This is a genomic window from Exiguobacterium indicum HHS 31 (assembly GCF_001939065.1).
In the GTDB taxonomy this organism is placed as follows: Bacteria; Bacillota; Bacilli; order Exiguobacteriales; family Exiguobacteriaceae; genus Exiguobacterium_A; species Exiguobacterium_A indicum.
In genome coordinates this window covers 173015-283671 of the sequence record NZ_MPSZ01000002.1, presented here as the reverse complement: position 1 = coordinate 283671, position 110657 = coordinate 173015, and the positions used below count along the sequence as shown (strand labels likewise).

At 47.9% G+C, this 110657-nt stretch carries 112 protein-coding genes and 2 riboswitches (1 of these 114 cut by a window edge); of the genes, 65 read left to right on the top strand and 47 right to left on the bottom strand.

Annotated elements, in window-relative coordinates:
• Window positions 1-54: 54 nt before the first annotated feature.
• The gene (locus N179_RS09740; protein ID WP_029343141.1) at window positions 55-423 is read right to left on the bottom strand and encodes a nuclear transport factor 2 family protein; all 369 of its coding nucleotides are present in this window, start codon (window positions 421-423) and stop codon (window positions 55-57) included.
• Window positions 424-445: 22 nt separating this feature from the next.
• The gene (locus N179_RS09735) at window positions 446-928 is read right to left on the bottom strand and encodes an Rrf2 family transcriptional regulator (protein WP_075642796.1); all 483 of its coding nucleotides are present in this window, start codon (window positions 926-928) and stop codon (window positions 446-448) included.
• A gap of 208 nt (window positions 929-1136) precedes the next feature.
• Between N179_RS09735 and cydD the strand changes: the two genes are divergently transcribed.
• The 3 genes from cydD to N179_RS09720 all read left to right on the top strand — a co-directional run bounded on the left by cydD (window position 1137) and on the right by N179_RS09720 (window position 5340).
• The gene (gene cydD / locus N179_RS09730) at window positions 1137-2867 is read left to right on the top strand and encodes a thiol reductant ABC exporter subunit CydD (RefSeq protein WP_075642795.1); all 1731 of its coding nucleotides are present in this window, start codon (window positions 1137-1139) and stop codon (window positions 2865-2867) included.
• Window positions 2864-4573 (top strand): thiol reductant ABC exporter subunit CydC, encoded by a 1710-nt coding sequence (gene cydC, locus N179_RS09725; protein ID WP_075642794.1) that lies wholly within the window; start codon window positions 2864-2866, stop codon window positions 4571-4573. Before cydD ends, cydC begins: the two co-directional genes overlap by 4 nt.
• A gap of 125 nt (window positions 4574-4698) precedes the next feature.
• Window positions 4699-5340, top strand: a complete 642-nt coding sequence (locus N179_RS09720) for a hypothetical protein (RefSeq protein ID WP_075642793.1) — start codon at window positions 4699-4701, stop codon at window positions 5338-5340.
• Between the two features lie 40 nt (window positions 5341-5380).
• Here N179_RS09720 and kynB read toward each other — a convergent pair whose 3' ends face one another.
• The 4 genes from kynB to kynU are packed head-to-tail and all read right to left on the bottom strand — an operon-like array spanning window position 5381 to window position 9548.
• Complete coding sequence (gene kynB, locus N179_RS09715) at window positions 5381-6004, bottom strand: arylformamidase (RefSeq protein ID WP_075642792.1); 624 nt, start codon at window positions 6002-6004, stop codon at window positions 5381-5383.
• Window positions 6005-6017: 13 nt separating this feature from the next.
• Entirely contained in the window at window positions 6018-6857 is an 840-nt protein-coding gene (gene kynA, locus N179_RS09710) for a tryptophan 2,3-dioxygenase (protein ID WP_075642791.1), read from the bottom strand.
• 23 nt (window positions 6858-6880) lie between these two features.
• Complete coding sequence (locus tag N179_RS09705; protein ID WP_023466718.1) at window positions 6881-8260, bottom strand: amino acid permease; 1380 nt, start codon at window positions 8258-8260, stop codon at window positions 6881-6883.
• 10 nt (window positions 8261-8270) lie between these two features.
• A complete protein-coding gene (kynU, locus tag N179_RS09700; protein ID WP_075642790.1) occupies window positions 8271-9548 on the bottom strand; it encodes a kynureninase in 1278 nt (425 codons plus the stop codon).
• Between the two features lie 108 nt (window positions 9549-9656).
• On the opposite strand from kynU, the gene N179_RS09695 reads away from it, so the two are divergent.
• From N179_RS09695 to N179_RS09685, 3 genes are all read left to right on the top strand, one after another.
• Window positions 9657-10286, top strand: coding sequence for a TetR/AcrR family transcriptional regulator (locus tag N179_RS09695; RefSeq protein ID WP_075642789.1), 630 nt, complete (start codon window positions 9657-9659; stop codon window positions 10284-10286).
• Window positions 10287-10335: 49 nt separating this feature from the next.
• Complete coding sequence (locus N179_RS09690) at window positions 10336-10788, top strand: DUF4385 domain-containing protein (RefSeq protein ID WP_075642788.1); 453 nt, start codon at window positions 10336-10338, stop codon at window positions 10786-10788.
• A gap of 67 nt (window positions 10789-10855) precedes the next feature.
• Window positions 10856-11155, top strand: a complete 300-nt coding sequence (locus N179_RS09685) for a hypothetical protein (RefSeq protein ID WP_075642787.1) — start codon at window positions 10856-10858, stop codon at window positions 11153-11155.
• Between the two features lie 79 nt (window positions 11156-11234).
• Here N179_RS09685 and N179_RS09680 read toward each other — a convergent pair whose 3' ends face one another.
• From N179_RS09680 to N179_RS09660, 5 genes are all read right to left on the bottom strand, one after another.
• Window positions 11235-12431, bottom strand: a complete 1197-nt coding sequence (locus N179_RS09680; protein WP_058265446.1) for an MFS transporter — start codon at window positions 12429-12431, stop codon at window positions 11235-11237.
• Window positions 12432-12653: 222 nt separating this feature from the next.
• Window positions 12654-13211 (bottom strand): nitroreductase family protein, encoded by a 558-nt coding sequence (locus N179_RS09675; RefSeq protein ID WP_075642786.1) that lies wholly within the window; start codon window positions 13209-13211, stop codon window positions 12654-12656.
• 121 nt (window positions 13212-13332) lie between these two features.
• A complete protein-coding gene (locus N179_RS09670; RefSeq protein ID WP_058265448.1) occupies window positions 13333-13890 on the bottom strand; it encodes a hypothetical protein in 558 nt (185 codons plus the stop codon).
• Between the two features lie 130 nt (window positions 13891-14020).
• The gene (locus N179_RS09665; protein WP_058265449.1) at window positions 14021-15712 is read right to left on the bottom strand and encodes a DHA2 family efflux MFS transporter permease subunit; all 1692 of its coding nucleotides are present in this window, start codon (window positions 15710-15712) and stop codon (window positions 14021-14023) included.
• 12 nt (window positions 15713-15724) lie between these two features.
• The gene (locus N179_RS09660; protein WP_075642785.1) at window positions 15725-16381 is read right to left on the bottom strand and encodes an HlyD family secretion protein; all 657 of its coding nucleotides are present in this window, start codon (window positions 16379-16381) and stop codon (window positions 15725-15727) included.
• Window positions 16382-16573: 192 nt separating this feature from the next.
• Between N179_RS09660 and N179_RS09655 the strand changes: the two genes are divergently transcribed.
• Window positions 16574-17179, top strand: coding sequence for a TetR/AcrR family transcriptional regulator (locus N179_RS09655; protein ID WP_055969891.1), 606 nt, complete (start codon window positions 16574-16576; stop codon window positions 17177-17179).
• Window positions 17180-17221: 42 nt separating this feature from the next.
• On the opposite strand, the gene N179_RS09650 is transcribed toward N179_RS09655, so the two are convergent.
• Window positions 17222-18313, bottom strand: a complete 1092-nt coding sequence (locus N179_RS09650) for a diguanylate cyclase (protein WP_244150225.1) — start codon at window positions 18311-18313, stop codon at window positions 17222-17224.
• A gap of 137 nt (window positions 18314-18450) precedes the next feature.
• Window positions 18451-18906, bottom strand: a complete 456-nt coding sequence (locus tag N179_RS09645) for a MarR family winged helix-turn-helix transcriptional regulator (RefSeq protein WP_023466733.1) — start codon at window positions 18904-18906, stop codon at window positions 18451-18453.
• Window positions 18907-19071: 165 nt separating this feature from the next.
• A riboswitch (Lysine riboswitch) is annotated at window positions 19072-19260 on the top strand.
• Between the two features lie 132 nt (window positions 19261-19392).
• On the opposite strand from N179_RS09645, the gene N179_RS09640 reads away from it, so the two are divergent.
• The 5 genes from N179_RS09640 (at window position 19393) to bcaP (ending at window position 25180) form a co-directional block, all read left to right on the top strand.
• Window positions 19393-20874: an amino acid permease gene (locus tag N179_RS09640; protein ID WP_023466735.1), complete on the top strand. Its 1482-nt coding sequence runs from the start codon at window positions 19393-19395 to the stop codon at window positions 20872-20874.
• A gap of 80 nt (window positions 20875-20954) precedes the next feature.
• Complete coding sequence (locus N179_RS09635) at window positions 20955-21137, top strand: hypothetical protein (RefSeq protein WP_035399267.1); 183 nt, start codon at window positions 20955-20957, stop codon at window positions 21135-21137.
• Window positions 21138-21206: 69 nt separating this feature from the next.
• On the top strand, window positions 21207-22154 hold the full coding sequence (gene msrA, locus N179_RS09630; RefSeq protein ID WP_075642782.1) for a peptide-methionine (S)-S-oxide reductase MsrA: 948 nt from the start codon (window positions 21207-21209) through the stop codon (window positions 22152-22154).
• Window positions 22155-22222: 68 nt separating this feature from the next.
• A complete protein-coding gene (locus N179_RS09625; RefSeq protein WP_075642781.1) occupies window positions 22223-23518 on the top strand; it encodes a DUF2252 domain-containing protein in 1296 nt (431 codons plus the stop codon).
• A 225-nt stretch (window positions 23519-23743) separates the two neighbouring features.
• Window positions 23744-25180, top strand: a complete 1437-nt coding sequence (bcaP, locus tag N179_RS09620) for a branched-chain amino acid transporter BcaP (RefSeq protein WP_047391976.1) — start codon at window positions 23744-23746, stop codon at window positions 25178-25180.
• Between the two features lie 46 nt (window positions 25181-25226).
• Here bcaP and N179_RS09615 read toward each other — a convergent pair whose 3' ends face one another.
• Entirely contained in the window at window positions 25227-26888 is a 1662-nt protein-coding gene (locus N179_RS09615; RefSeq protein WP_058265456.1) for a glycerol-3-phosphate dehydrogenase/oxidase, read from the bottom strand.
• Between the two features lie 32 nt (window positions 26889-26920).
• Window positions 26921-27889 (bottom strand): Gfo/Idh/MocA family oxidoreductase, encoded by a 969-nt coding sequence (locus N179_RS09610; protein WP_058714048.1) that lies wholly within the window; start codon window positions 27887-27889, stop codon window positions 26921-26923.
• A gap of 57 nt (window positions 27890-27946) precedes the next feature.
• Here N179_RS09610 and N179_RS09605 point away from each other — a divergent pair, with 57 nt between their 5' ends.
• The 3 genes from N179_RS09605 to N179_RS09595 all read left to right on the top strand — a co-directional run bounded on the left by N179_RS09605 (window position 27947) and on the right by N179_RS09595 (window position 29698).
• Entirely contained in the window at window positions 27947-28201 is a 255-nt protein-coding gene (locus N179_RS09605; protein WP_075642780.1) for a DUF5327 family protein, read from the top strand.
• 60 nt (window positions 28202-28261) lie between these two features.
• Entirely contained in the window at window positions 28262-28912 is a 651-nt protein-coding gene (locus N179_RS09600) for an SDR family NAD(P)-dependent oxidoreductase (protein WP_023466746.1), read from the top strand.
• 75 nt (window positions 28913-28987) lie between these two features.
• The gene (locus tag N179_RS09595) at window positions 28988-29698 is read left to right on the top strand and encodes a thermonuclease family protein (protein WP_244150224.1); all 711 of its coding nucleotides are present in this window, start codon (window positions 28988-28990) and stop codon (window positions 29696-29698) included.
• A gap of 41 nt (window positions 29699-29739) precedes the next feature.
• Here the strand turns inward: N179_RS09595 and N179_RS09590 are convergent, their stop codons facing one another.
• From N179_RS09590 to N179_RS09575, 4 genes are all read right to left on the bottom strand, one after another.
• The gene (locus N179_RS09590; RefSeq protein ID WP_058714050.1) at window positions 29740-30717 is read right to left on the bottom strand and encodes a cation diffusion facilitator family transporter; all 978 of its coding nucleotides are present in this window, start codon (window positions 30715-30717) and stop codon (window positions 29740-29742) included.
• 32 nt (window positions 30718-30749) lie between these two features.
• Window positions 30750-31535 (bottom strand): glucose 1-dehydrogenase, encoded by a 786-nt coding sequence (locus tag N179_RS09585; RefSeq protein ID WP_075642779.1) that lies wholly within the window; start codon window positions 31533-31535, stop codon window positions 30750-30752.
• Between the two features lie 17 nt (window positions 31536-31552).
• Window positions 31553-32404 carry a GRP family sugar transporter gene (locus N179_RS09580; protein WP_174316738.1) on the bottom strand — a complete coding sequence of 284 codons (852 nt, stop codon included), beginning with the start codon at window positions 32402-32404 and terminating at the stop codon, window positions 31553-31555.
• A 142-nt stretch (window positions 32405-32546) separates the two neighbouring features.
• Window positions 32547-34175: an ABC1 kinase family protein gene (locus tag N179_RS09575; RefSeq protein ID WP_058265463.1), complete on the bottom strand. Its 1629-nt coding sequence runs from the start codon at window positions 34173-34175 to the stop codon at window positions 32547-32549.
• Window positions 34176-34340: 165 nt separating this feature from the next.
• Here N179_RS09575 and N179_RS09570 point away from each other — a divergent pair, with 165 nt between their 5' ends.
• Window positions 34341-34946 (top strand): trimeric intracellular cation channel family protein, encoded by a 606-nt coding sequence (locus N179_RS09570; protein WP_023466752.1) that lies wholly within the window; start codon window positions 34341-34343, stop codon window positions 34944-34946.
• A gap of 2 nt (window positions 34947-34948) precedes the next feature.
• Window positions 34949-35317 (top strand): DUF423 domain-containing protein, encoded by a 369-nt coding sequence (locus tag N179_RS09565; protein ID WP_023466753.1) that lies wholly within the window; start codon window positions 34949-34951, stop codon window positions 35315-35317.
• A gap of 97 nt (window positions 35318-35414) precedes the next feature.
• Here N179_RS09565 and N179_RS17045 read toward each other — a convergent pair whose 3' ends face one another.
• Together N179_RS17045 and hemQ are read right to left on the bottom strand one after the other, a co-directional pair.
• Window positions 35415-35564: a hypothetical protein gene (locus N179_RS17045; protein WP_023466754.1), complete on the bottom strand. Its 150-nt coding sequence runs from the start codon at window positions 35562-35564 to the stop codon at window positions 35415-35417.
• 103 nt (window positions 35565-35667) lie between these two features.
• Window positions 35668-36444 (bottom strand): hydrogen peroxide-dependent heme synthase, encoded by a 777-nt coding sequence (gene hemQ / locus N179_RS09560; protein ID WP_050677313.1) that lies wholly within the window; start codon window positions 36442-36444, stop codon window positions 35668-35670.
• Between the two features lie 345 nt (window positions 36445-36789).
• Between hemQ and pta the strand changes: the two genes are divergently transcribed.
• From pta to N179_RS09500, 12 genes are all read left to right on the top strand, one after another.
• Entirely contained in the window at window positions 36790-37776 is a 987-nt protein-coding gene (gene pta, locus N179_RS09555) for a phosphate acetyltransferase (RefSeq protein ID WP_035399200.1), read from the top strand.
• Window positions 37777-37846: 70 nt separating this feature from the next.
• Window positions 37847-37946, top strand: a riboswitch (purine riboswitch).
• Between the two features lie 75 nt (window positions 37947-38021).
• Complete coding sequence (locus N179_RS09550) at window positions 38022-38606, top strand: xanthine phosphoribosyltransferase (RefSeq protein ID WP_023466757.1); 585 nt, start codon at window positions 38022-38024, stop codon at window positions 38604-38606.
• The gene (locus N179_RS09545; protein WP_075642778.1) at window positions 38603-39904 is read left to right on the top strand and encodes a nucleobase:cation symporter-2 family protein; all 1302 of its coding nucleotides are present in this window, start codon (window positions 38603-38605) and stop codon (window positions 39902-39904) included. Before N179_RS09550 ends, N179_RS09545 begins: the two co-directional genes overlap by 4 nt.
• Window positions 39905-40125: 221 nt before the next feature.
• Entirely contained in the window at window positions 40126-41502 is a 1377-nt protein-coding gene (locus N179_RS09540; protein WP_075642777.1) for an amino acid permease, read from the top strand.
• Window positions 41503-41622: 120 nt separating this feature from the next.
• Window positions 41623-41922: a rhodanese-like domain-containing protein gene (locus tag N179_RS09535; protein ID WP_023466762.1), complete on the top strand. Its 300-nt coding sequence runs from the start codon at window positions 41623-41625 to the stop codon at window positions 41920-41922.
• A 155-nt stretch (window positions 41923-42077) separates the two neighbouring features.
• Window positions 42078-44057, top strand: coding sequence for a methyl-accepting chemotaxis protein (locus N179_RS09530; RefSeq protein ID WP_075642776.1), 1980 nt, complete (start codon window positions 42078-42080; stop codon window positions 44055-44057).
• Between the two features lie 168 nt (window positions 44058-44225).
• Window positions 44226-45413, top strand: a complete 1188-nt coding sequence (locus N179_RS09525; RefSeq protein ID WP_075642775.1) for a DUF2157 domain-containing protein — start codon at window positions 44226-44228, stop codon at window positions 45411-45413.
• Window positions 45410-45853: a GDYXXLXY domain-containing protein gene (locus N179_RS09520; RefSeq protein ID WP_023466766.1), complete on the top strand. Its 444-nt coding sequence runs from the start codon at window positions 45410-45412 to the stop codon at window positions 45851-45853. The genes N179_RS09525 and N179_RS09520 overlap by 4 nt, the downstream gene beginning before the upstream one ends.
• 372 nt (window positions 45854-46225) lie before the next feature.
• Window positions 46226-47083: an SAM hydrolase/SAM-dependent halogenase family protein gene (locus tag N179_RS09515; RefSeq protein WP_029343188.1), complete on the top strand. Its 858-nt coding sequence runs from the start codon at window positions 46226-46228 to the stop codon at window positions 47081-47083.
• Window positions 47080-47631: an ECF-type riboflavin transporter substrate-binding protein gene (locus N179_RS09510; protein ID WP_075642774.1), complete on the top strand. Its 552-nt coding sequence runs from the start codon at window positions 47080-47082 to the stop codon at window positions 47629-47631. The genes N179_RS09515 and N179_RS09510 overlap by 4 nt, the downstream gene beginning before the upstream one ends.
• Window positions 47632-47701: 70 nt before the next feature.
• Window positions 47702-49405, top strand: a complete 1704-nt coding sequence (locus tag N179_RS09505; protein WP_035399188.1) for an energy-coupling factor transporter ATPase — start codon at window positions 47702-47704, stop codon at window positions 49403-49405.
• The gene (locus N179_RS09500; RefSeq protein ID WP_023466770.1) at window positions 49396-50220 is read left to right on the top strand and encodes an energy-coupling factor transporter transmembrane component T family protein; all 825 of its coding nucleotides are present in this window, start codon (window positions 49396-49398) and stop codon (window positions 50218-50220) included. The genes N179_RS09505 and N179_RS09500 overlap by 10 nt, the downstream gene beginning before the upstream one ends.
• Window positions 50221-50281: 61 nt before the next feature.
• On the opposite strand, the gene N179_RS09495 is transcribed toward N179_RS09500, so the two are convergent.
• The 4 genes from N179_RS09495 to folE2 all read right to left on the bottom strand — a co-directional run bounded on the left by N179_RS09495 (window position 50282) and on the right by folE2 (window position 55673).
• On the bottom strand, window positions 50282-52075 hold the full coding sequence (locus N179_RS09495; RefSeq protein WP_023466771.1) for a carbon starvation CstA family protein: 1794 nt from the start codon (window positions 52073-52075) through the stop codon (window positions 50282-50284).
• Between the two features lie 139 nt (window positions 52076-52214).
• A complete protein-coding gene (locus N179_RS09490; RefSeq protein WP_023466772.1) occupies window positions 52215-52910 on the bottom strand; it encodes a LytR/AlgR family response regulator transcription factor in 696 nt (231 codons plus the stop codon).
• Window positions 52891-54657 carry a LytS/YhcK type 5TM receptor domain-containing protein gene (locus N179_RS09485; RefSeq protein ID WP_075642773.1) on the bottom strand — a complete coding sequence of 589 codons (1767 nt, stop codon included), beginning with the start codon at window positions 54655-54657 and terminating at the stop codon, window positions 52891-52893. Before N179_RS09485 ends, N179_RS09490 begins: the two co-directional genes overlap by 20 nt.
• Before the next feature lie 110 nt (window positions 54658-54767).
• Window positions 54768-55673, bottom strand: a complete 906-nt coding sequence (folE2, locus tag N179_RS09480; protein ID WP_035399184.1) for a GTP cyclohydrolase FolE2 — start codon at window positions 55671-55673, stop codon at window positions 54768-54770.
• A 329-nt stretch (window positions 55674-56002) separates the two neighbouring features.
• Here folE2 and N179_RS09475 point away from each other — a divergent pair, with 329 nt between their 5' ends.
• The 9 genes from N179_RS09475 to N179_RS09435 all read left to right on the top strand — a co-directional run bounded on the left by N179_RS09475 (window position 56003) and on the right by N179_RS09435 (window position 63200).
• The gene (locus tag N179_RS09475) at window positions 56003-56860 is read left to right on the top strand and encodes a TerC family protein (RefSeq protein ID WP_041255251.1); all 858 of its coding nucleotides are present in this window, start codon (window positions 56003-56005) and stop codon (window positions 56858-56860) included.
• A gap of 165 nt (window positions 56861-57025) precedes the next feature.
• On the top strand, window positions 57026-57790 hold the full coding sequence (locus N179_RS09470) for a TerC family protein (RefSeq protein ID WP_058714061.1): 765 nt from the start codon (window positions 57026-57028) through the stop codon (window positions 57788-57790).
• Window positions 57791-57841: 51 nt separating this feature from the next.
• A complete protein-coding gene (locus N179_RS09465; RefSeq protein ID WP_058714062.1) occupies window positions 57842-58975 on the top strand; it encodes a YfbR-like 5'-deoxynucleotidase in 1134 nt (377 codons plus the stop codon).
• Complete coding sequence (locus N179_RS09460) at window positions 58972-60174, top strand: multidrug effflux MFS transporter (RefSeq protein ID WP_075642772.1); 1203 nt, start codon at window positions 58972-58974, stop codon at window positions 60172-60174. The genes N179_RS09465 and N179_RS09460 overlap by 4 nt, the downstream gene beginning before the upstream one ends.
• Window positions 60175-60326: 152 nt before the next feature.
• Window positions 60327-60554, top strand: a complete 228-nt coding sequence (locus tag N179_RS09455; protein ID WP_058265474.1) for a hypothetical protein — start codon at window positions 60327-60329, stop codon at window positions 60552-60554.
• Window positions 60544-61065, top strand: a complete 522-nt coding sequence (locus tag N179_RS09450; protein ID WP_075642771.1) for an NfeD family membrane protein — start codon at window positions 60544-60546, stop codon at window positions 61063-61065. Before N179_RS09455 ends, N179_RS09450 begins: the two co-directional genes overlap by 11 nt.
• Window positions 61062-62582: a flotillin family protein gene (locus tag N179_RS09445; RefSeq protein WP_029343201.1), complete on the top strand. Its 1521-nt coding sequence runs from the start codon at window positions 61062-61064 to the stop codon at window positions 62580-62582. The genes N179_RS09450 and N179_RS09445 overlap by 4 nt, the downstream gene beginning before the upstream one ends.
• Window positions 62582-62992: a hypothetical protein gene (locus N179_RS09440; RefSeq protein WP_075642770.1), complete on the top strand. Its 411-nt coding sequence runs from the start codon at window positions 62582-62584 to the stop codon at window positions 62990-62992. The genes N179_RS09445 and N179_RS09440 overlap by 1 nt, the downstream gene beginning before the upstream one ends.
• Window positions 62985-63200 carry a hypothetical protein gene (locus tag N179_RS09435; RefSeq protein WP_075642769.1) on the top strand — a complete coding sequence of 72 codons (216 nt, stop codon included), beginning with the start codon at window positions 62985-62987 and terminating at the stop codon, window positions 63198-63200. The genes N179_RS09440 and N179_RS09435 overlap by 8 nt, the downstream gene beginning before the upstream one ends.
• Before the next feature lie 68 nt (window positions 63201-63268).
• Here the strand turns inward: N179_RS09435 and N179_RS09430 are convergent, their stop codons facing one another.
• Both N179_RS09430 and lipL read right to left on the bottom strand, forming a co-directional pair.
• The gene (locus N179_RS09430) at window positions 63269-64117 is read right to left on the bottom strand and encodes a DegV family protein (RefSeq protein WP_075642768.1); all 849 of its coding nucleotides are present in this window, start codon (window positions 64115-64117) and stop codon (window positions 63269-63271) included.
• Between the two features lie 16 nt (window positions 64118-64133).
• Window positions 64134-64955, bottom strand: coding sequence for an octanoyl-[GcvH]:protein N-octanoyltransferase (gene lipL / locus N179_RS09425; RefSeq protein WP_075642767.1), 822 nt, complete (start codon window positions 64953-64955; stop codon window positions 64134-64136).
• A 145-nt stretch (window positions 64956-65100) separates the two neighbouring features.
• Here lipL and N179_RS09420 point away from each other — a divergent pair, with 145 nt between their 5' ends.
• The 3 genes from N179_RS09420 (at window position 65101) to N179_RS09410 (ending at window position 68563) form a co-directional block, all read left to right on the top strand.
• Window positions 65101-66408, top strand: coding sequence for an HD domain-containing protein (locus N179_RS09420; RefSeq protein ID WP_075642766.1), 1308 nt, complete (start codon window positions 65101-65103; stop codon window positions 66406-66408).
• Window positions 66405-67262, top strand: a complete 858-nt coding sequence (locus N179_RS09415; protein WP_075642765.1) for a phosphotransferase family protein — start codon at window positions 66405-66407, stop codon at window positions 67260-67262. The genes N179_RS09420 and N179_RS09415 overlap by 4 nt, the downstream gene beginning before the upstream one ends.
• 122 nt (window positions 67263-67384) lie before the next feature.
• Window positions 67385-68563: a NupC/NupG family nucleoside CNT transporter gene (locus N179_RS09410; RefSeq protein ID WP_023466789.1), complete on the top strand. Its 1179-nt coding sequence runs from the start codon at window positions 67385-67387 to the stop codon at window positions 68561-68563.
• Between the two features lie 54 nt (window positions 68564-68617).
• Here the strand turns inward: N179_RS09410 and N179_RS09405 are convergent, their stop codons facing one another.
• Both N179_RS09405 and N179_RS09400 read right to left on the bottom strand, forming a co-directional pair.
• Window positions 68618-69262: an NAD(P)-dependent oxidoreductase gene (locus N179_RS09405; protein WP_075642764.1), complete on the bottom strand. Its 645-nt coding sequence runs from the start codon at window positions 69260-69262 to the stop codon at window positions 68618-68620.
• Window positions 69263-69334: 72 nt separating this feature from the next.
• Window positions 69335-69520: a 2-hydroxymuconate tautomerase gene (locus N179_RS09400; RefSeq protein WP_023466792.1), complete on the bottom strand. Its 186-nt coding sequence runs from the start codon at window positions 69518-69520 to the stop codon at window positions 69335-69337.
• A 168-nt stretch (window positions 69521-69688) separates the two neighbouring features.
• On the opposite strand from N179_RS09400, the gene N179_RS09395 reads away from it, so the two are divergent.
• Complete coding sequence (locus N179_RS09395) at window positions 69689-70213, top strand: hypothetical protein (RefSeq protein ID WP_075642763.1); 525 nt, start codon at window positions 69689-69691, stop codon at window positions 70211-70213.
• Window positions 70214-70278: 65 nt separating this feature from the next.
• Window positions 70279-70773 carry a YwhD family protein gene (locus N179_RS09390; RefSeq protein WP_023466794.1) on the top strand — a complete coding sequence of 165 codons (495 nt, stop codon included), beginning with the start codon at window positions 70279-70281 and terminating at the stop codon, window positions 70771-70773.
• A gap of 36 nt (window positions 70774-70809) precedes the next feature.
• On the opposite strand, the gene N179_RS09385 is transcribed toward N179_RS09390, so the two are convergent.
• Complete coding sequence (locus N179_RS09385) at window positions 70810-71655, bottom strand: metallophosphoesterase (RefSeq protein WP_075642762.1); 846 nt, start codon at window positions 71653-71655, stop codon at window positions 70810-70812.
• Window positions 71656-71745: 90 nt separating this feature from the next.
• Window positions 71746-73302: a BCCT family transporter gene (locus tag N179_RS09380; RefSeq protein ID WP_035399263.1), complete on the bottom strand. Its 1557-nt coding sequence runs from the start codon at window positions 73300-73302 to the stop codon at window positions 71746-71748.
• A 377-nt stretch (window positions 73303-73679) separates the two neighbouring features.
• Here N179_RS09380 and N179_RS09375 point away from each other — a divergent pair, with 377 nt between their 5' ends.
• The 3 genes from N179_RS09375 (at window position 73680) to speB (ending at window position 76325) form a co-directional block, all read left to right on the top strand.
• Window positions 73680-74351, top strand: coding sequence for an NAD(P)H-dependent oxidoreductase (locus tag N179_RS09375; RefSeq protein WP_075642761.1), 672 nt, complete (start codon window positions 73680-73682; stop codon window positions 74349-74351).
• Window positions 74352-74495: 144 nt separating this feature from the next.
• Complete coding sequence (speE, locus tag N179_RS09370; protein WP_023466799.1) at window positions 74496-75338, top strand: polyamine aminopropyltransferase; 843 nt, start codon at window positions 74496-74498, stop codon at window positions 75336-75338.
• 114 nt (window positions 75339-75452) lie between these two features.
• The gene (speB, locus tag N179_RS09365; protein WP_023466800.1) at window positions 75453-76325 is read left to right on the top strand and encodes an agmatinase; all 873 of its coding nucleotides are present in this window, start codon (window positions 75453-75455) and stop codon (window positions 76323-76325) included.
• A 45-nt stretch (window positions 76326-76370) separates the two neighbouring features.
• Here speB and N179_RS09360 read toward each other — a convergent pair whose 3' ends face one another.
• Window positions 76371-76964 carry a LysE family translocator gene (locus N179_RS09360; RefSeq protein ID WP_075642760.1) on the bottom strand — a complete coding sequence of 198 codons (594 nt, stop codon included), beginning with the start codon at window positions 76962-76964 and terminating at the stop codon, window positions 76371-76373.
• The gene (locus tag N179_RS09355) at window positions 76964-77422 is read right to left on the bottom strand and encodes an Lrp/AsnC family transcriptional regulator (protein ID WP_023466803.1); all 459 of its coding nucleotides are present in this window, start codon (window positions 77420-77422) and stop codon (window positions 76964-76966) included. Before N179_RS09355 ends, N179_RS09360 begins: the two co-directional genes overlap by 1 nt.
• Before the next feature lie 220 nt (window positions 77423-77642).
• Here N179_RS09355 and N179_RS09350 point away from each other — a divergent pair, with 220 nt between their 5' ends.
• Together N179_RS09350 and N179_RS09345 are read left to right on the top strand one after the other, a co-directional pair.
• The gene (locus N179_RS09350) at window positions 77643-78431 is read left to right on the top strand and encodes a DUF4397 domain-containing protein (RefSeq protein ID WP_023466804.1); all 789 of its coding nucleotides are present in this window, start codon (window positions 77643-77645) and stop codon (window positions 78429-78431) included.
• Complete coding sequence (locus tag N179_RS09345) at window positions 78403-79011, top strand: class F sortase (RefSeq protein WP_035399163.1); 609 nt, start codon at window positions 78403-78405, stop codon at window positions 79009-79011. Before N179_RS09350 ends, N179_RS09345 begins: the two co-directional genes overlap by 29 nt.
• Before the next feature lie 56 nt (window positions 79012-79067).
• Here N179_RS09345 and N179_RS09340 read toward each other — a convergent pair whose 3' ends face one another.
• The 9 genes from N179_RS09340 to N179_RS09300 form a co-directional block, all read right to left on the bottom strand.
• The gene (locus N179_RS09340; RefSeq protein ID WP_023466806.1) at window positions 79068-80369 is read right to left on the bottom strand and encodes a globin-coupled sensor protein; all 1302 of its coding nucleotides are present in this window, start codon (window positions 80367-80369) and stop codon (window positions 79068-79070) included.
• A 172-nt stretch (window positions 80370-80541) separates the two neighbouring features.
• Window positions 80542-80766 carry a hypothetical protein gene (locus tag N179_RS09335; RefSeq protein ID WP_023466807.1) on the bottom strand — a complete coding sequence of 75 codons (225 nt, stop codon included), beginning with the start codon at window positions 80764-80766 and terminating at the stop codon, window positions 80542-80544.
• An 86-nt stretch (window positions 80767-80852) separates the two neighbouring features.
• Window positions 80853-81059: a heavy-metal-associated domain-containing protein gene (locus N179_RS09330; RefSeq protein WP_023466808.1), complete on the bottom strand. Its 207-nt coding sequence runs from the start codon at window positions 81057-81059 to the stop codon at window positions 80853-80855.
• The gene (locus tag N179_RS09325; RefSeq protein WP_075642759.1) at window positions 81056-83185 is read right to left on the bottom strand and encodes a heavy metal translocating P-type ATPase; all 2130 of its coding nucleotides are present in this window, start codon (window positions 83183-83185) and stop codon (window positions 81056-81058) included. Before N179_RS09325 ends, N179_RS09330 begins: the two co-directional genes overlap by 4 nt.
• Before the next feature lie 13 nt (window positions 83186-83198).
• Window positions 83199-83495 (bottom strand): metal-sensitive transcriptional regulator, encoded by a 297-nt coding sequence (locus N179_RS09320; protein WP_075642758.1) that lies wholly within the window; start codon window positions 83493-83495, stop codon window positions 83199-83201.
• 117 nt (window positions 83496-83612) lie between these two features.
• Complete coding sequence (locus N179_RS09315; protein WP_058265487.1) at window positions 83613-85148, bottom strand: DHA2 family efflux MFS transporter permease subunit; 1536 nt, start codon at window positions 85146-85148, stop codon at window positions 83613-83615.
• Between the two features lie 304 nt (window positions 85149-85452).
• The gene (ytxJ, locus tag N179_RS09310; protein WP_023466812.1) at window positions 85453-85779 is read right to left on the bottom strand and encodes a bacillithiol system redox-active protein YtxJ; all 327 of its coding nucleotides are present in this window, start codon (window positions 85777-85779) and stop codon (window positions 85453-85455) included.
• 5 nt (window positions 85780-85784) lie between these two features.
• Window positions 85785-87413: an acetolactate synthase large subunit gene (locus N179_RS09305; RefSeq protein WP_075642757.1), complete on the bottom strand. Its 1629-nt coding sequence runs from the start codon at window positions 87411-87413 to the stop codon at window positions 85785-85787.
• Window positions 87410-88846: an NAD-dependent succinate-semialdehyde dehydrogenase gene (locus N179_RS09300; RefSeq protein ID WP_023466816.1), complete on the bottom strand. Its 1437-nt coding sequence runs from the start codon at window positions 88844-88846 to the stop codon at window positions 87410-87412. Before N179_RS09300 ends, N179_RS09305 begins: the two co-directional genes overlap by 4 nt.
• Window positions 88847-89235: 389 nt before the next feature.
• Between N179_RS09300 and N179_RS09295 the strand changes: the two genes are divergently transcribed.
• The 11 genes from N179_RS09295 to N179_RS09245 all read left to right on the top strand — a co-directional run bounded on the left by N179_RS09295 (window position 89236) and on the right by N179_RS09245 (window position 101858).
• Window positions 89236-90894 carry a glycoside hydrolase family 13 protein gene (locus N179_RS09295; protein WP_035399261.1) on the top strand — a complete coding sequence of 553 codons (1659 nt, stop codon included), beginning with the start codon at window positions 89236-89238 and terminating at the stop codon, window positions 90892-90894.
• 108 nt (window positions 90895-91002) lie between these two features.
• Window positions 91003-91425 (top strand): YwiB family protein, encoded by a 423-nt coding sequence (locus N179_RS09290; protein ID WP_235147615.1) that lies wholly within the window; start codon window positions 91003-91005, stop codon window positions 91423-91425.
• Window positions 91415-91834, top strand: coding sequence for a hypothetical protein (locus N179_RS09285; protein WP_023466820.1), 420 nt, complete (start codon window positions 91415-91417; stop codon window positions 91832-91834). The genes N179_RS09290 and N179_RS09285 overlap by 11 nt, the downstream gene beginning before the upstream one ends.
• 57 nt (window positions 91835-91891) lie before the next feature.
• The gene (locus tag N179_RS09280) at window positions 91892-92329 is read left to right on the top strand and encodes an NUDIX domain-containing protein (RefSeq protein ID WP_053452455.1); all 438 of its coding nucleotides are present in this window, start codon (window positions 91892-91894) and stop codon (window positions 92327-92329) included.
• A gap of 104 nt (window positions 92330-92433) precedes the next feature.
• A complete protein-coding gene (locus N179_RS09275) occupies window positions 92434-93768 on the top strand; it encodes an alkaline phosphatase (protein WP_075642756.1) in 1335 nt (444 codons plus the stop codon).
• 176 nt (window positions 93769-93944) lie between these two features.
• Window positions 93945-96080, top strand: coding sequence for a (Fe-S)-binding protein (locus N179_RS09270; RefSeq protein ID WP_075642755.1), 2136 nt, complete (start codon window positions 93945-93947; stop codon window positions 96078-96080).
• A 156-nt stretch (window positions 96081-96236) separates the two neighbouring features.
• Window positions 96237-96605: a MerR family transcriptional regulator gene (locus tag N179_RS17245; RefSeq protein WP_035399153.1), complete on the top strand. Its 369-nt coding sequence runs from the start codon at window positions 96237-96239 to the stop codon at window positions 96603-96605.
• Window positions 96606-96641: 36 nt separating this feature from the next.
• A complete protein-coding gene (locus tag N179_RS09260) occupies window positions 96642-97958 on the top strand; it encodes a hemolysin family protein (protein ID WP_023466825.1) in 1317 nt (438 codons plus the stop codon).
• 178 nt (window positions 97959-98136) lie between these two features.
• Window positions 98137-99813 (top strand): LytS/YhcK type 5TM receptor domain-containing protein, encoded by a 1677-nt coding sequence (locus tag N179_RS09255; RefSeq protein ID WP_075642754.1) that lies wholly within the window; start codon window positions 98137-98139, stop codon window positions 99811-99813.
• A gap of 92 nt (window positions 99814-99905) precedes the next feature.
• Window positions 99906-100934 (top strand): aldose epimerase family protein, encoded by a 1029-nt coding sequence (locus N179_RS09250; protein ID WP_081637451.1) that lies wholly within the window; start codon window positions 99906-99908, stop codon window positions 100932-100934.
• 69 nt (window positions 100935-101003) lie between these two features.
• Window positions 101004-101858 carry a DegV family protein gene (locus N179_RS09245; RefSeq protein ID WP_053452460.1) on the top strand — a complete coding sequence of 285 codons (855 nt, stop codon included), beginning with the start codon at window positions 101004-101006 and terminating at the stop codon, window positions 101856-101858.
• Window positions 101859-101912: 54 nt separating this feature from the next.
• On the opposite strand, the gene crcB (N179_RS09240) is transcribed toward N179_RS09245, so the two are convergent.
• Together crcB (N179_RS09240) and crcB (N179_RS09235) are read right to left on the bottom strand one after the other, a co-directional pair.
• Window positions 101913-102263 (bottom strand): fluoride efflux transporter CrcB, encoded by a 351-nt coding sequence (gene crcB, locus N179_RS09240; RefSeq protein ID WP_023466829.1) that lies wholly within the window; start codon window positions 102261-102263, stop codon window positions 101913-101915.
• Complete coding sequence (crcB, locus tag N179_RS09235) at window positions 102264-102662, bottom strand: fluoride efflux transporter CrcB (RefSeq protein WP_075642753.1); 399 nt, start codon at window positions 102660-102662, stop codon at window positions 102264-102266. It abuts the gene before it with no gap.
• 153 nt (window positions 102663-102815) lie between these two features.
• Between crcB (N179_RS09235) and N179_RS09230 the strand changes: the two genes are divergently transcribed.
• The 3 genes from N179_RS09230 to N179_RS09220 all read left to right on the top strand — a co-directional run bounded on the left by N179_RS09230 (window position 102816) and on the right by N179_RS09220 (window position 106082).
• On the top strand, window positions 102816-104285 hold the full coding sequence (locus tag N179_RS09230) for a methyl-accepting chemotaxis protein (protein WP_075642752.1): 1470 nt from the start codon (window positions 102816-102818) through the stop codon (window positions 104283-104285).
• A gap of 112 nt (window positions 104286-104397) precedes the next feature.
• Window positions 104398-105333: an NADP-dependent oxidoreductase gene (locus N179_RS09225; RefSeq protein WP_075642751.1), complete on the top strand. Its 936-nt coding sequence runs from the start codon at window positions 104398-104400 to the stop codon at window positions 105331-105333.
• A 164-nt stretch (window positions 105334-105497) separates the two neighbouring features.
• Window positions 105498-106082, top strand: a complete 585-nt coding sequence (locus N179_RS09220) for a DUF4352 domain-containing protein (protein ID WP_075642750.1) — start codon at window positions 105498-105500, stop codon at window positions 106080-106082.
• 260 nt (window positions 106083-106342) lie between these two features.
• Here N179_RS09220 and N179_RS09215 read toward each other — a convergent pair whose 3' ends face one another.
• Entirely contained in the window at window positions 106343-107125 is a 783-nt protein-coding gene (locus N179_RS09215) for a nucleotidyltransferase domain-containing protein (protein WP_075642749.1), read from the bottom strand.
• Between the two features lie 103 nt (window positions 107126-107228).
• Window positions 107229-107579: a winged helix-turn-helix transcriptional regulator gene (locus tag N179_RS09210; RefSeq protein WP_053452464.1), complete on the bottom strand. Its 351-nt coding sequence runs from the start codon at window positions 107577-107579 to the stop codon at window positions 107229-107231.
• A 121-nt stretch (window positions 107580-107700) separates the two neighbouring features.
• On the opposite strand from N179_RS09210, the gene N179_RS09205 reads away from it, so the two are divergent.
• On the top strand, window positions 107701-108549 hold the full coding sequence (locus tag N179_RS09205) for a VOC family protein (RefSeq protein WP_075642748.1): 849 nt from the start codon (window positions 107701-107703) through the stop codon (window positions 108547-108549).
• Window positions 108550-108597: 48 nt separating this feature from the next.
• On the opposite strand, the gene N179_RS09200 is transcribed toward N179_RS09205, so the two are convergent.
• Window positions 108598-109383 carry an NUDIX domain-containing protein gene (locus N179_RS09200; RefSeq protein ID WP_023466838.1) on the bottom strand — a complete coding sequence of 262 codons (786 nt, stop codon included), beginning with the start codon at window positions 109381-109383 and terminating at the stop codon, window positions 108598-108600.
• 272 nt (window positions 109384-109655) lie between these two features.
• Here N179_RS09200 and N179_RS09195 point away from each other — a divergent pair, with 272 nt between their 5' ends.
• Both N179_RS09195 and N179_RS09190 read left to right on the top strand, forming a co-directional pair.
• Entirely contained in the window at window positions 109656-110237 is a 582-nt protein-coding gene (locus N179_RS09195) for a DedA family protein (protein ID WP_053452466.1), read from the top strand.
• A gap of 276 nt (window positions 110238-110513) precedes the next feature.
• Window positions 110514-110657 carry the 5' end (the start) of a PepSY-associated TM helix domain-containing protein gene (locus N179_RS09190; RefSeq protein WP_075642747.1) on the top strand. It continues 1224 nt past the right edge of the window, so 144 of the gene's 1368 nt are visible here — the first part of the coding sequence; its start codon is at window positions 110514-110516; the stop codon falls past the right edge of the window.

Sequence of the window (110657 nt, the reverse complement as noted above, 5' to 3'; positions counted from 1 at the left end):
AACCTGTGTTCTGCTTTCGCGGAACACAGGTTTTTTTGGTATTTAAAAGTAATCTTATGAACGGAACATCGTCGGATCATCTGGAACGTTCTCCAGGTAAGCGATCCGTCCGTTTTCATCGAGACGTGCGATATCTTTTCCGTCTTGTGTGAAGACACTACCGTCTGCCCGTTTTCCGCAAACTGCCCAGCGTGTTTCATACGTTCCGGGTGTTGTTTCTTCCCAGCCCGCATACATGTGCTTAATATCCTGATTCGCCGTGAACACATGACGGACGAACTGTTTCCAGGCGTCGATGCCGTGCTTTGGTTGTCCGTTCAGAACGAACGTGATGTCTGTCGTGAATAAGGAAACGAGATCCTCAAAAGCTTGTGCGTCCGTGCGTGACGCGTCGAATAAGTCGAAATAACGATTCAATACCATAGTAAAAACCTCTTTCTGTTCATTAAAGTGTCATCATCCGGTCTGTGATTAACGCATGCAACCGTTCTAAATGTTCCGGTGGACAGGAGGCGTCGATTGCTTGACGGATCGAGCCAATCGATTCGCGCTTCAACGTCGATTGCCACGCCTCTTCCGCTTCTGTCATCAGATTCGAGAGTAGACCGATTTCCTGTTCCTGAATTCCCATCAAATCCTCAAAGACACCGCTTGACACATACAACGTCTGCTTGCCCTCGATCGCTTGATAAATGTCAAAGATTTGAATTTCGTCTGCCGGACGTCGTAAGCGAAAGCCACCTTTGACACCCGGTACGGAATACAACAGATCCGCCTGGACGAGTTTTCGTAAGAGCTTTTGGAAATAAGTCGGCGAGGCACCAAGTTGCTGGCTGATGAATTCACCGGGCAACACAGCGCGATCCGGAAGGAAGGTCAAAAGCAACATCGCGTAGACGGATTGCTCGACCCCGGTTTTCATTTGCATGAGAAGTCCCCTTTCGTTAAACGTGGATAATGTATATCCATAATAGTTTCATTCGAAAGAATTGTCGAGTTTTATGCTCTCACAAAACCGTCACACCTTTTCGACAGCATCTGCATGGCATCCCCGTTCCGGATTCGGTATACTAAATGTACGATATGTGAAAATATTCACTAAAAGTCGTTCACACTTTGTGAAAGGACGTTTGTATATGAATCCATTAAAAGGAATCGTCCAGATTCCACGCAGTATTCTCATTCAATTCATCATTGCAGCTTTCCTAATGGGGGTTGCGGTCATCGGTCAATCGTACGGCATCGTGTTGACGGTCGATCGGATTTTCTTAAAAGAACAACCGTTTGAAGCCGTCATTCCGTTACTACTCGTCGTCCTCGGAATGCTGTTGCTCCGGGTCGCCGTGACGTATTGGAACGGTCGTCTCGGTACGACGTTATCGGCACACATGAAGCAGGCGCTTCGGGAAGCACTCGTCGCGAAATACACAGGTCGTTCGGTCGAGATGATGCTACAAGGGCAAGCGGGACAGAAGGTCAGTGTCTTGCTCGACGCTGTAGACGAGATGGACAGCTACTACAGTCAGTACTTGCCGAAAGTCGTCCAGACGACGATCGTTCCCTTGATGGTCTTGATCGCGGCATTCAGCTATGACTGGATCACTGGTCTCGTCATGATGATCACAGCACCGTTCATTCCGTTGTTCTACATCATCATCGGCATCATGACGCAAAAGCGGGCGGATGCTCAACTCGAGAAGATGACGGCATTCTCGGGAACGTTCCTTGATACGTTGCAAGGACTGACGACCTTGAAGTTATTTGGTCGTGCGAAACGACAACGTGACGTCATCGAAAAAAGTAGTCTTGATTTCCGGGATGCGACGTTAACGGTCTTGAAGCTCGCCTTCTTGTCGTCGTTGATGCTTGAGTTCATCTCGATGCTCAGCATGGGAATGATTGCACTTGAAGTCAGTCTGCGCTTGATTTTGTTCCAAAGCATTACCTTCATCCCGGCGTTCCTGATGCTCGTGTTGGCACCAGAATACTATCTTGCCTTAAAAGAGATGGGAGCTGCCTTCCATACGGGACGAGGTAGTGTCGCGGCAGCGAAACAGATCGCAGCCGAACTAACAGCAGACGATCGTCCTGTTGCCTTCGGTCAATCAGAACTTGCGATGAACCGTCCACCACGAATCGTCTTGGATGAAGTTGATTTTACGTATCAAGAAGGACGCTTTGCCTTACAAGACGTGACACTTGCGATTGAACCGTATCAAAAGGTGGCGTTGATCGGTCGCAGTGGTGCCGGTAAGTCGACTGTCTTACAGTTGATTGCCGGACTCGCGGATCCAAAAGAAGGACGGATTCTGCTTGACGGGATTAATCGCAGTCAGGTGGAGGAAGCGAGCTGGTTCCGTCAGTTGAGCTACATCTCGCAGCATCCGTATCTGTATGCCGGAACGCTGGCAGAAAACATCGCAATCGGTGAACTCCGTCAAGCGACGCCGGAAGAGATTTTTGAGGCGGCGCAGGCAGCAGGACTCGAGGAGTTGATTGCGACGTTACCTGAAGGGATTGACACAGTAATTGGAGAAGGTGGACGTGGTCTATCAGGCGGCGAGAAACAGCGCGTTGCGTTGGCACGAGCGTTCTTGAAACGACCGAACGTCATCGTCTTTGATGAACCGACGACAGGACTCGACGTCAAAACGGAGCGACTGCTTCAGCAAGCGATCGAACAGCTTGGACAAGCAGCGACAGTCATCACTGTCGCACACCGTCTGCATACGATCGAGCGCTCAGATCAAATCGTCGTCCTCGATGGTGGACGAATCGTCGATCGTGGCACGCACGATGAACTGCTTGGGCGTGATTCGGAATATGCGCGGATGCGTAGCGTCCAGAGAGGGGAGGAAACACGATGAAAGAACTACTAAGAGTCTTTCGGTTGATGGTGCATCAAAAACGCGATATCGCCTGGTCGATCTTCTTCGGTGTCCTCGCCGGAGTGACAGCGGTCGGGTTATTCGCAGCAAGTGGTTATCTGATTTCAAAGGCAGCCTTATTGCCACCGATCCAGACGCTTGCCGTCTTGATTGCGTTGCAAAAAATTTCGAGTCTGACGCGCGCCGTCAGTCGATATGCGGAACGTTATTATTCGCACCGGGCGACGTTTACGATCCTCAGTGATATCCGGACGTCGTTTTACCGTCGACTTGAGCCGCTCGCGCCAGGAATTTTCGGCAAATACCGGAGTGGGGATTTACTTGCCCGGATCGTCGGTGACGTCGAAAGTCTGCAAAATACGTTCTTACGTGTTCTCTATCCACCGATCGTCTTGTTGCTTGTCTTCTTCTGTACGATCTTTTTCGTCAGTTTCTTCTCGTGGACGATTGCCGGGATTCTATTGCTTGGTTTGATTCTGACCGGTTTCTTGATTCCGGGTTGGTTCGCGTACCGCGAACAACGTTTCGCACGTTCGGTTCGTGTCCGCCGTGGTGATCTGTCGACAGAAGTGACAGAGTTGTTCCAAGGCTATCGTGACTTAAAGATTTACCAGCAACTGGATCAAAAAGAACAGGACTTGAATGCCGTCGCAAAACGGTATGTCGAGGAAGAAAAACGGAATGGATTACACGCTGTCTCGAACCTGGCCTTGAATACGATGGTGACGCTGATCATCTCTTGGCTCGTTCTTGGTGTCGGTGCCTATCTCGTCGCGAGTGGACAACTCGAAGGGGTCTTCCTCGCTTTACTCGTCATGACATCGCTGACGGTCTTTGAGAATGCGGCACCGATGGCGATTTTACCAGGCTTCTTTGAAGATAGCCGTCATGCTGCAAAACGACTTGATGAAGTCGTGTCCGAGCAAGAAGAGCCAACTTATGACACGTTTGTTCTCGATCAGGCACCATCCTTTGAAACGAACGCGTTGACGTTCACGTTCCCTGATGCACCGCGTCCGGTCTTACGTGACGTCACCGTTTCGATTCCTGCCGGCAAGAAGACGGCGATCGTCGGGGCGAGTGGTTCCGGGAAATCCACGTTACTTCAATTGATGTTACGGATGTATCCGACAGACGGATTAACGATTGCTGGTCAAGAGAGTCAGACGGTTGATCCGGAAGGACTGTGGCAACACGCAAATGTCGTGCTGCAACAGAATCATTACTTTTATGGAACGCTTCGCGATAATCTATTGCTCGCGAACGAAGCAGCAACGGACGAGGCGATGCTTCAAGCGCTCGATGATGTTGGGTTAACGACGTTCGAATTAAACGATCGTGTATTTGAAAAAGGCGAGAACTTGTCTGGAGGAGAAAAACAACGCTTAGCGATTGCTCGTGTGCTCTTGCGAGAAGCCTCGCTTTACTTGCTTGACGAACCGACGTCTTCCGTTGATGCTTTGACGGAACAGATGATTCTCAATCGACTGTTCACGCGAGCAGAGGACGCGACACTTGTTCTCGTCAGTCACCGGTTAGCGGGTCTTGAAGCGATGGATCAAATCATCGTCATGGATCAAGGTCACGTTATCGAAGTCGGAACATATACCGAATTGATGGCGCGACAAGGAGCGTTCTATGAATTAAAACAAGTCGAACAGTCTGTGTTTGCTCCGATTGGCTAAAGATATAGGATTGGCGATGAACCAATGTGGTGCATCGCCTTTTTTAGTTTATAAGGGAGAGCCGAAAAAGACATGACAGTCCATCTCTGAAATGGTAAAGTCTAGAAAAAGTGTGGAGGGATTTCATGCATATCGAACAATCATCCATCGTCGTCGATCAGACAACCGTTTCATATGATCATTTTCAAATGGGATCCAAACAGGTCTGCTTCTTGATCTCGGGAGCATCTTATTTGTACGACCATCCTTACTTCTACTACAGCCGGATGGCACTACTAGCTCGAGACATCGATGTCATCTGTATTCACTATGTGACGGAAGAGCTCTTTTCGATGACAGACGCAGAATCGAATGTCTGCATGACGCGCCGGGTCGACGCTGTCGTCTCAGAAGTGCTTGCGACACATACATACGAAAACGTTCAGTTCATCGCAAAGTCGTTAGGAACGATTCCGCTAGCGGCATTGCTTGCTAAGCCGAATCTACAGACAGCACGCTTCGTCTTCTTAACACCCGTTCTTGAAGCCGAAGTAGTCGAACAAATCGCCACATCGTCGCAAGCTGGACTCCTTGTCATCGGAACAGCCGATAAGTTTTATGATGAAGCGGCACTTGAAACGTGTCGCACCTCACAACTGACGATTGATGTTATTGAAGGAGCGAATCATTCTCTGGATCAAGGATTCGAGATCGATCCATCGCTTGCAGTCCTTGGGCATATCGTTCGTCAAATCGAAGCCAGTTTGTTCGAACCACTACCCAAGTAACAAAAAATCCGTCCAGCAGAAAGCCTGCTAGACGGATTTTTTAGTATGGACGAAGTAAGGCACGGACGGGACTACCGTCGCCATCGACGAGCGGGAGTGGGACGGCGTTGAGGTGGTAATCACCAGGCGTGATCGCATCGAGAACGAGTCCTTCAAGGATATGGACTCCATGATGCGCTAGTGCGTGATGGGCTGCCATTTCCTTGCTATCAATCGCATCGACGCTTGGTAAGTCGAGACCAATCAGCGAAATCCCGAGTTCGCCGAGACGTTCAGCAAGACTTGGCGTCAAGACGGGAATCGTTTCTGGGAAAGTTGATTTGTCGATCCAACCATCCGTTTTGATGATCAAGCGCTGGACGTCATTTAGCTCAAAGCCATCTAAATCAGAAGCTGTGATTTCTGTACGACCTGGTAAGTAAATGACGCGCGCATGTCCGATGTAGAGATCCGGATCAAGGTCGATGATTTTTTGTCCGGCATCGTCAAAATGAAACGGCGCGTCGACATGAGTGCCAGTATGCAGACTCATCGTTACCTTTCCGACGTTAACGGAACCGGTGTCTTCCTTATTCCATGTCAATATTGCTTCAAACGGTGTATCCCCCGGCCACGTCGTGACGTGGCGATCAAGTGGTTGTGAAACATCAATCCATCGTGTCATTGCTGAATCCTCCTCATAATGTCGTGCGGACTGACCACAGTTCCGGGAAGAACCGATGGTCGAGCACACGTCGTAGATAACTGACACCAGACGAACCGCCCGTTCCTGGCTTTTGTCCGATGATCCGTTCGACGGTACTCATATGGTTGAAGCGCCACATTTGTTGTTGGCTCCCGATATCGAGTAGTTTTTCACCGAGTTCATACAGATCCCAGTACCGATCGACATCACGATAGACAATTGCCCAGGCTGCTTCGACACTCGCATTCGGCGTCCAGTCTTGCGTAACATCACGCTCAAGGACGGATTCGTCGATCGGTAGCCCATGGCGCGCCATCGCCCGGATCGTTTCGTCGTAGATACTTGGTGTCTTCAAGTCTTCGAGCATCATCGGATAGAGTGTTTCGTCATGCGCATACACTTTTAGCATCTGCTCATTCTTGAAGCCGAGCGCGAATTCGATTTGACGGTTTTGATACGACTGAAAACCGGATGAGTGACCAAGCGCATCACGGAATTCTAGATATTCAGCAGGGGTCAAGGTCGACAAAACATTCCACGATTGAATCAACTGGTGCTGAATCTTTGAAATGCGTGCGAGCATCTTAAACGACGATTCGAGATCATCGTTTGCGACCGCTTGCGTCGCTGCTCGCATCTCATGCAGGATCAGCTTCATCCAGAGTTCGCTCGTTTGATGAATGATGATGAACAGCATCTCGTCATGATGCCCCGATAAGCGATGTTGACTCGTAAGCAATGGATCTAGTTGCAAATAATCCCCGTAGGACATATCTTTTTTAAAATCCGTTTGAATCGATGCTTCAATAGACGTAGGATCTGTCTTTGTCATTCCTATTCATCCCCTTTATCAAGTTAATTCAGTTTTCGTTTTTCAGCGGTCTGTGGTTGTTCCGGATGCGCCCGTTTCCAGAAGAAATAGGCGATCGATAAGAACACTAACCACGGTACACCAAACTTCAAGACGATTTGGAAATCCGTGAACCATGTCGTTAGGACGAGTGCGAATAACAACAATGCACCGAGGGAAGTCAGATACGGATAGCCCATCATCCGAACCGGTAACGTCCGTCCACCTTCACGTTCCCAGGCTTTACGGAAGTACAGATGGGAGATGAAAATCATGAACCATGTGAAAATCGCCCCGAACATCGAAATCCCCATCATGAATGGATAAGAGACGCTCGATTGACTGCTGATGATCGCTGCGAGAAAAATGCCGAGTGTCGATAAGGCGAGTGCGAAGAGCGGTACACCTTTTCGATTCAAGCGCCCAAATACTTTTGGAGCATACGTTGCCTTCGATAACGAATACATCATCCGTGTCGAAGCATAGAGTTGACTATTCATCGCGGATAGCGCCGCTGTCAGGATGATAAAGTTCATGATACCGCCTGCATATGGAATCGATAGCATCTCCATTACTTTAACGAACGGACTTTGATCGACACCGCCTGCTTGTTGCCACGGAACGATCATCAACATCAAAGCAATCGTGATGACATAAAACGTCGAGAGACGGAAGACCGTCGCTTTTAATGCTTTCGGTACGGCGACATCTGGATCCTTCGCTTCACCAGCAGTGACGGCGATCAATTCTGTTCCGAGGAAGCTGAACAGGGAGATGAAGATTGCGATCCAGAGACCTGAGAAGCCGAACGGCATGAAGCCACCGTCATTTGTGAAGTTTTGTGGACCAATCTCAGGACTTGGACTACCGATGACCAAGTAGGCACCAAGCAGGATGAATAGCAAGATGGCACTGATTTTAATGACTGAGAACCAGTATTCGAAGGTCGCGAACGTATTGACTGTCGTGGCATTGATATAGATCAGCGCGGCAGCGAATACGAGAATCCAGACGACCCCGGGAACGTCAGGGAACCAGTATTTCATATAGATAGCGATCGCACTGACCTCAACGCCAATCGCAAGAACGTTTGCGATCCAGTATGAATAGCGGACGAGAAAACCGGCATATGGACTAATGTATCGTTCGGCAATCGTACCGAACGAGCCAGATGTCGGATGGGCGACCGTCATTTCAGCGAGGCAGCCCATTAAAAGTAAGACGATGAAGGCGCCGACTGCGTAACTGATTAAAACGCTCGGTCCGGCAAGCCCGATCGCAAGTCCACTTCCGAGGAAAAGACCGGTACCGATCGCACAGCCCATCGCAATCATCGTGAGTTGGCGTGTCTTGAGTTCACGCCGTAGTTCAGTAGGTTGTTCCATGGTGTACTCCTTAAGCAACGACTTCGCGTTCATTCGCGAAACGTTCGTATTCTTTATCTTTCATGATTCGTTTGAGTGTCGCGACGACGTCATAGACATCGGTAAACGTATTGTAGAGCGCGACGGGTGCTAGACGGACGATGTTTGGCGCCCGGAAATCGGGGATAATCCGATTTTCCTTGAGTGCTTTACAGATCCGTGCTGCTTCCGGGTGCTCGAGGCTGAGATGCGCCCCGCGGCGTTTATCATCGATCGGATTTCCGATGACGAAACCGTACGGTGTGAGTTCCTGCTCGACGAGTTCCATCATGTACTGCGTCAACGCGAGTGATTTTGTCCGAACAGCTTCGATACCGACTTCGTCAAACATCTCTAATGCACCGATTTGTGGAGCGAGACTTAAGACGTGTGGTGTCCCGATTTGGAAGGCACCGGCATGCGCGGCCGGTGTCATCGTATGATCCATATCGAACTGCTTATCCTTCCGTGAACCGAACCAGCCTGTCAGACCAGGCAACGTTCCGAAATGACGTTCGTGGACGAATAATCCACCAACCGTTCCAGGACCGCCGTTCAAGTGCTTGTAATTACACCAGTAGGCAAAGTCGACATCCCAGTCATGGAACGCGTGGGGAACGGCTCCGACGGAATGACAACCATCAAAACCAATCAGGATGCCGCGGTCGTGTGCTGCCTTCGTCAAACGCTCCATATCGAGAATTTGTCCACTTCGATAAAGCACCGCCGGCAAGACGATCAATGCGATATCATCCGTCATCGCGGCGATGATATCATCTTCTTCTAAAAAGCGACCATCCCGACTCGGTACTTGGATGAGGTGTGTCTCAGGATCCAGACCACGTAAGCGAAGTTGGCTTTGAAGGGCATAGATGTCTGACGGGAACGTCAGCGCGTCCGCTAAAATCTTATCTCGACCTTCCGTTGGTTGGAAGAATGTCGCGACGAGTTGATGGAGATTGACGGTCGTCGAACCAGTGACCATGACTTCTTCTGCTTGTGCGCCGACGAGCGGAGCGTTGAGAGCAGCGAGACGTTCCGATAATTCGAACCAAGGATGACGTCCTTTCATCCAGCCATCGATCCCGAGTTCTTTCCAGTCTGATAGCGACTCGAGCAACGTCTTCTCGGCACGCTTCGACAATAAGCCGAGCGAGTTTCCGTCCATATAGATACTACCCGGTTGCAGATAAAACTCATCACGATAGGCGGCGAGTGCATCTTGCTCGTCCCGAGCAGCAGCATCGCTCCGTTTTGCTTGCAGTGTCATACGTCATCCTCCTCAAATGAATGCTCAATCAATTTTGACAAAAGCGTAGCAAACAAATTGACATTGTGTCAATATTATCGAATAGAGAAAACAAAAGGAGTGAAGGACATGTCATCTTCTCAACCAGAAAAAATCGATAAACGTCATCTGCGCACGGTGCGGACACGCGAGAAACTGTTGAGTGCGGCACGTGACGTCTTCTTAGAACAAGGGTTTCAAACGGCAACGATTTCACAAATCATTAAACAAGCTGGCGTCGGCTACGGAACAGCCTATGTCCATTTTGAAGGGAAAGATGAGTTGCTCGTCGTCCTGATGGAAGATGTCATGAGCCGCTTCCACGCGATCGCGGAACGAACATTCGAACCGACGACGCCGCTAGAGGCAAAGGAACGCATCGTGACGCAAGCGACGGATTTCTTACGTCTCGCGGAAGAAGAACGAGCGATGTTACGGGTTGTCGAGCAAGCAATCGGCGTGTCTTACATCGTCCGTGCGAAATGGAAAGCGATTCGGGAACGGTTCATTGATCGGATCAGTCAGGATATCCAGTATGCGCAGGAGACAGGACTTGCGCGGCAGGATGTCGACTCGAAACTCGTCGCCCGTGGTTGGTTCTTTGCGAATGAGATGTATTTATTCGAAGTCGTCCGCGAAGAGGCGACAGCGACGATCGAAGAGATTGCGCACGTCTTAGCGACGATTTATACGCAAGGGCTCTACCGGATCGAGGATTGATGAACGGACGGGAAGGGAACGTTTCGAAGTAGAAGGGAGCGTGACCGGGATGCCGTTTGATTACGATCTCGATTTCAAGACGACGGATTTTCGTAAGGAGCCGGAAAAGTACCGGGTTGGACGCGGGGAGCAAGGGGTCTTACTCGTCGAACCTTACAAAAGTGAGATTTTGCCGCATTGGCGTTTTAAGACGCCGGACATCGCGAAGGAATCGTCTGAGAAAATTTATGAGATGTATTTAGCTTATAAAGAAGACGGAGACTTCGTCGGCATGGATATGGCGCGGAAGTTCATTCAGATGGGACATACGCGCGCACGACGTTACGCGAACTACAAGGGTGGGCGTAAATATAAAGATAAAGAGACCAAAGAATTACACACGCGCGAGATTGACGAAGAAAAAGCAAAATCTGCGGCCATCTTCCAAGAAAAATGGGATTTGATCCGGGCTGATGAAGAATATCTTGAACTTAAACGTGCGCATCAAAAGCAGTACGGATAAGTGATTTCAAAATAAAGGGAATCAATTCAAATCATGCGATACTGAAAAGAAAATGGGAGGTATCGGTATGAACCGTTGGTGGGTTCCACTGTATCCGATTGGTCTGTTTTTACTGGTCGATCACTTTTTCTATAATATTTCAGTGACATGGCTTATCGTGCTTGGTGTCGTGAGCATCCTTTTGAGTGACCGTCCGAAGCGACCATCCTTTTCTTCGTATCGTCCGTTAATGATTGGGACACTTTTAATCGGCTGCGGTCTGATGCCGTGGTTGACGCTAGATTTTACAGGAATCGTCTTCGTTTTCTTGTTAACAGAAATCGTCGCGAAACTGCTTGTGTCAAGAACAGAGGAACAATCCGTATGACGGACGAATATCGTTAAACGAAATAGCCTCGACTGCTCTGTCCGATGGGATGGAGCAATCGAGGCTATTTTTGATTCGTTTAAGAACTTTGTTCGACCTTGGCAATCAATCGTGCTTGACGTTTTTGCCAGATGAATGATCCGATGAACGTCACGACGAGGAAAATCAGACCGAGTGCAAACGGATAGAGAATGTTGACGTCATATAGGACACCCGCAAGCGTCGGTCCGAGCACGTTCCCGATGCTCATGTAGGCGTTGTTCATCCCCATAGCAAAGCCTTGCTCATTACCAGCGAGCTTTGAAATCATCGTATTCAAGACGGGACGTAAAATCGATGTCGCGAGGAAGATGACGAGGGTAATCGCAAAGAATCCACCGTAACTTGATGTCAATAATGACAACAGGAAACCGAGTGCTGCGATGAACAGGAATAGGTTCAAGACCTTTCCTTCTCCGAGACTACGTGACAGCTTATCGACGATGAAGATTTGAGCAATGACGCTGATGATACCGGTCGATGTTACCATGATCGCGATGTCCTTCGGTGAAGCACCGAATTGGTCATCGACGAATAGACCAAGGACTGATTCGTATGCCATGAGACCAAAGCTCATGACGAGTGTAATGACGAGCGGTACGAAGTACGGTTTCTTAAACGACGTGCCGAGTTTTCGAAGCATCGATCCTTCGTCTGGTGCCATCGCTGTTGCATCGTGTTTTTCACTTTCTTGAAGTAACAGGACGCTGAACAAGACGGCTGCACCCGAGACGATCGCTGAGACGAGTAACGGTAATTTTAAGTCGTATTCGGCAAGGAAACCACCGATTCCAGGACCGATGACGATCCCGAGTGACATCGCAGCTGAGACGTAACTGTTTCCTTTTGCGCGTTGATCCATCGTCGTGATGTCCGCGACGTAAGCAAAGATTGCTGGAATTAGGAGTGCAGCACCGGCACCACCAATTGCGCGCGAGATGTAGAGGACCGTGACGGAATTGGAGAAGTAGAAGACAAACATCGAGAGCGTCAAGCCGATCAATCCATAGATGATCATTTTGCGACGACCGTATTGGTCCGCCCATTTTCCGGCAATCGGTGACATGACGAGTTGTGCTCCGGCAAAGATGGCAATCATTAATCCAGCCGCCGTTCCACCCTGTCCAATCGATGCTAAGTAAGCGGGTAGAATCGGAATGATGATCCCGAAGCTCCCGACCGCAATGAACATGTTGATCATGAGGACCGTTAATTTTTTTCGTTGATCCGCGTGCAAGGGGACCCCTTCTTTCGACCCGCTTTCTGTAAGCGGTTATTTGTTTCACCTTCATCATCTTAGATTCAAGCTAAATCACCTGTCAATCATGAAGGGTTTCTCTAACAGAAAAACGTTCCGATTGCGTCTCCGTTTGGGGAGAGAGACGTCATCGGAACGTTTTTCTTTTTGAATTGGGGCTTGATTGGCGCGAGCAGGGGTAGCTCGCAGAATGCGCACCTCTTAAAAGTGCGTCAACTTGTCCTTTGCGGACGTTCTCGGTTTGACAGGTGGAACGATGGCAGGCCAGCCGATTTGAATGACACCGAGAACGCGTTCGTTTTCAGAAGCGTCAACGAGTGAGGCATACTCTGGTGTGAACCAGTGTTTCCCGCTCTTCCAGCAACACCCAAGACCTCGTTCTGTTGCTACTAACTGCAGATTTTGAATCATCGCAGCTGTTGCAAGTGTATCCTCTAGCTGTTGATCTGGTGTCCCTTGGACCTGACAAAGTATCGTTAAATAAACCGGGACTTCCCGTAATTTTTGTTCAGCCTGTTGACGTTGTTCAGACGTTTTCGTCTCGAATTGACCACGCGCCGTCAGTAACTCCATTAAGGCATCGACGTACCGTGTTTGTCCGTCTTCAATTGCAAGAACAAAGCGCCAAGGCTCTCGTAATTTATGATTCGGGGCATAAATCGCCGTGTCGAGTAATGCTTCTACCAATTCGACCGGAACGGGTTGTTCCGTATAAGACCGGATCGACCGGCGCGTTTCAATCACTTGTTGGGCATGCATCCGTTTCATCTCCTCACTGAGTACTTTTTCACTATAAATGATAACGATTATCATTGTCAACGTTATTTATCAGAAAACAAAAAGACGATTCCCGAGAGGAAATCATCTTTCGTTTTCGTATTTAAGAGGCTTTTCGTTCCTCGTCTTGATCTTGAGCAACGGTCGTTAGCTTCTTTTTCATAAGACGAATCCGATATAGGGCAAATAGATAATGAGCGAAATAGATCGTAAAACCAAGAAAAATCGTTAACGCTACATGAATTTGAACGCCAGGAACAGCATGGAGCTGAATGAAGAGCAAGACAGCCATTGCCATCGTATAAAGCACCATTTCCACCGATTGTGGCATGACGCGTTGACGTTTTAAGAAAAAGGAACGTATGAGTGGCAGGATGACGAGACTGACGAGACGATCAACCAGTCCGATGACGAGAACGCTGATCACCATCGCTAAACCATTTTCAAAAGCGATTAACCGTGGGAAGACAAGATAAGTGACGAGTAATAGTGGTCCAACTAATAAAAAGATTGAAATCGAGGCACGTGCGAATACGAAGAGCCCGTTGACACTTGTTAAAAAGGCACGAACGATCTTTTGTGACCAAGGGGATGGTCGACCAACTTGCCAAGCAAAACAACAAGCAAAGATGAACGCATAAAATTGCAGAAAGGCAACCATAAAGCATCTCCTTTAGATATGAAACTCATTGTCCCTAGTGTATCGATTTTAAGGCTGAAGTGCAAAGAAGAACTTTTCGTAAAGTATAAGAAAAGACCAGCTGATAGGACATCAACTGGTCTGTCGTCAATCAATCCAGATTCGGTTCTTTTTTTCCGTGCAAGAAGAAGGACAGAATCAGTGCAAGCGCAGATAAGACGGTCGCAATCCAGAACGCATCGGTGATCCCTTGGATCGTTGCTTGTTTCGTCAGCATCGTAAACCAACTCGTCGAAGCAGCTTGTGAGCTACCAAGCTGTTGACCAAGATCGTTTAAATGTTGCGAAAGCGTCGGGTCGAGCGTCGTGAACTGATTCGCATCGTCTGCCAAGTGAGCCGTCGTTTGACGGGTCATGACAGTGACGAGAATTGCCGTTCCGATGGAGCCGGCGACTTGACGAAGTGTATTCTGGGTCGCGTTTCCGTGCGGGATCATCTTCATCGGTAAAGCGTTCATACCGGCAGTCATGATCGGCATCATGATGAATGCCATACCGAACGATCGAAGCATATAGATACCCATGATGGAATAATACGACGTATCCATGTTCAATTGCGTCAATTCCCATGTCCCGTACGTCATCAACGTCAAACCGAAGATAGCGAGCGGTCGAATACCGAAGCGGTCAAATAAACGACCGGCAATCGGTCCGGTGATCCCCATGATTAGTGATCCGGGCAAAAGGAGAAGACCAGAGTCGACTGGTGAAAAACCACGAATACTTTGAAGGTAAATCGGTAAAAGTAACATCCCGCCGAACAAGGCCATCGTGACGATAACGTTGATGAAGAGGGTGAACGAAAATTCCGGTACCTTCAACACGCGAATGTTCAGCATCGGATCTTCCATCGATAGCTCACGCATCGCAAAAGCTGCAATTCCGATTAAGCCGATGACGATCGTGCTGATGACGATCGGGCTATCCCAGCCGTCATTCCCGGCTTCACTGAATCCGTAAAGGAGACTCCCGAATCCGATCGTACTGAATAAGACGCCCAGTGCGTCAAAAGAAGGTTTCGAGAGTGGCTGCGTCAGGCGGAACCAGGCAGTACCGAGTAACAATGTTACTAATCCAAAGAACGACATCGCATAAAACATGACGTGCCAATCATAGTTTTGGATGACATATCCTGTGATCGTAGGTCCGACAGCAGGAGCGAGAATCATCGCGATTCCGAGCATTCCCATGGCAGCACCGCGTTTATGCGGTGGGAATAACGTCATGAAGACGTTTGATCCGAGTGGCATCAAGATACCAGCCCCCGCTGCCTGAACGACGCGACCGATCATCATGACCGGGAAGTTCATTGCCATCGAACAGATGACCGATCCGAAGAAAAATAGTGTCATCGAAGCGAGGAACAGCTGGCGGAACGTGTAGCTTCGCATCAAAAAGGCACTGATCGGAATCAAAATCCCGTTGACGAGCATGAAGCCCGTCGTCAACCATTGGGCAGTGGACGTCGATACGTTGAAATCATTGATCAGAACCGGTAACGCGACATTGATCAACGTTTGGTTCAAAATAGCAATGAACATACCGATGAGTAAGACCGTCAGTACTTTCGGAATACTGACGTTTTCAGTCGATACCTGTTTTGAAGGTGCTGCGACTGGTGGTGTTACGGTCATCGTCGGTTCCGCCTCAAGGGATTCCTCAAGAGTCGGTCCGTCCGTCGCCAGCGCCGTGTCGGATGAGCGACTTCGACGGGCGATCCAGTTGACGCCGATGATGATCAGAATCGTGAACGCACTGTATCCGAATAAGAAGGTAGTAGACATCAACGTCCCTCCTTAATCCTTATGAATGCGGACGGTCACATTCATACCAGGTCGAATGTCGAGTGATTTTTCTTGCGAGAGTGAGACTTTAACAGGAATGACTTGTGCGACTTTCGTGTAATTCGCGTTTCCGTTTGAAGAAGGCATCATTGAGAACGTGGAAGCCGTCGTCATACCGATTTGCTCGACTTCACCAGAAAGTGTCGTGTCCGGGTAGCTGTCGACGTAAACATCCACTGTTTGTCCGACTTTGATTTCATCGATTTCTGTTTCTTCGATGTTCGCTGTGACCCAAAGGTCGTTTAAGTCAAAACCATATGCGAGAGGTGTACCTGCTGCGACGAAGCCGTTCTTTGTCGCCATCGACTGAACGATCGTTGCTTTTGAGGGCATTGAAACCGAGAGATCCGTCGGTTTTTGTCCGGCTTGTGCCGTCATGACGTGTCCGACTGTTGCGCCACTGGCAAGTGATTCGCCTGTTTTCGCAGACCAGTCTGTTAATTTACCAGCGCTTGGGCTCGCAATCGTTATCATCTTACCGTCGATTTTCGCATTGTCTGTTTTGACATAGCTCGTTGCTTGATCGTAATAGTAGTATCCGACAACACCACCACCGATTAAAACGATGAGTGTCACGATATTGATGATCAATAATTTTTTCATACTCATGGGTGTGTTAGCATCCTTTCTTGTGTACAATCGATTCAAAAAAAGTACTCCTCTGGGGGGAGGAGTAATTAATATAGTTAATTATATGGAACGTTAGCTAACAAACAACCGACAATTTCCGACAAAATGTTGGAAAAATAGATGATAACGGATTCATTAATGAAAAGATGGTGAAAAAGGAGTGAAATATGGATGAATGAGAGCCGTGATCCCCGACCAAAACGGTCACGTGACCGTATTACGATGGAATTATTTCGTTTACTGAAGACGCACAGCTTCTCGAGCATTACTGTCAAAATGTTGACGGATGGAGCAGGTGTGAATCGTTCGACCTTCTACGCACACTATACAGATAAGTATGATTTGCTCGACCAAGTCGTTGAGGAGCAAATGAAAGCACTTGAACAAGCGATTCGGATCACGGGTACAGGAACTGTATTTCCGACAGTCGAGCAGGTGAGTCGCTATTTTGCTCGTTTGTTCATTCATATCGAAGAAAATGAACTATTCTATCAGACGATGCTCGTTCAAGGACCGATCAAAACGTTCATCTCTCGTTTTCTCGATACATTGAAAGAGAATTATCGAATTGTGTTTCGACCGCAAATCACAGAAGAAGCTACGTTCGTCGATCGGGACTTATTATTGAACTATGTCATTGGTGGACAGTTAGGATTGTTGATTTCTTGGTTACGAAACGGTCGACCGTATTCATCAGAATACATGGCAGAACAATTAAGTCGGATGATTGTTTTCGGAACGGTTGAAAGTATCGGTTTTCCTAAAGAGACGGAATGAAGACGTAAAAAAGACACTCCCCTACGGAAGTGTCCAATTAGTTTAAGCTTGTCGGAATGCAAGTTCTTTCGAATAAATCGTACTCCGGTTCCGTCCGCTTTCTTTTGAGTAATACAACGCTTTATCTGCCTGTTGTAATGCTTCAAGTGACGTGTGCGAACCACTAGAATGTGAAATCCCAAGTGAGATCGTGATTTGCAGATCAGGTACATCTGATGTCGGGAACAGGTTACGTGCGACCGTCAACCGAGCTAGTTCTGCTATTTTTTGCGCTTCTTTCGCCGAAGTACTTGGTAAGATGATTAAAAATTCTTCACCACCGTACCGCCCGACGAGGTCGTCTGGACGCGTCAAGGAAGCGAGAGTCATGCCGAGTTGGCGTAACACATCATCGCCCGCATCATGACCATATGTATCATTGACATGCTTGAAGAAATCGATATCGATGAGCACAAGTGAATAGCCTTGATCGGTCGAACCGACAAGTGATAGCGAGTCATCCAGACGACGGCGATTGGCGAGTCCTGTCAAAGCATCTGTCATAGCGAGTTTCTGCTGATACTGGATGTTTTCAAAGTGACGGCGTAATTCCGTCAGTAATCGAAAGGCAACAAAGCCAGCTAATAAATTAAAGAAGACGTACGCAATCGAGATTTTAAAGAATGTCGACCAGCTGTGCGTCAGGATGTAGATGGCGGGTAACGAATAGAGAATACCGACCAACACCATAAGTTGAAAATGACGCATCGAGACATGGACGAATCGACGAATGATCCCAATCGTCGTGATGAATAAGACGATGATCAGCGTAGATAAATAAAATCCTTCCATTTGATCAACTGGTGTTAAAAAGTAACGTGTTCCGATGATCATTGCTCCTGCAACGATGGCGCTTGGGAAACCACCGAACAGCATGGCGATCGCGACGGGAACGATACGTAAATCAACACGGGCGACATCGATTTGGATCCCATTGAACATTAATAAGACCGCAATCAGACCAAAGACTGCTCCGAGTATAAGTCGAATGCTCCATTTGGAGTTCAATGAAATACGCGGTTGATTCCGAAACGGTAAGAACAAGAGAGTAATCGTTGTGAACAGTAGACAAAAGTTAATGATGAATTGATTCATGATGGCCAACAAATCCTCCCAACTCCCCCAGCTAACAGATTTCCATATATATACTTCCAGTATACTCAAGTAGATAACGGTTAGACATAGAGAAATCTTTAGACAAAATAGAAAAAACGGTAGAAAATCTACCGTTTTTAAGAAGATGAAGTAAGAGTATCTTCATCCATCGTCTGTAAAATTTTATCAAAGACACGAATCATCGTTTCGAGCTCTTCTTCCGTCAATGTACCGAAGCGATCTTGTAAATAGTTTTTCCGAACGATTTCGAGATCTCGAAATGCACGTTCCCCGTCCTCCGTCAAAGCGAGGACGATCGAACGACGATCTTCCGTCGAACGTGTCCGTGTGACGTATCCTTGTTTATACAGCTTATCCGTTAAAGCAGTGACTTGACTCGTCGCGAGCTCAAATTGTTCCGCGAGAAGCGTCGGGCGCTGAGGTCCATTTTCAGAAAGGCTTCGTAAGATGAAAAATTCACTCCGGGTCGCCGTTCCTTCAAATAGCCGGTTAAGTTCACGTCGCAGGGTACGAAGAATGACACGCATTTGTTCTTCGAGTCGATAAGTTAGCAAATCACGTTCCTGTGGCATGCAAGCAGCATCCTTTCTCTCAGTGGACTTCTACCATTTAGTGTACTAAACATATCGGATTTTTACCATCTACTACCCCAGATTCGAAAAAGGCAATTGACAATTTCGTGGCGTTTTGTGTAATATGGCGTAGTAATAACTAACTTAATTCAGTTCTCACTCAACCAGTGGGATGGAGGTTGCAGTTCTTAAGAGTACGGTTACGGATGTCGTCAAGCGACAGATGAAGTGACCTGAAAGGAAGAATTGCCGAAATCAATCATCGCTTTGAAGATGATCGATTGGGATTAGATCGAATAGGTCTAATACTGTCACAAGTCGGGTATCACTTACTTGTGGAGAGCTATCTTTCACGACGGTAGAATGAGGCGCATCCATTTTATTATGTTGCGTTCTCATCTTCCATCTGGAAGATGAGGACGCTTTTTGTTTTTTTCATTCAAAAAGTGTCCTCTCAAAAAATCTAAACAGAGAGAAGCGAACGAAATGAACAATCTAGATGTAAAACAAACAACAGATTCGACAGCAGAAGGATTAAAACGTGGATTACAAGCCCGTCATATGTCGATGATCGCCATCGGTGGGGCAATCGGAACAGGACTCTTCATTGCGTCCGGTGCTTCCGTCGCAGCAGCAGGACCAGGTGGGGCGCTCCTATCGTATGCAATCGTTGGTCTGATGGTCTACTTCCTGATGACAAGTCTTGGTGAAATGGCGGCGTACATGCCGGTCGCTGGATCCTTCTCGACATATGGAACGAAATTCGTCGATCCATCATTCGGCTTTGCACTTGGCTGGAACTACTGGTACAACTGGGCAGTCACGATCGCAGTCGAACTCGTCGCAGCACAAATTGTTATGACGTATTGGTTCCCGGACGTTCCTGGATTTTATTTCAGTGCTTTGTTCCTCTTACTCATGATTGGCTTGAACTACTTCTCCGTTAAAGGATTCGGAGAAGCGGAGTATTGGTTCGCCATGATTAAAGTCGTTACCGTTATCGTCTTCTTAGTCGTCGGTGTTGCGATGATTTTCGGTGTCTTTACATCGGAGCCACCGGTTGGATTTAAAAACTTTGCTCTTGGCGATGCGCCGTTCGTCGGTGGGATTCCTGCCGTCATCGGTATCATTCTCGTTGCCGGATTCAGTTTCCAAGGTACAGAACTGGTCGGGATTGCAGCGGGTGAATCGGAAGATCCGAAAAAGAATGTTCCAAAAGCAGTCAAACAAGTCTTCTGGCGCATCTTGCTTTTCTACGTCTTCGCGATTTTCGTCATCGGAATGCTCATTCCGTATACAAGTCCGAACTTGGTTTCGAATGACATTACGGACGTAGCGGTTAGTCCGTTTACGCTCGTCTTTGAAAAAGCAGGTCTTGCGTTCTCAGCAGCACTCATGAACGCCGTCATCTTGACGTCTGTTTTATCTGCCGGAAACTCAGGTATGTATGCTTCGACACGGATGCTGTACACACTGGCGCGTCAAGGGGATGCACCGAAGTTGTTCGCGAAAGTATCGAAAAACGGTGTACCGCGTAACGCTTTGCTTGCAACAGGTGCGGTCGGTGCTCTCTGTTTCTTGACGTCGATGTTTGGTGGACAAGTCTACTTGTGGTTACTCAATGCTTCCGGTATGACAGGCTTCATCGCATGGCTCGGGATTGCGATCAGTCACTATCGTTTCCGTAAAGGATTCCTTGCACAAGGTCACTCGTTGAAAGACTTACCATATGTTGCACCAGCGTTCCCATTCGGTCCGCTGTTCGCCTTCGGTCTTTGTTTCCTCGTCATCGTCGGTCAAAACTATGCCGCATTCCTCGCTGATCAAATTGATTGGGTCGGAATTGCCGCAACGTATGTTGGTATTCCATTATTCCTTGCCTTCTGGTTAGGACATAAATTCAAAAACCGGACGTCAATCGTTCGTTATGACGAGATGGACTTCCCGGAACATCCACGTCAATCTTAATCATTGAGCCACCTTCAAATGAAGGTGGCTTTTTAGATGTCGCTTCAAGTAAGATGAAAGAAAAACAGGAGGCGATCTTCGTGAATTACTGGTACCACTTTAAGCGTGCCTTCTTACCGATCGCATTATTGCTTGTGACGCTAGCCTTATACCAAATGATTTATCGTTTGAATAACATCTGGTATTCGCTTGGAGGACTTCTCCTTGTCTTTGCGGCGATTTACTTCGTCATGCGTCGTCTAAAAGCGAACCCAGAGGATTGAATGAGCAGGAAAGTCGAGTCCATTCTCTGAACGCGGTAAAATAGACACATACAGAGGAGGGGAAGATAGATGGCAAAAGCAATATTTGCAGGTGGTTGTTTCTGGTGCATGGTCAAGCCATTCCATAAATATGATGGGGTAGAGCAGGTCATTTCAGGATATACCGGTGGTCATACAGAGAACCCGACTTATAAAGAGGTCTGTTCGGAAACGACAGGTCACTTGGAGGCGGTTGAAGTCACGTACGATCCGTCCGTCATTACGTACGAAGAATTACTCGATATCTTCTGGCGTCAAATCGATCCGACAGATGGTGGAGGTCAATTCAATGACCGTGGTGAATCATACCAACCGGCTATCTTTTATGTCGATGAAGCACAGTGTGAAGCAGCTGAACGTTCGAAAGCAGCGCTTGACGCATCAGGACGCTTCTCGCGTCCAGTCGCGGTAGAGATTCGTCCAGAAAAGCCGTTTTGGCCAGCCGAAGAATATCACCAAGATTATTATAAAAAGAATCCGTTCCGTTATCAGATGTATAGTGTCGGCTCAGGTCGCGCGAAATTCATCAAAGAAGCGTGGAAGGACCACGGTAAGGAAAAAGAATTGAAAGAGCGTCTGACACCAATTCAGTATAAAGTCACACAAGAGAACGGGACAGAACCCGCTTTCCGTAACGAATACTGGGATGAAGAACGTCCAGGACTGTACGTCGATATCGTCGATGGTACACCACTCTTCACATCAAAAGATAAGTTCCAGTCAAACTGCGGTTGGCCGAGCTTCGCTAAACCCATCTCAGAAGACAAGATGGAAGTCGAACTCGATACGAGTCACGGGATGACGCGGACGGAAGTGCGTTCTGCGAATGCGGATAGTCACCTCGGTCATATCTTCGATGATGGTCCGACAGAACTTGGTGGTCTTCGCTATTGTATCAACTCAGCAGCATTACGATTTATTCCACTTGAAGAGCTTGATTCGGCAGGATATGGGGAATATAAAAAACATTTCGAGTAACATGTAAGGAGCAGTCAAACGATTTCGTTTTGACTGCTCTTTTTTTCAAATGGAAGGGAGAGAATCGAATGTTTCGACCTGTATATGAAGAGATTCGACAAATGACGATTGCGAAGGTGCTTGATTTCTACGATCACGAAATCCGTCAGCTCGATGAGCAAGCACGTCAGGAAAAGTACGACAAGATGAGCTTGAGTCCGTTTCGCTTTTTCCGTGGGAGTTCGCATCTGTTTTATTATGACGTGACGCGAATCCCCCTTGGTTTTGATACGCCTCTTGATAAACCGACGTGGATTCAGGGAGATCTTCATTTTGAGAATTTCGGTGTCCATGGCAATGCGAAGGGAGATATCATCTACGACGTCAATGACTTTGATGAAGGGTACTTAGGATCTTATCTATACGATTTGATTCGCATGGCGGTCTCCGTCCGGTTGTTCGCTGAAGAGGCAGGATACAATCCGACTCCTGCGATTCGAAATTATGTCCTGGAATACTTACACGATTTAAAAAAGTACGCTCTCGGAAAAGATCCGAGTGATGTCTGTTTTACGCGGGATAATACGAAAGGACCAATCAAGAAGTTGATCAAAAAAGCAGAAAAGAAACGTGAGGAATTAATGGGGGAGCGGACGGAACTGGTGGATGGCGTGAGACGTTTTTGTACATTACCGGATATGGCAGCGGTAGATGACGCGACACGATCAGCAATCGAGTCTGCTTGGTCCTCCTATATCGAGACGATTGATGCCGAGGATCGTCGTGACGAATCGTTCTATACGATTAAGGATATCGTGCGGAAGCTAGACAGTGGAACGGCATCGATTGGTCTTGAGCGCTATTACATTCTGATTGAGGGCGAAGGCGGAGAAGAAGATTTGATTCTTGAGATGAAACAAGCGCAAACGTCCGTCCCTTCGTTATTCCTGCCCGTTTATCGCCCGGAAACAGAAGCTGTCCATCAAGGTCGACGGGTCATCACGTCCCAAAAAGCGATGCAGGCACATGAAGATCCATATCTTGGTTATCTGACGATTGAAAAAAAGGAATATTATGTACGTGAGCGCTCGCCATATAAGAAAAAACTAAAAGCAAAGCATATCAAAAGTCAGGAAGACCTTGAGAACGTGTTGTGTATTCAAGGTCAAATTACCGCGAAAATCCATGCGCGGGCGGATCAGGACGCCGGGATTAAAGAAAAAATTTTGACACATCATGCGGATGTTGAAATCATCCAAGCCATTGGTGTTTCGGACACCGCTTTTTTAGAGCAAATCGAGCGTTGGTCAGAAGCCTACGTGACACGAACAAAGCTGGATTACCAAGTGTTTTTAGAGTGGATGAAGACCCGAAAAACAATTTAAAAACCTAATAAACAGAGGCTTATTAGATGGGTGTGTAACATGTGTTACATATCCATCTTTTTTGTACAGATTTTTTTGTTTAACGAATGAAAGCGTTCAACAAAATAGAAATAGGTATAATGACCTATATCAATTTATCAGAAAACTTCGTAAATTTTTGATTAAGTTCTTACGGACGACTCGCTCCGTAGGACAAATCAAAAGAGGCATAGGGGGAAGTACATCATGAGCTTGACGCGGAAAAAAGATGTTTCCGCTATGATTGCTGCAAGTAAACGAAACAGTGGACTTGCTCGAAATCTTGGCGCGATGGATTTAACGTTTTTAGGAATTGGCGCCATCATCGGAACCGGAATCTTCGTTTTGACGGGAACAGGAGCATTGACTGCAGGACCAGGACTTATCGTATCATTCATTCTATCTGCCATCGCCTGTGGTCTAGCTGCTCTTGCTTACGCTGAATTCGCATCAACGATTCCGGTCAGTGGATCCGTCTATACGTACACGTATGCGACAATGGGTGAGATCTTCGCTTGGATCATCGGTTGGAACTTGATCCTCGAATATGGACTCGCCTCGAGTGCCGTTGCAGCTGGATGGTCTGGATACTTCCAGTCCTTACTTGCAGGATTCAACATCCATGTGCCAACAGCCTTATCAGCAGCTCCTGGAGCAGTCGAAGGAGCCAAGACATACTTCAACCTTCCAGCATTCTTAATCCTCTTTGCCATTACGGCATTGTTGTCGATGGGAATCAAGGAAACGAAGCGTGTCAACAACATCATGGTCGTCATCAAGGTCGCAGTCGTCATTCTCTTCATCGTTGTTGGTGTCGGCTACGTTGAGCCATCGAACTGGACACCGTTCACACCATTTGGTTGGGGAGGCGTCTTCTCGGGTGCCGCAATCGTCTTCTTCGCGTACATCGGCTTTGATGCCGTCACATCAGCAGCTGAAGAAGTCCGCGATCCGCAAAAAAACTTGCCACGCGGGATCATCGGTTCACTCGCTGTTTGTACAGTCCTTTACGTCATCGTCGCAGCCATCATGACGGGTATCGTACCGTACCAACAATTTGCTGGTGTCGATCATCCAGTCTCACTTGCGATTCAAATGGCCGGTCAAAGCTGGGTAGCTGGATTCATCGATCTCGGTGCGATCCTCGGGATCACAACAGTCATTCTCGTCATGACTTACGGAATGGTGCGTCTTGCATTCGCCATCTCGCGTGACGGAATGTTCCCGAAAGTGTTCTCTGAAGTGCATCCGAAGTACCAAACACCATTCAAGGCGACTTGGATGATCGGACTGGGTAGCTCACTCGTTGCTGGATTCGTTCCGCTCGATGTCATCGCAAACCTCGTCAACATGGGTACACTCGCAGCATTCGTCTTGATCTCTGTTGCTGTCTTGATTCTTCGTAAGACACAGCCTGATCTCCCACGTGCGTTCAAATGTCCAGGTATGCCATATGTGCCGATCGCAGCAATCGCTGCATGTCTTTTCTTGATGTTCAACTTGAAACTCGAGACATGGATTGCTTTTGGAATCTGGCTTGCTATTGGTTTAGTCCTTTACTTTACGTTTGCACGTAAGAGTTCGAATTTACACCCAGGCAACATGCCGGCAGCGGAACTCGCTGCTTCGAAAGAAGAACAGTAACATGCAAGAAGACCCGGTCGCCTGAAGGCGATCGGGTCTTCTGATGTTATGAAAGTGGAACAGGTCCTTTGACGCGGACCGCATCAAATTCACGACGAATGCTTTCATTGGCTCTCGCTTCATCTTCTGCCGACCAGCCGAGTTCGCTACGCATCAAGGCGAGAACACCATCTGCGTACTGTTCAGCGTGAGGGAAATCAAAGAAGACGGCCGAGGCACGACGGTTCAAGAAGTCGCCGGGTTGCATGACGAGCTCAGCTTCTAATCCATATAGAAGGGCGCCGAACCAGTGTAACGGTAATTGATAACGAGCCGCCTCGTCACCACGTGTCCGAATCAATTCGTAGACACGTTCGACATTCGTACCGTAACGTTGGATGAGCCATGTCGCCTCATTCGGTGACAATCCGAGTGCTTCTCCTTTTGGTTGTTGTTCTTTCAAGTAGCGGGCAAATCCTTTACTTCCTTGTGGATGACCACCACCAAGCAAGATATCGTGCGTACGGGAAGCGAGGTAAATCCGATTTTCTTCTGTCTTGAATTGGTCTGCGACCATATCGATAATTCGTTCTGCCATCTTCCGGTACCCGGTCAACTTCCCACCAGCGATTGACATCAGACCGGATTTCGAGACGAAGATTTCATCTTTTCGAGACAGTTCACTCGGGTCCTTTCCATCTTCATGAATGAGTGGGCGTAGTCCAGACCATGTCGATTCGACGTGTTCAGGTCGTAACTCGACGTTGAACATTTGATTCGTCGCCTCTAGGATATAATCCTGATCCTCGACAGTGACACCCGGCTCAAGAATATCTCCTTTATAGTTCGTGTCAGTTGTTCCGACATAGGTTTTCCCTTCGCGTGGAATCGCAAAAATCATCCGACCATCTGGAACGTCGAAATAAACAGCCTGTTGGAGTGGGAAATGCGCTTGATCGATGACGAGATGAATCCCTTTCGTCAGGTGGAGCGATTTCCCAGCTTTCGAACCATCTTTTTCACGTAGTTCGTCGACCCACGGACCGGTTGCATTGATGATTTTCTTCGCCCGAATCGTATACGTTTTGTCACTTAAGACGTCACGGACTTCGACACCGACAACTTTTCCATTGTGGTAGACGAGCGATTCAGCCTTCGTATAGTTGACGGCACGTCCACCGTAACCAACGGCTGCCTTTAAGACTTCGACTGTCAATCGGGCATCATCCGTTTTATATTCGACATAACGACCACCACCGACTAAATGTTCCGAACGTAATAGTGGCTCGTAACGTAATGTTTCTTCTTTACTGAGCATCGTCCGGCGTTCATTGCGTTTGACGCCTGCGAGCTGGTCATAGACGCGTAAGCCGATCGATGTCGAGAAGCTGCCGAACGTTCCGCCTTCGACGAGTGGAAGCATCATCCACTCCGGCGTCGTCACGTGTGGGGCGTTCTCATACACGATGGCACGTTCTTTTCCGACTTCGGCAACAAGTTTGATTTCGAACTGCTTCAGATAACGCAATCCACCATGGACAAGTTTCGTCGATCGGCTCGATGTCCCTTCGGCGAAGTCCTGCATCTCGATCAATCCTGTCCGCATGCCTCGACTTTGTGCGTCAAGTAAAATACCGGCTCCCGTGATACCGCCCCCGATGACGAGCACGTCTAAAAGTTCTTGTCCCATCTCTTCTAACCAAGCTGTCCGTTCCGTACTTGAAAACATCTTGTCTTCCCCCTGTTCGTCTGAATGGATAGTTAGTCTACTTCTATCCATGTACCCGATTTTGCACTCTTTTGAGCACGATCAATGATTTTCATGACGAGTTCAGCCTGTTTCGGAGAAACAGGTGGTGTTGTTCGCTGTCGAATGGCTGGGGCGAGATCTGTATAATAATCCCCAAATTGCCCGGAGACAAAAGGAAAGTCTTCAAGGGGACCGTTTGCTTCAGCCAATTGATACGTCGCTCGTTTCGTATCGACTTCATCGACGAAATAGCTAGCCTTTGTCCCGTGTACCATTAGCGAAGGACCAACAGCCGGAACGATGGAACCGATGTGCAAAATAGCGCGTCGCGTGCCGAATGCTAAAATCAAATGTGTATAGTCATCAACGATCCCACCTTGCCGTTGGATCGTTTGATCACAAAAGACGCGATCTGGTACTGCATTGAAGGCGACGAGTACTTGATCGATCAAGTGTGATCCAAGATCGTACAAGAGACCAGCACCGGGTACGTCCTGTTCGCGCCAACGATCCTCAACGTCTGGACGATAGCGATCATAATGCGCTTCGAACGTTTGGAGCGTGCCGATACGTCCGGATTCGAGTAAGGTCATCAGCGTTCGAAAGTCCTTCGTATACCGACGATTATGATAAACTGTCAGTAACCGATCGTGTACACGTGCTAGTTCCGTCAACGTTTCGGCTTCTTCAAGCGTGACAGTGAACGGTTTCTCGACGAGTACATCACAGCCCGATAGCAAAGCGAGGCGCGCAAGTGGATAATGTAGCTCATTTGCTGTCGCGATGACGACTAAATCGATTTGTTCTTTAGCGAGCAGGGCTTCAAGTGTCGAATAAACAGGTAGCGTCGCGTCATAAGCAGCGACTGCTTCCGGACGACTCGACTGAACAGCGACTAACTGATAATCAGGTGCGTGTAAATAAGGAGCATGTAAATGTTCACCGGCAATACCAAAACCAACTAAAGCGGTACGAATCATGGAAAACACATCCTTTTCAAGTTCATACCCTCAATCTACCATAAGGAGGAATACAAGATGATTACGGAACAACACATCATCGAAAAGATGCGTCAAGCGATGCAACGCATTGAGCAAACGACAGGAGCCGCGCAGAAAGAGCAGATTGCAGCAATGAAAACGTACTGTGAACTATTACTTGAATCTGAGGCGACATCAAGTTCAACGATATCGCTACCTACGTCAACACCAACAGTCGATCCGATGTTAGCGCGTTTCATGGGTGTTTCGCAGGAGAAAGAAGAAAAAGGCACTTCATTGCTCGATTTTTGAATGAAATGACGCGATTCAGGGAATAACCATCACAGTTGAAATGAGAAGGGGAGATACGTCATGAAAACAGTAATCGTCATCGGAGCAGGGCCAGGAAACGGATATGAAATCAGTAAACGATTCGGAAAAGAAGGCTTTCAAGTCGTTTGTGCGGCGCGGACGCAAGAAACACTCGCAGCCGTCATCACGGAACTAAAAGAAGCGGGTGTGGAAGCGGTTGGAGTGGAATGTGATGCTTCTCGAAAAGCCGATATCGCATCACTCATCGAATGGACAGAGGAGCAATACGGACAAGTCGATGTCTTAGTCTACAATGCTTCGATTTTACATCAAGCGTCTGTCCTCGAAGTTTCGGCAGAACAGATTACGAAAGAGTTCGAAATCGACGTACTCGGTGCACTGCATGCCGCACAACTCGTTGCTCCGTCGATGCAGGAACGGAAAGACGGCGTTATCCTGATTACTGGAGGCGGCGCTGCGATGCAAGCGATCAAATCGTTACCAGGGCTTTCAATCGGGAAGGCAGGCGTTCGCCAAGTGACGCATATGTTACATGATACGTTGAAGGAAGACGGTGTCTACGTCGGAACTGTCACGATTGCCGGGGAAGTGAAGCGTGGAACGGCACTTGATCCGAAAAATGTAGCGGAAGCGTTCTATCAACTTTATACTAACCGAAATGAAGTTGAAACGGTTCTTTCAGCAGACTAACGAATAAACAAGATAGCGTATGCGGGTTCGGGCTTTGACCGAATCCGCATTTTCATGGAAAGGAGCGAAACAGAAGTGAGACGATATGCAATGATGAGTCTACTTTTTTTATTCGTTCTCATCGGTTGTGCACCAGAAGAAACCGATTTGCTTGGCATCAAGCAACCGGACGACGAAAAAATCACGAAGGCGACGGTCGAACGCGTCATCGATGGGGATACGTTAAAAGTGAAGTTGGCGGATGGGAAAACGGAGGACGTTCGTCTACTCCTTGTCGATACACCAGAAACCGTCAAACCGGATACACCGGTTCAACCGTATGGAACGGAAGCTTCAGCGTTTACGAAAGAGACCTTACCGAGCGGGACAGCAATTCGGTTGGAGCGTGATCATTCCCGGACCGATCGATACGGAAGATTACTCGCATACGTCTGGTACGGCGATAAGATGTTGAATCAGGAGTTACTTCGAAAAGGACTCGCACGTGTAGCGTTCGTCTATGAGCCGGACACACGTTATGTCGATATGTTCGAACAGATCGAACAGGAAGCCAAGCAGGCGAAGAAAAAGATTTGGGAGCACGATGGCTACGTCACGAATCGTGGCTTCGACGCTCAAGCGATTACAGAAACGAAATCCTGCGAAATCAAAGGCAACATCAATCGGTCGGGTAAAAAAATCTACCATGTACCGGGAGGTCAGTCCTACGATGAAGTGAAGCCAGAGCAACGGTTCTGTACGGAAAAAGAAGCAGAAGAAGCTGGATTCGTCCGCGCTGCACGCTAATGAATGCAAACAAAAAGCCATCGAAATCGATGGCTTTTTGTTTATTCTACAGGTGGTGAGGGAGATTGATACTGCTGTACTTTATCATCTTCATCAAAGGAAATCGTGACATCGGTGACCCCTTTAAGAATTCGAATTTGTAGCTCCAGTCGATCCTTGATGTCGTCCGCTTGGGCAATCGTTAATTTAGGATCCACTTCAATCTCTGTCTCGACATGGAAGTGATCGCCTTCCTTGATGACTTCAAGCTTTTCAATATCACGAACCGCTTCATCACGTAATAGGATTTCACCGATTTTAGCAGTCAATACTTCATCAATCTCACCGAGTGCACCGGCAGCATTTTGAATAAAGACATTATAAACGACGTAGAACATCATCAGACCAATCAAAATCGATGCAATGCCCTCTGCTTGATAAAACGATGTGTAATGCGAAATCAGAACGGCGATGATCGCGATGATACCACCGAGAGTCGCAACAAGGTCTTCCATGAAGACAAGGCGTGTCGCTGGTTTTGCCTGCCCAAGATGGGTGAAGCTTTGTCCGACAAGCGTCAATCCTCGGGATTTGAGCCCGGTTTCATGAGCAATCTCGATCATTGCTTTATAAAAGACGCCGACTTCGAGGACGACACCAATTCCAAGTGCCGTCAAAATAATCCAAAGCCCAGTCGTCTCTTCGCCAGGACCGTGTGCGATATGCAAGATGCCTTCACGAATCGTCTCATACGCAAGGAGGGCGACGACGATGATTGCAGCAAGTAACACGAGGTTAACAAGCCGACCGAATCCGTTCGGGAATCGTTTCGTTGGTGCTTTTTTACTGAGAGCAGAACCGATATAGACGAAAAACTGATTCGCCGCGTCACCGATCGTATGCATCATTTCAGCGAACATTGCAACGTTCCCAGTCAAGATATAAGCGACGAACTTGATGATAGCAATGATCGTGTTGACGACAGCAGCAGCAAGTGCTGACTTATTGCCGCGACGTATCAATGAGAAAAAAGTGGCCATAAGCGGTTCTCTCCTTGTCTATTCAAAATAGGTTAACCGCGTCCTGCTTGGAACGATGGATAAAGTGTCATTCCGCCGTCCGCAAAGAGTGTGATACCAGTGACATAACTCGCTTCGTCCGACGCAAGCCATGCGGCAACGGCTGAAATTTCCTCAGGTTTTCCGATATTGCCCATTGGAATCATACTCTCGACTTCTTTTCGTTGTTCCGGATCTTCGAATTTTTCAGCGTTGATCGGTGTATTAATCGCACCAGGTCCAATCGCATTGACCCGAATTCCTTTTGGTGCATATTCCATCGCAAGGGTTTGTGTCATTAATTTAACGCCACCTTTACTTGCAGCGTAGTGGACGAACGTTGGCCATGGAATGATTTCATGAACACTCGACATGTTGATGATGCTACCTTTGACATCATGTTCGACGAAGTACTTCAGTGCTTCACGCGCACCAAGGAATGCCCCTGTTAAGTTGACGTCGATGACTTTTTGCCAGTCTTCGAGTGACATTTCATGAGATGCTGACGGCATCTCGATTCCTGCGTTATTGACGAAAACATCCAACTGACCAAAGTGAGCGACAGTCTCTTTGACGAGATTGATCATATCGTCTTCTTTCGAGACATCTCCTTGAATCGTGATGGCTTCGCCACCCTGTTCTTGAATCGATTCAGCGATTTTCTTTGCTTCTTCCGGATGACTGCGATAGTTGATGACGACACGCATGCCTTCCTCTGCATAACGGCGGACGATGGCTTCACCGATTCCCATTGATCCACCTGTCACGATGGCTACTTTTCCCTTTAAACTTTCATACATGATGCTTCACTCCTTCATTATTGTTTCGTAAATCCAATCATGATCCCACCAGCAACGACTAAAATACAACCGATGATGACGAAGGTCATTTCTTTCTTTGTCTTCGTTTCTTTTAGTAAGAGGACACCGCCAATCGTTGAGATGACGACTCCTGTTTGAGATAAGGAGAAGCTCGTTGCGACTCCGACTTTTGCTGTGGCAAACAGTAAAGCGACGTTCCCGACAGCCCACATGAGTCCACCGACTGTATTGCCGGCTGTTTTCTTCGTGAAGAGATCTCCTTCTCGTAAAGAAAGGAGAATCGCACTCACGACCATCCCGACAGCTTGTGGTAAGACTGCTTCCCATCCATTGATATCGAACCAACGGGCAATGACGACGTAGCCGACATACCCGACAGTCGAGATGAGGAGGAGCGTCAGTCCTTTTCCGATATTCTCATCTTCTTTACTCTTATCTTCCTTGTAAGACGTGAAAGCTGCTCCGGCAATGATCAATACAAGGGCACTGATTCCGAGAATCAACGCAGTTGTCGTTGACCACTCTCCAAAAGCGAGAACTCCAAACAACGATGTTCCGACGAGTTGCATCCCTGTTGAGATGGGCATCGTCTTTGAGACACCCATTTGACGGAATGCGGCAAACTGATTTTTTTGCCCGAGCGCCCAGAAGGCACCAGAAAAGAATCCGGCGACCCAAGCAGTCGTCGACATCTCTGGGCTGACAAAAAAGAAGGTGACGATCGCGAAAAGCAACGCACCCAGAGTCGTACCGATAATTTGTTGCGCCGTTGAACCTCCGATTTTTGAGACGACGAGCGGCAACGATCCCCACATTAATGCAGGAACGATGGCAATTAAAATATCAATCAAATGTTTCACCTCTCCTTACTGTTATCTCTCTACTTGAAGCTGTACCCCGCGAGACGCGAGGAAAAACCTCGAAGCGTGAAGAAGAATTATTCTGAAATAAAAAAACGCCCATCGAAATGGACGTTTACTGATATTTCGTTTATCGGAACGGTTCGTCAGCAATCCGGACGATTTGTCGTCCGATCCGTCGACCATTCCATAATGCGATGACGGCGATCGTCAAGGAAATGCCCATGACGTCGTACTGCGTAAAATAATAGCCGAGATAACTAAAGGGAAGACTGATGATCCCGACGAGTGAACTCGTCCACTGCCGGATTTTGAGTGATTCGATGTTCGCGACACGAGAGAACTTTTGTTGCTCCATGATCCGCCAACGCGTCGGTTCGCTGAGAGCGTCGTTGACAAGACGCGGGAAGGCGAGCAATCGCGCACCGTACGATCCAGCGATTTGCAGATAACGATTTTGGTTTTTTCCTTCATCATCGAGCCAACGCCGAACCATTGGTTTGGCTAACTCGAGTAGGTTGATTTGCGGTGAAAGAATCTGAAGAATCCCAAGAATCGTCGAGGCAGCACGACCGAAGAACGCAAACTCGGCAGGGAGCTGGATCGGTTCGTTTCGGACGAGCAATTCGATATCGGATAAGACCTTCTCAATCAGTTTCGTATCGACGTTTTCCATATCACTCTCGAGATAGAACGTGACCGCTTTTTCAATTGCTTGTCGGATATTTTGCTTATTCGCATTCGGCAACAGGAATCGTAAATCTTCGAGACCATCGACGATCGCATCATAATCTAATGTGACGAAGGATTGGAGGATTCGTTGAATCGCTCGCATGTCATCAGGCGTCGTCGCTCCAATCATCCCAAAATCAAGCAAGACGATTTTGCCGTCGGACTGGACGAGGACGTTGCCCGGGTGTGGGTCGGCGTGAAATTTCCCGCCGAACAGTAATTGCTCACCAGCGTTCAAGAAGAGATTACGCGCTAGTTCGTCACGATCAATCTGATGTTCCGCTAAATAATCGAGATCGGTGATACGTGTCCCGTCAATCCATTCCATGACGAGCACCCGATTCGTACAATGTTCTTCATAATAACTCGGAATATAGATGACAGGATTCGTCTCATACATTTTTTTAAAGTAGAGACCGTTTTTTAATTCAGTTCGGTAATTCAATTCATCACCGATGACGAAGACCATTTGGCGATACAGACTTTGTAAATCAGTCGATTTGTTTAATGAAGTCCGGCGTAACATGGCAATGACGATGCGCATGGCACGGAAATCGGTTTTGATGATTTGTTCGATGTTCGGTCGCTGAACTTTGATCGCAACTTTTTTACCATTTGATTTTAAGGTTCCGCTGTACACCTCACCAATCGAGGCAGAAGCGACAGGACGGGAACTGATATCCGAGATGATCTCTTCGATCGGCATACCCCAATCCTCTTCGATGATCTTACGTGACTCTCCAAGTTTACTTGAAGGAACTTTATCGACGAGTTCGGTCAGTTCCATCAAGACGGACGGAGGAAATAGATCGGCTCGAATCGACAAGAACTGACCGAGCTTGATCAGTAACCCTTCTAACCGTAATGCTTTTTTCTTATAGTCACGCGCAATCCGGATCATGATGCGCTCAAACTCTTCGTTGTTCGTACCTGGCCGGTTTTTCCGGGTGAATCGATAGATCGTAAAAATGTAACGTGCGAACATCGTCACGATGACGACGATGCGATAAAGCGCCCAACGTTTCATACGGTCACCTAGCTTCCTGTACAGTTTGTTTCAGTATAGGTTACTTTACCTAAAAACGTCACTCGCAAACGGTCGAAACGGTGACAGAAAATTAATGCTTTACGGAAACTAAAAAGAGAGTATAGTAAGTATTGGAATTTCTTTGTAGAAAGGTGAAATGTGCGCATGTCCTGGGACTTATTGAATATCATCGGCACGGTCGCTTTTGCGATGAGTGGTGCGATTGTTGCGATGGAAGAAAAATATGATTTATTCGGTGTCTGGTTACTTGCTTTGATCACAGCATTCGGCGGTGGTGCCATTCGTAATTTACTGATTGGTGTACCGGTATCCGCTCTCTGGTCGCAAGGTGGTCTCTTTTTAGTCGCGATTCTCGTTGCGTTGTTGATCTTCATGTTACCCCAGTTGTTCTTGCCGCACTGGACACGTTGGGGCGTCCTCGCGGATGCGCTCGGATTGTCTGCGTTTGCGATTCAAGGTGCTTTGATGGCGACAGCAAAAGGACTGCCATTGTCAGCAACGATTTCGGCTGCTGTACTGACTGGTGTTGGTGGTGGAGTGATTCGCGATTTACTCGCTGGTCGAAAACCACTCGTCTTGCATAAAGAGATTTATGCGATGTGGGCCGTCATGGCAGCACTTGTGATTGATCGCTTCCAATTGACGAATCCTCTACATTTGTTCACATTGCTCGGACTCATCACTGTTTTACGTATGCTATCGTATTATTATGAATGGAATTTACCAGCACGACGGTTAGGGGGAGAATAAGCATGAAAGTTTTCATTATGATTGGCGCGATCTCGATGATGTTATCGGTCGCACTAGGTGCATTCGGTGCACACGCCTTAAAAGATATGTTGACGGAACGGATGCTCGCGAACTGGCAGACAGGCGTACTTTACCAGATGGTACACTCGCTCGGTATCCTAGCACTCGGGGGACTCTTACTAAAAGCATCGATCCCGCAATGGTCGTTGGCTGCATGGCTGATGCTTGCCGGAATCGTCTTCTTCTCCGGTAGTCTGTACGTCATGGCATTGACGAATGTAACAAAACTGGGTGCCATCACACCGATTGGTGGCGTCTTGTTCATCGCAGCATGGATCTTTGTCGCAATTGGTGCCTACAAAGGATTATGAGGATTGACCGTTTTTCTTCCGTCATGGAGAAGAACGGTCTTTTTTTGTATGAAAAACGCCTACTCGCGATGGAGTAGGCGTAAGTATCAAAACGAGTTCATCGTTTTGTCGTTTGTGTTTTGTTTAGCTTCGATAATGCTTGCTCATAGCGATCCAGTACACGATCTGCAACCGGTTTCAGCTCTTTTGAAAGCACAGCGAATTGCAATTCACGCGATCGTGTCGATCGGTTCATAGCATTCCCCATGGTAATTCCTCCTTACGTAATCAACCTACTATTTTATAGCCTGTTTTGTAGCCGCAAGGAGTATATTCCCATGAGATATTTCAATCAAACGTCATTCAACACATTAAAGTGCAAAATGAGTATTTAATTGTTCACTTTCGAGACGGTTCCCGATGAAGAACTCACCAAACTCACCGTACTTCGCGCTGACTTCGTCAAAACGCATTTCATAGACGATTTTCTTGAACTGAAGAATGTCGTCTGAGAAGAGCGTGACGCCCCATTCCCAATCGTCAAATCCAGTTGATCCACCGATGATTTGCTGAATTTTCCCAGCATAACTCCGACCAATCATACCATGACGATACATGAGCTCTTTACGTTTCTCCATTGAGAGCGTGTACCAGTTGTCGCCATCGCGACGCGACTTGCTCATCGGGTAGAAGCAGATGTGCTTCGCTTGCGGCAAGATTGGATAGAGACGATCACGCACGTAAGGGTTCTCGTATGGGTTTCCTTCGCCTGAACCACGGTACGTACCGAGTTCGACGACAGAAACGTAAGAATACGTCGGGATCAAGTAATCATAGAGATCGAGTTTTTGCATTTTGACTTCGACGTCTTGGATTTGTTCCATCGTTGGACGAAGAACCATCAAGACGAGATCGGCTTTTTGACCGATGATCGTGTAAAGTGCATGGCTTCCGTCTTTTGTCGCTTCGACACCAGAAAGCTCTGAGAGGAAGGCTTGGAACTCTTCAATCATGCGCGCGCGGTCTGTTGCGTCGACTTGTTTCAAGCGTGACCAATCGATCCGGCGGAAATCATGTAATGTATACCAGCCGTCGAGTGTTTCAGCGGCTTGTTGCGTAGCAGTCGGTTCAGATGTTTGATGTTGCATGGGATGACCTCCTGAGTCTGAAATAAATTATCTTTTTCCATATCCTATCTTATCACATTCTGTTGAAACGCTTCGCCCGAAAAGGTCTTTATCCATGAGATCGTAACACATGAAAAAAGCAGAGAGTGGGTAAAAGGGGAAGTGGAGATTACGTTGCTTGGAAATAGTCTCTGTACCATTCTTGAAAATGACTGTAATAGTCGGTGAATATGGCTTCAGTGCTTTTGTTAGATAACTTTTTTGCAAATTGTTTTAACAACGATTGAGAACTGTGTATAATAAACGATGGAAAAGAAAATGGATCAAATCGACGACGTCGTGTTTACCTAAAAAGGAGAGAAACTAATGCAACTATTCGATATGTTAGAACAAAAGATTAAAGCGCACCAACCGAAAATCGTCTTCCCAGAAGGAATTGACGCGCGTGTTCTTGGCGCAGCTGTCCGTTTGAAGAAAGACGGTCTCGTCACACCGGTCGTCATCGGACCACGTGTACAAATCGAAGAAACAGCAGCAGCAAACGGAATCGATGTCACGGGACTTGATACGATTGATCCTGCTTCTTACGCTGGAATCGATGAGCTCGTCGCATCGTTCGTTGAGCGTCGTAAAGGGAAAGCAACAGAAGAGCAAGCACGTGCTGTCATCTTAAAAGACGTGAACACGTTCGGTACGATGCTCGTTCATACAGGGCAAGCAGAAGGTCTTGTATCGGGGGCCATGCACGCAACAGGCGATACAGTTCGTCCAGCACTTCAAATCATCAAAATGCAAGAAGGCTATAAAAAAACATCAGGCGTCTTCATCATGGTACGTGACGATGAGCAATACGTCTTCGCAGACTGCGCAATCAACATCGCACCAGATGCGAACGATCTAGCAGAGAACGCAATTGCATCTGCGAAAACAGCGAAAACATTCGGTATCGACCCGAAAGTAGCATTGCTCAGCTTCTCGACAAAAGGTTCAGCAAAATCACCAGAGACAGAGCGCGTCGTTGAAGCAACTCGCATTGCTAAAGAACGTGCACCAGAGCTTGCAATCGATGGCGAACTCCAATTCGATGCAGCATTCGTTCCAAGCGTCGCGAAATCAAAAGCACCAGAATCAGATGTCGCAGGTCAAGCGAACGTCTTCATCTTCCCAAGTCTTGAAGCTGGAAACATTGGCTACAAAATCGCACAACGTCTTGGTGGATTTGAAGCAATCGGTCCGATCCTTCAAGGGTTGAACAAACCGGTCAACGATCTTTCACGCGGTTGTAACGAAGAGGATGTTTACAAACTCGCGATCATCACGGCAGCACAAGCGGTCGAAGAACGCCAAGCCTAAATACGGTGTGAAAAAGTCTTTACTTTTTCGCTAAACCCCGTACAATGGTACACATCACGAAAATCACGAAACGTAAACGTATAGCAACGCTCGTATAATAGTGGGAATTGGCCCACGAGTCTCTACCGGATCGCCGTAACGGTCCGACTACGGGTGGTGAGTTACTGCTCTCTTTTTTGGCGTACAGTGGCTGCCCCCGGGTAGCGGCTGTACGTTTTTTCGTTTTTAAAGAGGAGAATGCATGTATGAAACGTCTACACGACATGATTAATCAAGAGGGAATCGTATTATCGGATCAAGTATTGAAAGTGGATGCCTTTTTAAACCATCAGGTCGATCCGACCTTGATGTGGGAAATCGCCTATGAGTTCATGGATCGCTTCCAAGATGCCGGTATCACGCGGATTTTGACGATCGAAGCAGGTGGTATTGCCCCGGCAATGATGACGGCGCTCCGTTTAGGGGTACCAATGGTCTATGCCCGTAAGACGAAATCCGTCACCCTGAATGAAGGAACGATTTCAGCTGAAGTCTTCTCGTTTACGAAACAACAGACGAGTACGATTACGGTTGCAGAAAAATACCTACAACCGGGTGAACGAGTTCTGATCATCGACGATTTCCTCGCGAACGGAGAAGCGGCATTTGGTCTCGCTCGCCTCGTTGAGCAGGCAGGTGCGGAAGTTGCTGGTTTTGGAATCGTCATTGAAAAGTCGTTCCAACCGGGACGTCAAAAGTTAATCGAAGCCGGGTTCCGCGTCGAGTCACTCGCTCGTGTGGAGTCATTGAAGGATGGAAAAGCGACGTTCGTTGACTCGGTGACCGTATGAGACTATCGAACTTCAAAGCCGCTAGTCTCGGACTTCAGCATGTGCTTGCGATGTACACAGGAGCAGCTGTCGTTCCGCTGATCGTCGGGAGTGCGATCGGATTGTCGGGAGAAGAACTTGCTTATTTAGTGGCGATTGATCTCTTCATGTGTGGCGTAGCGACCTTACTACAAGTGCTCGTCACGAAATATACAGGCGTCGGTCTTCCTGTCGTCCTCGGTTGTACCTTCACCGCAGTCGGTCCGATGATCGCGATCGGTAGTCTTCAAGGGATTACGGCGATTTATGGTGCTTTAATTGCGAGTGGGTTGATCATTCTCGTCATCTCAGGCTGGTTTAGTAAGATTGCAGTCCTGTTCCCGCCAGTCGTCCTTGGTTCTGTCGTGACGATCATTGGGATTTCCTTGATTCCGGCTGCAATCAACGATATCGGGGGCGGACAAGGGGTGAAGGACTTTGGTGACGCACGTTATCTTGGACTCGCCGGACTAACGATCGTCTTGATTTTAATCTTGAATCGCTACGGCACGGTCTTTTCAAAAGCAGCAGCCGTCTTGATTGCTGTGATGATCAGTACACTGGTTGCGTTTGGCATGGGGATGATCGACTTCAGTCCGGTGGCGGAAGCGTCATGGTTCCAAATGGTGACGCCGTTCTACTTCGGTGTTCCGACATTCAATGCGACGGCGATCTTGACGATGACGCTGGTTGGTCTCGTCTCGATGGTCGAATCGACAGGTGTGTTCTTGACACTTGGTGAGATCACGGATCGCCGTTTGACGGATAAAGACCTAGCACGTGGCTACCGGGCAGAGGGTGTCGCGACGATCGTTGGCGGTATCTTTAATAGTTTCCCGTATACGACCTATAGCCAAAACGTCAGTCTAGTTCAGTTGACTGGCGTGAAGACACGTAAAGTCATTCTGTTTGCGGGCGGATTTTTAATCTTGCTCGGCTTCTTACCAAAAGTGGCGACGTTCACGACGTTGATTCCAAAACCTGTCCTAGGTGGGGCGATGTTGATCATGTTCGGAACGGTCGCAGCGAGCGGGATTCGTATTCTGTCGCGGGTCGATTTCTCGAAGAATGAACACGTCATCACGGTGGCACTTGCCCTCGGAATTGGTCTAGGAATCAGTATGAATCCTGAGATCGTAGCCGGTCTCCCGTCACAAATCCGTGTCTTGACGGATAGCCCGATCGTCGCAGGGTCACTAACGGCATTATTGCTAAATGGAATCTTCCGATTGACGAGTAAGTCGGAGTCACCGGATGTACCACTTGCTAAAGTTGAATAACAATTGTAACTTTCCGAAAGGAGCCATCCTGTATACTACATAGTAGCAGGAGGTTCCTTTTTTTATACTGCTAACGTAATCAGAATATTCCGAGTATGTGGATTTGGTAAGAAATATACATTGAAAACGTTTACAAAATCGACACATCTTCTTTATACTGACAACGTAGCGGTACGGGGAACTGCTAAGAAACAAACAGAGACGGGAAGGACGTCGTAAAAATGAAACAACAGACAGAGTTGAATCGGGGACTGGAAGAACGTCATATTACACTGATGTCGCTGGGGGCGGCAATCGGTGTCGGACTCTTCCTAGGGTCAGCAAAAGCGATCCAATTAGCAGGACCAGGGATCTTACTTGGTTATCTGATTGGTGGTGTCATCATTTTCATTATCATGCGAGCACTTGGGGAGCTTGCAGTGCGGGAGCCGGTGGCTGGTAGTTTTGCGGAGTATGCCCGGAAGTATGTCAGTCCATTAGCTGGCTTTTTAACAGGTTGGAATTATTGGTTACTCTGGATTTTTACGTGTATGGCGGAAATCACAGCAGTCGGTATTTACATGAAAGTATGGTTCCCGGATTCTCAGGGGTGGGTATGGGCACTAGCAGCACTTGTCTTGATGACGAGCATCAACTTCATTGCTGTTAAATTTTATGGTGAATTCGAATTTTGGTTTGCGTTGATTAAAATCGTCGCGATCGTCGCCATGATCATCTTAGGGACCTTGACGATTATCATTGGTCTTGGAAACGGCGGCACACCGGTTGGGATTTCGAACCTGTGGTCACATGGTGGATTCTTACCGAACGGATTCGGTGGAGTACTTCTTGCCATGCAGATGGTCATGTTTGCGTTCCTAGGAATTGAAGTGATTGGGGTCACAGCAGGGGAAGCGAAGAATCCGAAGAAAACGATTCGAAAAGCCGTCAATAACGTCTTCCTTCGGATCTTAGTATTCTATATCGGAGCGCTCTTCGTCATTTTATCGATTTATCCGTGGGATCAAGTCGGTGCGAACAATAGTAGTCCGTTCGTATTACTATTTCAATCGCTCGGTATTGAGTCAGCAGCCGGCATCATCAACTTTGTTGTCTTAACGGCAGCACTCTCGTCATGTAACTCGGGTATCTTCTCAACAGCCCGGATGATGATGAACTTATCCGAGAACAGTGAAGCGCCACGTCGTTTCTCGAAAATCTCGAAAAACGGTGTACCGGCTCTAGCGACGATTCTTTCAGGTGTCGCGTTGCTCGTCGGTGTCGCTTTGAACTACTTCTTACCGGAAGATGTTTTTGCAATCGTTACGAGTATCGCAACGTTCGGCGCCGTCTGGACGTGGGCGATGATTCTGATCGCTCAGATGCGGGCGCGGAAGGTACATGGTTCAGCAGAATTCGCTGTTCCGTTCTTCCCGGTCGCGAACTATATCGCCCTTGCGGCACTTGCTGGTGTCATCGTCTTGATGGCATTTGACGCAAGTACACGGATCGCTCTGGTCGTTGGACCACTGTGGTACGCGATTTTGATTGCCGTCTATTATGCACGGGGAATGCATAAGGAGACACGTCAATCGACGCGTCGAGCATCAGGAGAATAATGAGATGGGCGGATCCGCAAACGGGTCCGCTTTTTCATCACTTCGTATCAAACGGTTTCGTTTTGTTTTGATGATGAATTTGCTACACTTACGGCAGAACCATACAGGAGGTCATACAAAATGAAAACGATTCATGTAGACGAGTTACAAGAACGATTAGAGGCAGGCGAGGCGTTACACGTCGTTGACGTCCGGGAGCAGGATGAATACGATGCAGGACATATTCCGAACGTCCGCTTCCTTCCGATGTCTGAAATCGGTGAACGCTATACGGAGCTGCAAGAAGGTGAAACCTACTACTTAATCTGTAAAGCGGGCGCGCGAAGCGAAAACGTCGGTCGTTTCCTCGAGCAATATGGATACGACATCGTCAACGTCGAAGGCGGCATGATGAACTGGAAGGGCGATCAAGAAGCATAAGAGGAAGCGTTACCAAGGAAGACGACTCCATGAGAGTCGTCTTTTTTTCATGTGAATCAATGAACGATTATCGATTTCTCTATGAACATTTTTCGTTATTCTTCCGATAAAGAAGGTAGAATAGCGAGTCCTTGCACTCGAGAATGGAGTGACACATGGAACAAAAGATCAAACGAACGATGAGTATCAAACAAAAATTAATTCTGACATCGATTCTCCTATTAGTAATCCCAGCGCTCGTGATCGGATTTGTTGCCTACAATCAGGCGAAACAAAAAATGACGGAGCAAATTCTACAATCGGCACATGGTGGAGTCGATCGAATGAACGATGAGATTCAGAATATCATTGATCCGATGCGACGTGATGTCGCCTTTTTTGCGGACCGAATTGACGGGACGCTCTATCAAAAAGGAAAACAAAATGCAGCGTTGAAGGAAAAAATGACGGAATATCTCGACATGCATCCGCAAGCGGCGAACATCTATTTCGCGACGACAGAAGGGGATATGAACATTTTCCCGGAACAAGTCATGCCCGAGGATTATGACCCACGTGAGCGCTCGTGGTACCAATCGGCTGAAGCAGCCGGTGGAAAAGTCGTCATCACGGATCCATACGTCGATGCTGCCTCGAACAAGATGATGGTGACATTGTCACAAACGACCGGAAACGGAAGAGGTGTCGTGGCGATTGATGTCGATGTCGACCGCATCGCGGAAATCGCGAAAAAGATTAAAATTGGTAAAGAGGGTTATGTGACGATTCTCGATTCGAATAAGAAGTTCGTTACGCACCCGACGCTAAAACCAGGTGAAAAGGCAACAGGGAACTGGGTTGCGCCACTCTACGATGACCCAGCCGGACAATTTTCGTATGAATTCGAAAATGAAGGTAAACAGATGGACTTCATGACAAATGACCTGACGAAGTGGAAGGTTGCCGGAACCCTGTACGATCATGAAATCACCGATGCGACGTCTAGTATTCTGTGGACGACGCTCGCAGTCATCGGCGGAATGTTACTCGTCGCAGCCGTCTTCATCTACTTCATCCTTCGCTCGATTCTTCGCCCACTCGGTCATTTGACACGTGGAGCAGAACGGATTCAATCTGGTGATTTGACGGAACCTGTCATCGTTGAATCAAACGATGAGGTCGGACAGGTCGCGCAAAGCTTTAACGTCATGGTCGATTCACTCCGCTCGATCATCATCAATCTCGACCAGTCGATCACACAAGTGGCTGGCTCGTCGCAGGAGTTAATGGCGAACTCAGCTCAGACGACATCCGCATCGGAACAGATCGCGGGATCGATTCAACAGGTCGCAGCGGGGGCGGATCAATCGAAGCGTCAACTCGATGCAAATGCTGTTTCGCTCCAGTCGATTACAGCGGGCATCATGCGAATTGCTGAGAGCTCAACCGATGTGTCAGAGCTATCACGTTCAACGGCAACAGAAGCCGAGAACGGAACGGTTGCTGTACTGCAAAATGTCCAGCAGATGAAAGAAATCGATGCCTCTGTTCAAAACTTTGGTGGCGTCATCAGTTCACTCGCACATCGTTCGAATGAAATCGGGAAAATCGTCGATGTCATCAACGGCATTGCCGAACAAACGAATTTATTGGCACTGAACGCGGCGATTGAAGCAGCACGGGCAGGCGAAAACGGAAAAGGGTTCGCCGTTGTCGCAAGTGAAGTGCGTAAACTAGCAGAGCAGTCACAGGATTCAACGAAGCAGATTGCGCAACTGATTCAAAATATCAAGCAGGAGACAGATCAGTCAGTCACGATGATGAAAGAAGTATCGGGACAGACGAAAGCCGGTTTATCGACGACAGAAGCATCAGCAGAACGATTCCAGAAGATTCTCGAACGGACGCAAGAGATGACACCGCGGATTGAAGATGTGACGGCAACTGTCGAGGAAATCGCAGCGAACGTTCAAGAGGTTTCTGCCTCTGCAACCGAAATCGCACATATCGCGCAAGAGAATTCATCGGCGTCGAAACAAGTCGCAGCGACGACAGAAGAACAGTTGAGTGCGATGGAAGAGATTTCGCAATCAGCCAAAGCATTATCCGATATGGCGGAAGAATTACAGGTGCTCGTTGCCCGTTTCCGTGTTTAAGCCATCGATTATACAAAGCAAGGAAGCTAGTCTTCCTTGCTTTTTTTGTCTGTCACCATTCTGTGACGAACTGAACAAATAGCTTGGAATCCTTGTGAATCCGGGCTTGAGATGGTACTAAATCGGGAATTTAATAAATATCTAAACACTTCGAAGGAGGTGGGTGCGATGAAGCAGTTACGCAAGATGAGAGAGTGGAGTGAAGCGGGGCTTTTGGACGAAGCAACCGTCAAACGAATCGTCGATTATGAGAACAATCGTAAGGAAAAGCAACGTCTACCGCTCTTGTTGATTGTAGGGGGTACGTTCGTCGTGTTGGCTGTGTTCAGCTTTTTAGCCGCTAACTGGCAAGTCATGCCGATCGGATGGAAAATCGGACTTGTCGTAGCACTCATGTGGAGCTGTTACGTCATGGCGGATCTTTCGGAACGTCGGAGTATGTTGCATCCGATTGTCTTCCGAATCGGTGGAATCCTAGCGTTTGGCGCCTCGATTCTCGTCGTTGTTCAAAGTTTCCACTTGCCGATGGAAGGATCATTACTCGGATGGTGTGTGTTTGTCGCCGCGTTAGCGCATTATGTGCTTTGGCGTCATGAAGCATACGGTGTCGTCGCCTTCCTTTCCGGATGGACGATCTTTACGAGTCTCGGTGGTTTTGGTCAGGAGCAGGCGAGTTATCTCGACTGGACATCGTTCGGTCTGATGGTCGTGCTGTCGTTCAGTTGGTTTTACTTCAGCCAACGTCTGCCATCGCTTTTGTTTAGCTGGCTGTTTCTCTTCTTCAGTGGTCTCTCCTTGTTTCTCCTTGTATCATATGACGGATTCCTGTGGCCGGTCTGGACGCTATTTTTACTCGTTCCCGTTCTCTGGCTTGTTCGTGAGGAGTCCAATCGTCGGATCGTCGAAATGATCTATCTGGTCGTTGCTGCCATCAGTTCGATCGTCTATCTGTCTGTACGTGCGGAATCAAATGCCGCATTACCATCTATGACAGAAGCGATTCTGCTAGCTATCGTATCCATTGGGTTAGGAATTTTCCTCTATCAAAAACGTCGCTCCTTATTGTTTATCGTTCCGCTTGGATTCGTTGGAGTCCTGTGGCTTGATGAACAGGCCATTCTACTCGCCATCCTCGTTGAACTATCCGCGCTACTGTATCTGTTGTATCAAGAACGTCGTCATGCGATCATCTGGCCAGCCTTCCTCTATTTCATTCTCGTTCAAATCGCGATATACGTCATCTATGCGTGGGATCGGTTGAACATGTCCTTATTTTTCCTCATCGGTGCGCTGCTCATCTTCCTATTGTCGGGTATCTTATGGTGGTTACGCCGTAGAGGAGGTGTGGCGTCATGAAACGCTATCTCATGCCCGTATTGCAGACTTGCGTCGTCGGTCTGTTGATTGTCAGCTTTTTTGCGACCTCCTGGTTCGGAACATCGTACCGTTTTCGGGCAGAACCGTTTGATCCGTTTGATCCCGTTTACGGCGAATACGTGATGCTGCAGTATCCGGATTTAAAACCAGGTCCGACGATTCAAAATGGACGTGTCTATGTCAGCTTCAAGACCGATGCTTCTGGTTATGCTCAAATCGACCGGATTTCGAATGAACGATTTTTCGGAAGTGTTGCTGGCGACTATTACGATCAATACGTGTCGATTCCACAATTGACGCAGTATTATGTCGAACAGGGAAGCGGAAAACAATATGAAAAAGCAAAAGCACTGGAAGTCCGTGCGGATGTGTCACCATGGGGAACGATCCGGACGACGAATTTAAAAATTTCTGAGTAAAAAACCTTGCGTCAGGAATGAAACGGTTGTACTATTAATTTAAATTTTCAGACAACTAAATCTGCATGCGTAGACGGGAAGAGTAAAGTGATCAGAAATCGATAGAGAGTCTCTGTTGCTGGAAATGAGACGATTTCGTCATTTGAAGATGGTCCCGGAGCAGTCGGAAGAACGTGAACCGTGTTCATCAGTAGAACCGACCGGTAGGACGGATACCGTTAGCATTCCAGGGAGTCTCGTACTCCTAGAGGTGGCTGAACGTGAGTTGAGCCATGAACGAAGGTGGTACCACGTGATCAGACATCACGTCCTGAGAGATAAGGGCGTGGTGTCTTTTTTGTGGAGACGTTCCCGCAGGAGGAGGATGACGAGATGGCAGAAGCATTGGTATTGCAATCAGACTTTGGCGTGAGTGACGGGGCAGTGAGTGCGATGTATGGGGTTGCGCATAGCATCAATCCAGAGATTCGGATTTTTGATTTGACGCACGACATTCCGCCCTTCCACATTTGGGAAGCGTCCTATCGGTTACTGCAGACGGTACCGTACTGGACGGAGCAAACGGTGTTCGTTTCTGTCGTTGATCCAGGTGTCGGATCGAGTCGAAAGAGTGTCGTCGCGCGGACGCATGCGAATCAATACATCATCACACCAGATAACGGAACGTTGACGCATCTTTGGCAAGCCGGATACATTGCTGAAGTGAGGCAACTCGATGATCGACGGCATCGCTTACCTCGAATGGGTGAATCGTATACGTTTCACGGACGAGATATCTTTGCCTTCACGGGTGCTCGGTTATCGAGCCATGTCATCACCTTCGAGGAAGTAGGACCCGTTTTACCTGCTTCGGACATCGTCTTGCTCGACCGGACACTTGCCTCGTCGTCGGATACCGGTGTTACCGGTATCGTCGAGATTCTCGATGTTCGCTTCGGAAATGTCTGGACGAATATTCCGGTCGCTCTCGTCCGTCAGGCGGGTCTCGACATCGGTAGCCACGTCAAGGTAACGATTTCGTACCGAGAACGGATTGTTTACGAACAAACACTGCTTTTTGGTCATTCGTTCGCCGATGTGCCGGTTGGTTCAGGCGTCGTCTACATCAACTCGCTGGATCAGATTGCTCTTGCCTTGAATCAAGGTTCGTTTGCGCATGCATTTGAGGTTGGAATCGGAAATGATTGGAGTGTTAACGTACAACATATTAAAGGAGGAGATCGAACATGAAAGGATTTACGACAAAACAGATCGTCGCAACCGGGATCGGAGCAGCAGTATTCATCATTTTAAGTCGATTCGCTGTGATTCCGACAGGCGTACCGAACACGTCAATTGAGACATCCTATGCATTTCTCGCATTCATGGCAGTTTTGTTCGGACCAGTCACAGCCGGTTTGATCGGTCTGATCGGTCATGGATTAAAAGATGCGATTTTATATGGGTCCCCGTGGTGGAGCTGGGTCATCGTATCCGGGTTCGTCGGTTTTGGCATCGGATTGATCGCTAACCGGATTCGTCTAGAAGAAGGCGGATTGACGACACGTAAAATCGTCTTATTCAATGCGACACAAGCCATCGTGCAAGCGATCGGTTGGATCATCATCGCCCCGGTACTCGATATCTTAATTTACTCGGAGCCAGCGAACAAAGTCTTCGTCCAAGGGGCTGTCGCTGCGACATCGAACATCTTGACAGTCGGTGTCATTGGAACGTTGTTGCTCGTCACCTATGCGAAAACAAGAAGTAAAGCAGGCAGCTTGAAACGCGAAGCTTGACCGAATGAGCTATGATCCTGTGCGAAGAGACGGCAGGATCATAGCTCATTTAGCTTGGGGGGAGAAGGATATGACAAACGTAATCGAATTTCAGGATTTTTCATTTACATATCGGAGTCAGTCGGAACCGACACTCCGGCAGATTCAATTAACGATTCAAGCAGGCGAACGCATCTTAATCGTTGGACCGTCGGGTTCAGGAAAAAGTACGCTCGCCCAGTGCATCAATGGGTTGATTCCGTTCTCATACCCTGGAACGTGGGAAGGACAGGTCCTGATCAAAGGGCAGGATGCCCGGGAGTTATCGTTATTTGATCGTTCGCTGCATATTGGAACGGTGTTACAGGATCCAGATGCGCAGTTCGTTGGTTTATCGGTTGGCGAAGACATCGCCTTTGCGCTCGAAAATAAACAGACTGGGCGACCGGAAATGCAGGAGATCGTCGAACGTGTCGCACGGATGACGGATGTCGAGACGCTCTTGCAAGCACGATTAAATGATCTATCAGGAGGACAACGACAACGGGCGGCATTAGCCGGAGTCCTCGTCGAAGATGCGGACATCTTACTGTTTGATGAGCCGCTCGCGAATCTCGATCCAGTAGCGGGACAAGAGGCGATGACGCTTATGGATCGACTGCAACGTGATACGAATCGCACATTGATTGTCGTCGAACATCGGATCGAGGATGTACTCGTCATTCCGTTTGACCGCATCATCGTCATGGTCGATGGCGAAATCATCGCTGATGATCATCCGGATGTCATCTTAAGTAACGGAAAACTGCAAGAAGCGATCTTGCGTGAACCTCTCTATGTCAGTGCCGCACGCTGGGCTGGGCTTGCCGTTCAACCTTCAGATCAGCCGAGCCGCATCGATCCCTTTTTAAAGCGATTCAACCAGACGAACGTGTTAGAGCGTTTAGAGAAAGCACCCCAAAAAGAGGTTGCAACCTCTACTTCATTGCTTGAACTCAATCAGTTGGCGTTTCATTATCGTCAAGGAACGCCGGTGCTTGAGAATGTGACGGCGACTTTTCAAAAAGGAACACTGACGACGATCGTTGGTCAGAATGGTGCCGGAAAATCCACGCTTGCGAAAGTGTTGAGTGGTTACCAACGGACGACAGCTGGTCGGATCCTGCTTGACGGAATCGACATCACGAACCAATCGATCGCAGAGCGAGCAGGAACGATCGGATTCGTTCTGCAAAATCCGAATCATATGATTTCAAAACACCTCGTGCAGGAGGAAATCCGCTACGGGATGCAGGCGCTCGGACTGAGTGAGGCGGAAGAAAACGAGCGTCTCGAGCAGACATTACGTCGTTGCGGATTATATCCGTTTCGGAATTGGCCGATCCAAGCACTGAGTTTTGGTCAGAAGAAACGAGTGACGATTGCTTCGATTCTCGTTCGACGACCGGATATCTTGATTCTCGATGAACCAACAGCCGGTCAAGATTATCGGCATTATTCGGATATGATGGACTTTTTAGAAGGATTGAAGCAGGACGGAATGACGTTACTCATCATCACGCATGACATGCATCTCGTCTTAGAATACAGCGATCAAGTCTGCCTCGTGCAAGCTGGGCGTATCCGTTATGCTGGAACATCATTTGGACTGCTGAATCAAGAACAATTGCTGCATCATGCCCATTTAAAACAAACATCGCTCTTTACGCTAGCGCAACACCTCGAAGTCGATCCGGAACGATTCGTCGAGTCCGTGATTACGGCGGAGCGAAAGGAGCGGGAACAATGGCTGTAGAAATGCTTGGCTATATTGAAAAAACGTCACCGATTCATCGATTGACGGGAACGACGAAACTGATCGGATTCTTATTATTTACGACAGCAACGATGTTCACCTATGATACACGTGTCTTACTTGTAATGGGGTTAGTCAGTATCGTGTTATTCCGATTGTCGCGTATCCAGTTTCGGGAAGTCCGCTTCGTCTTGATCTTTACAGCGATTTTCGTCCTGATTAATGCGCTCGCTGTTTATCTGTTCGAACCAGAGCAGGGCGTGGCAATCTACGGATCGCGTCACGTCTTACTTGAAGGAATCGGACGATTTACGATGACCGCAGAACAATTATTTTATCTGTTCAATTTAATCTTAAAATACAGTGTGATCGTTCCGATTGCTGTGTTGTTTCTCGTCACGACCCATCCGACGGAGTTCGCTTCTTCTTTGAATCGGATTGGTGTTCCGTATAAGATCGCATTTGCGGTCTCCTTAGCGCTCCGTTATATTCCGGACGTTCAATCTGATTTCCGGACGATCGCGAACGCTCAAGAAGCACGAGGGATTGCTGTCTCACACGGCTCCCTTTGGCAGCGGGCACGCAATAGCATCCAGATTTTACTTCCGTTGCTATTTACGAGTTTGGAGCGGATTGAGACCGTCAGCAATGCGATGGATCTCCGTGGATTCGGTGCCGGACGAAAGCGAACGTGGTACAACCAACAGACGATGACACGAATCGATTATGTCGCGATCGGCTGTGTGCTACTTTTGACGGTTTTGTCATTCGTCGTCACTTTCTATGATGGTAATCGCTTTTATAATCCGTTTTAAAAATGAGATACGAAAAAGGCAGTGGATGCGTCCACTGCCTTTTGTCATATGACCAATCCGCTTACGCAGATCGTTTTTGATTTTCCCAACGTGGTGAATTCAACAGTTCAATCCATTTCTTGACGGCTGAGATCGTGATGACGATCGCGAGCAGTCCCATCGTTACGGACAAGACCGTATTCAAGATGCTGAAACCTGGAGAATCGGGATTCGCATAGACGTTTGCGACCATCCAGATATCCGCGAACGTTACTGTGATCAGAAGATAGACGAGCGGGATGAACGTCGTCAGCGCATAGACTTTTTTATCGGCGATTTTCAAGATGATCGTCGTTCCGATGATCAAGCCGATTGAAGCCATCAGCTGATTCGATACCCCGAATAATGCCCAAATCGAACCGATGTCACCCGAAAACAGGAGATAGCCCCAGAAGAACGTCCCGAGTGCCGAAGCGAAGATCGCACCTGGAATCCAGTCGACACGTTTGAGTGGTTTGTAGAACTCCCCGAAGAAATCTTGAATCAAGTAACGGGCGACGCGTGTTCCTGCATCGATTGCGGTTAAGATGAAGACCGCTTCGAATAGAATGACGAATTGGAAGAAGAATCCGGCAATCTCTTTGAACCACGGGATGGCGCGGAAGATGAATGTCATACCGACGGCGAGTGAGACGGCACCACCTGTTCGACCTGCCAGATCGAGACCGATTTCACGGGATAAATCATCAAGATAGACCGTGCTCATACCAAGCGTCGCGAATACTTCTGGTGTTGAGTTGATGGCGAAGTAATCACCGACTTCAAGCGATGTCGCAGCGATCAACGCCATGACGGCAACAAGACATTCGACAAGCATGGCACCGAAGGCGACCGGTTTGATGTCACTCCACCGATTGATCATCTTCGGTGTCGTACCAGAACCAACGAAAGCGTGGAAACCAGAAATCGCACCACAGGCAATCGTGATCGAGATGAATGGCCAGACTGGACCAGCGATGATTGGACCACCGCCATCAACGAACTTCGTAAATGCCGGGAATCGAATGTCTGGGTTGATGATGAAGACACCAACGATCAAAGCAAGGAAGACACCGATTTTCATGAAACTCGATAGATAGTCGCGAGGTGCGAGTAAGAGCCACACTGGCAGTGCAGCAGCGAAGAATGCATAAATCGGTAAAGCAATCGCGAGTTGACGTGACGACAGATCGAACCAATCGCCGATGAATGTTTCCGTTAACTGAGGACCAAAACCAATCGCAGCTAGAATCAGTAAGAAACCAACTGTTGAAGCAAGTGCTAAGTTACCACCTTTACGTAAGTAAATCCCAACGAACATCGCAATCGGAATCGTCGAGAAGACAGCGAATGTACCCCATGGGTTATGTTCAAGGGCGTGTAAGACGACCATCGATAGACCAGCCATCGTGATTGTAATGATGAAAAGCATCGCAAGACCGGCACAAAAACCAGCGACGGGACCTAATTCTTTTTTAGCGACTTCAGAGAGCGATTGACCATCTTGGCGCATCGAAGCAAAAAGGACGACCATATCATGGACCGCTCCACCGATGACGGCACCGATTAAGAGCCACAGTAAGCCGGGGAGATATCCGAACTGAGCAGCAAGGACAGGTCCGACGAGTGGACCGGCAGCAGCGATTGCCGCAAAATGGTGTCCGAACGAGACCCATTTGTTCGTTGGGACGTAATCTTTTCCATCCGCTAATTTATGAGCGGGCGTTTCGCGATCATCTTTGATTTTTAAGACTTTCGCAGCCATGAACGTGCCGTAGAGACGATACGCGATTAATAAGATACAGATGACAGCAATAACGATTGGAGTAGCGCTCATCTAAAATTCCTCCTCTTGAATGAACTATGATGGATTTAGTATACAAGTTATGGAAGCGCTTTCTTTGATTTTTAGATGAGTTGTCGGTTTCGTTCGATGAAAGGTTGAAAATGGACCTTGAATCACAAAAAAGAAGCGCTCAAATACCGAGCGCTTCTTTCAGTAGTTTGACATACGTCCGACTGACTGGCACATCAATCTGATGAATTTTTAAATTATAGGCTCCGTTGAACCAAGGTTCGATGGCATCGATTGCTGATAAGTTGACGAGGTATGAGCGGTGAACCCGTAAAAAGCGATGATCTTGAAGCTTTCGTTCAAGTTCGAGTAAGGTCTCGTTCGATGGATACGCATGGTGCTCTGTGACGATCTTCGTCTTTCCGTTCTCAGCGACGATATAATTGATATCTTGAGGAGACAATAATTTCAGTTGTTCGCCCGTCTCGACGGCTAAACGTTCAAGGCGAGGGGCTTTTTTCGGCAGCGGTCGCGCGACTTTTTCAATCGCACGGACAATCCGTGCCGGATCATATGGTTTCAAGATGTAGTCATAGGCATTGAGCTCAAACGCTTCAAGCGCATGAGCATCATACGCCGTCACAAACAAAAGAGCCGGAGGACGTGGCATCGACTTTAAGCGTTTAGCGACTTCAAGACCACTTCCGTCCGTCAGCTCGATATCGAGAAAGACTAAGTCGGGTTGAAGGGAGCGAACGAGTCGTTCGGCTTCCTCGACACTACCGGTTTCCCCGACGACTTCAAGACCGGCTGCGGTCACGTGATAACGGAGCTCATCACGTGCGAGCGGTTCATCTTCAATCAACAAGGTGCGCATGCTGAATCTCCTTTCTGACTTCAATCGGGAGACGAATCGCGATCGTCGTGCCGTTTTGACCGTCACTCGTGATCGTAAACTGTCCCTTTTCACCATATAAACTTCGAATCCGTTCTGCCGTATTGAATAATGCGGTACCGGTGCCTGAGGACGGAACGACTTCTCGACCGAGACGGGCAAGGCGCGAAGCGTCAATCCCGCGTCCGTTGTCGACGACTTCGAGACACAGCTGGTCTGCCTCACACCATGCCGTCACCCCGACATATCCTGTCTGTTCAGAAGAAAACGCATGAAGGAACGCATTTTCGATCAATGGTTGTAAGATGAACGGTGGAACGAGTAAAGCCGTCGTCTCGTCTGCTAAATCGATATCGAGAAACGGGCGATTCGGAAAACGAGCGGCTTCAAGAGATGTGTATGCTTCGATGTGCTCGAGTTCCTTTTGGAGCGGAATTTTCGTCGATCGTGCGCCTTGGAGGTTACTGCGGAAGAACGTCGACAATTCGAGCAACAACGTGCGTGCTTGTTCGACATCCGTCCGGCACAGTGCATAAATCGTATTGATCGCATTAAACAGGAAGTGGGGATGAATTTGTGCTTCGAGTGCCCGGATCTCGGCATCCTTCAGTAAACCGGCTTGCCGCTCTGCGTTCCCGAGTGCTAGTTGTGTCGAGAACAGTTTCGCTAATCCTTCAATGAGTTCGACTTCGACAGCGTCGAGCAATTCGGCATGAGGATAATAGACTTTCAACGTCCCGATCGTCGTTTCCCCGACGATGAGCGGAGCGATGATGCCGGCTTGAAGCGGACAATCCGTTACGGGACAGCCGATATCGAGTCGTTCCGTCACAAGACGAACTTGTCCGTCCTGCAAGACATGCTCGGTCGGTTTCGTCGTCCAGTGACTTCCAGCTTGATGGTGGTCGCTCCCGATACCGATATGGGCCAGGATGACGGAACGATCCGTCAGTGAGACGGCTTCGGCTCGCGTTTGTTGCAACAGAATTTCCGCGACAGCTTCTGCCGTATGGATATGTAGACCACGCGTCAGATGCGGAAGCGTCAAATCGGCGATGTGCAAAGACCGTTCGGCTTCTCGTGCCCGAACCGTTTCCTCTTCTCGCGCAGCAAGGCGGATGATCGATAAGAACAACCAGACACCGAGGACGTTGATCAGTGTCATCGGTAAGAAGATGAACTGGACGAGTTCGACTGCCGCATCAAAGGGGCGGGCGAATAGTAAAATCAACGACATTTCAAACAGCATTAAAAAAGCAGTCAGACACACGGGCAATAATGCTTGGCTACTGAGGCGGTCGCGCCAATAGGATCGTAAGAGACCGCTGACACCACCGGCGATGACGGTGGAAAGCGCGCAAGCGAACGCTGTGAATCCGCCGAGGGAATACCGGTGAACCCCGACGATCAATCCGGTCATCAATCCACCGAGCGGACCAGCGAGCAATCCGCTGATGACGACAATCATCGTTCGTGTGTTTGCAATCGCTGATGTCCCGTCGACTTCTTCGAGCCAAGCATGGGGTAAGAATTCAGCTAAGTCGACTTTGACCCCTGTATAATTGCTTAAAATGCCGTACGTCGCAAAAAACAGGACGAGAACACGGAATTGCCAGCCTGCTTCCGGTTGACGTAGCAACCTTCGTGTCGGTCCCCACTGGGCGAGGATGAACGCTAAGATGATCATGATACCGAGTCGTTCGAGTAAAAAAGGAATCAGTTCCAACATGTGCATTCCTCCATTCGAGTTAAGTGTAAACGCTCGCAAAACGGAGAGCAATGCCGGTATACAAAAAAAGCCGTACTCGCTCGGTTTAAGAGAGAGTACGGCAGACTTACTTATTGTGCGTCTTTATCGAACGTGATCCGTGCGATCGCGTCATGTTGGTGAATCGTTTCTTCGTTACGGCATTCGACGTAGAATGAAGCGATTGGGTCCATTTCGTACAGATCAGCAGCAATCAAGCGAACCATATCTTCTACGAAACGTGGGTTTTCGTATGCCATCTCTGTCACGCGCTTTTCATCCGGACGTTTGAGTACTGGGTGAAGTGGCGCTGAGGCATTGGATTCCGCAGCATCAAGCAATGATTGTTTCCAGTCAAAGTCTTCTGCTTCATCACGTAACGATGCTTCCATCGTGACGTAACCACGTTGGTTGTGAGCACTGTATTCGCTGATTTCTTTTGAACATGGGCAAAGTGTCGTGACGTTGATCGTCAAGCCGACAGACAACGTCGCTTCGTCCGTTTCCGTGTTGACGCTGACTGTTTGCCATACTTCAGCATTCATCAAGCCGCTAAGACCTGTTGCAGGTGCTTTACGTGTGAAGAACCATGGGTAACGGATCGTCAATTGACCTTCCGTTTGTTCCATGCGGTCTGCTAAATCACGCGCGAATTGAATGAGTGACTCGTTCGTGACCGTCCAACCTTCGTTGTGGTATTGATCAAGTTGTTCCGTTAAACGGCTCATATTGATCCCTTTACGGTCTTGTACGAGTGATGTCGACAGTTCAAACGTCGCGACTGTCGCTTGTGTGTTGTCTCCGTCTTGGATGACGACAGGATGTTTGACATTCGAGATTCCGACAGCGTCTAGTGCGAACAAGAAGTTCTTCGGTGTATTTTGCAAGTCGACCATCTTATCTTTTTCAGTCGGTTTTGTTCCTTTGATCGGTGGTACCGAACCGAACAGCTTATGGCGCTCTTCTTTTGTTGGTAACGTAATCGGGTAGGTAGACATATTCATTGGCCCCTTTGTCCTTTTGTAGTGTTTCAATAGTAATAACATGACAGGAATGCTAGAGACGAGCAAGTCTGATGATTCCGCAAATGTGTTTCATCTTTTCATCGCTAGAAGTATTGTCTTGAATTTTATCACGAACGTTCGATAAACGAAACTCGCACGACTCAAAATCGACACATTCTACATCTGTAGGAATAACTTACTTGCAATCGGGTATACTATCCTATAGTATATGTTCAGGTGAACGTGTAATCATTGTTTTTTCGTCATGGTCAATAATTGAAGTTTTTTTATTTTACAGGTAGTAAGAGAAAGGGATGACAGAGATGGATTGGCAGTTACTATTACAGTATGCCTGGGTCGTACTCGTCTTGATCGCGCTCGAAGGATTACTTTCAGCGGATAATGCACTCGTACTCGCGGTCATGGTCAAGCACTTACCAGGAGAACAACAAAAGAAAGCACTTTTTTATGGACTAGCTGGAGCGTTCGTTTTACGATTCGCGGCATTGTTCGCGATTTCGTTCCTCGTCGACATTTGGCAAATCCAAGCACTTGGAGCGGCGTACTTGCTCATCATGGGACTACGGCATATTTATAAGACCGTTAAAGCCAGAAAGCTCGGTGAGAACCATGGGGCTGAAAATGAGCTAGATGAAGAACCGAAGTCGGAAGAGCCAGTTTCAAAAGGTGAATTCTGGCGGACAGTCGCGAAGATTGAATTTGCAGACTTAGCGTTTGCTGTCGATTCGATTCTTGCAGCAGTAGCACTTGCCGTTGCCCTTCCAAACTGGGGATCAGGCGAAATCGGTGGTTTGAACACAGGTCACTTCATCGTCATCTTAACAGGTGGTTTGATGGGTGTCGTCTTGATGCGTTTCGCAGCACGTGTCTTTGTTAAATTGCTCGCAGATCGCCCAGGTCTTGAGACAGCAGCGTTTGCGATCGTTGCCTGGGTTGGTGTGAAGCTAGCCGTTCTTGCGCTCGAACACCCGAAATACCACGCATCAATCGAAGGAACAATCTTTGAAGCCTTAAAACTTCCTGAAGGATTTGCCCACAGTACACCGTGGCAGGCTTTCTTCTGGACAGTCATGGTCGGTCTTGCTCTTTGGGGTTGGTTCTCTTCACCAAAAACGAAACCAAATCCAGATGCTGAAAAGAAAGTTGATCAAAACTTATAAGAAATGGAAACGATCCGTCGATGACGGGTCGTTTTTTTGTGTTAGGTTTTCTTAAACAATGGGAATAAAACACAAGGTTAAGTACTTGAGTCGAGCTTTCATCTTTTTCTTTCCGATCGACCGGCATATAATAAATAGACTGAACAATAAAGGGGATTCGTTAGTATGGATATTGGATTAATTACACAGTATGCGACCGTCGGGCTCGTACTGATCATTTTGCAGGGGTTACTTTCTGCTGATAATGCAATGGTCATGGCGGTCCTCGTTCGACCGTTACCGGACGATCAACGCAAAAAAGCACTTTTCTATGGTCTCGTCGGAGCACTCGTCTTACGTTTCGTGGCAATCTTCTTTGCTTCGTATTTAGCGACGATTTGGGAACTTCAAGCACTCGGGGCGATCTACCTTTTCTACGTCGCGTTTAAAGGAATCGTCGAGGCTCGATCGAATAAACACCAAGTACCAGATTCAATTGCCTCACAAAAAGCCTCACCGAACTTTTGGTGGACGGTCGTTAAAGTCGAGTTCTCTGACTTGGCGTTTGCTGTCGACTCGACACTTGCTGCTGTCGCCATGGCGACGACACTACCGATGATTGGTGGAACGATCGGTGGTCTGAATACAGGACAATTCTGGGTCGTCTTCTTCAGTGGGATCATTGGTCTCGTCATCATGCGTTACTTCGCGAGCTGGTTCGTCGTCTTGCTCCAAAAGCGACCAGGTATCGAAGAAGCTGCCTTTTGGCTCGTCGCATGGGTTGGTGTAAAACTGGTCGTCATGACACTCGCGCATCCGTCGATCGACATCTTGCCGCATGAGTTTCCAGAGAGTACACTATGGCAAACGATCTTCTGGGTCGTACTTGCTCTGATTTTAATCATTGGTTGGTTCCGTAGCGGAAGCAGTTCAACCAAATCAGCAAAATAATACAATGGCGGGCAGGGTACTCTCTGTCCGTCTTTCGTTAGGAGAGATTTCATGCAAAACGGTAATTTCATTCGGATGCTGACGCGGATGCAAAACGTTCCACGGTGGGATGAATATGCACCACGTTTTCCGGATAACGCAGCCAGTCACAGTTTTCGTGTTGCCTTATTCAGTTTGATGGCAAGCTATTTAGAAGAAGCAGACGGGCAACCACCAGTCGACCGCCAGATATTGCTCGGAAAAGCTCTATTCCATGACATGAACGAAGTCATCACCGGACCCATTAAACACCGGACGAAAAAAGAGCCGACGTTACATGCACACATTCAGGCAATGGAACAACAAGCAAGTGAACAGCTCGTTGCCTTACTCTCGAAGTCGCTTCAACCAGCGTTCACGACATACCTCGTACATGCAGAGGATGAATCACCGGAAGGGCGAATCGTCGAAGCAATCGATACGTTCGATGCGATGTTGTACGCACGAAGGGAAGCACGGATGACGGAGTCCGTCTTTTTCGAACAAAAGGCAGCGGAATTAAAGGCTGTTCTGGAACGACATCCACTCGTTTCGATCCGTCGCTTGACACAGTCGGTCATGGAAGAGGACGAGATGTCTCATTTCATTGAAAACGTCTTGATGATGGATACGATTCGGCGCTGGAAAGGACGTTTCAACACGATTGATGATAACGACGCGACACATGCGTTTCGAGCAGCCTCACTTGGTATCTTCAATGGTCTGATTGAATCAGAGAAGTACGGCGTCACGATCGACATCGAAGAAGTCGTCTCACGTCTCTTGTGTCATGATCTCGTTGAAGGAACGACAGGAGATGTTCTTGGACCTGTCAAACATGCAACACCGGTCACAGCAGCGGCCTTCGAAGCTTACGAACGGGCAGAAGGAGAGACGTTGATCAATAATTTACCGAAAGAAATCCGAGCACCATTTCGTCGGTTCGTCGTGGAAGCAAAAGATGAGACATACGAAGGACAGATGGTTGATGTGATCGATAAACTCGATGCATTGATTAAAATGAACATGGAACGGAAATTGAACGGGGTCGAGTATGAGACCGGTTACCGCGCACAACTCAAAAAGGTTCAGATGACATATGAAAATCCATCGGTCGTCTTTTTCCTCGCTTATGTCCTGCATGATTTGGATTACGTGACGTCATGACGAAAGAAACCATGACCCCACGTCGCTTAACGTTGATCTTGATCCTCGGTTCACTCGCTGCACTTGGACCGCTCTCGATCGACATGTATCTACCTGCTTTTCCGGATATGTCACGCTCGTTTGATGCGAGTGCATCACTAATCCAATTGAGTTTGACCGCTTGTATGCTTGGGATGGCACTCGGACAGTTGATTGTTGGTCCGCTCAGTGACGTTCGCGGTCGTAAACGACCGCTGATGGTTGCTCTGCTCGCATATCTGCTCGCGTCTCTCGCCTGTGCGATGGCACCGACGATTGAAGTGTTGATCGCGCTTCGATTCATCCAAGGGGCAGCTGGAGCGTCAGGAATCGTCATTTCCCGGGCAATCGTTCGTGACTTGTTTGATGGACCCGAATTGACGCGGTTTTTTGCTGCCTTGTCACTCGTCAACGGAACAGCACCGATTCTCGCACCCGTCATCGGAGGACAGTTGCTTCGGTTCGGTGACTGGGATTTCGTCTTCTACTTGCTTGCGATTTTAAGCACGATGATGTTACTTGCTGTCGCACTCCGTTTACCGGAAACACTTCCGCTTGATAGACGTGTTGAAGGAAACCTGACAACGACGTTGAAGACGTTCGGACGTTTGTTAACGGATCGCGTCTTCATCGGCTATGCGTTCGCGCAAGCATTCGTCATGGGCGCGATGTTCGCCTACATCTCCGGTTCACCGTTCGTCTTACAAAATATTTATGGTGCTTCGCCGCAACAGTTCAGTTTTTTGTTCGGTTTAAACGGAATCGGAATTATCTTAGCAGCACAAATCGCCGGTCGTCTTGCGGGTCGTGTCGATTCAGAGCGGCTGATGCGAATTAGTTTGACGATCGTTGCGGGTGCAAGTATCTTATTGTTCCTCGCTTTGACGTTAACGAATCAGTTGATCTTCGTCATGATTCCACTATTCTTCGTCGTTTCAAGCGTCGGATTGATCTCGACGCTCGGTTTTACCTTAGCGATGCAAAATTACGGAGCAACGGCAGGCAGTGCCTCGGCTCTTCTAGGGCTCTTGCCGATGCTCGTCGGTTCTCTTGTGTCACCACTCGTCGGGATCATGGGAGAGCAGTCTGCTGTTCCGATGGGGTTGATCATCATGACCTTAGATTGCCTGGCGCTCATTCTCTATTATGGTCTGATTGTTCGTCGACCGAATCGTTCATAAACGCTAATTATTCAAAAACGTTTGTCCTCTGTATGGGACGAACGTTTTTTTCTTTTAATGAAAGGAAAATAAATGGAATTCATTTTGAAACATTTTCTAAAAAATAAGCGTAGAAGATAAAGAAAGCCAGTACTTCAGAAAGGAGTAGAGCGATGAAACAGGAGTTGCAGCGTGAACGAGAACCGTCGATTGAGGCAAGATTAGCACGTCATTTTGCCGCACAGAAAAAATACTTACGCCGTCAAGAAGAGGCAATCGATCAACGAGACAAAGAATTGGCTCGTTTATTGTTTGAGGAAAACCGGGCTGCTTATCAAAGGGCTTACCACGAACTGTATGGCTCACATCCTTACATCGAGGTGAACGAAGATGGACGTTAGTACACTTTATTTATATGCATTAGCGGCCGCTGCTTGTGGTGTGTTTGTGTCTATCCTATTCTCAGACGTCATTCCAGGCGTCGACCAAATCTTTCATCCCACGTTGATCTTATCTTTTGTCATCATCACGTCAGCGATCGGATTCGGACTCGAACAGCTCAGTCCGTTTCGTTCGATATTGATTTTAATCATCAGCAGTGTGATTGCGTTATTAGTGACGACGCTGATGCATATCTTTTTATTCGTTCCGATGGCACAAGCCGAACAGTCGCTTGGATTTTCGGAACAGATGCTAGAAGGACGCAGCGCAACCGTCATCGTTCCGATTCCGACTGAAGGATATGGTGAAATCTTACTCGATGACGTCTCAGGACGCGTATCAAAGTCAGCCGTTCTGTTTGAAGGACCTGCCCTACCACAAGGTACGAAGGTGCTCGTCATCGAGATCAAACAAGGCGTCGCGTCTGTCGTGACGTACCCCCAACAATGGAAAAAGGAGATGTTTACATGAATCCAGTATTAATCGTATCGATCGTCGCGGTCGCGTTGATTGTTGCATTGATCGTCTTATTCATTACGAAGTACCGAACGGTCGGTCCGGAAGAAGCGTTGATCGTATCGGGTAGTTATCTCGGAGGACGCAACGTCAATACCGATGAGTCCGGCAACCGAGTAAAAATTATTCGTGGCGGCGGAACATTCGTGTTACCTGTCTTCCAACAAGCGACACCACTGAGTTTGTTATCGAGTAAACTCGAAGTTACGACACCTGAAGTCTATACGGAGCAAGGTGTACCGGTCATGGCAGACGGTACAGCGATCATCAAGATCGGTAGCTCGATTTCTGAGATTGCGACGGCAGCGGAGCAGTTCCTCGGAAAATCAAAGGAGGAGCGAGAAGGCGAAGCACGTGAAGTCCTTGAAGGACACTTGCGTTCGATTCTCGGGTCGATGACCGTCGAAGAAATTTATAAGAACCGTGATAAGTTCTCACAAGAAGTCCAGCGGGTCGCGTCTCAAGACCTAGCGAAGATGGGACTCGTCATCGTTTCGTTTACGATTAAAGACGTCCGTGACAAGAACGGATACTTAGAATCCCTCGGGAAACCTCGGATTGCACAGGTTCGTCGTGATGCGGATATCGCAACGGCAGACGCGGAAAAAGAGACACGCATCAAACGGGCAGAAGCTTCAAAAGATGCGAAAAAAGCAGAACTCGAACGCGCAACAGAAATCGCTGAAGCGGAAAAAGAAAATCAGTTGAAGATGGCAGACTACCGCCGCGAACAAGATATCGCGAAGGCGAAAGCCGACCAAGCGTATGATCTTGAGAATGCACGCGCGCAACAAGAAGTCACCGAGCAACAGATGCAAATCAAAATCATCGAGCGTCAAAAACAAATCGAGCTCGAAGAACGTGAAATTCTCCGTCGTGAGAAACAATACGACGCGGAAGTCAAAAAACGCGCTGATGCCGATCGGTACTCGATTGAGCAAGCTGCCCAAGCCGACCGTGCGAAGCAATATGCGGAAGCAGATGCAACGAAATACCGGATCGAGGCATCGGCAAAAGCGGATGCAGAACGAATTCGTCTGGATGGTCTTGCGAAAGCGGACGCGGAGCGGGCACAAGGGGAAACGGAAGCGGACATCATTCGTCTGAAGGGTCTTGCGGAAGCAGAAGCAAAAGAAAAAATCGCGCAGGCGTTCGAACAATTCGGACAAGCGGCGATTCTCGACATGGTCATTCGGATGATGCCAGAGTACGCGAAAGAGATTGCAGCACCACTCGGCAACATCGATAAAATCACAGTCGTTGATACAGGTAGTGGTGAAGGGGGCGGTGCGAACCGTGTCACCGGTTACGCAACGGATTTGATGGCATCACTGCAAGAGACGTTAAAGGCGTCGTCAGGATTAGATGTCAAAGAGTTGATCGAGAACTTCTCCGGTAAAGGAACAGCAAAGCCGTTGACGGTCAACTTGAATTCCCATGATGCAGTGGCAGCGTCGAAAACAGAAGACTGATGGCAATCCGCGTCTTATTGATTGTGTTCGCACTCCTGCTTTTTCATGTCGCTTGGCCACTTCCATGGTATGCACTGGCGGTACTAGGCGGCGTCATCGGCATCATCAAAGGATACACATCAGATGACGGAATCGCGAATATATTCAATATAAAGAAGGTATCTTACTCACTTTACGATCGACAAACACGTCAGGAAGCCGTTCTTGCTTTGATATGTAGTCTGTTGACGGTCGACTTCCCGTATTGGTTCGCTGGGGTGACGACAGGAATCACGTGGCGTGATGTCGGATATGTTGGTTTCGAAGTAGTGTCGACACTTCTGTTCGCTTATGTTTTATTCCGTTTCTTATGTCTGAATCTATTCCGACCATTCTTGGAGTCTGAAAGAAGGGAGCAAAGAAATGGATAGTTTATTTTTACTGCAAGAGCGTTGGATGCTGCTGCTTCCGTTCCTCGTCGTCTTCTTGATCAACGTCGGGTTATTAATTGCCCTTCTGAAGAAGCGACGTGATTTACCGAAGCTGTTAGTCTTCGGAATGGGTGGGATGGCGATCGTGTTCATCGTCTCTTCGCTTGGATTAAGCATGGCATTGCTGTTCTTCGGATACAATTCATAAAAAAACGGGGCAGGCTCTAAACAGAGTCTGTCCCATTTTGTCGTACTATAAGATAAAAATGAGTGCCGTTAACGTGGAAGGTCATACCCAATGACGACGAGTCCCGGTCCTGTATGTGAACCAATCGCTGCGCCGGCGATCGTCAAGATGACTTCGCTTGGTGAAAACTGTGCTTCAATCAATTGTTTTAATTGTTCTGCCCGTTCGATCGAATCCCCATGACCAATCATGATTCGATGTCCGTCAATCGCTGGACGTGCTTCTTCCATCCACTCGACGATCCGGTTCATGACTTTTTTCTGACCACGGATCTTCTCTTTTGGAATCAATTTTCCGTCTTCGACTGTCAATAGTGGCAAGATCGATAAGAGACCACCAATGAAGGCGCTAGCTCGCGAAACGCGTCCACCGCGCATCAAATATTCGAGTGATTCGACTGTAAACAGATGACGAATCGTATTTACTTTGGCTTCAGCATAAGCCACTGTTTCTTCAAACGAATGCGTTTGTGCGTATTCTGCGACGTCGAGAACGAACAATCCTTGTCCTGTCGAAGCGGTTTTCGTATCGAGTACGAGATAAGGAACGTTCGGATACTTTTCTGCGAGTTCCTCTGCTAGCATCTTCGCGGTTTGATATGTTCCCGATAATTCGCTCGAGAAGGCGAGGTAGAGGAAGGGATCCCCTTGTTCGAAGTGACGCGTGAACACCTCGACCATCCGGCTGACTTCTGCTTGGAATGTCTTTGGTGCTGCACCGTCACGCATCTTATCATACAGTTGTTTCGGAGATATCGATTCTCCATCGAAGAACGTGTCTTCGTCGATCAATACGCCGAATGGCATGACCGTAAAATCATATGCATCTAACATGTCTTTTGGTGCATCAGCACCACTGTCTGTGATCAATCGGATCATCACGTTCTCTCCTTTCTTAACCTAGGGCTTTTTCGTTTCGATCAAGCATCCGACTCAAGTTGACGCCGAATCGCTCGTTCTCGAGTTCCGTCAAAGTTGCGGGCGTCAAATCAGCGTCGAGCGCAAGTAACGCTTCATATGCACGACGTAAGCACTCCTCGACTGTCAATGGAGTACCAAGCAGTTCCTCGAGTGACGCCATCGTTTCCGGCACGACGGTCGGATAAACGAATTTCGTCGTTTCACCTTGAAGCGCTGCCTCGTAAAAGTCACGGACTAAAGCGGCGCGTTGACTTCCACTTCCGTTGACACAAAGATAGATTTGAACGGCCACTCCGCCACGGACACGACGCTGGGAGATACCAGCGAATTTTTTACCGGCAATCGATAAGTCATAAGAACCGGGACAATACGATCCGACGACTTCACCAGCGACGATCGCGTCCGTTTCTTGTGCGAACATGCGGCGGACGAGCGCAAGCATCGCTTCGTAACCACTGTCGATATCGATGCCGCCGCGTTCCGGTAAGACGAGTGAAATATTCAAGACACCAGCGTCGAGGACGACGGCAAGACCACCTGAGTTACGGACGACGGGCGAGAAACCATGTTCATGCAGAACGGCTACACCGTCAGCAAGATGAGGAAGACGGGCATCCTGGATGCCGAGGACGACGGTTTCGTGGTGAATCCAAGAGCGGAGTGCGGCTCCTTCTGTTGCAACGGAAGCACATAATGTGTCGTCCATCGCAAACGATTGTGTCGCATGGAAAGCAGTTCCGAGTGACGTTTGATCAAAAATACGATAATGTTCTTGTTTTAAGAGTTCGATTCCCATAGGCTCGTTCCTTTATTGTAGATTTGCGACATCATTATAGCACAGGGTGTGTAAAGTTTCTGTGCGAAGCGCCGCGGGAGACAGGAATCCTTGGAAACAAAACCGAACAACAACGACATAGACACGATTTAAAGGAGAGAAACATATGTATCAATCATTAGGACAATTAAAGGAAACGAAGGTCTTCAAGGATCCGGTTCATCGCTATATCTATGTCAGTGATCAGTTGATTTGGCAACTGATCGGTACACGTGAATTTCAGCGACTACGCCGAATCAAACAACTCGGAACATCCTTTTTGACGTTTCATGGAGCAGAGCACACACGGTTCCATCATTCGCTCGGTGTCTATGAAATCACGCGTCAACTGATCGATGTCTTCAACGGTCGCGCCGATTGGGACGATCAGTACCGGGAGTTGACGCTGGCTGCGGCACTCTTACACGATGTCGGACACGGTCCGTTTTCGCACGCATTCGAGAACGTCTTCGGTGTTAATCACGAAACGTGGACGGAGCGGATCATTCTCGGGGATACGGAAATCAAGAAAGTCCTCGACCAAGTCGGAGACGGATTTGCGGAAGAAGTAGCATCGATCATCAACAAGACGCACCCGAATCAACTGCTTGTTACGATGATCAGCTCACAACTCGACGTTGACCGGATGGATTATTTATTGCGCGATGCGCATTTTGCCGGTGTCAGCTACGGAAAATTCGATCTCGAGCGGATGCTTCGGGTATTGCGTCCGGCCCATAATCAGATGGTCGTCAAACAATCCGGAATGCATTCGATCGAAGACTACATCATGAGGCGGTATCAGATGTATTGGCAAGTCTACCTGCATCCGGTGACACGATCGAGTGATTACCTATTAAAAGCCATTCTCGAACGGGCGCAGGAGTTGTACCTGTCCGCATATCCGTTTGCGATTGCACCAATCCATTTGATGCCGCTATTTGATCAGAAGATGGAGTTGCGTGATTTCCTTGGGCTGGATGAGACAATCGTCTACTTCTATTTTCAGCAGTGGGCGAATGAACAGGATCCAATCCTTGCAGATCTATCGGGGCGATTCGTTGACCGGAAGTTGTTCAAGTATGTCGATTATCCGGCTGAAAAACGTGAACTCGTCCACGATAAGTTGTGTGAGTTGTTCGAAGCAATCGGCTTGAATCCGACGTATTATCTGCTTGAAGATAAACTCAGTCGTCTTCCTTACGATTTATATGGAGATAACGGTGAAATCAGTAAGCAGCCGATCATGTTGCAGATGAAGGATGGGCAAATGAAAGAGATTTCGCAAGTTTCACCACTCGTTCAAGCCATCGCGACGTCACGCCAGACGGATGAGAAGCTGTTCTTCCCGCAAGAAATTTTGCACGACTTGCGCGAACATGCGAATGAGAAGATGCAAATCGACCAGTTATTGATTGGCAGCGTGACATCATGATATCGTCCGCTGTCCTTACGAAAATCTTGCAACAGCTTGGACAGGAAGGAGGAGAGGTCGAAGTCTTAAAAGGCGCGACATCCTCCCTTGTTTTTCGAGTCGGTGAGGGAATTCTTCGCGTCCATACGAATCAAGACTGGCTACATGAGGAGCCGGATCTTGTCTTGCATGAAGTGTTTGCGTTACAAGCAGCAGGTGACTTAGCACCAGATGTGTTGGACTATCAAACCGATGTTAGAGACGAAGTCCCGCCGTGGTTATATATGACCCGCTCGCCGGGAGAGATCCGGCTTGATCAGGTGGATGAGCAATATGTCGATCGACTGGCACAGATGCTTGCTGCGATTCATGCACTACCGATACCAGAATCTCGGTATGTCTATCAACCGTATGCGACAGAGCGTCACGTTCCGACGTGGACGCAGCATCCGGAGAGATGGCGTCAGCTACTTGCGGTCGAACCGGACGAAAGTCAAACGATCCGATTCATTCATCGGGATTTTCATCCGGTCAATGTGTTATACGAAATGAATGGAACGTGCCATACGATTGATTGGATTAATGCGTGTGTAGGTCCCATTGAAGTCGACCTTGCGCATTGTCGTTTGAATCTTGCCTTGCTTGAATCCATTGAGATGGCGGATCATTTTTTAAAAAGCTACCTCAAACAGACGAAACGTTCTTACGATCACGCGTGGGATATTCGGGCTGTTTTTGATTTTGGACCTGAAACGATCGACGTCTATCCGGGGTGGAAAGCATATGGAAGGCAAAACCTTAGTCAGGACAATGTTCGGGAACGCTTGGAAAAGTTTGTCTTGAAAGTCTATGAAAATAACGAAAGCGGTTACTAAATGAACTTTTCCTCTTGTAGTTCTTCGAAATATTGATTATTCTATTACTTGGAAAGAGATTAAACGTCAGACATCGTACGAATGTACAACTGATAAACAACTAATAGATAGAGGGGTACTTCATGAAATATCTTATCGCACTACTCGGACTGGCTATCGTTTTCGGCTTGGCACTCCTTGTCAGCAGTAACCGTAAAGGCATCAAATTGAAACCGCTTGCGGTCATGCTAGTTCTTCAGCTCGTACTTGGGTTCATTTTACTCAATACATCGTTCGGATATATCGTCATTCGTGGCGTCGCGAAAGTCTTTGAAAAACTGCTTAGTTATGCGGCAATCGGAATTGATTTCGTCTTCGGTGGTTTAGCGAACGAAGGCGCACAACCATTCTTCATCAATGTTTTGCTCCCGATCGTCTTCATCTCTGCTTTGATCGGGATTCTACAATTCACGAAGATTTTACCACTCTTAATGCGCGGTATCGGTTTCGTCCTATCAAAAGTCAACGGTATGGGACGTCTTGAGTCTTACAACGCGGTTGCTTCAGCTGCGATCGGACAATCAGAAGTATTCATCACAGTTAAAAAACAAATCGGTCAATTACCAGCAAACCGTCTCTACACATTGTGTGCGTCAGCGATGTCGACGGTTTCGATGTCGATCGTCGGTGCATACATGACGATGGTAGAACCGAAATATGTCGTTACAGCAATCGTATTGAACTTGTTCGGTGGTTTCATGATCGTCTCGATCATCAACCCATACACGGTTGATCCGGAAGAAGATATTCTTGAAATCGTCGAAGAAAAACAAACGTTCTTCGAAATGCTCGGCGAATACATCATGGATGGATTCAAAGTCGCAATCATCGTTGGTGCGATGTTGATCGGTTATAACGCCTTGATCGGTATGGTCAACGATATCTTCTTGATGGTTCTAAACATCTCGTTCCAAGAAATCCTCGGATACATCTTTGCACCGTTCGCTTTCATCATGGGTATTCCATGGGCGGAAGCTGTCAGTGCCGGTAGTGTCATGGCAACGAAATTGATCACGAACGAATTCGTTGCGATGTTGAGCCTTCCAGAATACTCAAAAGAATTCTCGGAACGCACACTCGGAATCGTTTCTGTCTTCTTGATCTCGTTTGCGAACTTCTCGTCAATCGGAATCATCGCTGGTGCGGTTAAAGGATTGAACGACCGCCAAGGAAGCGTTGCGGCTAGTTTTGGTCTGAAGTTACTCTACGGCGCAACACTCGTCAGTGTCTTGACGGCAATCGTCGTCAGCGTCTTGCTTTAAGAGATACACTTATAAAAGAGCAATGGATCATTGATCCATTGCTCTTTTTGTCTGTCATTTAGTCGTACCGTGCGACGCAATCCCGACACGGACGCGATGATGGGTTCCGTCACGGTAGACTTCAACGGCGAACTGCGCGACGTTTTCCCGGGGAATCGGTCCTGTCGGTGCAGTGAAGCGTGTCGCCTCGATCAACAGGTCGTCAGCAGCAAGTGCTTTGTCTTCCGTCAGTTGTGTTGGGCAGATGACGGTGAAGTCGACGTCTGCATCCTTTAAGGTCAAATAAGCTTTCAAGTGATCCTCTGCTGCAATCGTCGAGCGTCGACGGGACTCACTCGATTGGAAACGATACTTTCCTGGTTCTTCTGATGCATCGAGAATGCCTGCTGTACCGATGAAGACGATCCGTTCGATACCTACGTCCTTCATCTTCGTGACGAGATGTGGAATCGCTGTCGAGAGGACCTGCTGTTGATCGGTACCGAGACAACTGAAGACAGCGGTGCTTCCTGCAAGTGCTTGTTCGAGATCCTCTGGATTTGTCGCGTCTCCCGTCAGGACGTGAAGTCGGTCATGGACGGGTAAGTCCGGTGACGTGGAACGTACGAGTGCACGAACGTCGTAGCCGTCTTCTAATAACCGATCAATCAAAGGGCGACCCGTTCGACCGGTCGCACCAAGTACAGTAACAGTAGTCATAAGTTTTCCTCCTTAGAGATCAAGCAGATGGGAAAAAGAGACGTACGGTAACGACCGGACGTCTCTTGTTGTTTATTTATCCGCGAACATGACGCCAGCTTGACCGTAATCTGTTTTTTCCATCTCTTCGATGAAGACCGTGATGTTTTCTTTAGGAGCATTCGTCGTTTCCGACACTGCTTCCGTGACTTTTTCAATCAAAGCGCGTTTTTGTTCGACTGTACGACCCGATAACATTTTAACCGTAACATATGGCATGACTTCATTTCCCCCTCTAACATGATGACGATACGCCATCAGTATAGCGCATTCGATAGGGGATTCGTCAATTCGAACATCGTTTTCGAAAAAGAAGGGTATAAGGTAGGAGCTATTCTTGTCGGAAGCGAAGGTAGTCATACACATACGGCAGAAAAGGAGAGACATATGGACGCAATCATACGGAAGAAGATTCATACGTTACTGATTTTTGATCGGGCGTTACCGGAAGATACGAATTATCCGTTGTCTGGTGCTAAAGGACTCGAAGTCTCAGATATCGTCTTTGAACAGAACATTCCATTCGGGCGACTCGTAACGGATAAAGAACTCGCTCAACTGCTGAATCAAAAAGAAGCAAAGCGATACGGGATGTTGACGTTGCTTGAAGACGATGTACGTTTCAAACCGTTGTTTCAAAATCGAAAACCGACAGCTGACATGGAAGAAGAGGTCGAGGCGAAAGTGAGAGAACTTGCGCATCAGTTACGTGCGATTCGGTCGCGGTGTTCTTCACTGGAACGTTTCTTCTTGTTCGGTCGTGCTGCGCAAACTCTGTTTGACCGCGCCTTGCTTCATCTTGAAGAGGTCAATCCTCCGGCGCATGAGGAAATTGCGTCCATGACGTGTTATCGTCTCCCGACGATTCGCCGAGCATCAGAGGAACAATTACAGCTTCTCCGTTACGAGTGACTGGTTGCAGACACCTCGGAATACGGTATGATAGAAGCAACAGGATTAAAAGGGGACAAAACACGATGGAAAAAAAGATTAACTTTAATATCATTTCAGATAACTCTACAGACGGTCACGGAGGATTTGGTGTCGGGACACTTAGCTTAAATAGTATGTCACCCGTCATCATTTCTCCGGAAGACGGCGAAGCTTACATCGACATGGGCGCGATGCACGCGAAAGCAGCCATCGAGAAACGCGTCAAGTTCACGACGGACAAAGCCGATACGCCAAACGGTAAACTGTACTGGATCGTCTGGGTGACGGTCGGTCGTAAGCCAGAAGGATTCTATTATGGTGGTGTCGCTGCCTGCGATCTGCTAGTCGATGCGGAAGCGCGTCGCGGGTTCAAGATTCTTGCTGATCACGTCAACAAGATGGATAAATCCCTTAAAGGACGGATCGTTGTCGATCATATGGATGAGCGTTCAAAGGAATTGTTACGTGATTTCTTGCAGACACATAAACCGGAGATGTGGGAAAATGCTGACGCTGCTTTACATGAAGCGTTAGTCTAAACAAAAAGAACGGGTGCCGCGGCACACGTTCTTTTTTCATGGTCGTTTTAGCGTCAAGACGACGAGTTCTGGATGATTGAACAGACGAAACGGAAACAGGCTGTTCCCGAGACCGCGACTGACAATCAGTTCCGTCTGCTGTTCCTGATAGCGACCTGCCGTCACCGCTGGAAAGAATCCTTGACCAGGGGCATACAGACCTTCCGTAAACGGCAGGCGGATCTGTCCGCCGTGGGCGTGACCGGATAAGACGAGATCAACGGAACGCTCGGCATACAAGGATTTATATTCCGGACGATGGGCAAGCAAAAGTTGAAATGCATCAGGCGACACGTCTTGCAATGCTTGATCGAGACTTTGACGAATCCCATCCGGTTCTGATAGCCCTTCGCGCCACCGTGTCGTCGTCGGGTCATCGATACCGAGTAACGAAATCGATTGACCTTGGTATTCGATGACACGTGATTGATTTCGGAGAACGGTGACACCTAGTTGTTCAAGCTTTGGCAAAATCGTTAGATTGAGTCGAACCTCATGATTCCCGGTGACGAAGTAGACCGGGTATCGATCGACGAGCGCTTTCATGAGTGTAAGGGCAGCTTCTTCACCGTTTCGCCTCGAGTCAATCAAATCGCCAGTCATGACAACGAGATCCGGCTTTTCGCGATCAATTTTCTTCAGTAGTCGTTCTTGTTCATTCCCGAACGCCTTGCCATGTAAATCTGCTACTTGGACGACACGATAACCATCAAATGCTTCCGGTAAGCGATTTGACGTAACCGTCACCTGTGAGACATCAATGATGTTATTTTCACGATATAAAAACCAGCTTCCTAATGCGAGGACGCTGAGGGATACTAACCAGCGTGTACGTTTTCGCATGAGCCACCTCATTTCTTTCTACTTTGCATAATTCAGGATAACAAAAAAGACCTCCTTCCGTATGCGACGGAAGGAGGAATTCAAAACGATTTAGGCATCTTGTTTTAAGTCTGTGACTTCTTTTTGCGCATCGGGTTCTTCCGATAAATCTTTGAACAGGGCGATGACCATCATTCCGACGACGAAGATGAACGGGAAGGCGGCTAGAACAGCTGCTGCCTGTAGGGCACTCAATCCTCCGGCATAAAGTAAGACGGCGGCGATTGAAGACTGGATGATACCCCAAGCAAGCTTGATGCGTAAGCTTGGCATGAGACTACCACCAGACGATAGCATACCGAGAACATATGTCGCGGAGTCAGCCGAAGTAATGAAGAACGTCGTAATCAAGAAGACAGCGACGATGCTAAGGAACGTGCCTAAGCCACCGAATGTTTCAAATAGAGCAAACATACCAGTTTCGACTCCTTTATCGTTGACCGTCGAGATCAGATCGACATTTTGGAACAATTCGTTCCAAATCGCTGATCCACCGAAGACAGAGAACCAAAGGAGACCAAAGATCGTTGGGACGAGCATAATCCCGATGACGAACTCACGAATCGTCCGTCCTTTCGAGACACGGGCGATGAACGTACCGACGAATGGTGACCAGGAAATCCACCATGCCCAGTAGAAGATCGTCCAATCGTTGATCCAGCCTCGTTCGTCTGGATTAAAGGCAGATGCCCGGAAACTCATGACCGGTAAGTTTTGCAAATAAGCACCTGTTGTTTGCACGAAGAGGTCCATGATGAAACTGAACGGTCCGAGGAACAGGACGCCGATCATCAACAGAACGGCGAGGACGATGTTGGCGTTACTGAGACGAACGATTCCTTTATCGAGTCCGGATGCCGCACTCATCATGTAAAGGACAGACACAACGACAATGATGATCATTTGTGTCAGGAAGGAGTTAGGAATACTACTCGTTAGGAAGTTCAATCCACCTGAGATTTGTTGTGCACCGAGACCGAGCGACGTCGCGACACCAAATGCTGTTGCGACGATGGCGAGTACTTCGACGGTACCTTTACCGGCAGAAGCATACCGAGGCTTCATCAATGAAGCGACAGTGTCACCAATCGTAGCTGGACGTCCTTTTCGGAATGTCGAGTAAGCGATAGCAAGCGCGACGATCGCGTATAATGCCCAAGGATGTAATCCCCAGTGGAAGAATGAATAGCGCATCGCGAGGCGTGCTGCTTCCGTTGGATCATCTGTTGCGACTGGCGGTGTATGAAAGTGCGTCAATGGCTCTGAGACACCCCAGAAGACAAGCCCGATTCCCATACCAGCACTGAAGAGCATAGCAAACCAAGAAATGAGACCATATTCAGGACGGTCCGAATCCTTACCGAGTCGAATCGAACCGAAGCGGGAAAAGATTAAAAAGATAGCAATGATTAAAAAAGCACTCATGCCGAGAAGATATAGCCAGCCAAATCCGTTAGAAACAAAGGATTGTGCTTTAGCTGTGACATTTCCGAGACTAGCTGCACCGATTAGGGATTCCGGTAAGATTCCCCATATGGTAAAGAGCACACAGAAAATGACGGATACCATAAAGACTTTTGTGATCTTACTTTTTCGATTATTTTCCATCGTGTTCAACACCTTCTTTCGAATTTTACATAGTTGTTCTGTATCAAATGATGGCAACGACATTATCATTACCCCGTCGATCCGATAACAAAACCTAATCACGCAGGGTACTACCGTAACAAACATTTGTGTGGAAAAGCAAATCGACCGGGAAATGAGAATAAAGAGATCAATGTTTTTCATGGAAGGATAAGCAAAAAAGATTGCAATCAAGCGTTTTTAAAATAATGTGGAAATAAAAAAAGGAAAACGTTAATACTATTATTTCCCGTTTCGTCTTAAAACTAACGTAAAGCTTGATGTGAGCAAATCAGAGGCGGTCTGAAATCAGATTTGATATAACAAAAGCAGTCATCATTTTGAAGGAGGCATTTCCAATGGAAAAACAACAACAAAAACAAGCGATTCTCGAAGCATTTCAATCTCGTCATGCGACCAAGACATTTAATGGTCAAATGATCCCAGAAGACGATTTTCGGTTCATTTTAGAAACGGCGCGTCTGTCACCGAGCTCGTTCGGATATGAGCCATGGAATATGCTCGTCATTCAAAATCCAGAAATCCGAGACGCATTAAAAGAAATCTCTTGGGGCGCACAAGGACAATTGCCGACAGCGAGTCACTTCGTCTTGTTCCTCGCCCGGACAGGAGAACAAATGCAGGCAAATGGTCCACATGTCACGCAGATGATGGATTTCCTTGGTCTATCCGAAGAAGCAAAGGCCGGACGGACGAAGCGTTATGGTCTGTTTTTAGAGGAGGATTTCGCGATTAGTGATAACCCAAAAGCGATGGAAGACTGGGCAGCAAAACAAGCCTATATCGCACTCGGAAACATGATGTCGACGGCAGCACAAATCGGTATCGATTCATGTCCAATCGAAGGATTCGACCAGCAAGCCGTCGAGCAATTACTCGTCGATCGTGGACTGCTCGATCGTTCTGTTTTCACGGTGCCGGTCATGGTCGCATTCGGTTACCGGGCAGACGAACCAAAACGTGATAAGCAACGTCGTCCACTTGATGAAATCGTGACGTTCGTCGAGTAAAGACAGAAGACAAAAATTTTCGAATTATATAGAAGTTTCTTTCGAAATTCGGTATACTCGCATTTGTATGATTAAGAAGCGCCGTAAACGCCACTCGCATACGAACAACTTTTGTCTTGATGAAAGAAAGGGGTTCTATCGCAAATGGAACAAAAATTAAAGTTATGGTTCACGGAACACCAAACGGAAGATTACGGTATCACATTCCGTGTCAACCACGTTTATGAGAGCGAACAAACGGAGTTTCAACGCCTAGAGATGGTTGAAACGGACGAGTTCGGTACGATGTTGTTACTTGACGGAATGGTCATGACGACAGATAAGGACGAGTTCGTTTACCACGAGATGGTCGCGCACGTCCCATTGTTCACACACCCGAATCCAAAATCGGTTCTGGTCGTTGGTGGAGGAGACGGCGGAGTCATCCGTGAAGTCTTGAAACACCCGTCCGTTGAAAAAGCAGTCCTAGTTGAGATCGACGGAAAAGTCATCGAGTATTCGAAAAAATACCTCCCGAACATCGCAGGTGGATTGGACGATGCACGCGTCGAAGTCATCGTTGGGGATGGATTCATGCATATCGCAGAAGCAGAAAACGAGTATGATGTCATCATGGTCGATTCGACAGAACCGGTTGGTCCAGCTGTCAACTTGTTCACGAAGGGCTTCTACTCTGGTATCTCAAAAGCACTAAAAGAAGACGGTATTTTCGTCGCACAATCGGATAACCCATGGTTCACACCAGACTTGATCCGTGATGTTCAACGTGACGTCAAAGAAATCTTCCCGATCACGAAGCTCTACATCGCTAACGTGCCAACTTACCCAAGTGGTCTTTGGACGTTCACGATCGGATCAAAGAAACACGATCCGCTTGCTGTTGCACCAGAGCGTTTTCACGAGATCGACACGAAGTATTACACGCCTGAGCTTCACACGGCAGCTTTCGCACTTCCGAAATTCGTTAAAGATTTGACGAACGGCTGAGCTCAGTCACTATAGCACACATGAACAGAGCGGTTTCGATCTTCGAAATCGCTCTGTTGTCAGGTAAACAGACGTTTGTATCAGCAAACGGCAAATGAACAGGGGGAATGGATCATGCGTTTTGATGAAGCATATTCAGGAAAAGTCTTTATTGCGAGTCAACCGACTCACGAAGATGCAAAAGGAATTTTATACGGCATGCCGATGGACTGGACGGTCAGTTTCCGTCCGGGTTCACGATTTGGTCCGGCACGTATCCGTGAAGTATCTCTTGGTTTAGAAGAATATAGCCCGTACTTAGATGGTGACATCGCCGACGCGAAGTTGTTTGACGCGGGAGATATCCCGTTACCATTCGGGAATGCTCAAAAATCACTTGATATGATTGAAGAATACGTCGATTCGTTACTGACAGCAGGCAAGTTCCCGCTCGGTATGGGTGGCGAACATTTAGTCACGTGGCCAGTCGTCAAAGCGTTCGATAAACACTACGATGATTTCGTCGTGCTTCACTTTGATGCGCATACGGACTTACGCGATGAGTATGAAGGAGAGCCATTGTCGCACTCGACGCCACTTAAGAAAATCGCAAACTTGATCGGACCAGAGAACTGCTATTCATTCGGAATTCGTTCAGGTATGAAAGAAGAGTTCGAATGGGCGAAAACGTCAGGCTACAACCTCTTCAAATACGAGATCGTCGAGCCGCTTCGTCAAGTTCTTCCGACACTTGCCGGTAAAAAGGTCTATGTCACGATCGATATCGATGTTCTCGATCCGTCAGCAGCACCAGGGACAGGTACACAAGAAATCGGTGGAGTGACAACGAAGGAACTACTTGAAGTCGTTCATATGATCGCACGAGCAGACGTCGACGTCATCGGCGCGGATTTGGTAGAAGTATGCCCAGCGTACGATCAATCCGACATGACAGCGATCGCGGCAGCGAAAGTATTACGCGAAATGATGATTGGATTCATTAAATGAAAAAGCAAAAGAGACCGGACGTGATGTCGGTCTCTTTTGTTTTGTTTAGAGGAAGAATTGAATGATCCCGAACGCACCGAATCCGATGATTAGACTGGCAGACGTCCACTGGATGATACGTAAAGTGGGTGTCGCAAGCTGGTGCTTGAGCAGGTGTGTGATGTTCGCCAAGATGACCCACCAAGTGGCAGAACCGAGAAAAATACCGATTAGAAACAAAAAGGCATCCTGTCCGTTCGTCATCGTCAATTTAAATCGTGCGAACAACGCCAGGAATAGCGTGATCGTCATGGGGTTCAAGAACGTCAGGAGTAAGACGGATAGATAGCTACTTAACCGTGACGAGGCTGTATCGGAAATTGAGGCGATCGAAGAAGCTTGAAACATCGACCAGCCGATGTAACACAAAAACAGACTGCCGATCAGTTGCATCCAGGATGCTTGGGTGAGTAAAGATTGGACGAGTGAAAAACCAGATAAGGCAAGCAATCCATAAGTAAAGTCTGCCGTTGCGGCTCCGAGTCCGGAAACAATTCCGGAAATTCGTCCATGTCGAAGAGTTCGTTGCATGCATAAGAGGCCAATCGGACCGACGGGGGCGGCTAAGGCAAACCCGATTCCAAAACCAGTCGTAAACATCAGTCCACCTCGGGTAACGGAAAATGAAGCGACTCCTTTTCCGTTCGCATGATGATCGTCGTTTTCGTCCGCAGGATACCTGCTAATTCTTTGATGTGGTAGGTGATGATTTCATCAAGTTGTTCTGTATCCCGACAACGGATTTTAAGTAGGTAATCATCGTCCCCGGCGACGTGATGGCATTCCAGTACATACTCAAGTTCTTGAATCCGTTTTAGAAATGGCGCTCGATGTTCCGGTCGCTCGAGTGAAACAGCGACGAATGCAGCAAGACGATAGTCAAAGGAGGAGGGGTCTAGAACCGTCGTCAACTGACGGATGATACCTTGCTCTTGTAAGCGTGCGACGCGCTCTGCAACAGCCGGTGCCGATAAGCCGATGTGTTGTGCAAGTGTTGACCATTTCATCCGGGCATCCCTTTTCAAAAAAGTAATAATTTTTAAATCGTAGGAATCCATAGGTTTTAACCTTCTTTTCTATTGTTATTTAAGATATTTTATTTCGAAAAGAAAGAAAAAGTCAATGTGTTTGTAGAACAAGTTCATAGCACACTGAAATCTTTACACATTTACGGCAGTATCTTAAGTTTAAGATGTCACCACGAAGGAAATGTTCTGAAGTGTAAGAATATTGGTTTGAGAGCGATGTACATTTGACAATCAGAAAGGTGGAAAAAAGATGAAGAAACTCTTATCGTTTGTGACCGCTACGTTGCTGTTTGCACTATTCGTGCTACCAGTAGGCGCAGCAGATGACGCAATGGTTCGTGTCATTCATGCTTCACCAGATGCTCCGGCAGTCGATATCGCGGTCGATGGCAAAAAAGCGGTATCAGGAGCAAAATTCAAAGATGTCACAGATTATCTCACACTACCAGCTGGCGAACATAAAGTAGAAGTATTCGCTGCAGGAACTACGAAAGATCCTGTGCTCTCTCAAACACTCAACGTAGAAGCTGGTAAATTCTATTCGGTCGCAGCAATCGGCAAATTAGCTGATATCAAACTCGCGGTCATGGAAGACAATGGTAAAGGCGAAGATGGAAAATCAATGGTTCGTGTCGCACACTTTGCACCAGATGCGCCAGCTGTTGATGTCGCACCAAAAGGTGGAGACCCACTCTTCAGTAACCTTGAATTCTCAAAAGTCTCTGACTACGGTACACTCGATGCAGGTACGTATGACCTTGAAGTCCGTCCTGCAGGCGCAACGGATGTCGTCAAAGCACTGGATGGTGTCAAACTCGACAGTGGCAAAAACTATACAGCACTCGCAATCGGCTTACTTGAAGGCGAACCAGCATTTGAAGTCCTCTTGATCCCAGACGGTGGTGAAATGGCATCAATGCCAGAAACAGGACTTGGTGGTTCATCTGATACGGCTTCTGCTACACCATGGGCAGTCGCAGCAGCAGCTGCCTTGTTAGTAGGAACAGCGTATGTCGTCCGTCGTAAACAAAACGCTTAAGAGTAGTCTTCTTCTCTTACTCGTATTAGCCGGATGTCAATCGGGATCACCTCCAGATGCTACAAAGCCGGAAAAACCAAAACAAACCGAAACAACGACGTCTTCTTCGTCCACGCCATCCGAAAAGGTGGACGAAGAGGCGTTCATACCAACGCGTATTACAATTCCGACGCTCGATGTGAAAGCGAACATCGAAGTCGTCGGGAAGGATAAACAAGGACGGATGGATGTTCCGAAACAGACCGATCAGGTCGCTTGGTATAAATACGGAGCAAAAGCCGGACAAACCGGAAATGTCGTGCTAGCCGGACATTTGGATGATCAAGAAGGTCCCGCTGTTTTTTATGATTTAGCCAAGATGAAAAAAGGGCAACGGATTGAAGTGACGGGAAAAACAGGACAACAGGTATCGTACGTGGTGACGAACGTCATGTCCTATCCTGTCGATGAAGCACCTGTCGGATCAATCTTCGGTGCAACCGTCATGAATAAACTGACGCTCATTTCATGTATAGGTACGTTTTCAGAATCAAAAGGATACGATCAGCGTCTTGTCGTCACAGCAGAACAAGACGAGTAAAGTAAAATAGGCAATTCTTATTTCGGTTAAAACCGAGAATAAGAATTGCCTATTTTTTAATGTGTTTCGGAAGCAGCGACAAGATCCGTCGTCAGTGTCGTCAAGCCTTGTGTCGTCTTACTGAGACCTTGGATCGTCTCGACGATTTGCCCGAGGTTTTCTTTGTTGCGTCCAAACAAGGTGAGGGAATTCTCCATTTCACTCTTAACGGTTTGAATTCCTTGTTTAACTTGTTGCAATTCTTGCTGAGATGCGGTGTTGGCACGTGTAATGTCTTCCATCTGAGAAACGAGTTGTGTGATATTACCATTGTTCTTTTGAATCAGACCGTTGATACTGCTACTCAACGATTTCGCATTCTCGGCAAGGTTTCGAACTTCCGTCGCGACGACAGCAAATCCTTTACCGTGTTCACCGGCACGTGCTGCTTCAATCGAAGCATTCAACGCGAGTAAGTTCGTCTGATTGGCGATCGCTTCGATGCTTTGCGTCATCTGGACGATCTCATCCGATGTCGTCTTCAATTCATGGATGCTTTCAAGCGAAGTACCAACTTGTTGTGTCGATTGAGCGAATTGTTGCTCCATCTGTTGCATCTGTCGTTCGTTAGCAATCGTCATTTGAACGAGTTGCTGGCTTGTCTGCTCCGTCTGAGCTGTTTCTGCTAATACTTGTGAAGCACGTCGGCTCGTCTCGATGATGGCATGATCCGTGTGCTCAACTGAGCTTGCGACTTCTTGACTGACACGAACGACGTCCGTCAAAAGTTGACGGCGTGACTCGTTCGCCGTCGTCACTTCATTCAAGCGAGAATCGACGTACTGGCTCGTCACGATCTGAGCGTCTAAGTTCATTGCGTGAGTCAATGCAAGCACAGCTGTTGTCAGTTGTGCTGGGTCATGCTGATAGTGTTCGACGATTTTTGGAATCAACAACGTCTGAAACGCAGCATACGAAGCGATGAACCAAGTGACGGGAACGAAGTTGTGTTTATGTGTCTGTCCCATTCGCGTACGCATCGCGAGGAATGACTCGTTCATATTTCCTGTCAGTAGACTCGTGAAGTAGTCAGCAAAGACTTTCTTCAGTCGTTCGCGTGTCGACGATTGTTTTGCGATGGTTGCCATCTCAGGATTTAATAGAAGATGATCGAGGACCTGTTCAAGAACCTCATCTAAGATGCCTTGAACGACAGGTGCCATCGATTTAAGTGTCTGTAGCTGTTCTTCTGTATACCCCATGTATACGAGACGGGATGTGAGATCAGGATCTGCCGTCTTCGTAATGAGACGGGAATCAGGAAAGCCGATGGTAGCTTGATAAGCCGAAGTAGTCTTACTTTTAAAAGGATTACGCACGTAGTTGCCTCCAATACTCAAGATGTGAATAAAATGATGTCTGTTTCTTATCGGTTCATCTTGCCGAAGCGATACTGGTTTTCGAAAAAAAAGACAAAAATATTGAAAAACATTGACCGGAAACAAAAAAACTCATGGCAAGCGCCATGAGGAGAATGGAAAAAGAACAGGATTAGACTGGTTGGTCTTCCTGAAATGCTTTTTTGGCGTCCACGATCGAGCGCATTCGTTGAACGCAAGCTTGAACGAATTGAATGTCAATGGAGGTGAAACGGGTGACAGGTCCACGAGCTGACTCGGCACTGAATGTGAAGGTTCCGAGATTCCAAAGTTCGATTTTAAATCGTTTTCCTTTGTTGTCGTCGAAGTGTTCTACGAATTCGATTTTCGGTACCATACGAACCCCTCCTTACTCCGTACATTCCCGCTTTTCAAAAAATAAAAAAGCCAAACTGCGTGTTAGAAGCAGTTTGGCATGAAAATTTAAGCAGTCGGTACATCGTAGCCGATTTCTTCGATCGCATCGACGAGACGTTCACGAGGAACATCCTCGTGCTGGACTGTAACCTGGTTTTGTTCGAGTGAGACAGTAGCATGTTGTACACCTTCGACTTCAGATAAAGCTGATTCGACACTTGCTTTACAGTGATTGCATGTCATACCGATAACAGATAATGTTGTTTCTTTCATGATGATGTTCCTCCTTCAGATAGTGGGGTACGTTTTAATCGTAACGCATTCGTCACGACAGAGACAGAGCTGAATGCCATCGCGGCACCCGCAAGCCATGGGGCAAGCAGACCGAGAAAGGCGACCGGAATACCAATCGTGTTATAACCGAGTGCAAAGACGAGATTTTGACGAATGTTTTTCATCGTCTGCTCACTCAGCTCGATCGCAAGTAAAACTTGTTTTAAGTCGTGTCCAAGTAGCGTCACGTCGGCTGCTTCAAGGGCAACGTCCGTTCCGCTACCGAGCGCGATGCCGACATCTGCTGTTACGAGAGCAGGGGCATCATTGATACCGTCTCCGACCATCGCGACACGTTTCGTTTGTTGAAGTGACTGAATGACATCTGCCTTTTCAATCGGCAAAACGTCAGCAAAGACGAACGCTGGATCCAGTCCCAGTTCTGTTGCTAAATGATCAGCGACTTCACGACGATCACCGGTCAAGAGATATACTTCTTTTGTCTCGCGCAACCGCTTGATCGTTTCTTTCGCTGAATCTTTTAGCGCGTCACGGATGGCGTATCCGGCTGCAACTTCTCCATCGACAGCGACGTATACGAGAGTCGCTCCAGGTGATGTCCAATCAGGAAGAACGATGTTTCGTTCCTGCATCATTCGCGCCGATCCGACGATGAGATCATGTTCCATGATTTGTCCCGTGATCCCACGTCCTGATTCGACGTGGAACCGTTCGATATCAAAGACGACATCCCGTTCTGCTGTGATGGCGCGAGCAAGAGGGTGTTCCGATTGCCGTTCAAGCGCAGCAGCGAAATCGAGCGCTGTCTCCGTACCGAACGTTTCGACGACGACAGGGCGACCGACTGTCAGTGTTCCGGTCTTATCAAAGACGACAGCATCGACATGTTGAAGATTCTCGAGTTGAGCGCCCCCTTTAAAGAGAATCCCTCGTTCAGCCCCTTTTCCAGTTCCGACCATGATCGAAGTCGGTGTCGCAAGTCCGAGTGCACATGGACAAGCGATGACGAGCACCGCGATGGCAGGACGAATCGCTTCCGCAAAGGATCCACTGATCATCCACCAAGCGGCTAACGTCAGAAGCGCGATGGCAACGACGATCGGCACGAACACACCAGAAATCCGATCGGCTTGTCGTTGAATCGGTGCCTTTTCAGTCTGCGCATGTTCGACGACACGAATGATTTGTGAAAGAACCGTCGCTTGTCCGATCTTTGTCGCTTCGACTTGTAAAGATCCGTTCGTATTCAGCGTACCACCAATGACGGATGCCCCAACCGTTTTATGAACAGGCGCAGATTCACCGGTCAACATCGATTCATCGAGATACGCGTCGCCTGAGCGAATGATACCATCTGTCGGAATTTTATTCCCAGGTTTTACGAGTAAGATCATCCCGGTTTGAATTGCATCGATGGAGACCGTTCGTTCCTGTCCGTCCTCTAAGATGACGGCTTCCTTTGCTTGTAGGGAGAGCAGGCTTTTAATTGCTCCCGTCGTCTGTTGTTTCGCACGGTCTTCGAGGACTTTCCCGAGTAAGACGAGTGTAATCAGAATCGCACTCGTCTCAAAGTAGAGATGCGGCATATCAGAGACGAGTAGCATTTCAGCAACGGAATAAAAGTAGGCTGCCGATGTTCCGAGTGCAACGAGGACATCCATGTTGGCACTCCCACTCCGTAAACTTTTATAAGCCCCACTATAGAAGGGCGCTCCGATGATGAATTGCACCGGTGTCGCTAAAGCAAACTGTAGCCACGGATTCATTAAGAATGGAAGGTGGAACGGACTGTTCGGAATATGCGTCAGCATGCTCGCGAGCAACGGTAACGATAGAATAGCCGCGATGATAAAGCGATATAGCATCCGGCGATTCGATTTTGTTGCGTGTGGTGCTTGTTTGACCGTTGCCCCGTAGCCGATTTTTCGGATTTTTTCGATGATCGCTTGATCGTCATAGGCATCAGAAATCGAAACACGAGCGGTTTCAAGCGGCAAGTTGACCGTGGCTTCGACCCCGTCCATCCGGTTGAGGACTTTTTCAATCCGGGCAGAACAGGCGGCGCATGTCATGCCTTCAATATCAAACTCAATCGTTTTTGACATCAGAAAACCCTCCTTACTTTTTCAATCGAGCGATGACCGCCATCAATTCATCGACGTAAGCGTCCGTACTGTCTTGACGGGTGGCGACTTCATGCATGCACATCTTAACGTGGCGTTCGATGATTTGTAGTTCGACTTGCCGCAAAGCTGCTTGGATTGATGCCGTTTGCGTCAAAATGTCGATACAATACCGATCTTCAGCGACCATATTAGCAATCCCGCGGACTTGTCCTTCGATGCGCTTCAATCGTTTCATCAACGCATCTTGTTCTTCGTTCGTTCGTGGAACGACAGGATGATCGTGTGCCATAGTCGTACCTCCTTTAATGATCTTGTTGGTATCTTTACTGTAACATATAGGTATGGGGGGTACCAGTATTTAGCTTAAGAAATAAAAAACAGTCGCGAGAGGCGACTGCTTTTGTACTTATTGATTGGAAACTTGTGGTTTGACGATCGTTTCGTTTAATGAACGTTGATCGCTAATGATGTCTTCAGCTTGTGTCGCCCGTTTAATGAAGAAAGCAAGGACGAATGCTAGACCAGCAATGAACGTCGAGATGAAGAACGCATAGTTGATTCCGTCAAGCGTCGCTTGCATCGTGATCTGTTGTTTCAGAGCAGCAGCCGCTTCAGCTGTCGGTTGACTCGTCATGTTCTTCGCCGCTTCAGACGCGAGTTCTGTTCCACGTGTCTTCGCATGCGTCGACATGATCGTTACAAGCAACGCGGTTCCGATCGCACCGGATACTTGTTGCAGCGTATTGTTCATCGCTGTTCCGTGTGGATAGTAGCGCGTTGGTAACTGGTTCAAACCGTTCGTCGAGACTGGCATCATGACCATTGACATCCCGAACATCCGTAACGAATACAGGACGATCAGATGCGTATACGTCGTATCCATCTCAAGCTGACTGAAGTAGTAACTGGTAACGACTGTGATGAACAAACCAGTCAACGCAAGAGGACGTCCACCGATCTTATCAAACAGTTTCCCGTTGATTGGTGACATGACGGCCATCAAGATGGCACCCGGTAATAGCATGAGACCCGCATCAAGTGGTGAGATACCGCGAATCGTCTGGACATAGATCGGAAGCAATAACATGCCCGAGAACATCGCCATCGTGACGACCATCGAGATGGCAGAAGACAAGGCGAACATCGGGTAACGATAAATCTTGAAGTTGAGCATCGGACGTTCCATATGGAGCTGACGGTAAATGAATGTTACGAGTGCGATGACTCCGACAATCAGCGCACCGTAGACGTGGAAGCTGTCCCAACCTTTAGAGCCAGCTGAGCTGAATCCATACAGTAAGCCACCGAAACCAAGTGACGAAAGTGCCACGGAAGCGAGATCGATCCGAGTGGCAGACCGTTCCTTGACGTCACGAAGTAAGAAGAAACCAGCGACGAGTACAATCAAGGCGATTGGTGTGATGAAGTGGAATAACATCCGCCAATCGTAGTGCTCGATGATCCAACCAGACAACGTCGGTCCGATCGCTGGCGCCCCCATCATGATCAATCCGAAGAAGCCCATCGCAGTCCCACGTTTTTCAATCGGGAAACTGACGAGCATGACGTTCATCAGTAACGGCATCATGATCGCAGAACCAGATGCTTGAATCATCCGTCCTGCAAGCAAGACAGGGAAGACTTCTGCGAAGCCGGCAAGAATCGTTCCAGCCGAGAAGAGGGTCATCGCGAGTAAGAAGAGGCGACGAACCGAATATTTTTGAATCAAGAACGCAGATGTCGGAATCAAGACACCGTTGACGAGCATGAAACCAGTCGACAGCCATTGAGCAGTCGATGGTTCAATCGCAAGATCCTTCATGATCGAAGGAAGGGCGATGTTGAGCAATGTATTATTTAAGAAAGCAATGAATGCCCCGATCATCAAAACGGCGAGAATGCCGTAAGGAGCTCGAGCTGTGTGAGTTGCACTTTGTTGCATAAGTATCCTCCTAACTAAACTAACGGTACATATTTCTATACGGTCGTTCTATCTGTAGTTTATCTTAATCCGATTTAGTTCGAATTACAAATAATAATAGCTAAGAAAGATAATTTTATTTTTTATGTAAGATTGAAAGCGTTTTTCTAGTAGGCTAAACGAGGAGAGAAGCATTTTGTACACTCGACATCGCTTCCTAGGATAACGATTCAAGGTAAACAAAAAAGCACAATCCTTCTCGTGAAAGAAAAATTGCGCTTTGTCTTCAGTATGAAACAGCCGGAGGCTTGTTTCATAGCTAGCATTACTGGACGTTCGTTTCGAGTGCATCTTTCGTGATGTCGTAATGCGAGGCTGTCCAGACCGATTTACCGTCTTGAATGAACAAGACTTGTGGTGACTCGTGCCGAACGCTGTAATGTTCGGCGATGTGATTCGATAAGGTCCGAGCTTCTTGGACGAAAAGATACGCTGTTGGAACAGACGTTTCATCTGCAAATTTCGTATACTCCGAGAATCCTGCGGCACTAATCGGACATGTCGTGCTGTGTTTGCAAATCACGAACGCGTTGTGTTCGGACGCAAATTGATCAAAATCAGAAATGGATTGCAGCTTACGTGGTTGTGTCATGTATATCACCCTCCATACGTCCGGAGACGTTCACTTAACTTTAGATTTTCCCGGTAATCGACCGGACAGTCAATCAAAACGGGTCCATCACTTGCAAATGCTTGGTCAAGACAATGTGCGAGGGAGCCATGTTCACCGACACGGAGACCGAGTGCGCCGAAAGCATGAGCCAGTTGAACGAGGTCTGGATTGTCAAACGTGATGTAAGACGAACGCCCAAACGCTTGTTGTTGTTTCCATTCAATCAGTCCATAGGTACCGTCACGCCAAATCAATACGACGAGCGGCAGCTTCAGACGAACGGCGGTTTCAAGATCTTGTCCATTCATCAAAAAGGCACCATCTCCAGCGGCACAGACGATTCGCCGGTCCGGATATAACAGCTTGGCTGCGAGCGCACTCGATAAACCATAGCCCATCGAAGCAAATCCGTTGGAAATGAATAACTGATCCGGACGTGTCGTTTGATAATGGCGTGCGAGCCAGACTTTGTGTGCACCAACGTCCGAGAAGACCATGCCATCCTCCCCGACAGTTCGTTCGAGTTCACGAACGATACTTTGAGGATGTAAAGGCAAGGCAAGCGAGTACGTTTCTTGAATCTCGTCGCGTAACTTATCGCGATCTTGTTGCCAGTCGTTCCAAGCACGCTCGGGCAGTAAAGGAGTCAATACAGTCAGCATATCGACGAGTGGTCCGACTACGTTCGCGACGACCGGATAATAGGCATCGATTTCGTGAGGATTTGTATCCAAATGGACGATCGGTGTCTTTTTTGGGTTCCATTTTTGGGGTGGTAACTCCGTAATATCGTAGCCCACCGTAATGATGAGGTCACTCGCATCGAGAATCCGCTGGTTGTAATCGACGTCTGGTAAACCGATCGTGTGTGCAGCGAGCGGATGGTGTGAAGAAATCGCTCCTTTTCCCATCATCGTCTCGACGACGGGAGCTTGGAGCTTTTCGACGAATGCTCGAAACGCATCGAGTGCTTGCTGCCGATGGATGCCAAATCCAGCAATGATGACCGGACGTTTTGCGCGCTCAATCAGACGTAAGGCATCGGGATCATCAATCGTCAAGGAATGGAGATGTGTTGGCGTGCTATCTTGTTGCAAGGGTGTCGCTGCTTGATCACGTTCTTGTTTTGCGATGTCTTCTGGAAAAGAGATATGGGTTGCCCCTGGTTTTTCGCTTTTTGCTGTCGCAAAGGCACGTCGAACGATTTCTGGAATGACCTCCGCTGACAGAACGGACGTACTGGACTTCGTGACAGGACGATAGAGGTCTACGAGATCAAACATTTGATGTGATGCTTTATGTTGCCGTGCTGTCGCTCCTTGACCTGTGATCGCGACGACAGGGGAATGATCCATCGTCGCACTTGCAATACCGGTCATCATATTGGTCGCACCGGGACCAAGTGTTGATAGGCAGACACCCGGTCGCCCACTCAGGCGACCGAACATCGCTGCCATGAACGCAGCATTCGTTTCGTGACGTGTCGTGATGAACGTGATCGACGAACGACTGAGTGATTCGAGTAATGTGATGTTTTCCTCACCGGGAACACCAAAGATATGCGTGACGCCCTCTGCCTCTAAACATTGGACGAACCAATCCGCCGCGTTCACGCTAGTCCACCGATTGAAATGTACTTCGTCTCGAGATAGGCTTCGAGTCCTTCACTACCACCTTCGCGTCCGAGACCGGATTGTTTCATTCCACCAAATGGTGCTTGCGCAGCAGAAGGAACACCATCATTCCAGCCGACGATTCCGTAATCAAGCCCTTCGATCGCGCGAATCGCACGGGCGTAATCCTTCGTAAAGACATACGAAGCGAGACCGAATGGTGTCTGGTTGGCGTAACGAACCGCTTCCTCATCAGAACTGACACGCTGGACGGGAGCAACAGGTCCGAACGTCTCCTCGTTCATGATCAGCATGCCAGGTTTTACGTCCGCGAGAACGGTTGCTTCATAATAATAGACATCGTTCTCCTCATCCGTCGTTCCTGTTCCGCCCGTGACGACTCGTGCACCAGCGGATGTCGCATCATCAACATGTTTTTTGACTTTATCGTAACCCGCTTTATTGATCATCGGTCCAATCTTCGTCTCAGCATCAAGACCATTTCCGGTCTTCAGCTTCGCTGTCTCTTGCCCGAGTTTTTCAACGAACGCATCATAGATCGAGTCGGATACGTAAATCCGGTTTCCGCAGACGCACGTTTGACCGCCATTACGGAATTTCGACTTAATCGTCTCAGCGACAGCTAAATCGAGATCACAGTCATCAAAGACGAGAATCGGTGCATGTCCGCCAAGTTCAAGCGACATCGCTTTGATCGTCTCTGCTCCTTGAGCCATCAGCGTCCGTCCAACTTCGGTTGAACCAGTGAAAGTGATCTTATCGACATGTGGATGTGTCGCGAGTGATTCACCAAGCGCTTTCCCGCTACCTGTAACGGCATTGACGACGCCTTCTGGAATCCCGACTTCTTGACAAAGTTCAAGAAGACGAAGCGCGGTAAGCGGAGTCGCTGTTGGTGGTTTGATGACGAACGTACATCCGGCGACGAGTGCCGGAGCAAGCTTTCGGGTAATCATGGCAGCCGGGAAATTCCATGGTGTGATCGCAGCAACGACACCGACCGGCTGTTTGATGACTTGAAGTCGTTTAGAAGCATCATGTGTTGGAATGACACGTCCATAAGCGCGTTTTCCTTCCTCTGCAAACCATTTGACGAAGTTTGCGGCATACTGCACTTCACCTTCTGACTCAGCGAGCGGTTTCCCCATTTCAAGCGTCATCAGGCGAGCCAGTTCATCTTTTTTCTCAATCATCTTCGCATATAACTTCTCGAGAAGTTCGGCACGTTCGTAGACTGTCCGCTTCGACCAGTCAGGAAATGCCTTCCGTGCTGCTTCTACTGCGTCGTTGACGTCTGATTTTGTTCCGTTTGGTACACTACCGACGACTTCTCCAGTTGCTGGATTCGTAACATCCGTCCGTTCTCGTCCGTGATCTAGCCATTGCCCACCAATAAAGAATTGTCCCTTCATCCTGAAAATCCCCCTTTTTTACATGCATTGGTAAGGGTATACCCGAACGAAGAAAAAAAGATTCACTTTCGGAAGGAAAGGTTATGCAAAAGGGTAGAAATCGACCGATAAACAGTGTAGGATAATTCAGTAAATGTAATGTAAAACGATCTGAAATATTCAGTGTGAACGAAGAGTGACAACCGTTGATGTGAAATGGTGGAATCACCCCCGAAACATTGACTTTAAAAGTGGATTTGATAAGATGAAGGTAGAGGAATTGCGCAATCGGTTGCGCTGTGTATAGAAGTTCAATAACTAATGAAAATAACACCCCAAAGACTGACCTACGAGAGGATTCACGACACATGACACAAATGATACCGCGCCCTGAAACGGCCCAACAAACAATTACACGAGCTTGGTGGAAAGAAGCAGTTGCTTACCAAATCTATCCACGCAGCTTTTACGATGCAAACAACGATGGAATCGGCGATATTCCGGGTATCATCGCAAAACTGGATTATTTGAAGGATCTTGGCGTCGACGTTCTTTGGATTTGCCCGATGTTCAAGTCACCGAACGACGATAACGGATATGACATTAGTGATTATGAAGACATCATGGATGAGTTCGGTACGATGACGGACTTCGATCTCTTGATGGAAGAAGCGCATAAGCGCGACATCAAGGTCTTGCTTGATCTCGTCGTTAACCACACATCGGATGAACACCCGTGGTTCCTTGAATCACGTTCGTCGAAAGACAATGAGAAACGCGATTGGTACATCTGGAAAGATGCCGTTAATGGTGGAGAACCGAACAACTGGGAAAGTATTTTCGGTGGATCAGCATGGGAATATGATGAAAAGACAGAGCAGTACTTCCTGCACGTCTTCTCTCGTCGTCAACCAGACTTGAACTGGCAAAACCGCGACATGCGTCAAGCTGTCTATACGATGATCAACTGGTGGCTCGATAAAGGCATCGATGGTTTCCGAATCGATGCAATTAGTCATATCAACAAGGATCAATCATTCGCCGATCTCCCGAATCCGCTCGGTATGCCGTATGTCCCTTCATTCGATATGCACATGAACGTCGAAGGCATCCATGCGTATCTCGAAGAGTTGAAAGATGAGACGTTCTCGAAATACGATATCATGACAGTCGGAGAAGCAAACGGCGTCACACCGGAAGAAGCGGATCTCTGGGTCGGAGAAGAGAACGGTAAGATGAACATGGTCTTCCAGTTCGAACACATGGATCTCTGGCGCGCAGACGCTGAAAAAGGCGTCGACGTCGTCAAACTGAAGCAAGTGCTGACGAAATGGCAAAAAGGACTTGAAGCAACAGGTTGGAATGCGTTGTACCTCGAAAACCACGATAAGGTTCGTTCGGTCTCTCTTTGGGGCGACGAGGAACAGTACTGGAAAGAGAGCGCGAAGTCGCTTGCGATGATGTATTTCTTCATGCAAGGCACACCGTTCATCTATCAAGGACAAGAGATTGGGATGACGAACGTTCAATTCCCGGACATCTCGGATTATGATGATGTCGCGACGAAAAACATGTACGAGATGCAACTTGCTTCCGGGAAGACACATGAGGAAATCATGGAAGTCATCTGGAACTCGTCCCGTGATAACTCACGCACACCAATGCAGTGGACGAACGAGCAAAACGGTGGCTTCTCAAATCAATCTCCATGGTTTGGTGTCAACCCGAACTACGCGGACATCAACGTCGCGTCGCAAGAACAAGATGAAGATTCAATCTTGAACTTCTACAAACGAATGATCCAAATCCGTAAGATGGAAGAGACATTGATCTATGGCGCGTATGATCTCATCTTACCGGAAGATACGAAAGTCTACGCGTATACACGGACGTTTGGTGACGAACAATTCTTGATCGTTACGAACTTAAAAGGCGAAACAGCAGAAATCGATACGGACATCATCTTGCATTCGGACAATATGTTGCTCGGCAACTATCCGACGATGCACCATGAAGGAACAGAGCTGGAACTTCGTCCATTCGAAGCTCGTCTGTACCGTGTGCGCTAATATGTTTTGAACGGATTCGATAGTTGTCGAATCCGTTTTTTTCTTGCATGTAAGCAGAAGGTGCATCAGACGAAAAAATCGTGTACGCTAAACGATGAGGTGATAGAAGTGAAACCAGTAAAGTACCCGGTGTCATTACGACAAGTGACGACGATCGAAGATGGTCCGATGCGTGAATCGGTCGAACTTGAGGCGGACGGCACATTGTTCGAAACAAAAGACGGTTTTGCCGTGAAGTTCGTTCAGCCGGATGAACAACCGATCGATACGACGATCAAATGGTCAAAAGACCAGATCGCTTTGAATCGCAAAGGTCCTGTTGCGATGCATCACGTCTTCATTTTAGGAGAGACGACCAAAAGCCAATATGGCAGTCAATTCGGTCAGATGTTGATGGAAACGGACACGAAGACGATTGAGATGAAACGGCAGCAGATGCAGTTTCGCTATACATTAAAGATGAATGGACAAGCAGTCGGTACGTATATGATTGATTTAACTTGGGAACGGAGTGAGACGAATGGCATTTGAACAAACAGTACGTCAAATGGAGCAGATGTTGGAAGAGGAATGGTTTGAGTGGCTCGAGAACGATGAGCCGCGTTACAACGAATGGCGCGATCAACTCGAAGGACTCGCAGAGCAGGTCATCACGGAATATAATCCGAAGGTCGATCCAGAAGCGATTGATACACTGCTTTTAATTAACGAAGAATTACCGGTCTTATACGGTGAAGATACCGTCATGCTGTATACAGCGCTCTTGAAAGCACGTCAGGAAGACGATCAAGTATACGAGCGTTACTTGACGATTCTTGGTGCGTTCGCGGACGAACAGCATCCAGCAATCCGTGAAGTCGAAAAGTTAGTCGCGAAAAAGGACTATAAAAATGCCTTCGCACGTGCAGTCCGTCTGCCACAGTCGCTCGGCTTAGAATAAACAATCACAGTGGACCATCTTGTTTTAGGCAAGGTGGTCTTTTTAGGAGGAAGCGTCATGTATCCACTCTATCGAATCATCGTCGCGGTCATCCGTAAGGGCGATCAACTGCTCATCGTCCATAATCAATCGGGTCAGGAGAAACGCTGGAGCTTACCCGGTGGACAGATTGAGTCTGGAGAGACCCTCGAGCAAGCACTGCGTCGCGAGGTGGAAGAAGAAACCGGTTTGACGGTCACATCGTCGTCGTTTGCCTTCTTAACGGAGAACTTCATGCCAACTTATCAAGCGCACAGCCTCGTGACTTATTTTGATTGCGAAGTGAGTGGTGTACTTGATCCAAGTGATCCCGATGAAGAAATCATTGAGACGAAGTGGATCAACCAAACAGAGTTAGCGGAGTACATCACGAGTGAAGACGTACGTCTTCCATTATCGGCATATTTAGAAGAACAGCACAAAGGCTATTACATGTTTGAAGAGATGAAGTGGTAACTCGGCTGTCATCGTTTCTTTACATTCCTTAAAGCGGTCTCCATCGTTCATTTACATTCGCTCGGTATGATGAAACCATCATCGTGAACAGGGAGGAAACACAAATGAACAAGAAATGGATGGCGACAGGTATTCTCGGTACAGTGCTTATGACGGGAGTTGCGGGCTATACATATGAATCGGCTCAGCCGGTCGAGGCAAAACAAAACACGAAACAAGCGAAGGTTAAAAATGTCATCTTCATGATCCCGGACGGTTATTCAGCTGCCTATGCAACGAATTATCGCTGGTATCAAGGAGGCGAGGAGACGGAACTCGACGGTCACTTAAAAGGAATGATGCGGACGTATTCGGCAAACACGAAAGTGACCGATTCAGCTGCTGCCGGAACGGCGATGGCAACAGGAACAAAAACAAACAACGGAACAATCGGTATGGATCCAAGTGGAAAAGAAGTAGCGTCTATTCTTGATCGGGCGGATCAAGCAGGCAAAGCAACAGGACTTGTCTCGACATCAGCCATCACCCATGCGACACCAGCTGTTTTTGCATCGCACGTCGCAACGCGTGCGAATGAAGCGGACATCGCGAAACAATACATGGATGAAATGAAAGTCGACGTCTTACTGGGTGGCGGTCAGAAGTTCTTTTTTGATCAAAAGAATGGTGGCGTTCAAGAGGCTGGTAATCTAGTGAAGAAAGCAGAACGAGCAGGATACCAGTATGCGGATTCACTCGAAAGTCTGAATGAGACGGATGGTCGTAAAGTTCTTGGATTGTTTGCAGAAGAAGGAATGGCACCAGAACTGGACCGGGAAAACACGAATCAACCGAGCCTTGCGACGATGACGTCGAAAGCCCTGCAAACATTGAAGAAAGACCGCGATGGCTTCTTCTTGATGGTAGAAGGAAGTCAGATCGACTGGGCGGGTCATGCGCATGATGCTGCTTGGGCGATGAAGGATGCAGAAGCGTTCCACCAGGCAGTCGAAAAAGTGCTTCGTTTTGCAGCAAAAGATAAACACACATTGGTCGTCGTCGCCGGTGACCATGATACAGGTGGTATGTCCGTCGGTGGATACGATGAGTACGTAGCGAAACCAGAAGTCTTGAAAAACGTCAAGGCGACGGGGGATGAGATGGTTCGTCAGTTCAACGACGACTTATCGAATATCGCCTCTGTCGTCAAACGAGAAACGACGTTTGATTTGACGGCTGAAGAAATTCAGACGTTGCAAAAAGTGGATGCGAAGAAACGCGTCATGACATTGAATGAGATGATCAGTAAACGAGCGTATGTCGGATGGACGACTGCCGTGCATACAGGTGTAGACGTTCCGCTCTACGCTTACGGTCCACAAAGCGAACAGTTCAGTGGATTGCATGAAAATACGGACATCCCTGGTCTGATGGCCAATGCTATGAAATTAAAAAAATGACGTATTGGACGTGATTAAATCAAGCGGTGGATGATTCACCGCTTGATTTTTTTGAGTACTTATCTGCTTGTGTGACGCAGTAAAAACTAAATGAAAAAAATGAATGAATAGCCATTCATTATATGCTATACTCATTTCAACACAACTGCTTTAGGGGGAAAGGGGTTTGTTCGAACATGAATACGTTTTTACTCATTAACTGGATTGCCTTCCTACTCGTCATCGGCTATGCAGGCTATCTGTTCACGTCACTCGTCAAAAGTCGTTATGCCGCCATTAAACGGGGGAAAAAGGCGGAATGGACACTGACGAACAAAGAACGAATAGACGCAGTCTTAGTCAACGTCTTCGGTCAAAAGAAATTATTAAAGGATAAGAAAAGTGGCGCCATCCACGTCATGATGTTCTATGGCTTCTTACTCGTTCAATTCGGAGCGATTGATTTTATCTGGAAAGGACTCGCAGTCGGTCAGCGTTTCCCGCACGTCCCACTCGGTCCGCTCTATCCGATTTTTACATTCTTCCAAGAAATCGTCATGCTCGTCATCTTGATTGCCGTCGTTTGGGGATTTTATCGCCGGTACGTCGAAAAACTCGTCCGTTTGAAACGAAACTTCATGGCAGGTCTTGCGTTGATCTTCATCGGTGGTTTGATGGTCGCCGTCCTGTTCGGGAACGGATTCTTCCTTGTTTATGAGAATCATTCGACGCTCGGTGAACCGGTTGCTTCAAGCATCGCGTTCTTATTCAGTTGGGTGCCGGAGTCAATTGCGTTCGGATTATTCGTTTTCTTCTGGTGGGCACACTTATTGTTCTTACTTAGCTTCATGGTTTACATCCCGCAAGGTAAACATGCGCACTTGATTGCCGGTACAGCAAACGTTTGGCTCGGTCGAACGTCGAAAGTCGGGCGTTTGGCACCGATCGATCTATCGGTCATGGAAGAGGCGGAAGACGACGAAGCGGAATTCAGCTTCGGGGTCAACCGAATCGAAGATTTCAATCAGAAACAGCTCGTTGATCTATATGCCTGCGTCGAGTGTGGACGCTGTACGAATATGTGCCCAGCAAGCGGAACGGGGAAGATGCTGTCGCCGATGGATTTGATCGTTAAATTACGAGACCATCTCAACATGAAAACGGCAGCGATCACACAGCGCTCGCCATGGGCACCTGCCTTTGCGTTCGAAGGATCGCAAGGCAATCAGATCGCTTCACTGGCAGCAGCCGGACAGATGGATATTGTTCCGGATTCATTGATTGGGAACGTCATTACGGAAGAAGAGATCTGGGCGTGTACGACATGCCGGAACTGTGAAGATCAGTGTCCGGTCATGAACGAACATGTCGATAAGATCATCGACCTCCGTCGTCACCTCGTCATGATGGAAGGCAAGATGGATCCGGAGATGCAACGGACGATGGCAAACATCGAACGTCAAGGTAATCCATGGGGGATGAACCGGAAAGAACGCGAAAACTGGCGGAAAAACCGGGATGAACTCGTCGTTCCGACAGCAAAGGAGAAGAAAAAAGCGGGCGAAGACTTCGAGTACCTGTTCTGGGTTGGTGCGATGGGATCGTACGATAACCGAAGTCAAAAAATCGCGATGGCGTTTGCGCGTATTCTAAACGAGGCAGACATCTCGTTTGCGATTCTCGGAAACGATGAGAAAAACTCAGGTGATACACCGCGCCGGATCGGGAACGAAGTCTTGTTCCAGGAACTTGCGGAAGCCAACATCAAATCATTTGAGAAATATGGTGTCAAAAAGATCGTCACGATTGATCCGCACGCCTACAATACATTTAAAAACGAGTATCCAGATTTCGGACTGAGTCCGGACGTGGAAGTGTATCACCATACGGAATTGCTCGCACGACTGATTGACGAGAAACGGATCACACCGCTCCATGAAGTCAAGGAGCGTGTCGTCTATCACGATTCGTGTTATCTCGGTCGTTACAATGATATTTACGACGCACCACGTTATATTCTCGAGAAGATTCCAGGAATCACGCTCGTCGAGACGGAACGCAATCGGGAAAAAGGGATGTGTTGCGGTGCTGGCGGCGGGATGATGTGGCAAGAAGAAAAAGTCGGCGCACGCGTCAACGTCGCACGGACGGAACAATTGTTGACGGTCCAACCGTCTGTCATTGGGTCAGCATGTCCGTACTGTCTGACGATGCTCAGTGACGGCACGAAGGCGAAGGAAGTCGACGAGGCGGTTGCTACGTACGATGTCGTTGAATTACTGGAACGCTCGATCGTCGGTGTACCAGTCGAAGAACCTGTCGTAACCGTATGAAAAAGTGGGATGAAACGATTATTCTCGTGCGAACGGGAGTAGTCGTTTTTTTTCTCTTAAAAAGCGCGACGTTTTACTGTATGGTTTTGACATGATAAGATAAAAGAACTAGCTATGGAAAGGAGGTGAGAATCTTTTGGGAAGGCGTTACTTCGAATCGGTCAGGTCGCGGAGACCACCGGCTTATCAAAACGAACGATCGATTACTACACATCACTCGGTCTGTTAACACCAGAGCGTACCGCTTCTGGCTACCGTCTGTATGACGAATCGGTCATTCATCAAATCGAAAAGATTGAATATTTGAAGTCTCAACGGCTTTCCCTGCAAGAGATTCTTGCTTCTTTTACGGAACGGGAACAAAAAACAGGGGAGACGATTTATCAGGAAGTGAAACAACTTCAGGCGACGGTTGAAGGACTCGAGCAGCGTTTGTTACATTCGACGGACGTCGAAAAACAAGCGATCCGCTTAGAACTGTCCCGGCGTCTAACATTGATTGCTTCCTTGATTGCACAGCTTTAATACAAAACAATGGAGGTGACCCCTGTTTAGGGGATTTTGGATACTATATTATTCATCAATTTATTTTTAGTGGTCTTGTTGATTGCGTTGACGGCGTTTTTCGTCGGATCGGAATTTGCTGTCGTTAAGGTTCGGATGTCGCGTTTGGATCAAATGATTCAAGAAGGGAACAAAAGTGCCGTCCTTGCGAAAAAAATCGCGGGCGATCTTGATTACTACTTGTCTGCCTGTCAGCTTGGGATCACGGTCACGGCACTTGGTCTTGGGGCACTTGGTGAACCAACCGTCGAAAAAATCTTGCACCCTGTCTTCGATGACTTCGGGATCTCTGCTGCTGTTTCGACACTCTTGTCGTTTGGTATCGCATTCGTATCCGTAACGTTCTTACACGTCGTCATCGGTGAACTCGCTCCGAAGACGCTTGCGATTCAGTATGCAGAACGCATGACATTGTTGTTCGCCCGTCCACTTTATGTGTTCGGTAAAATCATGTACCCATTCATTTGGTTACTCAACGGTTCAGCGCGCTTATTCCTCGGTCTGTTCGGTGTCAAACCAGCAGGGCATGAACAAGCCCACTCGGAAGATGAATTGAAAATCATCATGGCGCAAAGTTTCCAAAGTGGTGAAATCAACCAAACGGAACTTGCCCTCATGCAAAACGTCTTTGCGTTTGATGAGCACATCGTCAAAGACTTGATGGTGCCGCGGATGCGGATGGAGACGATCTCGGAACGTTTGACAAAGGATGAACTGATGGAAATCTTCATGGATAATCCATACACGCGTTACCCGGTCACAGAAGAAAACGATAAGGATCGGATTCTCGGATACGTCAACGTCAAGGAAGTCTTGACGGATTATGCGAACGGCAATGAGCATCCGGTGACGCATTACATCAAGGATTTACCGGTTGTTTCGGAAGTGACGTCGCTTCAAGAAACACTTCGCAAGATGAAACGGACCCGGACCCATCTCGTTCTCGTCGTCGATGAATACGGTGGAACGGCAGGTCTCGTCTCGATGGAAGACTTACTCGAAGAAATCGTCGGTGAAATCCGTGATGAATTCGACGCAGATGAAGTCGAGGAAATTGAACAGGTCAAATCGGACGAGTTCCTACTCGACGGTACAGTCTTGCTCGCTGACTTGGAAGAACGTTTCAACATTCGCTTTACGAATGTCGAAGATGTCGATACGATCGGTGGCTGGATTCAGATGCACAACATCGATCTTCAGCCAGGTGAGCATATCGATACACCAGACTTCTCTGTCGAGGTGATGGAGATGGAGAACTATCAAATCAACCGCGTCAAGATTTGGTTGCATCCAGCTGAACAAGCAGAAGCATAAGATGGTCGGTTCCTCATGGAGGAGCCGGCTTTTTTATATCACATCAGTCAAAAAATCAAGAATAGACGGATTGTGCGAACTTTCGGTAGTCGTGATAGGAAAATGCTGAGTGAAGCGGGAATGTAATCTACAGCTACTTTATTGTTCAATCGCGTCCTATGAAACGAGGAGGTATTCCGTGCTCGAGCAGATTCCATTCTTACTGAGTCGTTTAGGTATGTTAGCACTGTTAGCCTTTTTATTGTCCCAGTGGCGCATTTCCCGATACATATTCAAGATGGACCGCGGAATGAATCTTCCACTGCTCTTCGCATTCGTGTCATCCGGTATTTTGATGAACTACGCAGGAATTGAACTTTCGCAAGATACGACGATTGATCCGTTACTCGGATTAGCCGTCGAAAAAGATGCCTTGTTGCTTGATACCCGACTCGCTGTCATCGTGACGAGCGGATTGATTGGTGGACCCGTGATCGGCGGCATCACGGGATGTTTGGTTGGTCTACACCGCTACGTACTCGGTTCGTTAGGGGCAGAAGCCGGTTGGATCATCGCCATGCTCACTGGACTTGCGAGCGGCTGGTATCGAAAACGCTGGCGTTTGCATGATGGTTATGCAATTGTTCCGCCCATCGGTATCGTCTTGACAGCATTGCTGTTTGAAAGTGGAATCACGCTATTACTTGCACCGGATACGGCAAAAGCACTTGATTTGATGAGTCGTGCCGCTTTTCCGTTACTGTTCGCAAACATATGTGGGGTCGTACTGTTCATCATGATCTTACGGACACAACTTCGACTCGAAGGAGCACTCTTCGTCCGGCAAACCGAGCGATCCGATCGTCTATTGCAAGCATTACAACCCTTACGAAAGCAGGGATTGACTTCGGAAGTCGCGCGACAGATCGGAGCGACGTTATTGAAGGAGACAAAGATGCAACGGATCGTCGTGCTCGGGGCGACAGAGGTCGTCATCGATATGACGGACCAGCAACCAGCAGTCTGTGGCGAGCAACCGAGACGCGAGGAGCAACGATGGATCGAAGCAGAAGAACCCGTCCGACAGGAAGACGAGCAGACGGGACAAATTCTGAGCTTTCATCCTATGCGCATTAACGGTCAAAAGGCAGGCGTCATCTGTTACTTTTCGAAAGACTTATTTGACGACACCGTCGAGCGAATGACGGAACAACTCATCCGTTTATTAGCACGAGAGTTGCATATGTACCGAGAAGATCAGTTGCTCCGGTTAAGCGGAAGAAAGATGAAACCGATGTTACACGTCAGCTATCTGAAAGGCATCATCGAAGAAATCCAGCGGACAGCTGATCCGGGAACTCCCGTGAAACATCAATTGAATGCACTGCTTCAACTGTTGACGACAGCGACGCGGCATGATGAACATCCACTACGCGAGGAACTGGCGACCCTGAAAGCCTATTTATCACTAGAAGGAACACGACGTCGCCCGAATCAACTGACCTCCGCCGATATCACGGTCGATCTTGATATCGAGACCGCTGTTGAAGAATACTTCGTTTTCCCGTTCCTTGTGACACAGCTCGTCGATAATGCACTGCGTCATGCGTTCGTAAAGGCAGGGCGCCATCACCGGATTGATGTCCGTGCCTTCAAGGCGACGACAGACTGGGTCATCGAAGTCACGGATAACGGACAAGGGATGCCGCTTGCCGTGATGCAACAACTGGATCAACAGGAGGCGGGGGATTCGAATCTGTTCCTGATTCGACGCGCATTAGATGTGACATACGGTCCGACTGCAACATTACACGTCCACTCGATCATCCATCAAGGGACTCGGATCGAAGTGCGATTACCACTTCCGTCTCTGTAACAACAATGGTCTTTTGCCATTGTTGTTTTTTTGTCTCGTTCCGAGGGTAAATACGAAAACAGGAAAACGTATCGTACAGGAGGAAGCAAATGATGATTACGACAACAGAAGTAGGGCAACTAGGAGATCAGTCCTTGTTACGATTCACGTTACAGAATGTGCATGGGCATAGTATCGATATCTTGAACCGAGGCGCAAAAATTCTTGCCATCCGGGTTCCGGATCAACATGGAATGGTCGAAAATGTCGTACTCGCGTTTGACGACCTATCAGAATACCAAGATGATCCGCATCACTTAGGCGCCACGATCGGACGCGTCGGCGGACGAATTGCGAATGGTGCGTTTGCGTTGGAAGGAATGACGTATGTACTCGAACAAAATGAGGGTGAACATCACCTCCATGGAGGAAGCGAAAATTGGGCGAACCGAATGTTCACGCACGAAATCAACGACGACAAACTTGTTCTACGTTTAGATAGTCCGAGTGGGGAGAACGGCTATCCGGGGCACTTGTCGTTCACGCTGACGTTCGAATGGACAGACGAGAACGTCCTGCATATCCATTATGAAGCGGAGACGACAGCTTCGACACCATTCAGTCCGACGAATCATACGTACTTTAACTTGACGGGTGAAGCAAAAACGACGATCGAACAGCATCTGTTACGAATGGATGCACCTTTTTATGTTCCGTTGACGAAAGATGCGGTACCGACCGGTGATATTCTCCCCGTCACAGACACCGTCTTTGATTTTCTCGATACCCGTCCCCTGCATGAAGTGACACATGCATCAGATGAACAACTCCGCCAAGCAGGTAGTGGGGTTGATCATCCCTTCCTGCTTAGAGAGGGTGGAGAAATCGTTCTCGATGAGCCAATCAGCGGGCGGCGATTGCGCGTCGTGACGGATCAACCGGGAGTCGTCGTCTACACTGCTAATCATTTGTCGGGCGAGTTTACGATTTGTGGAAGACGCGCAACCCCATACCTCGGAATCTGTTTTGAGACACAAGGATTACCGGATGCGATCAACCAACCGAATTTTCCTTCCGTCGTCTTACATGCCGATGAGCATTATCATAAGCGTACATCGTTTCATTTTCAGATGATGTCATGACGTTTCTTGCGATTTCCACTTCTGTATATGGTAGGATAAAGCGAGAAGAATCTAACGGAGGCTAGGGAAATGACTAAAATAGCATGGGTGACCGATAGTATGGCCTATTTCACGAAGGAAGAGGCAGAAACGATCGGCGTCAATGTCGTACCGATTCAAATCTTGCTCGGTGATACGGCGTATCAAGAGAATGCGATCACGGTCGAGCGACTGTTCCGTGCGCTTGATGCGGACAAAAAGCTGATTGCCAAAACATCACAACCAATTTTCGGAGAGTTCGTCGGAACGTACGAACGCTTGAAAGAAGAAGGCTATGACTGTGCGATTGCAGTACACTGTACGAATGGACTCTCAAGTACCGTCCAAAGTTCAGCATCAGCAGCGGAAGCAGCCAGCTTCCCGGTTCATATCATTGACTCGCATACGGCGTTTGAGAACCAACAAGAGTTCATTCGTTACGGGATGGAGCTCGCGGCACAGGGGAAATCCGTCGAGGAAATCGTCGCTGCCTTACAAGCGTTGACGAAAAAGACCCATTTCTATATGATCGTCGGTAATATGGAGACGATGCGCCGGGGTGGACGTGTCTCATCTGGTGACTTGTTCCTTGCGAACCTACTCAGCATCAAACCGATCATCACGACGGATGAAGCAGGAAAAATCGTACCATTCAAAAAAGCACGTTCTTTAAAGAAAGCTTACATTGAAATGGTTAAACAAATCGACGAATCGATGCGTCAGCACACGTTCTACAAGAACCGGATTTATGTCGCGACGACGATGGCACCGGAAATGGCAGCGGAACTGCGGCAGCAAGTCGCAGCGAAGTTCCCGGATTTGACGATTCTCGAAGGCACGTTCGGACCAGCAATCGGGACGCATGCCGGAGCAGAGACGGTTGGTCTATTCTGGATGAATGATTAAACTGAAACGGATACGACAAGAGGCGACGGATTTTTCCGTCGCCTCTTGTTTCGTTCAAGCTGTAAGTGTAATTCCAAGGAACGCTGCAAGAATTCCGAAACCGTAGCTCGAGATGAGGTAGAGGGTAAGTACTTTACGATTTCCGTCCTGAAATAACTGCAATGTCTCGATTTTGAACGTCGAGAACGTTGTAAATGATCCAAGGAAACCGGTACCTAAGAGTAACGTCCATGTCGTATCGAGATGCGCACCGATGACGAGACCAAGCAAAAACGAACCGATTACGTTAATCAGGAACGTCGCTAGTGGAAATTCACGTTTCCAAACCGTCTTCATCCATTGACTGACGGCAAACCGACTGATGGCGCCGCAAAAAGCACCGATGGCGAGAGCAAGTAGCATCATTCACTCACGTCCTTTCGTCACGTGACGCAGTCGTCGTGTTCCGAGCGCGTAACCGACATAAGACAGGAACAAACCGCCAAATAGGCTGACGAGTACGTAGAGGAACGCGTCCGCTAAATGATGTTCATTAAGTAAGGTCACCGTCTCAACGCTGAATGTCGAAAACGTCGTAAAGGAGCCGATGAAACCCGTGCCGATGGCTGTGATCGCATATTGATGTAAGAGTTTCGTTCGAAATAAAAAGTGTGTCGCATAGCCGAGAAGAAAACTCCCGATCAAGTTGATCGCAAGCGTTGACCACGGAAACGGACCAGTCGTGAAGTCGCTGATCAGCAGTCCGAGCCCATACCGTGCCGAGGCACCGAGAACACCTGCGAGGCCTACGAGTACATACAGCATAGAAATCCTCTTTTCTGAAAAAGTCTACGTTAACCGTACTCCCGCTTTCAAGAAAGCGTCAAGAAAAAAAGTCACTCGAGAGACTTAACGAATGAATTCTTTCTGCCGATGAACAACTGTATGACTTTAATAAGGTGAAGGAGTTTGAACAAGATGGTATCTGCCCTCGAGCAACAAAGTACAAAGATTTTGTCCCGCCTGATTGCAACGTTAATTACGATTGCGCATCCATTGATTTTCTTATTTGCGCAAATGAATTACGTCCCAATCAGTGTGTTTTATCAGTTTTTAGTCGGTGGTTTGATCTTGACGGTCGCGTTGCTTGTGGGCAACCGCCTACTTGGACATCGTCCGAGCGGGAAGTACGTCCAAGTGACGTTAACGTATTTCGTACTCGCTCTCGTTTTGGTGACCTTGCCGTCGCCAAGCATTTGGACGATCGTCTATCTCTACTTGACGATTTCAATCGTCTATTTGATTCCGCGTTTGGTCATTCTCGCCGGAATCCTTGGACTCGTTGAGATGGCAGTATTCACAATGCTAGGAACGATTGTCTTTACGAATACATTCGACTTGATCGTCGCCTATGTCATCTATTTGATGATTTTCTCAGCGGCTGTTTTTGTCGCTGTCTTTGGACGGAACGTCATGTTAGCCGTCCGCCAAGAACAAGAACGGTCGGAAGCCTACGCGGCGACGTCGCAAATTGCCCTCGAACAAACGGCAGCAACCGCAACGGAAGTAACGACGTTCACGGAAGAGATGAGTGAAACAGTTGATGCGGCAAAGGATTCCTTCAGTCAGGTTGATCTGGCGATGCAACAGCTGGCACATGATGCAGCAGGAAGCGTTCAAGCGATTCGTGAAATTCGCCAATTGAACGCCCAGCAAGTCAACCGGATGGAGGATGTGACCGTTTCTGTCGACCACGCACTCGAGCGAAGTTCGTCGTCGCGAACGACAGCCGAAAAGAGCAGGCAGACGATTGGTCTTGCCGGACAATCCTTACAACAATTGACGACGAGCATGGATGAGTCGGTCACGTCGTTCGGACAACTCGCCGGACGTTTCCAGGAAATCGTCGCCATCACGTCGAGCATCAATGCGATTGCGGCGCAAACGAACCTGCTTAGTCTTAACGCGTCGATCGAAGCAGCTCGTGCGGGTGAGTTCGGAAAAGGCTTTACGGTCGTTGCGCAAGAAATTCGTAATTTATCAGCACAGACGGCAGAAGCGTCGAAGGAAATCAATGCGATCATCGAACGTGTTGATCAGGACGTTACGCAAACGGGGAATTCCATTCATGCCAGTACGACATTGCTACGTGAGCAGGAAGAACGAATGGCCGAGAGTCAGTTAGCGCTACAGACGATTGAGATGGATGCAACGGAAGTCGTCGGTTCGATCCAGTCGGCGCAGACCCAGTTCGCGACGATGACGAGTAGTCTTACTGCTATCACGACAGCAACCGGTCAACTCGACACGTTCATGAACGCCTTGCTCGCACAAAGTGAGTCATTGTCCGGTCTGACGCGTCATCAAGTTGGCCAGGTCAAGGAACTGCAGCAGGCGATTCATGCCTTGAATGAGACGGCATCCACTCTTCAGCAAACGAATCGTTAACGAAACAGCTCTTCATCGATTGATGGAGAGTTGTCGTGTATCTTCAGACTGTTTGTCGTTGTTACGGACGGGGAAGAAGATAGGGAACGATTATCGAAGGAGGAGTCAACGGATGAAGGCAGCTTACATTGAACAGTATGGTGGATCGGAACAATTTAAGGTCGGAGAACTGGACAAGCCAGCCATTGGACCGGATGATGTTTTAATCGAAGTCTATGCCGCAAGTGTGAACCCGGTCGATTGGAAACTACGCGAAGGCTATTTGCGTCAGATGTTGAGCTATGAGATGCCGCTCGTCATCGGTTGGGACGTTGCCGGTGTGATTCAGGAAGTCGGAGAAAACGTCTCGGATCTTCAAGTCGGGGACGCCGTTTTCAGTCGCCCGGAAATTGCTCGTCAAGGGACGTATGCGGAGTATGTCGCAGTCGATGCGCACCTCGTCGTCAAAAAACCAGAATCGCTTAGTTTTGCTGAAGCAGCGTCTCTTCCACTCGTTTCGCATACAGCATGGCAAGTCATGTTCGAAGTGATGGATGCGAAGCCGGGTGACCGGATCTTTATTGGTGCCGGATCAGGGGGCGTCGGAACGGTTGCGATTCAACTCGCAAAAGCAAACGGTTTGCACGTTATCACGTCAACAAGTACGAAAAACGTCGACTGGGTAAAAGCGCTTGGAGCCGACGAAGTCATCGACTACAAGCAAGAAAATCCGGCCGATCGTGTCCGGGATATCGATTTTGTATTCGATACGATGGGCGGCGACAAGCAAGGGGAACTGTATCAGATGCTGAAGCCGAACGGCATGCTCGTCTCGATTTCCACACCACCGGATGAAGAGCAAGCGAAAGAGCATAATGCGCGATCTGCGTATGTCTTCATGCAACCAACCGGTGAACGTTTGCGACATATCGCTAAAGCCGTCGAACGTGGTGAGCTACAACCTGTCGTTGATCGGATTTTTGATCTGGATCAAATCAAGGAAGCACATGATTATGGCGAAGAAGGGCACGCAAAAGGAAAAATCGTCATCCGGGTCAAGGGAGAATAAGGAGAGGAGGACGCTGAAATTAGCGTTCTCTTTTTTTGTCAATCTTTTTATCGGGCCTTAAACAAAAAATAACCTGGTTAAAAAAGTGTAAGGGATAAGGGGTTGCTTCTTTCTATACTAGGGCTATCAGACGTGAGTCAGCCAAATTAAAAGGAGGAAGTAACATGAAAAAAGGATTGAAGTGGGCAGGAATCATCGTGATCGGAGCAGTCATTTTAGGAAACCTAGGAGATGACGAAGAACAAGCAGCACCGGAGAAAAAAGTAGAAGTCGAACAAGAAGCAGTCAAATCAGAAGCAAAACCAGTGAAAGCAAAAGCAGTTGCGAAGCCGGTCAAGAAAACGTACGGGGTGAATGATCAGGTAAAGGTCGGGAAACTGACGTACGTCGTCAACGACGTCAAGATGGTCGATACCTTATCGAACGTCCTCGGCGAAAAGAAAACATCAGGACAATTCTTAGTCATCGGTCTGACGATTCTAAACGGAGATAAGGAAGAGCGATTCGTCGACAGCAACATGTTTAAAGTCAATGTCGGCGATACGGAATACTCAGCTGATACGGAACTCGATCTTTATGCGAATGAAGACGGGATGGGCTTCTTCTTAGAGACGATCAACCCGAATATCGAGAAAACCGGCAACATCGTCTTCGAATTACCGAAACAGGTGAAAAATCCGATGCTTGAAGTCTCGTCTGGCTTTGGCTGGGCAGGTGGACAATCAAAAGAGATTCAATTGACACGGTAATGAGCGACCATAGAAGAGACTCAATAAAAGAATGACGCGTCTTTTCACGCCCTTTCCTCAGGCGAGACACAAGCCAGTTTTCCTGCTTCATTCAAGCAGGAAAGCGGGTCTTGTTTGTCTCTGACAGCGCATAAATGCGCTTTTTCCTGTAGGAGTGGCGTGAAACGCGTCACTCTTTTTGTTACGAGATAAGGGTGGCAGATCATCATTCTGCCACCCTTATCTTTGTGGAAACTGACTTTTGAGTCAGCCCCTTCTTGTTACCGTCCTGATTGTTGGATCGAGAGTTCAGGCGTTAATCGATCGAGTAAAGCGAGCGTCTCCGGATGAGCGGCAAGCGTCTGGTCGAGTGCGTGCCGTTCAGTCTCTAGACACGCTAGATAACGTTGAGCCGCTTCAGCATGCGTTGCGGGTGTCAGGACGTCGTAGATTGCTTCAAGAGCAAGGCGTGGATGGTCTGGCAATGTCGTCGGAATCGTCTTTAATCCAAGTTGCGCTCGTTCAGGAGCATGATGATGGAGTAATACTTTTGCGAACTTGATCAAGGCGCTACGGAGCATCTCGACTGCCCATAAGTCATTTCCCCGTGCTGCTGCTTTTTTATATTGGAACAAGAACCAGACTGCATCGATCGCTTCATCGGTCGCTTCTTGAGCAGAAAGCGTTAAGTCACATGTGTCGGTAAAGTCCGTCAACTGTTCTTGTGGATCATACAAGACCCGTAATTGATCCTTATGGTTCAGTGAGTCAAGCGTCACCGTAAACAAATCGATATGTAGCAGATCATCATAGACGACGATCATTTGTGGGGCGATGATATTAATCTCATCTTTCCAGATGATTGAACGATAGGCAGAAAGATGGGACAAACGACGCGATAAGAATGTTGTTTGACGTTCTTCCGAGACGAGACAGTATAGATCGATGTCTGAATGGACATCTTCTTCTCCCCGTCCGAAGGATCCTTTCAAGAAGATGGCTTCGACTGCAGGATCTTGTTTGAGTCGAGCAACCAGTTGCTCGATTGCATGAAGTTGATGCATGAGGACTCATTCCTTTCCGAAAACAGAAGTCTATTACGTCAGTATACGTGATAATAGACAGGTTTTTCCATAAAAAATGAGAAATCACATCGAAATGGATTTCTCATTGAGAGGCCGATGCTAATTTTTCTTTCTGTTCAAGATGAATGACGTGCTGTTCGCCCCATGCATTGATGGCGTCAAGAACCGGGATAAGCGTCCGACCATAATCCGTCAGCGAGTACTCGACGCGGGGGGGAACTTCCTGATAAATCTCGCGATGGACGATATCGTTCAGTTCGAGTTCACGCAGTTGAGCCGTCAGCATCTTTTGCGTAATGTTTGGCAATTGTCGTTTCAGTTCACTGAAGCGGAGCGTTCCGTGTGTGATCAAGACGAGTAAAATCGACGGCTTCCATTTTCCGGTCAAGATTTCGAGCGCTGTCTCGACGCGACAGCTTGGTGTCTCTTCCATCGGTCTTCCTCCTTCATGGTATCGTTTAGGATACTATACCACTTATTCGTGCCTACTTCCGCTTCGATCGCTTCCGCGTAATAATAGGGATACGAGCTATTTCATTGAAGGAGGAAACAACATGTCCATTCATCCACAAATCACACTCGGTCCTGTTCGCTTGCGTATCACGGACCTCGACCGTTCGATTTCATTTTATACAACGTCACTCGGATTACGCGTGCTAACGCAAACGGATCAGTTGACGGTGCTCGGCGCACAAGATACACCACTCGTTGAACTTGAAGTTCATCCGAATGCCCGCCGTTTTCCACCGAACTCGGTCGCCGGATTATATCATTTTGCGATTTTGCTACCGAACCGAAAAGAACTTGGTTTCGTCATCCGGAATTTAATCGAACAAGGAATTGAGATTGGTCAAGGTGACCATCTCGTCAGTGAAGCCTTTTATCTGTCGGATCCAGATGGGAACGGAATCGAGATTTATGCCGATCGTCCGCGTGAGACGTGGACATACGAAGCGAATGGAGACGTCAAGATGACGACGGATCCCGTCGATTGGCAAAGCATGCTCGTCGAAGCGGGAGAAGAAGACTGGTACGGCATGCCAAGCGATACGGTCATGGGACATGTCCATTTCCACGTCAAGACACTCGAAGCAGCGCGGGCATTTTATGTCGAGACGCTCGGTTTTGAAGTTGCCGCTGACGCTTCGCGAATGCGTGCATTATTCGTTGCTGCCGGTGGATATCACCATCACATCGGTCTGAACGTCTGGTCTGGTGTCAACGCACCGACGAATCCGGAAGATGCGGTCGGACTCGTCTACTGGACACTACGTTATCCGGATCAAGCGACGCTCCAAGCAGCGATCAAGGCGTTGAAGTCTTCCGCTTATACCGTTACGGATCAAGCAGGCGATGTCTATGTCACCGATGATGCCGGAATTACCGCTCGATTGACAACGTAACCGAAAAAAATCCCCTTACAGTGAAAACACTGTAAGGGGATTTTTGGTTTACCGTGAAGACGACGTTGCGTTACCGTCGTACCGGCTGATCAGTTCATACGGTCTGACTTTATATAAGGCATGCGGGAAGTAATGGGGATCCATCGCATCAAGCGTCCGCAACTGGAAGTGTTCCCGTTTGATATACTCACTCAGCGAGTCACGTGTCAGCGGGAAGAAGCCGACATCCGTCGTTTCGCCTTCTTGTGTCGCGAGTTCACCACCGACGGCTTTCCCACGGAAGCAGACGCACAGGACATGGCTTGAGACATTTTGATAGATACCGGTGATGCCATCGATCGTGACATCAACACCGGTTTCTTCTTTGACTTCCCGTTTGATGGCGTCAAGAATCGACTCGTGATTTTCGACTTGTCCACCCGGCATCTCATACGTATCACCCCGGTGGAGGTTGCGGACGAGCAGGACTTCACCGGCATCGTTCGTGATGTACGCGGTCACGCTGACGATCGCGCGAGGGGGAGCATACGTACCGGTCGCTGTCATGAAATCTTCATAGGATTTGATATAGAGGTTTTTGCCGAGACGCGCGCGCTTCTTCATCGCTTCGCGACGTAAGGCACTGTTGCGGACATCACGATCGACTTGTTCGTAATGTTCACGGTCGCGATATTCCCAAATGGCGATGACTTCATCTTCTGCCTCGGTCACCCAGCGACCAACAAGACGGGCACCATGGCTGACTTGGAGCGGGTACAAATAGGTATGGAAAAACTCAGTGAATTCTTCTAGGCGTTCGGGACGAATCGTATAGGTCTTCCGGCGATGTAACATGGAAATTCCTCCTATCAGATGAGCGTTCAGATGTACGTTGTACCCCTTCTCGAACGGACGGATGAAACCCTTTTTCTCGATGTGGGAAAAGGATTTTTTATTGAACGATTGCGTATACATATCCTCCGGTCTACGTGACTTTAAATCATCGATGATGATCTCTTTTGATCGGAAAAGTATAACTAAAGAAGAACTTAAGAAATGGATAGGGCTCAACTTCAGAAAAATCGGGGATACTGAAAGTAGAGAGAAACAGAAAGAAGGGATACGTGATGGATATCATGGCACTCGTCCGCCTGGCTGGCGGAATCATGTTCACCCCATTGTCGGACGATGTCTTGATGATGAGTTTTGCAGCACTTCGATTACGAGAGGGGATGTACCCGGTCGTCATCTGGTTGACCGCATGGCCGGTCTTCTTCATCGCCTTTACGTGGTTTTATCTACTTGCTCGGTTCTTCCGTGAGATTCCGCTCGTCAAACGCTGGATGAAGTCACGTTTCTTAGAACGAGCAGAAACGATCATCGAACGGCGCGGGTTATGGGCGATCGGACTATCGTTCTTCTTACCCGGCGTCAGACATCCGATTCATTATGTCGCCGGACTCCTCGGTTATCCGTTACCTCGTTATTTAGTAATGACATTCTTAGCAGCAGGCGTTTATACAGGACTCTGGACTTTTTTGATCGTCCGGATCGGAGAAGCTGTGACGTGGTCGGAGCTGTGGAACTGGCTTCAGGTGAATCCCGGAATCATCAGTGCGATCGTAGTCATCTTAATCGGTCTAGTAGTAACAGGTATCGTATATCATCGGCGTCAAAAGGAATCAGTCGAGGAAAGTTCTTCAATATAAAAACATCACACGAGCAAGCGAATCCAGATTAGGATTCGCTTTTTTAGATGAAGTTTGGTTTTATGAATAAGGATAGTTTTTTGAAATAAGAAGTAATCTACAAGAAAAGTGAAATCATTGTCAAAAAAAGACGTTTTTCACTTCTTAAAAGCTACGTGATTTACACACTGTATTGGCAATTTATCGTCACAAGCAAGTGGCTGAAATTGGATTGTAAACGCTTATACTAGAAGGTGTTCACAGAGTGGACATATTTATTGCCAGAGGAGGATACATATGAATCTCATGCAGACGGAAGAGACGGTCAAAAAAGCACCGACTTCTTCTGCTCACCGGACGATTTGGCGGTGGCATTTTTATGCTGGTATCATTTTTGCACCATTCCTCGTCATGCTTGCTGTGACAGGATCCATTTATCTT

Excerpts from the sequence above, each read along its gene's own strand:
- N179_RS09740 (WP_029343141.1), bottom strand. The coding sequence starts at position 423 with ATGGTATTGAATCGTTATTTCGACTTATTCGACGCGTCACGCACGGAC.
- N179_RS09735 (WP_075642796.1), bottom strand. The coding sequence starts at position 928 with ATGCAAATGAAAACCGGGGTCGAGCAATCCGTCTACGCGATGTTGCTT.
- cydD (WP_075642795.1), top strand. The coding sequence starts at position 1,137 with ATGAATCCATTAAAAGGAATCGTCCAGATTCCACGCAGTATTCTCATT.
- cydC (WP_075642794.1), top strand. The coding sequence starts at position 2,864 with ATGAAAGAACTACTAAGAGTCTTTCGGTTGATGGTGCATCAAAAACGC.
- N179_RS09720 (WP_075642793.1), top strand. The coding sequence starts at position 4,699 with ATGCATATCGAACAATCATCCATCGTCGTCGATCAGACAACCGTTTCA.
- kynB (WP_075642792.1), bottom strand. The coding sequence starts at position 6,004 with ATGACACGATGGATTGATGTTTCACAACCACTTGATCGCCACGTCACG.
- kynA (WP_075642791.1), bottom strand. The coding sequence starts at position 6,857 with ATGACAAAGACAGATCCTACGTCTATTGAAGCATCGATTCAAACGGAT.
- N179_RS09705 (WP_023466718.1), bottom strand. The coding sequence starts at position 8,260 with ATGGAACAACCTACTGAACTACGGCGTGAACTCAAGACACGCCAACTC.
- kynU (WP_075642790.1), bottom strand. The coding sequence starts at position 9,548 with ATGACACTGCAAGCAAAACGGAGCGATGCTGCTGCTCGGGACGAGCAA.
- N179_RS09695 (WP_075642789.1), top strand. The coding sequence starts at position 9,657 with ATGTCATCTTCTCAACCAGAAAAAATCGATAAACGTCATCTGCGCACG.
- N179_RS09690 (WP_075642788.1), top strand. The coding sequence starts at position 10,336 with ATGCCGTTTGATTACGATCTCGATTTCAAGACGACGGATTTTCGTAAG.
- N179_RS09685 (WP_075642787.1), top strand. The coding sequence starts at position 10,856 with ATGAACCGTTGGTGGGTTCCACTGTATCCGATTGGTCTGTTTTTACTG.
- N179_RS09675 (WP_075642786.1), bottom strand. The coding sequence starts at position 13,211 with ATGCATGCCCAACAAGTGATTGAAACGCGCCGGTCGATCCGGTCTTAT.
- N179_RS09670 (WP_058265448.1), bottom strand. The coding sequence starts at position 13,890 with ATGGTTGCCTTTCTGCAATTTTATGCGTTCATCTTTGCTTGTTGTTTT.
- N179_RS09665 (WP_058265449.1), bottom strand. The coding sequence starts at position 15,712 with ATGTCTACTACCTTCTTATTCGGATACAGTGCGTTCACGATTCTGATC.
- N179_RS09660 (WP_075642785.1), bottom strand. The coding sequence starts at position 16,381 with ATGAGTATGAAAAAATTATTGATCATCAATATCGTGACACTCATCGTT.
- N179_RS09655 (WP_055969891.1), top strand. The coding sequence starts at position 16,574 with ATGAATGAGAGCCGTGATCCCCGACCAAAACGGTCACGTGACCGTATT.
- N179_RS09650 (WP_244150225.1), bottom strand. The coding sequence starts at position 18,313 with ATGAATCAATTCATCATTAACTTTTGTCTACTGTTCACAACGATTACT.
- N179_RS09645 (WP_023466733.1), bottom strand. The coding sequence starts at position 18,906 with ATGCCACAGGAACGTGATTTGCTAACTTATCGACTCGAAGAACAAATG.
- N179_RS09640 (WP_023466735.1), top strand. The coding sequence starts at position 19,393 with ATGAACAATCTAGATGTAAAACAAACAACAGATTCGACAGCAGAAGGA.
- msrA (WP_075642782.1), top strand. The coding sequence starts at position 21,207 with ATGGCAAAAGCAATATTTGCAGGTGGTTGTTTCTGGTGCATGGTCAAG.
- N179_RS09625 (WP_075642781.1), top strand. The coding sequence starts at position 22,223 with ATGTTTCGACCTGTATATGAAGAGATTCGACAAATGACGATTGCGAAG.
- bcaP (WP_047391976.1), top strand. The coding sequence starts at position 23,744 with ATGAGCTTGACGCGGAAAAAAGATGTTTCCGCTATGATTGCTGCAAGT.
- N179_RS09615 (WP_058265456.1), bottom strand. The coding sequence starts at position 26,888 with ATGTTTTCAAGTACGGAACGGACAGCTTGGTTAGAAGAGATGGGACAA.
- N179_RS09610 (WP_058714048.1), bottom strand. The coding sequence starts at position 27,889 with ATGATTCGTACCGCTTTAGTTGGTTTTGGTATTGCCGGTGAACATTTA.
- N179_RS09605 (WP_075642780.1), top strand. The coding sequence starts at position 27,947 with ATGATTACGGAACAACACATCATCGAAAAGATGCGTCAAGCGATGCAA.
- N179_RS09600 (WP_023466746.1), top strand. The coding sequence starts at position 28,262 with ATGAAAACAGTAATCGTCATCGGAGCAGGGCCAGGAAACGGATATGAA.
- N179_RS09590 (WP_058714050.1), bottom strand. The coding sequence starts at position 30,717 with ATGGCCACTTTTTTCTCATTGATACGTCGCGGCAATAAGTCAGCACTT.
- N179_RS09585 (WP_075642779.1), bottom strand. The coding sequence starts at position 31,535 with ATGTATGAAAGTTTAAAGGGAAAAGTAGCCATCGTGACAGGTGGATCA.
- N179_RS09575 (WP_058265463.1), bottom strand. The coding sequence starts at position 34,175 with ATGAAACGTTGGGCGCTTTATCGCATCGTCGTCATCGTGACGATGTTC.
- N179_RS09570 (WP_023466752.1), top strand. The coding sequence starts at position 34,341 with ATGTCCTGGGACTTATTGAATATCATCGGCACGGTCGCTTTTGCGATG.
- N179_RS09565 (WP_023466753.1), top strand. The coding sequence starts at position 34,949 with ATGAAAGTTTTCATTATGATTGGCGCGATCTCGATGATGTTATCGGTC.
- N179_RS17045 (WP_023466754.1), bottom strand. The coding sequence starts at position 35,564 with ATGGGGAATGCTATGAACCGATCGACACGATCGCGTGAATTGCAATTC.
- hemQ (WP_050677313.1), bottom strand. The coding sequence starts at position 36,444 with ATGCAACATCAAACATCTGAACCGACTGCTACGCAACAAGCCGCTGAA.
- pta (WP_035399200.1), top strand. The coding sequence starts at position 36,790 with ATGCAACTATTCGATATGTTAGAACAAAAGATTAAAGCGCACCAACCG.
- N179_RS09550 (WP_023466757.1), top strand. The coding sequence starts at position 38,022 with ATGAAACGTCTACACGACATGATTAATCAAGAGGGAATCGTATTATCG.
- N179_RS09545 (WP_075642778.1), top strand. The coding sequence starts at position 38,603 with ATGAGACTATCGAACTTCAAAGCCGCTAGTCTCGGACTTCAGCATGTG.
- N179_RS09540 (WP_075642777.1), top strand. The coding sequence starts at position 40,126 with ATGAAACAACAGACAGAGTTGAATCGGGGACTGGAAGAACGTCATATT.
- N179_RS09535 (WP_023466762.1), top strand. The coding sequence starts at position 41,623 with ATGAAAACGATTCATGTAGACGAGTTACAAGAACGATTAGAGGCAGGC.
- N179_RS09530 (WP_075642776.1), top strand. The coding sequence starts at position 42,078 with ATGGAACAAAAGATCAAACGAACGATGAGTATCAAACAAAAATTAATT.
- N179_RS09525 (WP_075642775.1), top strand. The coding sequence starts at position 44,226 with ATGAAGCAGTTACGCAAGATGAGAGAGTGGAGTGAAGCGGGGCTTTTG.
- N179_RS09520 (WP_023466766.1), top strand. The coding sequence starts at position 45,410 with ATGAAACGCTATCTCATGCCCGTATTGCAGACTTGCGTCGTCGGTCTG.
- N179_RS09515 (WP_029343188.1), top strand. The coding sequence starts at position 46,226 with ATGGCAGAAGCATTGGTATTGCAATCAGACTTTGGCGTGAGTGACGGG.
- N179_RS09510 (WP_075642774.1), top strand. The coding sequence starts at position 47,080 with ATGAAAGGATTTACGACAAAACAGATCGTCGCAACCGGGATCGGAGCA.
- N179_RS09505 (WP_035399188.1), top strand. The coding sequence starts at position 47,702 with ATGACAAACGTAATCGAATTTCAGGATTTTTCATTTACATATCGGAGT.
- N179_RS09500 (WP_023466770.1), top strand. The coding sequence starts at position 49,396 with ATGGCTGTAGAAATGCTTGGCTATATTGAAAAAACGTCACCGATTCAT.
- N179_RS09495 (WP_023466771.1), bottom strand. The coding sequence starts at position 52,075 with ATGAGCGCTACTCCAATCGTTATTGCTGTCATCTGTATCTTATTAATC.
- N179_RS09490 (WP_023466772.1), bottom strand. The coding sequence starts at position 52,910 with ATGCGCACCTTGTTGATTGAAGATGAACCGCTCGCACGTGATGAGCTC.
- N179_RS09485 (WP_075642773.1), bottom strand. The coding sequence starts at position 54,657 with ATGTTGGAACTGATTCCTTTTTTACTCGAACGACTCGGTATCATGATC.
- folE2 (WP_035399184.1), bottom strand. The coding sequence starts at position 55,673 with ATGTCTACCTACCCGATTACGTTACCAACAAAAGAAGAGCGCCATAAG.
- N179_RS09475 (WP_041255251.1), top strand. The coding sequence starts at position 56,003 with ATGGATTGGCAGTTACTATTACAGTATGCCTGGGTCGTACTCGTCTTG.
- N179_RS09470 (WP_058714061.1), top strand. The coding sequence starts at position 57,026 with ATGGATATTGGATTAATTACACAGTATGCGACCGTCGGGCTCGTACTG.
- N179_RS09465 (WP_058714062.1), top strand. The coding sequence starts at position 57,842 with ATGCAAAACGGTAATTTCATTCGGATGCTGACGCGGATGCAAAACGTT.
- N179_RS09460 (WP_075642772.1), top strand. The coding sequence starts at position 58,972 with ATGACGAAAGAAACCATGACCCCACGTCGCTTAACGTTGATCTTGATC.
- N179_RS09455 (WP_058265474.1), top strand. The coding sequence starts at position 60,327 with ATGAAACAGGAGTTGCAGCGTGAACGAGAACCGTCGATTGAGGCAAGA.
- N179_RS09450 (WP_075642771.1), top strand. The coding sequence starts at position 60,544 with ATGGACGTTAGTACACTTTATTTATATGCATTAGCGGCCGCTGCTTGT.
- N179_RS09445 (WP_029343201.1), top strand. The coding sequence starts at position 61,062 with ATGAATCCAGTATTAATCGTATCGATCGTCGCGGTCGCGTTGATTGTT.
- N179_RS09440 (WP_075642770.1), top strand. The coding sequence starts at position 62,582 with ATGGCAATCCGCGTCTTATTGATTGTGTTCGCACTCCTGCTTTTTCAT.
- N179_RS09435 (WP_075642769.1), top strand. The coding sequence starts at position 62,985 with ATGGATAGTTTATTTTTACTGCAAGAGCGTTGGATGCTGCTGCTTCCG.
- N179_RS09430 (WP_075642768.1), bottom strand. The coding sequence starts at position 64,117 with ATGATCCGATTGATCACAGACAGTGGTGCTGATGCACCAAAAGACATG.
- lipL (WP_075642767.1), bottom strand. The coding sequence starts at position 64,955 with ATGGGAATCGAACTCTTAAAACAAGAACATTATCGTATTTTTGATCAA.
- N179_RS09420 (WP_075642766.1), top strand. The coding sequence starts at position 65,101 with ATGTATCAATCATTAGGACAATTAAAGGAAACGAAGGTCTTCAAGGAT.
- N179_RS09415 (WP_075642765.1), top strand. The coding sequence starts at position 66,405 with ATGATATCGTCCGCTGTCCTTACGAAAATCTTGCAACAGCTTGGACAG.
- N179_RS09410 (WP_023466789.1), top strand. The coding sequence starts at position 67,385 with ATGAAATATCTTATCGCACTACTCGGACTGGCTATCGTTTTCGGCTTG.
- N179_RS09405 (WP_075642764.1), bottom strand. The coding sequence starts at position 69,262 with ATGACTACTGTTACTGTACTTGGTGCGACCGGTCGAACGGGTCGCCCT.
- N179_RS09400 (WP_023466792.1), bottom strand. The coding sequence starts at position 69,520 with ATGCCATATGTTACGGTTAAAATGTTATCGGGTCGTACAGTCGAACAA.
- N179_RS09395 (WP_075642763.1), top strand. The coding sequence starts at position 69,689 with ATGGACGCAATCATACGGAAGAAGATTCATACGTTACTGATTTTTGAT.
- N179_RS09390 (WP_023466794.1), top strand. The coding sequence starts at position 70,279 with ATGGAAAAAAAGATTAACTTTAATATCATTTCAGATAACTCTACAGAC.
- N179_RS09385 (WP_075642762.1), bottom strand. The coding sequence starts at position 71,655 with ATGCGAAAACGTACACGCTGGTTAGTATCCCTCAGCGTCCTCGCATTA.
- N179_RS09380 (WP_035399263.1), bottom strand. The coding sequence starts at position 73,302 with ATGGAAAATAATCGAAAAAGTAAGATCACAAAAGTCTTTATGGTATCC.
- N179_RS09375 (WP_075642761.1), top strand. The coding sequence starts at position 73,680 with ATGGAAAAACAACAACAAAAACAAGCGATTCTCGAAGCATTTCAATCT.
- speE (WP_023466799.1), top strand. The coding sequence starts at position 74,496 with ATGGAACAAAAATTAAAGTTATGGTTCACGGAACACCAAACGGAAGAT.
- speB (WP_023466800.1), top strand. The coding sequence starts at position 75,453 with ATGCGTTTTGATGAAGCATATTCAGGAAAAGTCTTTATTGCGAGTCAA.
- N179_RS09360 (WP_075642760.1), bottom strand. The coding sequence starts at position 76,964 with ATGTTTACGACTGGTTTTGGAATCGGGTTTGCCTTAGCCGCCCCCGTC.
- N179_RS09355 (WP_023466803.1), bottom strand. The coding sequence starts at position 77,422 with ATGGATTCCTACGATTTAAAAATTATTACTTTTTTGAAAAGGGATGCC.
- N179_RS09350 (WP_023466804.1), top strand. The coding sequence starts at position 77,643 with ATGAAGAAACTCTTATCGTTTGTGACCGCTACGTTGCTGTTTGCACTA.
- N179_RS09345 (WP_035399163.1), top strand. The coding sequence starts at position 78,403 with ATGTCGTCCGTCGTAAACAAAACGCTTAAGAGTAGTCTTCTTCTCTTA.
- N179_RS09335 (WP_023466807.1), bottom strand. The coding sequence starts at position 80,766 with ATGGTACCGAAAATCGAATTCGTAGAACACTTCGACGACAACAAAGGA.
- N179_RS09330 (WP_023466808.1), bottom strand. The coding sequence starts at position 81,059 with ATGAAAGAAACAACATTATCTGTTATCGGTATGACATGCAATCACTGT.
- N179_RS09325 (WP_075642759.1), bottom strand. The coding sequence starts at position 83,185 with ATGTCAAAAACGATTGAGTTTGATATTGAAGGCATGACATGCGCCGCC.
- N179_RS09320 (WP_075642758.1), bottom strand. The coding sequence starts at position 83,495 with ATGGCACACGATCATCCTGTCGTTCCACGAACGAACGAAGAACAAGAT.
- N179_RS09315 (WP_058265487.1), bottom strand. The coding sequence starts at position 85,148 with ATGCAACAAAGTGCAACTCACACAGCTCGAGCTCCTTACGGCATTCTC.
- ytxJ (WP_023466812.1), bottom strand. The coding sequence starts at position 85,779 with ATGACACAACCACGTAAGCTGCAATCCATTTCTGATTTTGATCAATTT.
- N179_RS09300 (WP_023466816.1), bottom strand. The coding sequence starts at position 88,846 with ATGAAGGGACAATTCTTTATTGGTGGGCAATGGCTAGATCACGGACGA.
- N179_RS09285 (WP_023466820.1), top strand. The coding sequence starts at position 91,415 with ATGGCATTTGAACAAACAGTACGTCAAATGGAGCAGATGTTGGAAGAG.
- N179_RS09280 (WP_053452455.1), top strand. The coding sequence starts at position 91,892 with ATGTATCCACTCTATCGAATCATCGTCGCGGTCATCCGTAAGGGCGAT.
- N179_RS09275 (WP_075642756.1), top strand. The coding sequence starts at position 92,434 with ATGAACAAGAAATGGATGGCGACAGGTATTCTCGGTACAGTGCTTATG.
- N179_RS09270 (WP_075642755.1), top strand. The coding sequence starts at position 93,945 with ATGAATACGTTTTTACTCATTAACTGGATTGCCTTCCTACTCGTCATC.
- N179_RS09250 (WP_081637451.1), top strand. The coding sequence starts at position 99,906 with ATGATTACGACAACAGAAGTAGGGCAACTAGGAGATCAGTCCTTGTTA.
- N179_RS09245 (WP_053452460.1), top strand. The coding sequence starts at position 101,004 with ATGACTAAAATAGCATGGGTGACCGATAGTATGGCCTATTTCACGAAG.
- crcB (WP_023466829.1), bottom strand. The coding sequence starts at position 102,263 with ATGATGCTACTTGCTCTCGCCATCGGTGCTTTTTGCGGCGCCATCAGT.
- crcB (WP_075642753.1), bottom strand. The coding sequence starts at position 102,662 with ATGCTGTATGTACTCGTAGGCCTCGCAGGTGTTCTCGGTGCCTCGGCA.
- N179_RS09230 (WP_075642752.1), top strand. The coding sequence starts at position 102,816 with ATGGTATCTGCCCTCGAGCAACAAAGTACAAAGATTTTGTCCCGCCTG.
- N179_RS09225 (WP_075642751.1), top strand. The coding sequence starts at position 104,398 with ATGAAGGCAGCTTACATTGAACAGTATGGTGGATCGGAACAATTTAAG.
- N179_RS09220 (WP_075642750.1), top strand. The coding sequence starts at position 105,498 with ATGAAAAAAGGATTGAAGTGGGCAGGAATCATCGTGATCGGAGCAGTC.
- N179_RS09215 (WP_075642749.1), bottom strand. The coding sequence starts at position 107,125 with ATGCATCAACTTCATGCAATCGAGCAACTGGTTGCTCGACTCAAACAA.
- N179_RS09210 (WP_053452464.1), bottom strand. The coding sequence starts at position 107,579 with ATGGAAGAGACACCAAGCTGTCGCGTCGAGACAGCGCTCGAAATCTTG.
- N179_RS09205 (WP_075642748.1), top strand. The coding sequence starts at position 107,701 with ATGTCCATTCATCCACAAATCACACTCGGTCCTGTTCGCTTGCGTATC.
- N179_RS09200 (WP_023466838.1), bottom strand. The coding sequence starts at position 109,383 with ATGTTACATCGCCGGAAGACCTATACGATTCGTCCCGAACGCCTAGAA.
- N179_RS09195 (WP_053452466.1), top strand. The coding sequence starts at position 109,656 with ATGGATATCATGGCACTCGTCCGCCTGGCTGGCGGAATCATGTTCACC.